This window comes from Bartonella taylorii (assembly GCF_023920105.1).
GTDB lineage: Bacteria > Pseudomonadota > Alphaproteobacteria > Rhizobiales > Rhizobiaceae > Bartonella > Bartonella taylorii.
In genome coordinates this window covers 1360759-1476101 of the sequence record NZ_CP083693.1, presented here as the reverse complement: position 1 = coordinate 1476101, position 115343 = coordinate 1360759, and the positions used below count along the sequence as shown (strand labels likewise).

General features: G+C 38.5%; 97 protein-coding genes, 1 other RNA gene and 1 pseudogene (2 of these 99 only partly in view). 42 read left to right on the top strand and 57 right to left on the bottom strand.

The genetic code is table 11. The annotated features are described in order from the left end of the window. A protein-coding gene (gene galU, locus LBE40_RS06480; RefSeq protein WP_004858531.1) for a UTP--glucose-1-phosphate uridylyltransferase GalU crosses the window boundary here: on the top strand, nucleotides 1-789 show its 3' portion. Its footprint begins 102 nt before the window's first position; the window shows 789 of its 891 coding nt (coding positions 103-891); the start codon falls outside the window, past its left edge; the stop codon is at nucleotides 787-789. Nucleotides 790-828: 39 nt separating this feature from the next. Next, nucleotides 829-1821, top strand: coding sequence for a KpsF/GutQ family sugar-phosphate isomerase (locus LBE40_RS06475; protein WP_004858534.1), 993 nt, complete (start codon nucleotides 829-831; stop codon nucleotides 1819-1821). Between the two features lie 262 nt (nucleotides 1822-2083). Here LBE40_RS06475 and omp10 read toward each other — a convergent pair whose 3' ends face one another. Further along, complete coding sequence (omp10, locus tag LBE40_RS06470) at nucleotides 2084-2443, bottom strand: outer membrane lipoprotein Omp10 (RefSeq protein ID WP_004858538.1); 360 nt, start codon at nucleotides 2441-2443, stop codon at nucleotides 2084-2086. Between the two features lie 248 nt (nucleotides 2444-2691). Here omp10 and LBE40_RS06465 point away from each other — a divergent pair, with 248 nt between their 5' ends. The 3 genes from LBE40_RS06465 (at nucleotide 2692) to guaB (ending at nucleotide 7711) form a co-directional block, all read left to right on the top strand. After that, nucleotides 2692-4077 carry a sigma-54-dependent transcriptional regulator gene (locus LBE40_RS06465; protein WP_040296865.1) on the top strand — a complete coding sequence of 462 codons (1386 nt, stop codon included), beginning with the start codon at nucleotides 2692-2694 and terminating at the stop codon, nucleotides 4075-4077. 423 nt (nucleotides 4078-4500) lie between these two features. Continuing rightward, entirely contained in the window at nucleotides 4501-6072 is a 1572-nt protein-coding gene (locus LBE40_RS06460) for a phospholipase D family protein (protein ID WP_040296866.1), read from the top strand. A 139-nt stretch (nucleotides 6073-6211) separates the two neighbouring features. Next, nucleotides 6212-7711 (top strand): IMP dehydrogenase, encoded by a 1500-nt coding sequence (gene guaB / locus LBE40_RS06455; protein ID WP_004858547.1) that lies wholly within the window; start codon nucleotides 6212-6214, stop codon nucleotides 7709-7711. Nucleotides 7712-7874: 163 nt separating this feature from the next. Here guaB and LBE40_RS06450 read toward each other — a convergent pair whose 3' ends face one another. Next, nucleotides 7875-8024, bottom strand: coding sequence for a hypothetical protein (locus tag LBE40_RS06450; protein WP_004858550.1), 150 nt, complete (start codon nucleotides 8022-8024; stop codon nucleotides 7875-7877). Between the two features lie 521 nt (nucleotides 8025-8545). Between LBE40_RS06450 and LBE40_RS06445 the strand changes: the two genes are divergently transcribed. From LBE40_RS06445 to LBE40_RS06435, 3 genes are all read left to right on the top strand, one after another. Then, nucleotides 8546-9832, top strand: a complete 1287-nt coding sequence (locus LBE40_RS06445) for an RsmB/NOP family class I SAM-dependent RNA methyltransferase (protein WP_004858551.1) — start codon at nucleotides 8546-8548, stop codon at nucleotides 9830-9832. 132 nt (nucleotides 9833-9964) lie between these two features. Beyond that, nucleotides 9965-11521 (top strand): glutamine-hydrolyzing GMP synthase, encoded by a 1557-nt coding sequence (guaA, locus tag LBE40_RS06440; RefSeq protein WP_004858554.1) that lies wholly within the window; start codon nucleotides 9965-9967, stop codon nucleotides 11519-11521. A gap of 169 nt (nucleotides 11522-11690) precedes the next feature. After that, complete coding sequence (locus LBE40_RS06435; protein ID WP_004858557.1) at nucleotides 11691-12413, top strand: glycerophosphodiester phosphodiesterase; 723 nt, start codon at nucleotides 11691-11693, stop codon at nucleotides 12411-12413. A gap of 111 nt (nucleotides 12414-12524) precedes the next feature. Here the strand turns inward: LBE40_RS06435 and LBE40_RS06430 are convergent, their stop codons facing one another. The 7 genes from LBE40_RS06430 to LBE40_RS06400 all read right to left on the bottom strand — a co-directional run bounded on the left by LBE40_RS06430 (nucleotide 12525) and on the right by LBE40_RS06400 (nucleotide 20083). Further along, nucleotides 12525-13571 (bottom strand): sn-glycerol-3-phosphate import ATP-binding protein UgpC, encoded by a 1047-nt coding sequence (locus LBE40_RS06430; RefSeq protein WP_004858560.1) that lies wholly within the window; start codon nucleotides 13569-13571, stop codon nucleotides 12525-12527. A 2-nt stretch (nucleotides 13572-13573) separates the two neighbouring features. Further along, nucleotides 13574-14425 carry a sn-glycerol-3-phosphate ABC transporter permease UgpE gene (gene ugpE / locus LBE40_RS06425; RefSeq protein ID WP_004858565.1) on the bottom strand — a complete coding sequence of 284 codons (852 nt, stop codon included), beginning with the start codon at nucleotides 14423-14425 and terminating at the stop codon, nucleotides 13574-13576. 10 nt (nucleotides 14426-14435) lie between these two features. Further along, nucleotides 14436-15320 carry a sn-glycerol-3-phosphate ABC transporter permease UgpA gene (ugpA, locus tag LBE40_RS06420; protein WP_004858567.1) on the bottom strand — a complete coding sequence of 295 codons (885 nt, stop codon included), beginning with the start codon at nucleotides 15318-15320 and terminating at the stop codon, nucleotides 14436-14438. A 106-nt stretch (nucleotides 15321-15426) separates the two neighbouring features. Next, entirely contained in the window at nucleotides 15427-16752 is a 1326-nt protein-coding gene (gene ugpB, locus LBE40_RS06415; protein ID WP_208432680.1) for a sn-glycerol-3-phosphate ABC transporter substrate-binding protein UgpB, read from the bottom strand. Nucleotides 16753-17519: 767 nt separating this feature from the next. Next, nucleotides 17520-18443 (bottom strand): metal ABC transporter solute-binding protein, Zn/Mn family, encoded by a 924-nt coding sequence (locus LBE40_RS06410; protein WP_004858573.1) that lies wholly within the window; start codon nucleotides 18441-18443, stop codon nucleotides 17520-17522. 2 nt (nucleotides 18444-18445) lie between these two features. Next, entirely contained in the window at nucleotides 18446-19327 is an 882-nt protein-coding gene (locus LBE40_RS06405) for a metal ABC transporter permease (protein WP_040296824.1), read from the bottom strand. A gap of 3 nt (nucleotides 19328-19330) precedes the next feature. After that, nucleotides 19331-20083 (bottom strand): ABC transporter ATP-binding protein, encoded by a 753-nt coding sequence (locus LBE40_RS06400; protein WP_004858575.1) that lies wholly within the window; start codon nucleotides 20081-20083, stop codon nucleotides 19331-19333. Between the two features lie 697 nt (nucleotides 20084-20780). Here LBE40_RS06400 and LBE40_RS06395 point away from each other — a divergent pair. From LBE40_RS06395 to nrdF, 4 genes are read left to right on the top strand one after another with little or no spacing between them, the layout of a single operon-like run. Next, on the top strand, nucleotides 20781-20999 hold the full coding sequence (locus LBE40_RS06395; RefSeq protein WP_004858576.1) for a glutaredoxin family protein: 219 nt from the start codon (nucleotides 20781-20783) through the stop codon (nucleotides 20997-20999). After that, on the top strand, nucleotides 21000-21398 hold the full coding sequence (gene nrdI, locus LBE40_RS06390) for a class Ib ribonucleoside-diphosphate reductase assembly flavoprotein NrdI (protein WP_004858580.1): 399 nt from the start codon (nucleotides 21000-21002) through the stop codon (nucleotides 21396-21398). Continuing rightward, nucleotides 21380-23530 carry a class 1b ribonucleoside-diphosphate reductase subunit alpha gene (gene nrdE / locus LBE40_RS06385; RefSeq protein ID WP_040296868.1) on the top strand — a complete coding sequence of 717 codons (2151 nt, stop codon included), beginning with the start codon at nucleotides 21380-21382 and terminating at the stop codon, nucleotides 23528-23530. Before nrdI ends, nrdE begins: the two co-directional genes overlap by 19 nt. A gap of 11 nt (nucleotides 23531-23541) precedes the next feature. Further along, entirely contained in the window at nucleotides 23542-24516 is a 975-nt protein-coding gene (nrdF, locus tag LBE40_RS06380; protein WP_004858589.1) for a class 1b ribonucleoside-diphosphate reductase subunit beta, read from the top strand. On the opposite strand, the gene prmC is transcribed toward nrdF, so the two are convergent. The 4 genes from prmC to secA form a co-directional block, all read right to left on the bottom strand. Next, nucleotides 24513-25379 (bottom strand): peptide chain release factor N(5)-glutamine methyltransferase, encoded by an 867-nt coding sequence (prmC, locus tag LBE40_RS06375; protein ID WP_004858591.1) that lies wholly within the window; start codon nucleotides 25377-25379, stop codon nucleotides 24513-24515. The two genes, nrdF and prmC, sit on opposite strands and share 4 nt — an antisense overlap. Beyond that, on the bottom strand, nucleotides 25376-26455 hold the full coding sequence (gene prfA, locus LBE40_RS06370; RefSeq protein WP_004858593.1) for a peptide chain release factor 1: 1080 nt from the start codon (nucleotides 26453-26455) through the stop codon (nucleotides 25376-25378). Before prfA ends, prmC begins: the two co-directional genes overlap by 4 nt. Before the next feature lie 193 nt (nucleotides 26456-26648). Continuing rightward, nucleotides 26649-27146, bottom strand: coding sequence for a Fur family transcriptional regulator (locus LBE40_RS06365; RefSeq protein WP_004858594.1), 498 nt, complete (start codon nucleotides 27144-27146; stop codon nucleotides 26649-26651). Beyond that, nucleotides 27085-29802, bottom strand: coding sequence for a preprotein translocase subunit SecA (gene secA / locus LBE40_RS06360; RefSeq protein WP_004858596.1), 2718 nt, complete (start codon nucleotides 29800-29802; stop codon nucleotides 27085-27087). The genes LBE40_RS06365 and secA overlap by 62 nt, the downstream gene beginning before the upstream one ends. A 421-nt stretch (nucleotides 29803-30223) precedes the next feature. Here secA and LBE40_RS06355 point away from each other — a divergent pair, with 421 nt between their 5' ends. From LBE40_RS06355 to mutT, 3 genes are all read left to right on the top strand, one after another. Beyond that, entirely contained in the window at nucleotides 30224-31177 is a 954-nt protein-coding gene (locus LBE40_RS06355) for a peptidylprolyl isomerase (protein WP_004858605.1), read from the top strand. 135 nt (nucleotides 31178-31312) lie between these two features. Next, nucleotides 31313-32545, top strand: a complete 1233-nt coding sequence (gene argJ, locus LBE40_RS06350) for a bifunctional glutamate N-acetyltransferase/amino-acid acetyltransferase ArgJ (protein ID WP_004858608.1) — start codon at nucleotides 31313-31315, stop codon at nucleotides 32543-32545. 130 nt (nucleotides 32546-32675) lie between these two features. Next, nucleotides 32676-33089, top strand: coding sequence for an 8-oxo-dGTP diphosphatase MutT (gene mutT / locus LBE40_RS06345; RefSeq protein WP_004858611.1), 414 nt, complete (start codon nucleotides 32676-32678; stop codon nucleotides 33087-33089). A gap of 744 nt (nucleotides 33090-33833) precedes the next feature. Here the strand turns inward: mutT and LBE40_RS06340 are convergent. From LBE40_RS06340 to LBE40_RS06325, 4 genes are all read right to left on the bottom strand, one after another. Beyond that, nucleotides 33834-34703, bottom strand: coding sequence for a C40 family peptidase (locus LBE40_RS06340; protein ID WP_004858613.1), 870 nt, complete (start codon nucleotides 34701-34703; stop codon nucleotides 33834-33836). Nucleotides 34704-34866: 163 nt separating this feature from the next. Next, nucleotides 34867-36234: a leucyl aminopeptidase family protein gene (locus tag LBE40_RS06335; protein WP_004858614.1), complete on the bottom strand. Its 1368-nt coding sequence runs from the start codon at nucleotides 36232-36234 to the stop codon at nucleotides 34867-34869. Between the two features lie 13 nt (nucleotides 36235-36247). Further along, on the bottom strand, nucleotides 36248-37192 hold the full coding sequence (gene coaA / locus LBE40_RS06330; RefSeq protein ID WP_244548699.1) for a type I pantothenate kinase: 945 nt from the start codon (nucleotides 37190-37192) through the stop codon (nucleotides 36248-36250). 146 nt (nucleotides 37193-37338) lie between these two features. Next, the gene (locus tag LBE40_RS06325) at nucleotides 37339-38328 is read right to left on the bottom strand and encodes an asparaginase (protein ID WP_004858616.1); all 990 of its coding nucleotides are present in this window, start codon (nucleotides 38326-38328) and stop codon (nucleotides 37339-37341) included. Nucleotides 38329-38549: 221 nt separating this feature from the next. Between LBE40_RS06325 and hslV the strand changes: the two genes are divergently transcribed. Further along, nucleotides 38550-39131 carry an ATP-dependent protease subunit HslV gene (gene hslV, locus LBE40_RS06320; protein WP_004858619.1) on the top strand — a complete coding sequence of 194 codons (582 nt, stop codon included), beginning with the start codon at nucleotides 38550-38552 and terminating at the stop codon, nucleotides 39129-39131. After that, entirely contained in the window at nucleotides 39132-40442 is a 1311-nt protein-coding gene (gene hslU, locus LBE40_RS06315; RefSeq protein ID WP_004858622.1) for an ATP-dependent protease ATPase subunit HslU, read from the top strand. A gap of 19 nt (nucleotides 40443-40461) precedes the next feature. On the opposite strand, the gene LBE40_RS06310 is transcribed toward hslU, so the two are convergent. The 3 genes from LBE40_RS06310 to rpsO form a co-directional block, all read right to left on the bottom strand. Next, nucleotides 40462-41457, bottom strand: coding sequence for a class I SAM-dependent methyltransferase (locus LBE40_RS06310; RefSeq protein WP_004858625.1), 996 nt, complete (start codon nucleotides 41455-41457; stop codon nucleotides 40462-40464). A 71-nt stretch (nucleotides 41458-41528) separates the two neighbouring features. Further along, nucleotides 41529-43730: a polyribonucleotide nucleotidyltransferase gene (pnp, locus tag LBE40_RS06305; RefSeq protein ID WP_252615174.1), complete on the bottom strand. Its 2202-nt coding sequence runs from the start codon at nucleotides 43728-43730 to the stop codon at nucleotides 41529-41531. 240 nt (nucleotides 43731-43970) lie between these two features. Continuing rightward, entirely contained in the window at nucleotides 43971-44240 is a 270-nt protein-coding gene (rpsO, locus tag LBE40_RS06300) for a 30S ribosomal protein S15 (RefSeq protein WP_004858631.1), read from the bottom strand. 343 nt (nucleotides 44241-44583) lie between these two features. Between rpsO and LBE40_RS06295 the strand changes: the two genes are divergently transcribed. Continuing rightward, nucleotides 44584-46212, top strand: a complete 1629-nt coding sequence (locus tag LBE40_RS06295; protein ID WP_004858634.1) for an MFS transporter — start codon at nucleotides 44584-44586, stop codon at nucleotides 46210-46212. A 469-nt stretch (nucleotides 46213-46681) separates the two neighbouring features. Here the strand turns inward: LBE40_RS06295 and truB are convergent, their stop codons facing one another. The 25 genes and pseudogenes from truB to LBE40_RS06165 all read right to left on the bottom strand — a co-directional run bounded on the left by truB (nucleotide 46682) and on the right by LBE40_RS06165 (nucleotide 73294). After that, nucleotides 46682-47641, bottom strand: coding sequence for a tRNA pseudouridine(55) synthase TruB (truB, locus tag LBE40_RS06290; protein ID WP_004858636.1), 960 nt, complete (start codon nucleotides 47639-47641; stop codon nucleotides 46682-46684). Between the two features lie 4 nt (nucleotides 47642-47645). Further along, on the bottom strand, nucleotides 47646-48053 hold the full coding sequence (gene rbfA / locus LBE40_RS06285; RefSeq protein WP_004858639.1) for a 30S ribosome-binding factor RbfA: 408 nt from the start codon (nucleotides 48051-48053) through the stop codon (nucleotides 47646-47648). Nucleotides 48054-48178: 125 nt separating this feature from the next. Continuing rightward, on the bottom strand, nucleotides 48179-50701 hold the full coding sequence (gene infB / locus LBE40_RS06280) for a translation initiation factor IF-2 (RefSeq protein WP_004858642.1): 2523 nt from the start codon (nucleotides 50699-50701) through the stop codon (nucleotides 48179-48181). Further along, the gene (locus tag LBE40_RS06275; protein ID WP_004858646.1) at nucleotides 50698-51333 is read right to left on the bottom strand and encodes an RNA-binding protein; all 636 of its coding nucleotides are present in this window, start codon (nucleotides 51331-51333) and stop codon (nucleotides 50698-50700) included. Before LBE40_RS06275 ends, infB begins: the two co-directional genes overlap by 4 nt. Then, a complete protein-coding gene (nusA, locus tag LBE40_RS06270; protein ID WP_004858648.1) occupies nucleotides 51334-52965 on the bottom strand; it encodes a transcription termination factor NusA in 1632 nt (543 codons plus the stop codon). A 47-nt stretch (nucleotides 52966-53012) separates the two neighbouring features. Then, nucleotides 53013-53663, bottom strand: coding sequence for a ribosome maturation factor RimP (rimP, locus tag LBE40_RS06265; RefSeq protein ID WP_081485989.1), 651 nt, complete (start codon nucleotides 53661-53663; stop codon nucleotides 53013-53015). A 127-nt stretch (nucleotides 53664-53790) separates the two neighbouring features. Further along, nucleotides 53791-54492: a tRNA (guanine(46)-N(7))-methyltransferase TrmB gene (locus tag LBE40_RS06260; protein ID WP_004858652.1), complete on the bottom strand. Its 702-nt coding sequence runs from the start codon at nucleotides 54490-54492 to the stop codon at nucleotides 53791-53793. Then, nucleotides 54479-55756, bottom strand: coding sequence for a methionine adenosyltransferase (gene metK, locus LBE40_RS06255; protein WP_004858654.1), 1278 nt, complete (start codon nucleotides 55754-55756; stop codon nucleotides 54479-54481). Before metK ends, LBE40_RS06260 begins: the two co-directional genes overlap by 14 nt. A 134-nt stretch (nucleotides 55757-55890) precedes the next feature. Continuing rightward, entirely contained in the window at nucleotides 55891-56304 is a 414-nt protein-coding gene (locus tag LBE40_RS06250) for a helix-turn-helix domain-containing protein (protein ID WP_004858656.1), read from the bottom strand. 146 nt (nucleotides 56305-56450) lie between these two features. Further along, on the bottom strand, nucleotides 56451-58085 hold the full coding sequence (gene lnt / locus LBE40_RS06245; RefSeq protein ID WP_040296827.1) for an apolipoprotein N-acyltransferase: 1635 nt from the start codon (nucleotides 58083-58085) through the stop codon (nucleotides 56451-56453). Beyond that, entirely contained in the window at nucleotides 58048-59067 is a 1020-nt protein-coding gene (locus LBE40_RS06240) for a hemolysin family protein (RefSeq protein ID WP_004858660.1), read from the bottom strand. The genes lnt and LBE40_RS06240 overlap by 38 nt, the downstream gene beginning before the upstream one ends. 85 nt (nucleotides 59068-59152) lie before the next feature. Next, nucleotides 59153-59644, bottom strand: coding sequence for an rRNA maturation RNase YbeY (gene ybeY / locus LBE40_RS06235; protein ID WP_004858663.1), 492 nt, complete (start codon nucleotides 59642-59644; stop codon nucleotides 59153-59155). Nucleotides 59645-59656: 12 nt separating this feature from the next. After that, on the bottom strand, nucleotides 59657-60766 hold the full coding sequence (locus LBE40_RS06230; protein WP_004858667.1) for a PhoH family protein: 1110 nt from the start codon (nucleotides 60764-60766) through the stop codon (nucleotides 59657-59659). 162 nt (nucleotides 60767-60928) lie between these two features. Continuing rightward, the gene (gene miaB, locus LBE40_RS06225) at nucleotides 60929-62305 is read right to left on the bottom strand and encodes a tRNA (N6-isopentenyl adenosine(37)-C2)-methylthiotransferase MiaB (protein WP_004858669.1); all 1377 of its coding nucleotides are present in this window, start codon (nucleotides 62303-62305) and stop codon (nucleotides 60929-60931) included. A 31-nt stretch (nucleotides 62306-62336) separates the two neighbouring features. Next, nucleotides 62337-62831, bottom strand: a complete 495-nt coding sequence (rimI, locus tag LBE40_RS06220; protein ID WP_004858671.1) for a ribosomal protein S18-alanine N-acetyltransferase — start codon at nucleotides 62829-62831, stop codon at nucleotides 62337-62339. Beyond that, nucleotides 62831-63523: a tRNA (adenosine(37)-N6)-threonylcarbamoyltransferase complex dimerization subunit type 1 TsaB gene (gene tsaB, locus LBE40_RS06215; protein ID WP_004858672.1), complete on the bottom strand. Its 693-nt coding sequence runs from the start codon at nucleotides 63521-63523 to the stop codon at nucleotides 62831-62833. The genes rimI and tsaB overlap by 1 nt, the downstream gene beginning before the upstream one ends. A gap of 499 nt (nucleotides 63524-64022) precedes the next feature. Beyond that, complete coding sequence (locus tag LBE40_RS06210) at nucleotides 64023-65051, bottom strand: YeiH family protein (RefSeq protein ID WP_004858673.1); 1029 nt, start codon at nucleotides 65049-65051, stop codon at nucleotides 64023-64025. Between the two features lie 65 nt (nucleotides 65052-65116). Beyond that, on the bottom strand, nucleotides 65117-65722 hold the full coding sequence (recR, locus tag LBE40_RS06205; protein WP_004858675.1) for a recombination mediator RecR: 606 nt from the start codon (nucleotides 65720-65722) through the stop codon (nucleotides 65117-65119). A gap of 36 nt (nucleotides 65723-65758) precedes the next feature. Further along, nucleotides 65759-66082, bottom strand: coding sequence for a YbaB/EbfC family nucleoid-associated protein (locus tag LBE40_RS06200; protein ID WP_004858678.1), 324 nt, complete (start codon nucleotides 66080-66082; stop codon nucleotides 65759-65761). A gap of 14 nt (nucleotides 66083-66096) precedes the next feature. Continuing rightward, the gene (locus tag LBE40_RS06195) at nucleotides 66097-68037 is read right to left on the bottom strand and encodes a DNA polymerase III subunit gamma/tau (protein WP_004858681.1); all 1941 of its coding nucleotides are present in this window, start codon (nucleotides 68035-68037) and stop codon (nucleotides 66097-66099) included. Nucleotides 68038-68266: 229 nt separating this feature from the next. Then, nucleotides 68267-68364: signal recognition particle sRNA small type (gene ffs / locus LBE40_RS06190), an RNA gene on the bottom strand. Between the two features lie 948 nt (nucleotides 68365-69312). Continuing rightward, nucleotides 69313-69720 carry a hypothetical protein gene (locus LBE40_RS06185; RefSeq protein ID WP_004858683.1) on the bottom strand — a complete coding sequence of 136 codons (408 nt, stop codon included), beginning with the start codon at nucleotides 69718-69720 and terminating at the stop codon, nucleotides 69313-69315. Nucleotides 69721-70146: 426 nt separating this feature from the next. After that, nucleotides 70147-70648 (bottom strand): annotated as a pseudogene (locus LBE40_RS06180) (prephenate dehydratase domain-containing protein); the annotation flags it as partial. Nucleotides 70649-71672: 1024 nt separating this feature from the next. Further along, nucleotides 71673-72566 (bottom strand): prephenate dehydratase, encoded by an 894-nt coding sequence (locus LBE40_RS06170; RefSeq protein WP_004858690.1) that lies wholly within the window; start codon nucleotides 72564-72566, stop codon nucleotides 71673-71675. Continuing rightward, the gene (locus LBE40_RS06165; protein WP_004858691.1) at nucleotides 72563-73294 is read right to left on the bottom strand and encodes a 3-deoxy-manno-octulosonate cytidylyltransferase; all 732 of its coding nucleotides are present in this window, start codon (nucleotides 73292-73294) and stop codon (nucleotides 72563-72565) included. Before LBE40_RS06165 ends, LBE40_RS06170 begins: the two co-directional genes overlap by 4 nt. A 106-nt stretch (nucleotides 73295-73400) precedes the next feature. On the opposite strand from LBE40_RS06165, the gene LBE40_RS06160 reads away from it, so the two are divergent. Beyond that, nucleotides 73401-73964 (top strand): c-type cytochrome, encoded by a 564-nt coding sequence (locus LBE40_RS06160; RefSeq protein ID WP_004858695.1) that lies wholly within the window; start codon nucleotides 73401-73403, stop codon nucleotides 73962-73964. A 491-nt stretch (nucleotides 73965-74455) separates the two neighbouring features. Here the strand turns inward: LBE40_RS06160 and LBE40_RS06155 are convergent, their stop codons facing one another. Next, complete coding sequence (locus tag LBE40_RS06155) at nucleotides 74456-75202, bottom strand: molybdopterin-synthase adenylyltransferase MoeB (protein ID WP_004858697.1); 747 nt, start codon at nucleotides 75200-75202, stop codon at nucleotides 74456-74458. An 88-nt stretch (nucleotides 75203-75290) separates the two neighbouring features. On the opposite strand from LBE40_RS06155, the gene gshB reads away from it, so the two are divergent. The 17 genes from gshB to LBE40_RS06070 all read left to right on the top strand — a co-directional run bounded on the left by gshB (nucleotide 75291) and on the right by LBE40_RS06070 (nucleotide 96693). Next, entirely contained in the window at nucleotides 75291-76229 is a 939-nt protein-coding gene (gshB, locus tag LBE40_RS06150; RefSeq protein WP_004858698.1) for a glutathione synthase, read from the top strand. A 149-nt stretch (nucleotides 76230-76378) separates the two neighbouring features. Further along, nucleotides 76379-77422 (top strand): substrate-binding domain-containing protein, encoded by a 1044-nt coding sequence (locus LBE40_RS06145; RefSeq protein ID WP_004858699.1) that lies wholly within the window; start codon nucleotides 76379-76381, stop codon nucleotides 77420-77422. A gap of 62 nt (nucleotides 77423-77484) precedes the next feature. After that, complete coding sequence (gene pstC / locus LBE40_RS06140; protein ID WP_004858700.1) at nucleotides 77485-78945, top strand: phosphate ABC transporter permease subunit PstC; 1461 nt, start codon at nucleotides 77485-77487, stop codon at nucleotides 78943-78945. Next, nucleotides 78942-80234 carry a phosphate ABC transporter permease PstA gene (gene pstA, locus LBE40_RS06135; RefSeq protein WP_004858701.1) on the top strand — a complete coding sequence of 431 codons (1293 nt, stop codon included), beginning with the start codon at nucleotides 78942-78944 and terminating at the stop codon, nucleotides 80232-80234. The genes pstC and pstA overlap by 4 nt, the downstream gene beginning before the upstream one ends. Before the next feature lie 59 nt (nucleotides 80235-80293). After that, entirely contained in the window at nucleotides 80294-81052 is a 759-nt protein-coding gene (gene pstB / locus LBE40_RS06130; RefSeq protein ID WP_004858702.1) for a phosphate ABC transporter ATP-binding protein PstB, read from the top strand. Between the two features lie 21 nt (nucleotides 81053-81073). Next, on the top strand, nucleotides 81074-81796 hold the full coding sequence (gene phoU, locus LBE40_RS06125) for a phosphate signaling complex protein PhoU (protein ID WP_004858704.1): 723 nt from the start codon (nucleotides 81074-81076) through the stop codon (nucleotides 81794-81796). A gap of 610 nt (nucleotides 81797-82406) precedes the next feature. Continuing rightward, complete coding sequence (locus LBE40_RS06120; protein ID WP_004858706.1) at nucleotides 82407-83261, top strand: cell wall hydrolase; 855 nt, start codon at nucleotides 82407-82409, stop codon at nucleotides 83259-83261. Nucleotides 83262-83290: 29 nt separating this feature from the next. Continuing rightward, on the top strand, nucleotides 83291-84538 hold the full coding sequence (locus tag LBE40_RS06115; RefSeq protein WP_004858712.1) for an aminopeptidase: 1248 nt from the start codon (nucleotides 83291-83293) through the stop codon (nucleotides 84536-84538). Between the two features lie 58 nt (nucleotides 84539-84596). Further along, nucleotides 84597-85472, top strand: a complete 876-nt coding sequence (mutM, locus tag LBE40_RS06110) for a bifunctional DNA-formamidopyrimidine glycosylase/DNA-(apurinic or apyrimidinic site) lyase (RefSeq protein WP_004858714.1) — start codon at nucleotides 84597-84599, stop codon at nucleotides 85470-85472. A gap of 77 nt (nucleotides 85473-85549) precedes the next feature. Then, nucleotides 85550-86944: a dipeptidase gene (locus tag LBE40_RS06105; RefSeq protein ID WP_004858715.1), complete on the top strand. Its 1395-nt coding sequence runs from the start codon at nucleotides 85550-85552 to the stop codon at nucleotides 86942-86944. Further along, on the top strand, nucleotides 86937-87557 hold the full coding sequence (locus LBE40_RS06100; protein ID WP_004858718.1) for a ribonuclease D: 621 nt from the start codon (nucleotides 86937-86939) through the stop codon (nucleotides 87555-87557). The genes LBE40_RS06105 and LBE40_RS06100 overlap by 8 nt, the downstream gene beginning before the upstream one ends. Before the next feature lie 601 nt (nucleotides 87558-88158). Further along, nucleotides 88159-88464: a hypothetical protein gene (locus tag LBE40_RS06095; RefSeq protein ID WP_004858719.1), complete on the top strand. Its 306-nt coding sequence runs from the start codon at nucleotides 88159-88161 to the stop codon at nucleotides 88462-88464. A gap of 887 nt (nucleotides 88465-89351) precedes the next feature. Then, nucleotides 89352-90185, top strand: coding sequence for an outer membrane protein (locus LBE40_RS06090; protein ID WP_004858721.1), 834 nt, complete (start codon nucleotides 89352-89354; stop codon nucleotides 90183-90185). Nucleotides 90186-90524: 339 nt separating this feature from the next. Next, a complete protein-coding gene (locus LBE40_RS06085; RefSeq protein ID WP_004858723.1) occupies nucleotides 90525-91361 on the top strand; it encodes a porin in 837 nt (278 codons plus the stop codon). 158 nt (nucleotides 91362-91519) lie between these two features. Then, complete coding sequence (locus LBE40_RS06080; protein ID WP_004858726.1) at nucleotides 91520-92803, top strand: outer membrane protein; 1284 nt, start codon at nucleotides 91520-91522, stop codon at nucleotides 92801-92803. Between the two features lie 250 nt (nucleotides 92804-93053). Next, nucleotides 93054-95969, top strand: a complete 2916-nt coding sequence (gene ileS, locus LBE40_RS06075; protein WP_004858728.1) for an isoleucine--tRNA ligase — start codon at nucleotides 93054-93056, stop codon at nucleotides 95967-95969. 199 nt (nucleotides 95970-96168) lie between these two features. Next, entirely contained in the window at nucleotides 96169-96693 is a 525-nt protein-coding gene (locus tag LBE40_RS06070; RefSeq protein ID WP_004858729.1) for a hypothetical protein, read from the top strand. Nucleotides 96694-96832: 139 nt separating this feature from the next. Here the strand turns inward: LBE40_RS06070 and LBE40_RS06065 are convergent, their stop codons facing one another. After that, nucleotides 96833-97279: a nucleoside deaminase gene (locus LBE40_RS06065; RefSeq protein ID WP_004858731.1), complete on the bottom strand. Its 447-nt coding sequence runs from the start codon at nucleotides 97277-97279 to the stop codon at nucleotides 96833-96835. Between the two features lie 263 nt (nucleotides 97280-97542). On the opposite strand from LBE40_RS06065, the gene LBE40_RS06060 reads away from it, so the two are divergent. From LBE40_RS06060 to LBE40_RS06045, 4 genes are all read left to right on the top strand, one after another. Further along, nucleotides 97543-98949, top strand: coding sequence for a pseudouridine synthase (locus tag LBE40_RS06060; protein ID WP_252615173.1), 1407 nt, complete (start codon nucleotides 97543-97545; stop codon nucleotides 98947-98949). After that, nucleotides 98930-99487: a 16S rRNA (guanine(966)-N(2))-methyltransferase RsmD gene (gene rsmD / locus LBE40_RS06055; RefSeq protein ID WP_004858734.1), complete on the top strand. Its 558-nt coding sequence runs from the start codon at nucleotides 98930-98932 to the stop codon at nucleotides 99485-99487. The genes LBE40_RS06060 and rsmD overlap by 20 nt, the downstream gene beginning before the upstream one ends. 318 nt (nucleotides 99488-99805) lie before the next feature. Beyond that, nucleotides 99806-100654 carry a transketolase gene (locus tag LBE40_RS06050; protein WP_004858735.1) on the top strand — a complete coding sequence of 283 codons (849 nt, stop codon included), beginning with the start codon at nucleotides 99806-99808 and terminating at the stop codon, nucleotides 100652-100654. Nucleotides 100655-100656: 2 nt separating this feature from the next. Next, nucleotides 100657-101616: a transketolase family protein gene (locus LBE40_RS06045; protein WP_004858736.1), complete on the top strand. Its 960-nt coding sequence runs from the start codon at nucleotides 100657-100659 to the stop codon at nucleotides 101614-101616. A gap of 166 nt (nucleotides 101617-101782) precedes the next feature. Here LBE40_RS06045 and lldD read toward each other — a convergent pair whose 3' ends face one another. Further along, nucleotides 101783-102934 carry an FMN-dependent L-lactate dehydrogenase LldD gene (gene lldD / locus LBE40_RS06040; protein WP_004858738.1) on the bottom strand — a complete coding sequence of 384 codons (1152 nt, stop codon included), beginning with the start codon at nucleotides 102932-102934 and terminating at the stop codon, nucleotides 101783-101785. Between the two features lie 705 nt (nucleotides 102935-103639). Beyond that, on the bottom strand, nucleotides 103640-104728 hold the full coding sequence (locus tag LBE40_RS06035; protein WP_004858740.1) for a 2'-deoxycytidine 5'-triphosphate deaminase: 1089 nt from the start codon (nucleotides 104726-104728) through the stop codon (nucleotides 103640-103642). Between the two features lie 311 nt (nucleotides 104729-105039). On the opposite strand from LBE40_RS06035, the gene mutL reads away from it, so the two are divergent. Together mutL and LBE40_RS06025 are read left to right on the top strand one after the other, a co-directional pair. Then, entirely contained in the window at nucleotides 105040-106878 is a 1839-nt protein-coding gene (gene mutL / locus LBE40_RS06030; protein WP_040296832.1) for a DNA mismatch repair endonuclease MutL, read from the top strand. A 119-nt stretch (nucleotides 106879-106997) separates the two neighbouring features. After that, a complete protein-coding gene (locus tag LBE40_RS06025; RefSeq protein ID WP_004858748.1) occupies nucleotides 106998-107234 on the top strand; it encodes a DUF2093 domain-containing protein in 237 nt (78 codons plus the stop codon). Between the two features lie 46 nt (nucleotides 107235-107280). Here LBE40_RS06025 and lpxK read toward each other — a convergent pair whose 3' ends face one another. The 8 genes from lpxK to LBE40_RS05985 form a co-directional block, all read right to left on the bottom strand. Further along, entirely contained in the window at nucleotides 107281-108300 is a 1020-nt protein-coding gene (lpxK, locus tag LBE40_RS06020) for a tetraacyldisaccharide 4'-kinase (RefSeq protein ID WP_004858750.1), read from the bottom strand. Continuing rightward, complete coding sequence (gene waaA / locus LBE40_RS06015) at nucleotides 108297-109613, bottom strand: lipid IV(A) 3-deoxy-D-manno-octulosonic acid transferase (RefSeq protein ID WP_004858753.1); 1317 nt, start codon at nucleotides 109611-109613, stop codon at nucleotides 108297-108299. Before waaA ends, lpxK begins: the two co-directional genes overlap by 4 nt. Nucleotides 109614-110430: 817 nt before the next feature. Beyond that, entirely contained in the window at nucleotides 110431-110676 is a 246-nt protein-coding gene (locus LBE40_RS06010; RefSeq protein ID WP_004858754.1) for a DUF4170 domain-containing protein, read from the bottom strand. A 46-nt stretch (nucleotides 110677-110722) separates the two neighbouring features. Then, a complete protein-coding gene (locus tag LBE40_RS06005; RefSeq protein WP_078691794.1) occupies nucleotides 110723-111526 on the bottom strand; it encodes a 3'(2'),5'-bisphosphate nucleotidase CysQ in 804 nt (267 codons plus the stop codon). Beyond that, nucleotides 111513-112844: a TldD/PmbA family protein gene (locus tag LBE40_RS06000; RefSeq protein ID WP_040296833.1), complete on the bottom strand. Its 1332-nt coding sequence runs from the start codon at nucleotides 112842-112844 to the stop codon at nucleotides 111513-111515. Before LBE40_RS06000 ends, LBE40_RS06005 begins: the two co-directional genes overlap by 14 nt. Nucleotides 112845-113414: 570 nt before the next feature. Next, complete coding sequence (locus LBE40_RS05995; RefSeq protein WP_004858758.1) at nucleotides 113415-113864, bottom strand: SRPBCC family protein; 450 nt, start codon at nucleotides 113862-113864, stop codon at nucleotides 113415-113417. 222 nt (nucleotides 113865-114086) lie between these two features. After that, nucleotides 114087-114317: an EVE domain-containing protein gene (locus tag LBE40_RS05990; RefSeq protein ID WP_245256396.1), complete on the bottom strand. Its 231-nt coding sequence runs from the start codon at nucleotides 114315-114317 to the stop codon at nucleotides 114087-114089. An 865-nt stretch (nucleotides 114318-115182) separates the two neighbouring features. Further along, nucleotides 115183-115343: the end of a hypothetical protein gene (locus LBE40_RS05985; RefSeq protein ID WP_004858760.1), read on the bottom strand. Its footprint extends 595 nt past the window's final position; only the last 161 of its 756 coding nucleotides appear in the window; its start codon lies off the right edge, out of view — the gene reads right to left on this strand; the stop codon is at nucleotides 115183-115185.

The window sequence follows — 115343 nt, the reverse complement described above, 5'->3', positions numbered from 1 at the left end:
AAGCCCGTTATTCAATATGTTGTAGATGAGGCACGTGAAGCTGGTATTGAACATTTTATTTTTGTTACTGGACGCAATAAAGCAGTCATTGAGGATTATTTTGATTCGCAAGTTGAGTTATATACGACTCTTGCCGAACGTGGAAAAAGAGAAGAACTTGAACATTTACATGGTTTACAGCCTCTACCAGGGTCAACTTCTTTTACGAGGCAACAGCAGCCTTTGGGGCTAGGACATGCCCTTTGGTGTGCGCGTGAATTAGTTGGTGAGGAGCCTTTTGCTTTGTTATTACCGGATATGCTTATACAATCTAAAAAGGGCTGCCTTTCTGAGATGATCAATCTTTATGAGGAAACGGGTGGAGGAAATATCATCGCGGTTCAGGAGTGCGGTCCTGAAGAAGCCCATAAATATGGTATTGTTGGACAAGGAAAGCAGATTGCAAACGGTTTTAAAATCACAAAAATGGTAGAAAAACCCACAAAAGGAACAGCACCATCAAATTTATACATTAATGGACGTTATATTTTGCAACCAGAGATTTTTAATATTCTTTCCAATCAAGAACGAGGAACAGGAAATGAAATTCAATTAACAGATGCGATGGTACGACTTTCAAAGGAGCAGGATTTTTTCGGTTTCCAGTTAGAGGGTCTTACTTTTGATTGTGGTTCTAAAGCTGGTTTTATTGAAGCCAATGTTGCGTTTTCTTTAGCGCGTGCTGATATGCATAGCCAAGTTTCTACTTCATTAAAAAAATTACTAGAAACTATTAAAATTGAAAAATAATATAGATCTCTCGTTTAATTTCATCTATCAAACTTGATTATGATAATACAGTCTTCTCATATGGTGTTGCAGGGCGCCATTACATCAGCGCTTAAAACGCTTGCGAGTGAAAAACAAGGACTTGAAGCTCTTGAATCAGCTCTTCTTGGAAGTCTTTCTTCCTCTTTTGAAGCTGCTGTTCAAACTATCAGAAATGCTAATGGTCATGTGGTAATTACGGGGCTTGGGAAGAGTGGTCATATAGGTACAAAAATTGCAGCAACCTTAGCTTCGACGGGGACGCCTGCTTTTTTTGTTCATGCTGCGGAAGCCAACCATGGTGATCTTGGTATGATTGGCTCTGATGATGTTATTCTCGCTTTGTCATGGTCAGGTGAAACTTTGGAATTAAGTGGCATTATTAATCATGCTGCGCGTTTTCGCACGCCCCTTATTGCCATAACTTCGGGTGAAAGCTCTGTATTAGGGCGACAAGCTGATATCGTACTCTTGTTGCCAAAGATAGAAGAAGCTTGTCCCCACGGGCTTGCTCCTACAACTTCAACTGTTATGCAATTGGCGATGGGAGATGCATTAGCTGTTGCTCTTTTAGAAATGCGTGGCTTTACTGCAACGGATTTTAAAATTTATCATCCTGGTGGTTCTCTTGGTGCAAGCCTAAAATATGTGAGTGATATTATGCATAAGGGTAATCGTCTTCCTTTGGTTGTGCAGGGGACAACTATGACTGAAGCGATGAATATTTTGGTTGAAAAACATTTTGGCTGTGTTGGTGTTGTCAATAAAAAAGGTGAATTAATTGGGATTGTGACCGATGGTGACCTTGCACGCAACATTCACTTTAACTTATCAAAATTTAATGTTGATGAGTTGATGACGAAAAATCCTAAAATTGTAGAACCAAATACACTAGTTGGTGCTGCAACGGCTTTTATTAATGATCACCATATAGGTGCTTTTTTCGTGGTCGAGAATAAAAAACCGGTGGGAATTGTTCATTTTCATGATCTTTTGCGCATTGGTGCTGCGTAAGTTAGAGTGCTCATATCAGATCAAGTTTTATGTTAGGGTAAAATAGGTTAAACAATAAAAAGACAAAATTTCATTGCTCAGCAGTTTTATTGATGTTTCTTGGAAAGGATGATTGTTTTTCCATGGTGCTAGAAAATTCTGCCAGCAGAGGGTTATATCAATGTTTTTGCGTATTTTTGATAAGAACTCTCTCAGTAGGGGAAATCACTGCTTCCTATTTATGCATGCTTACTATATTTCTAATAGAAGCTGTAGCTTTTATTTAAAGTTTTCTATTAAGAGAAAATTGTGATCCTGTATGTGATGTACAGAAAAGTTGTGTTGCCTCACGTGACATTATACAACTTACTCGAGATATTGTCCCACGAAGAATGGAGCGTATTTCAATTTCTATATGTTGGGCACTGACATAATTATATGTACCTTCTGATAGTTTTTCTTCTGTATCTGCTGCGCGCGTTTCAAAAATTCCCTCACGGAAAGAAGAAATGATACCGTTTTCATCAATCCACTTACCATCAATTCCATCTGGTATATTTTGTCCATGATATTGTGAAAAGCCACAGGCACTTAATACTAAAGTGATTATTGTAAGACATAAAATACGGCAAGTATGTTTCATTTGTTTCACTCGATTTATGTTATTTTGCTCTCTAGCTTCTATAACATTGTTAAATTACTTCATGAGTCAATATGAAAAATTTGATGGGAATCAATGAAAAAGCAAAAAAATAGAAAAAAATGCCTTAATGTTGTATTTAATTAACAGCTTGATAAAATTTTTTGATGAAAAGAGGCGAAATATTTTTATGGTTTACAAAAATTTTTACATTAAACCGCTTAGTAGTCTCAAAGGAGATTATTGAAATTATGGTTGGTCCCATTCTTGTTGCGAGTGAAGATTATGGAAGACGTATAGAGCTTTCTGCTATGCTCCGAGGTTTTGGTTACCGTGTCATTGAAGCAGAAAATGGTCTCCGTACGATTGATCTTTTACACAGACGTAAAAATATTGTGCTTGCACTCCTTGATGTCGTCATGAGTGATTTGAGTGTGGGTGATTTGATTAAAATGATTAGAGTTACCGGTGTTTCTGTTCCTATTGTTGTGATAGCACCACAAGAGAATCAAGATTTACTCCAGAGAGCTTTAACAGCTGGAGCTATTGATTATTGGATTCATCCAGTTACACCACTACGATTGAGAGTCACGTTAGATACTCTTGCCCTTATTTCTGCGTTGGAGCGTGAGGTTCGTTATATTCGGCGAAAAAATGAGAATCATTTGCAATTTTCTGACCTCTGCATAAAAAGTAGGGCAATGCAGATAGTTCTGGAACAATCAAGAAAAGCAGCGGCTTCTTTACAGAACCTTTTGATAGAAGGTGAAGGTGGAACTGGTCGCGAAACACTAGCGCGTATTATTCATCATGAGGGTTTGTTATCGGAAGGGGCTTTTATTCGCTTTCAATGTTCAGCTATCATTGATCCAGAGGAAGAAAACCGCCAGTGGTTTAAAGAATTTCTACCATTGGTTTCTACTCTTAAAAAAGGCACACTGTGCCTTTGTGATGTTGATAGACTCGAGCCCATACAACAAAAGCGCTTTGCAAGTTATCTTCAAGAGAGGACAAAGGCGACAAAAAACAATCCTCCCCTATTTCGTATCATAGCTATTTCAGCATCACGGCTTTCAGATCTGGTTAGAGAAGATTGTTTTTCGCGCAGTTTGTTTGAACAACTTTCTCCGTTATCAATTAGTGTTCCTGCTTTGCGGGAATTGAGGGATGATTTTCCAGAGCTTACGCAGCGTTTAATTGACCGCATTATTACGGAAACAGGGCGATCGCATGTACATGGTTTAACAGGATCAGCTCTTTCATTGCTTATGCAGTATGATTGGCCTGGTAATCGGGATCAACTTGAGAATTTTCTATTTCGTGCGGTTTTGCTCAGCGAGGGGCCATTGTTAACTGTTCGAGACTTTCCTCAATTAATGGGAAGTCCATTAATAAGTGTTCCAAATATCATTGAGAGTAATGTTCAAGAAGATCATGAACAAGAATCAATACAATTTTTAAATGCTGATGGGCATGTTCGCACTTTTGCAGAGATGGAGCATGATATTATTGAACAAGCGCTTAAACATTATAAGGGGCATATGAGTGAGATTGCTCGCCGTCTTCACATTGGTCGTTCTACGCTTTATCGAAAAGTAGAGGAATTGAAAGTAGGAAAAAGCAAAGAACGGAAGTAAAATCCACGATAAATTTCTATTCATGGAAAGCATGATTTTCAGAAAAAATGTCGTAGATTTTGGTAAAGACAGTGGAGGGATTTTTATTTTTAAAAGAAATACTATTTATTGTGGCACTCAGGTATTGAGAATAACTTTGAAAACGCAATAAGTATTGATTTTGTTTGACGGAATTATTTTTAACTTTTTTCTTGTTTTAGTTTTACGACTTTAGCTAAGTTTACATTCATTTAACATGAAAGATAACTTTTACACTTTTTAGCATTGGAACTAAAATTCCAGCATCATTGATATGAGATTTATATTCTCTTAAGCAAGAGGTGGCATTCTACTATTGCATGATTAAGATAAGATCATAGATTTTAATGTTATGATTTGTATCTATGGTGGTGCAGTGGTTTGAAAATGGAAAGTTTATCCTCTTTGACTCTGTTACAGATTGTGATCGGTTTTATCATATTTTTTTTTGTTGCGTCTATGTTGGCGATTTACACCTATGGGCGTTTTGTAAAGAGTGCTAGGGGAGCGTGTTCTTATGCGTTAACTGTTAAGAAAGATGAAACCAAGTTTGACCGTATAGTAAGCCAATTGGCAGAGGGAACAGATGGGTTAGGGGTTGATAAAGACGCCCTTTCACTTATCATCAGCAATTTAGATGCGTTTTGTGTTCGTGTGATAGGAGCAGCACAGGCGGGGCGTAGTCTTGATCTGATGTATTATATTTGGGATGATGATTTAACAGGGCGTTTATTATTAAGTGAAATAGTGAAAGCAGCTGAGCGTGGTGTTCGGGTGCGTCTTCTTTTAGATGATATTAACGCTCAAGCACGTGATCCAGCTTATATTGCGCTGGATAAACATCCTCATATTGAGGTGAGAATATTTAATCCAGGGCGATCGCGTAAGGGTGGTTTACGCCGTGGTTTAGAGATTATATTGCGGGCAATTACTGTAACACGCAGAATGCATAATAAAGCTTTTATTGTGGATGGCCGAGTGGCTTTTGTAGGAGGACGCAATCTTGCAGATTCTTATTTTGACGCTGGTGAAGAATCACATTTTCGAGATTTAGATCTGATGTTAATCGGTCCCTCGGTTAAAAAGGTGGAAACCATTTTTGATGAATTTTGGAATAGTGCTGTAGTTTTACCGATACATACTTTGGTTGTTCCTAAAAGTGCAAATGATCTTAACTATTGGAGGGATAAATTACGGAAATTTCGTGATTCCAAGGTTGCAAAAGTTTATTTAGATTATGTCAAGGAGCATATTAATTTTGACTGTTTTATCCAGACAGGGAAGAGATTATTTTTAGCAGATAAAGTTATAGTTCTCTCGGATCCTCCAGAAAAAGCATTGCGCAAAAAAGCAGGAAATTGGCTTATGAAGGTGCTCTCAGAGGTTATTGGAGATGCCAAAAAAACGGTTCAGATTACATCACCTTATTTTGTTCCTGGTAAGGTAGGTACGCAGAATTTTGGCAATTTGGTTTCAAAAGGTGTTGATGTTAAAATTCTTACAAATTCCTTAGCAGCGACTGATGTAGCACTGGTGCATGGTGGCTATATGCCGTATCGTAAAGCATTATTGAAAAGTGGTGTTAAGCTTTATGAGTTAAAACCAAATGGAAGTACTCATAGATTGCGATTATTTCGATCAAGTAGGGCAAGTTTACATACTAAAGCTTTTTTAGTTGATCGTAAAACCGCTTTTATTGGCTCTTTAAATTTTGATCCTAGGTCAGCTGCGTTGAATACAGAGATGGGAATTCTTTTTGAATGTGCACCAATTACAGCGAGGTTAGATTTGCTTTTTTCTGAAGAAACAACGGGTGAAATGAGTTATCATCTCCGTCTTGGTGATAATAACCGTATTTATTGGGATTTTATTGAAAACGAAAAAAAGCAGAGCGTTGATTATGAGCCAGAAAGCAATTTTTTGCGTCGTGCGTTTGTCAAAATAATAAGTTGGTTACCCATTGAATCACAATTATAGATTTTATAAACTATAATCAGAAAATTGTTTTTATTTTTCTTGTAGCATGGCATAACTTTCTGCCAATCCACAACGTATAAGAACCGCAGTTGTATTTTAAAAACACCTTGCGGTGTTTTGTTATAAAAGGAATTTGGCTATGGCAAAGATTGTTGAAACAGGGACAGGTGCATTGGCACTGACTTTTGATGATGTGCTTTTACAACCTGGTCATTCTCTTGTTATGCCCAGCCAAGTAGATCTTAAGACGCGTATTGCAGCTGATATTGAGTTGAATTTACCATTACTTTCTGCAGCAATGGATACTGTGACAGAATCGCGTTTAGCAATTGCTATGGCCCAAGCGGGTGGTCTTGGTGTTATCCATCGTAATATGTCTCCTGCAGAGCAGGCTGAAGAAGTGCACCAGGTAAAGAAATTTGAATCTGGTATGGTTGTTAATCCAGTAACAATTGGGCCAGATGCAACACTTGAAGAAGCAAAAGCCTTAATGCGTTCTCATGGTATTTCGGGTATTCCAGTTGTTGAAAATGGTGCTAAAGATAAAACTGCTGGGCGTCTTGTTGGCATTTTAACAAATAGGGATGTACGTTTTGCATCGGATCTAAAACAAAAAATTTATGAATTAATGACGCATGAAAATTTGATCACAGTGCGTGAAAATGTTCAACTCAGTGAAGCGAAGTATCTTTTACATCATCACCGTATTGAAAAATTATTGGTTGTAGATGAACAAAATCGCTGTGTCGGCTTGATAACAGTTAAGGATATTGAAAAAGCACAATTAAATCCAAATGCTGCCAAAGATTCCCAAGGACGCTTGCGTGTTGCAGCTGCTAGTAGTGTGGGGAAAGATGGGATTGAGCGGGCTGAACGACTCATTGATGCTGGTGCTGATGTACTAGTGATTGATACAGCACATGGGCATTCTCAACGTGTACTAGAAACCGTTGAGCAAATTAAAAAAATGGCGTCCTTTACAGCTGTTATTGCTGGTAATGTAGCGACTTCTCAAGCAACGCAGGCGTTAATTGATTGTGGTGCAGATGCAGTGAAGGTTGGTATTGGTCCTGGTTCTATTTGCACAACACGAATTGTTGCAGGTGTTGGTGTGCCTCAACTTGCAGCTATTATGAATGCTGCAGAAGTTGCTGAAAAAGCAGGGATTCCTGTCATTGCGGATGGCGGGATTAAAGCTTCAGGTGATTTTGCTAAAGCTTTAGCAGGTGGGGCTTGTGCTGCTATGATCGGTTCTCTTTTAGCAGGTACAGAAGAAAGTCCTGGTGAAGTTTATCTTTATCAAGGACGGTCTTTTAAAGCCTATCGCGGTATGGGATCAGTTGGTGCTATGGCACGGGGATCGGCAGATCGTTATTTTCAGGATGAAGTGCGTGATGAGCTTAAATTGGTTCCTGAAGGTGTGGAGGGTCAAGTGGCTTATAAAGGTCCTATAGCATCGGTTCTACATCAGCTTGCTGGTGGGTTGCGTGCTTCGATGGGGTATGTTGGAGCGAAAGATCTAGCAGAGTTTCGTAAAAAAGCAACGTTTGTTCGTATCACCAATGCCGGACTCCATGAAAGTCATACACATGATGTTTCTATTACACGAGAGAGTCCAAACTACCGAGGTCCTGTTTGATGTATAAGAGTTTAGAGCCATGTTACATAGCATAAAATCTTTTGAGAGAAGAGAGCAAGTCTACCATTTTTTCTCTTTGTGATGTGGTGCAACGATCCTAAAAAGGAAAGAATTGGAGGCTGATGTCCCAATTCTTTCTGTAGGTTATATAAAATTAAGGAAATTAACTTTTTGTAGTTTTCCGTACCGACTTTGACGCGCGTTGGCGAGTGTTAGCCTGATCACCTTGGACGGATTTCTTTCCATTGTTTGAGGGTGTTGTATTGTGACGGCTTTTAGATGAAGTTGTTTTCCCATTATTGTAAGTATTCATTATTTTCTCCTTTTAAATTAGCTGACTTAAAGCCAGTACAGTAAAAACGGTCATGCCAAATAGTGGTTCCAAGCGTTTTTTAAAAAGTTAATGTTTTATCGAGAATAAGATGTATTTGCATGGTTTTAGTAGAGCTGTTTTTTCACCTTTTCAGGAAGAGAGTTTTTCAAGATAGTGAATACTTGATGTTATGTGCTGTTATATAAGGCTACAAAATTCTTATTTTATGCGGTAATTAAAAGTTTCGTGGTTTTGCGTACGTATAACTGGAAGAGGTATCTTAGGGGTGACTACTTGTCTTGCAGTGTCAAAAAGGATTCCATCTATTTTAGAAAGTTAAAAGGTGCGCATAAGGAGCACATAAGAAGAAAAGTTTGGATGCTATAAAAAAGCGTAATAAGAATCTGCTTCTAATGTAAATTTTATATGGGTTTGAGAAAATTCCGTTGGTGTTAAAAAAGATGAATTTGTTTTTTCTTAAATTGTGTAGAGTCTTGTAAAAATTAAAATAGGAGAAATCAATGCGCTTAGGTGGGCGTTTATATGCGGCAATAGATATTCTAAAAGAGATAGAAACTCGGCATCGCCCAATAGGTGAAGCTTTAAAAGATTGGGGACTTTCTCATCGCTTTGCTGGAGCAAGCGACCGAGCTGCAATTGGTACAATCGTTTATGATGTTTTAAGACGACGTTATTCTTTACAATGGCGTATGGAGAGTGATGACATGAGGGATGTCGTTTTCGGCACCTTATTAGATACTGGAAAAATGACGATTGAACAAGTTGATAGTGAATTAGAAGGAGATAGATTTGCACCGCAGGTATTAGGTTCTAAACAGCGCCAATCGTGGCAAAAACAGCAATTAATTGATGCGCCAGACTATATTCGTGGTGATATTCCTCAATGGTGTCAAGCGCATCTTCTTCCTGTATTTACCGACAATTGGGTCATTGAAGCTGCTGCATTAGCAACACGTCCTTCTTTAGATTTACGCGTGAATAGCTTGAAGGTAACACCAGAAAAGGTATTCAAGGAATTAGCAAAAACCAAAGCTCAACCGTTGTTATGGTTTCGGCAAGCTTTAAGAATTGCGCCGATTGAAAAGTTTGGCCGTCATCCCAATGTTCAGATGGAGCCAGCTTTTCAAAGGGGACACTTTGAAATACAGGATTTGGGATCTCAGATTGTTGCTTATCTTGTAGAAGCAAAGGCAGGTATGCAGGTGTTGGATTATTGTGCTGGAGCTGGTGGAAAAACATTAGCCTTAGCTGCCAGTATGGAGAATCAGGGACAAATTTATGCTTATGATTCAAACAAAGCCCGCTTGGCTCCCATTTTTGATCGTCTTCGACGTGCCGGTGTTCGTAATGTACAGGCACGTGGGAATGTAGAAGAATTAAAGCCGTTGGTCGGTCAGATGGATATTGTGCTGCTAGACGCGCCATGTAGTGGTACAGGAACATGGCGGCGGCGGCCAGATACGAAGTGGCGTTTGACGTTAGAACAGGTAAAACAACGCCAAACAGAACAAAAGGTTATTTTGAATGAGGCTATAGATTATCTTAAACCAAACGGGCGTTTAGTCTATATTACATGCTCTCTTTTTGTGGATGAAAATGAGGAACAAATTTCCCGTTTTCTTCAACAGCATTCTAATTTTTATCCAATAAATATGCGTACACTTTGGCAGCAACATTTTAGTTTTTCGTCTGTGCAACCAATTTTTTCAAATCATGGACTTACGTTATCGCCAGCAGCAACAAAAACAGATGGTTTCTTTTTATCTGTGTTGCAAAAAAAACATTGATACATATTTTTGCATTTTTTATCTTAGATTTTACGAGAAAAATCTTTTTCTGAAGCGAACAGGCTTGTGAAAAGAGAAAGATTAAATCATAAATCTCATTGGTTCTCTTTTATAATTATTGATTGGTTTTCTATGAGCGTATCACATCCAGACACTGTTCTTATTATTGATTTTGGTTCACAAGTCACACAACTGATCGCACGGCGGGTGCGAGAAATGGGTGTCTATTGTGAAATTGTTCCTTTTCAATTAGCTTTAGAAGGCATCAAGCGAATAAAACCTAAAGCTATTATTTTATCAGGTAGCCCTTATTCAGTTGTTGATGGCGGTTCGCCGCGTGCTCCGATGGAAGTTTTTGAAATTGGTATTCCAGTTCTTGGTATCTGTTATGGTGAACAAGCTATGTGTGTTCAGCTTGGTGGAAAGGTTGAAGCTGGACATGAGCGTGAATTTGGGCGTGCTTTTTTAGAGATACAAGAAGAGAATGCACTTTTTGATGGAGTGTGGGAAAAAGGATCTTGTTATCAAGTATGGATGAGTCACGGTGATCGTGTGACGGCGTTACCAGAAGGCTTTCGTGTAATAGGAACATCAAAAGGTGCTCCCTATGCTGCGATTGCTGATGAAAAAAGGCATTTTTATGCTGTACAGTTTCATCCTGAAGTTGTTCATACACCCGATGGTACAAAACTTTTACAAAATTTTGTTCATAAAATTTCTGGTCTTAAAAGTAATTGGTCAATGACTTCGTATCGCAAGAAGGTAATTGCTGATATACGCGAAAAAGTTGGGAAAAGCCGTGTGATCTGTGGTCTTTCAGGTGGTGTTGATTCAACAGTTGTTGCTGTACTTCTTCATGAAGCAATAGGAGAGCAACTAACATGTATTTTTGTGGATCATGGGTTAATGCGTAAGAATGAGGCTGAAGAAATTCTTACATTATTTCGAGATCATTATAACATAGAGCTTATTCACGCTAATGCCACCAACATGTTTCTTAACGCTCTAGAAGGTGAAATAGATCCAGAGAAAAAACGTAAAACAATTGGCCGTCTTTTTATAGAAGTTTTTGAAGAAGAAACTAAAAAAATAGGAGGTGCAGAATTTTTAGCGCAGGGAACGCTTTATTCAGATGTTATTGAGAGTGTATCGGCTATTGGTGAATCGGTAACAATTAAAAGCCATCATAATGTAGGGGGGTTACCGGAACGAATGAACATGAAACTTGTAGAACCATTGCGTGAACTGTTTAAGGATGAGGTTCGCGCGCTAGGGCGAGAGTTAGGATTGTCGGAGCAGTGTATTGGTCGTCATCCTTTTCCAGGACCCGGTCTTGCAATTCGGTGTCCAGGCGCAGTTACACGTGAAAAATTAGAAATTTTACGTGAAGCGGATGCTATCTACCTTGATGAAATTCGTAAAGCTGGCCTTTATGACAAAATTTGGCAGGCTTTTGCTATTCTTCTTCCTGTTCAGACTGTTGGAGTTATGGGTGATGGGCGCACTTACGAATTTGTTTGTGCTCTTCGCGCGGTAACATCTGTAGATGGAATGACTGCTGATTTCTATCCATATGATATGGAGTTTTTAGGCAAAACAGCGGCACGCATTATTAACGAAGTGAGAGGTATTAATCGTGTTGTGTATGATGTAACTTCAAAGCCTCCTAGTACAATTGAGTGGGAATGATTGAAAAAAAATTTTAATCAGAGAGTGTCGCTTAAAATTAATATTCGGGAGAGTGGATAGAAAAAACAATTTTTTTAAAATTGTTTTGCACTTTGTATGATTTTTAAAAAATCATTATCTGATTTATATGAACCGATATTGTTTAAAATTAAGAAGTGTGAAATTTTGCATGTCTGAGAGAAAAATTGTTGCACACCGTGGTGGAGCAAACCTTTATCCCGAAAATACACTTTCGGCATTTCGTCACGTAATTGCATTAGGAGTCGATGAAATTGAATGTGATGTTCATCTTCTGAAAAGTGGTGAAGTGGTTGTATTCCATGATTTTCATCTGGAACAACTGGTTGGGAAAAAAGGATATATTCATGATATTGATAATGAAACACGCAAAAAACTCTGTGTGAAAGGAAGCACTGAAGCGCCTCCTTTATTAGAAGAGGTGCTTGATCTGTTGGTGTCAACCCACGTTGCCCTCCATCTTGAAATTAAAACATGTGGTGAACTTGAGCGTGAGACTATTTTATCCCAAAAAGCACTTGCATTAATAAAAAGTCGAAATTTAGCAGAACGGGTTTCTGCAATCAGTTTTGATCCTACAAGCCTTCGTCCTTTTATTGAAGCAGGAATAGCATCTGGGCCATGTATTGATAGCTTTGAAGGTGATATGTACCGCAGTTTTTCTGAATGGAAACGATTAGGGTACTCTGATCTGAGTTTAGATGGCTCCATTGCTTCACAGGTTTTTATTGAATCTGCGCTTGAAGCTGGTTTTACTGTGGGTGTATGGACAATCAACGGGAGAGCTCGGTTATCACATTGGCTTGATATGCCTGTACATTATATCACGACAGATCAACCCGATTTAGCTTTGCAATTACGTGCACAGAGATAAAAAGCTTATTACTATACAAAAGAAACGATACAGTTGATAAAAATTGAAGTCGATAGGAGAAAATAAGAAGTTTTGCTAACAGTGCTTATAAGGTTAAAGTTTCTATTTTATTTACTTGTTACTTGTGCGTTTTCCTGTGGTTTTATTAAAAGTGTGAAAATTCTGATGAGGAACAGTGAAGCTTAGTTTCTTACCATAGTCGCTTGTAAGGCGTTCTCTTATTTCAACAGTAAAAATGGTATCGTTCCAACGCGTTAAAATATGACACCCTGTCCCAACAGGCTTGATAAGCTCAATTTGTGTGTGAAAGACAGGTCCTTGATCTGGGTATTCTCCCAACAAGATTACTTCTGGTCTGAATGCCAAAAGTTCTGTTTCTTGGCTATAAGACCATGAATGGCCTAAGTATCGTTCTAGGATTTTGCGATCAAGAAAGTTCATAGGAGGAGAACCAATAAAATCAGCAACAAATGTTGTTGCTGGAGTGTCGTAAATTTCCATTGGCGTTCCAATTTGCTCGATAGCTCCTTTGTTCATGACAACTATTCTATCGGCCAGTGTCATTGCTTCTAATTGATCATGGGTAACATAGAGGCTTGTTGTTTCCAATGAGCGCTGGAGTGTTTTAATCTCAATACACATTTGCGCACGCAATTTCGCATCAAGGTTTGAAAGTGGTTCATCAAAGAGAAAAACACGTGGTTGGCGCACAATCACACGCCCCATTGCAACACGCTGTCGTTGTCCTCCGGATAATTGTCGTGGTTTGCGATCAAGAAATGGCTCTATTTGCAAAAGTTTTGCAGCATGTGTGATACGTCTATTTATTTCGTCTTTAGGTGTTTTGCGATTTTTAAGCCCATATTCTAAGTTTCCACGAACAGTCATATGGGGATAAAGTGCGTAATTTTGAAAAACCATAGCAATATCGCGATCAGCGGGTTCACGCTCATTGATGCATTCATTATCAATATAGAGTTCACCCGAGGTGACCTGTTCAAGTCCTGCAATAATCCGTAAGAGTGTTGATTTACCACATCCCGAAGGACCAACAAGGACAAGAAGTTCCTTATCGGCAACTGTCAAATTTAAATCATCAATGACGATAATGTTGTTGTCATACTGTTTTTTTATATTTGATAACTGGATTATGGCCACAGTTATTTCTCCGTTTCAATAAGGCCTTTGATAAAAAGCCGCTGCATGAAAATGACGACAAGAACAGGCGGGACCATGGCAACGACCGATACTGCCATGAGTATATTCCATTGAGGATCATGTTGAAGTGATTCTACAATAAGCTGTTTCAAAATAATAAGAATAGTTTGATGATTTTGATCAGTTGTCACTATAAGAGGCCAGAGATATTGTATCCATCCATAAATGAACATAATGATAAATAAAGCAGCGATATTGCTTTTGCTAAGAGGAAGAAGAATATCTTTAAAGAATTTAAATGGTCCTGCACCATCAACACGCGCAGCTTCCAAGAGTTCATCAGGCACAGTCAAAAAAAATTGACGAAATAAAAATGTAGCTGTTGCAGATGCAATGAGCGGGATGATCATTCCACTATAGGTGTTTATCATGCCTAACTGTGCAACTACAGTATATGTTGGAATGATGCGGACTTCGACAGGGAGCATCAATGTAACAAAGATGAGAGCAAAAGCAGTTTTGCGAAAGGGGAAGCGCATATAGACAATTGCATAAGCAGAAAGGAGTGAAATAATAATTTTTCCAATACTAATACCAAGAGCCATAATGAGCGAATTCATTAAAAGTGGACAGAGATTGGGCAAACCAAGCTTTTGAAGGCCATCACCAAAGATTGTTTTATAGTTTTCTAGGGCATATTTCCCCGGTAAAAGAGGAAGTATTCCTGAGCTAAATGCCGCTGAGCTATGGGTTGATGCGATGATAGCGACATAAACTGGAAAACAAATAATGATAATGCCAACAATGAGGGTGAGATGGGTTAAAAATTTCAAAACAGGGCGATTTTCAACCATAATTCGCTTCCTAATATTGTACGCGACGTTCAATCCAGCGGAACTGGATAAACGTTAAGACAATAACCATCAACATTAATATTGTTGATTGTGCTGCTGATCCACCGATTATTTGGTTTTTAAAGCCATCATCATACACTTTGTAGACGAGAGTGCTTGTTGCACGTGCAGGACCTCCAGAGGTCATGTTATCAATAATACCAAATGTATCAAACATGACATAATTGATGTTAATGACAAGAAGAAAAAAGGTCGTCGGTGAAATCTGCGGGAATACTACAGTCCAAAACCGTTTAAAAGGACTAGCACCATCAATTGCTGCGGCCTCTATTTGGGAACGTGGAATAGACTGAAGACCTGCAAGAAAAAAGAGAAAATTATAGGAGATTTGTTTCCAGCTGGCTGCAATTACAATAAGGATCATTGCTTGAGTGCCATTAATACGATAGTTCCATATGACACCTATTTTTTCTAAAAGAAAAGGGATAATCCCAATGGTTGGATGAAAAATAAACAACCATAATATACCTGCCAACACTGGAGCAACAGCATAAGGCCAGAGCAAGAGCATTGTGTAAGCTTTTTTTGCACAGATGACTCTATCAACACAGATAGCCAAAAGAAGCGATATCGCCATTGAAGCAAGAGTAACGGAGATAGAAAACACTGCAGTTGTGAGAAGTGATTTCAGATAAGAAGGATCAGTAAGAATTGTCAAATAATTTTCAAAGCCAACAAAGGTTGTCGTAAAACCAAAAGCATCTTCACGCTCGAAAGATGATTTTATCGCTTGGGCAGCAGGCCAAAGGAAAAATAAAAAAGTCACAATAAGCTGGGGCAAAAGCAGCCAATAAGAGAGTAGATTGTTTTTGAAATATGCCTGTTTTTCTTGCATTCGTAGGACTTTTTAAATATAGAGACTTTAGAAAGATGAACAAAAAGAATTGAAGAAACTCAACTATTTGGTGAAGGTTTTGATCTTTAATGATAATCATGAAACCTTAATGATTAGCTTTTTCAAATTCACGTAAGAGTTTATTGCCGCGTTCAACTGTTGTATCTAATCCATTTTTTGGTGTTTTTGAGCCACTAAGAACAGCTTCTAATTCCTGATCAAGAATAGAACGAATTTGCGGTAAATTGCCAAATCGTATACCCTTTGAATTAACAGTCGGCGGGTTAAGAGTAATTTGTTTAATGGCAATATCTGCGCCGGCATTTTTCTCGTAATAATGTTGTTTTTTACTCAGTTCGTAAGCGGTTTTTGTAGTTGGTAGATAACCTGTTGTCTGATGCCACCTAGCTTGAATATCCGCTTTCGAGAGAAATTTAAGAAAAGCTGCGGCACCTGCATATTCTTTAGGCGTATGACCTCTCAAAGCCCAAATAGAAGCTCCACCAATAATTGAGTTCTGTGGTGCTGCATTTATATCGTCATAATAGGGCAGCATACCAAACCCAACTTTAAATTGCGCTTCGGAAACGATACCTGCACGCGACCCTGAAGATTGCATAAAGATTGCGCAGTTTTGTGACATAAACATCGGTGTTGCATCTAATGCACCGGAAGGACCGCCATAGCGGAAAATACCTTGATCAGACCATTTTTTAAGATCAGTCCACATACGTACTTGCTCAGGCCCATTAAACGTGAGCTCTGAATCAAGTCCACCAAAACCATTTTCTTTTGTTCCAAAAGGAACATTATGTAATGCTGAAAAGTTTTCTATGCCAATCCACTGGGCTGCGTAAGCCATTGTAAAACCACAGTTTGCTGCTTTAGTTTCAAGAATTTTTTTGGAGAATTTTTCAACATCTTGCCATGTTTTAGGTGGCTGTTCTGGATCAAGCCCTGCTTTTTTGAAGATATCTTTATTATAATAAAGGATCGGTGTTGAAGCGTTGAATGGTATAGAAAGCATTCGCCCCTGAACATCAGAGTAATAACCACTGATAGCAGGTAAATAATCAGCAAAATCAAGTTGTTGCTTTGTATCAGCCATAAGTTGATAAATGGGATAAACAGCACCTTTTGCAGCCATCATGGTTCCAGTGCCAATCTCATAGATTTGGGCAAGCACCGGTTGTTTCTTTCCGCGAAATGCTGAAATGAGTGAAACCATACCTTCTTCATATTCACCACGAAACGAAGGAACAACTTTGTAATCAGACTGACTGGCATTAAAATCGTTTATGAGTTGTTCAGTCTGTTTTCCTAGTTCGCCGCTCATAGAATGCCAAAAGCTAATTTTTGTTTGTGCAAAACCCGTTGTTGTCACGCTGATAGCAACTATAAATGTCGTTATAAAAAGATAAAAACGAATCATGGCTCCCCCTTTTTGAAGTGATGGAATACAGGTTTCCTCTAGATTTATGGTATTACACATGAACATGCCATGATAGTTTTATTTTAGAAATATATTTTTCCATTTAAACAGGAACCACCAAAAGGTCAAACAAATTTGTTCAGACTTATCTATTTTCCTTCTTGAGAGCTGTCGTATGTTAACCGGATTACTCTGTAAACAGTAGATAAAAAACTGAAATGATTCAAATGAATAAAGCAGAAGGGAAGATCAAGGATACAAAAAGTAAATATCATTCAGTTATGGCTATTGCGGTCTTCAAATTTATTTTTTTCAAGAGAGTTTTTAGTTTTTGTGTTATTTATCTTAATAATTGGGAAATGATAGTTTTGAGGCGATTGTGCATTCCAATTATAATAATGCCTACTAAAGCGGATTTTTTTAATTTATTCAGAAGCTATTTCTCTCTCAAACTTTTGAGTGTACTTGCAAATCATGTTTTGGTTTGTGTTTTAGGAGATGCCTAACAAGCTCTATTTCTTAAGTACATGAGATTTTTCTGCGTGTTTAACAGTATTTTTGATCTATAAAAAAATGATCTGTTTTAGCGTTGTAAGATATTTTCAAGAGCGCATGTGCATTTAGAAGATTTGAAAAACGAGAAAATAAGTTCAAGCGTAAATGGTGTTTTTGTATACAAAAGATTTACTGGTAATTATTGAGAATGATATTTAAAAAAATAATAGAAAAGCATTTTATAGCTTGATTATAGATTTTGTTAATTTTCCTTAGTGTTTTGTCGTCGCATCGATAATAGTTTTAACATTATGTTCCATCATATCGAGATAAGTTGCAGCAGGTCCATTTTCGTCCGACAATGCATCGGAATACAGTGTTCCACCAATTTTTAAACCTGTTTCTTTTGAGATCTGCTTTATGAGACGAGGATTAGAGATATTTTCAACAAACAGTGCGGCTGCTTTATGAGTTTTAATTTGTTTAATAAGTTTGGCTACATCTGCTGCAGTCGCTTCAGCTTCTGTTGAAGCACTTTGAGGTGCAAGTATGGTAAAACCATATTCTTGGGCAAAATAACCAAAGGCGTCGTGAGATGTGATAATAATACGTTTATCTTTTGGGATGGTCGCAATCTTTGATTTAAGTTTTTCTTGTGCTGCTTTAAGCTTTTGGATGTAGGCTTCGGAGTTTTTTCTGTAGTTTGCACAGGATTGTTGATCAATTTTACAGAAGGCAGTGGCGATATTTTTTATATAAATTTCGACATTAGGGATAGTTTGCCAAGCATGTGGATCAATACCACTGTCGTGCTGATGTTGGGCACTAAGTTCTTTATTTTTAATTTCGAGGAGGGGAATGTTGGCACTAACTTCAACAAGAAGTGCTTTTGTTCCGCTTGCTGTGATGAGGCGGTCAATGAAGCCTTCTAAATGAAGTCCGTTGATGAAAATAATATGAGCATTTCTCAGAGCTTGGGCATTATTGGGGGTAGTTTCATAAGTGTGGGCATTTGCATTGGGACCGACCAAAGTAGTCATAGAAATATGGTCACCTCCTACATTTTTTACTAAATCTGCAAGAATAGAAAAGCTCGCGACAACTCTAATCTTATTATGTGCAGCAGCAGAAAATGGAAAAAGGGCAAGCAAGTAGAGAGAGCCAAGCATAACAAATTGTTGAATGAGTTTAAGCACAATTATTTCCTTAAGGTGGGGAGGAATGTATAAAAAAGTTGGGGAAACCATGCCACAATAAAGCCGCGTGGACTTATGAAGCAGGAAAAAAGATAAATAAATCCTGCAGCAATGATAATAGCGGGGCCAGAGGGAAGTGAAAGGTGGAAAGAAAGCAGTAGGCCACATATGCTAGAAATGATTCCCAAAAGTGTGGAAAGTATGCAGATAGGCCCCAGACGTGAAAGCCAAAACCGAGCTGTAATAGCTGGAATCATCATAATGCCTACAGAAAGTAATGTTCCTAGTGATTGGAAGCCACCAACCAAATTTAATACGACAAGTCCGAGCAGTGATACATGAACATATTTACTCAATGGAGAGAGCGATTTAAAAAAGAGGGGGTCAAAGCTTTCTACTACAAGCGCGCGCCAGAAAATGCAGAGACTGCACACTGTGATTAGCATTATAGTAGTAACCAGTAAAAGGGCTTGTGTATCCAATGCAAGTACCGAGCCAAATAAGAGATGAAGCAGATCAATCGTTGAATTTTTAAGTGAAACAATAATAACACCTGCTGCGAGTGCAATAAGATAAAAGACTGTCATTGATGCGTCTTCTTTCTGAAAGCTATTTCGCGAAATCAAGGCGGTTGCTAATGCAACAATAACACCAGCTAAAATGCCGCCAAGTGTCATAGATATGAGAGAAAAGCCACAAAACAGGAAAGCGGCGGCAACACCAGGAAGAATGGCGTGAGATATAGCATCTCCTGTTAAACTCATCCCGCGTAGCATCAAAAATACACCAATAGGGCAAGCGCTGATGGACAGGAGAATTGAACCGATAAGGGCGCTTTGCATAAAATGGAACTCAACGAAGGGGGCAAGAAAAAATTCGTACACGTATTATAGCCTAATAGAGCGAGAATCATTGAAGGGAAGATGTCGTTTTAGTGCGCTAATATGAAAAGAGTTGGATGTGAGAGGTGATATAAAGTGATGAATGTTGTCATGGAAAAATTGTGTTGTTTCTCCATAAAAGGCATTTTGTGTATTAATTTCAATCATGTGGGGAAAATATTCTTGCACAACGAGTGGATCATGGAGTGCTGTAAGAACTGTCCGTCCTTGTTGTTGCCAATGGGTTATCAATGCAAGAAGATCTTTTTGGGTATTACAATCTATACCATTAAAAGGTTCATCGAGCAAAATAATATCAGCATCTTGTACAATAATACGCGCAAAAAGGGCGCGTTGTAATTGGCCACTTGATAGTGTGTCAAGTGAACGAGTGGCGAGTGTCGTGAGCCCAACCATTTCAAGTGCATTCTGAATTTTAGAGTAATAAGGACGCTGGTTTTTCCATAATCCACAAAAAGACCATAGTCCCGTTTTTATAAGCGCTTCCACATCAATTGGAAATGTTTGATCTATATCGCATTGCTGAGCGAGATAAGCAATCCGACTTTTCTTCGGTTTTGTAATTTTACCTCTGATAGGTTTAATCAAACCGGCGATAGCTTTTAGTAGTGTAGATTTTCCAGCACCATTATCACCCGTTATTGCAACCAATGAACCAGCTTTTAATTTTGCTGAAAAACTCTTTATAGCTATTCTATTTACATAGCCTAATGTTGCATTATCGAAATGCAGACCCATAATTTATACCACCTTTGCTTATTTAGCTCCGAAATTTATGTAATAATATAACATTTGTCAACAAAATGTTATATTATTACATATGTTTTGGGAGTTGAGAATCTCAGTGGGAAGATCGTGGAAAATTCAAAATAATAGTTGAATTCTCCTTGACGAAAGAGAGAGGGTGTATACTATATATAGTATCAAAATGATTGGTGATTCTAAATAAGCACAAGTGAGGGTATAGTGTGTTTCGTTTGGTGTCTAAATTATTTCCATAATGTGATCGCGAAGAGTTTATTAACCAAGAATAGAGCAGTATTTCTACCGAAGTGCCTCTGTCGGGGGAATTTCCTTTCGTTTTTGTGAGTTGATTTTTGTATGAAAGCAAAACTAAAGTATTGGGGAGCGGCTATTGGAAGCGTTAGAGGGGGTAGTTTTTTAGACAGTAGGAGGGAATTGTAATGCGAGCAAAGGATTGTTTTATAGCTGAGGGGCTTTACTATTTAAGTTGTCGGATAATCTTTTATTTCTGTCGTAACTTTTCAATTATTTGATGGGGCTGTTGCGTTCAGGAAGTTGTGTTATTTGAGCGAACGTCTAGCTACACGTATTTGCGTACGATTGCTGTTTTTTGTTATTTTTGAGTATCTTAGAGTTATCAGAACTAGCTCTTTGAGGGTTGATTTTTTTAAAATTATGAAAGTTGAAGAAAATGCCAATCACTATTTATAGCAAACCATCTTGCGTCCAATGTGACGCTACGCGTCGCGCTTTTGATGCTAAGGGTATTAATTATCGTGTTGTAGACATTTCCCGCGATGAACAAGCGTATATTTTTGTTCAATCTCTGGGCTATCGTCAGGTTCCTGTCGTCGTTTGTGGTGAAAATCATTGGTCTGGTTTTAGACCGGATATGATTAGTGGTCTTTGAATGGGGCTTATTGTTTATTATTCGAGCGCAACGGGTAATACTGAACATTTTGTCTCTCAACTTGATCAACGAATCCTCAAGATTGATAAAAAAAAGCCGTCTGTGTTAATTGATGAACCTTATATATTAGCTGTTCCTACATATGCAGATGGTGAAGGGAGAGGGGCTGTGCCGAAAGCGGTTATTAGTTTCCTCAATGAGAGAGAGAACCGCAAATTTATTCGTGGTGTCATTGGTGGTGGGAATCGTAATTTTGGTTGCTATTATAATTTAGCGAGTAAAATCATTGCTGAAAAATGTTTTGTGCCTTGTCTGTATCGTTTTGAGTTACGTGGAACTGATGAAGATGTTATTTGTGTGAAGAAGGGATTGGAAAGATTTTGGAAACAATCAGTATAGAACAAGCACAGAAATCAGGTCAGATCATGGATTATCATGCGTTAAATGCAATGCTTAATCTTTATGACGAAAATGGTCATATCCAATTTGATATGGATCGGCTTGCAGCACGGCAATATTTTCTTCAGCATGTTAATCAAAACACGGTTTTTTTTCATAATCTTAAGGAAAAAATAGATTACTTGATAGAAGAAGGTTATTATGAAAAAGCTTTGTTTGAGCTTTATGATTTTTCTTTTATTAAAAGACTTTTTAAACGCGCTTACGCATTTAAGTTTCGCTTTCCTACTTTTTTAGGGGCATTTAAGTACTATACGAGCTATACACTGAAGACTTTTGATGGAAAGCGCTATCTTGAGCGTTATGAAGACCGTGTTTGTCTTGTCGCTTTATATTTAGCACAAGGAAATAAAGCACTTGCTGAAAGTTTTGTGGATGAAATTATTACAGGCCGGTTTCAACCCGCAACACCGACATTTTTGAATGCGGGAAAAAAGCAACGTGGTGAATTAGTATCGTGTTTTTTGTTACGTGTTGAAGACAATATGGAATCGATAGGTCGTTCAGTCAATTCAGCTTTACAGCTTTCGAAACGCGGTGGGGGTGTGGCACTTTGTTTAACCAATTTGCGGGAAGCAGGGGCACCAATTAAGCAAATAGAAAATCAATCTTCAGGTGTATTGCCTGTGATGAAACTTTTGGAAGATTCCTTTTCTTATGCCAATCAACTTGGTGCACGGCAAGGGGCTGGTGCTGTTTATTTACATGCACATCATTTAGATATTATGAAGTTTTTGGATACAAAGCGCGAGAATGCTGATGAAAAAGTCAGAATTAAAACGCTTTCGCTTGGTGTGGTGGTTCCTGATATTACTTTTGAGCTTGCACGTAATAATGAGGACATGTATCTGTTTTCACCTTATGATATTGAGCGCGTTACAGGTAAACCTTTTAGCGATATTTCTTTAACGGAGCATTATCGCTCTTTTGTTGATAATGCAAAGATTCGTAAAAAGAAAATAAGTGCGCGCGTTTTTTTCCAGACATTAGCAGAAATTCAATTTGAATCAGGTTATCCTTATATTTTGTTTGAGGATACTGCCAACCGAGTTAACCCGATAGCTGGGCGTATAAGTATGAGCAATTTATGTTCAGAAATATTGCAGGTAAATGAGGCGAGTGAACTGGAAACGGATTTAACTTATCGCACTGTTGGTAGTGATATATCCTGTAATCTTGGTTCAATGAACATTGCAAAAGCGATGGAAAGCAGTGATTTTGGTCAAACGGTGGAAGCTGCTGTTCGTGCTCTTACTGCTGTTTCCGATATGAGTGATATTGCTTGTGTTCCTTCCATTGCGAAAGGTAACGCTGAAAGCCATGCAATTGGTTTGGGACAAATGAATTTGCATGGTTTTTTAGCGCGGGAGCGGATCTATTATGGGTCTCCAGAAGCGATAGATTTCACCAATATTTATTTTTATATTGTGACATACCATGCAATACGTGCTTCCAATTTAATTGCACGCGAACGTCAGAAAATGTTTGCAGGGTTTGAGAAATCAGCTTACGCAGATGGCAGTTTTTTTGCAAAATATATTGAGAAAGAATGGAAGCCACAATTTGCGCTTGTGCAAGAGCTCTTTACACGAAATAATATTATTATACCAGACCAAAAGGATTGGCAGGAACTCAAGAATTTAGTTGTTGAGTACGGGCTTTATAATCGTAATCTGCAGGCTGTTCCCCCTACAGGGTCTATTTCCTATATTAATCATGCGACATCTTCTATTCATCCGATTGCTTCAAAGATTGAGATTCGCAAAGAGGGGAAGATTGGACGTGTTTATTACCCTGCTCCTTACATGGATAATACGAATTTAAATTTCTACCAAGATGCTTATGAGATTGGTCCTGAAAAAATTATTGATACCTATGCTGCTGCTACACAGCATGTTGATCAAGGTCTTTCATTAACGTTGTTTTTTCCTGATACTGCTACCACGCGCGATATTAACCGCGCACAAATTTATGCTTGGAAAAAAGGTATAAAGAGTATTTATTATATACGGTTGCGGCAAGTAGCGTTGAGTGGAACAGAGGTAGATGGCTGTGTTTCGTGCAGTCTATAGGAGATAATCATATGACAAAGATTACAACCAAAAATCCTGTTGTGTGTGCTATCAATTGGAATAGATTGCATGATGAGAAAGATCTTGAAGTATGGAATCGTTTAACTGGAAATTTTTGGTTACCTGAGAAAGTTCCTCTTTCTAATGATATTCCTTCATGGTTAAGTTTGACAGAGGAAGAACGTAAGCTGACGATTCGTGTTTTTACTGGATTAACTCTCCTAGATACGATTCAAAATACTGTAGGAGCCATTTCACTTATGGCTGACGCAATAACAGAGCACGAGGAAGCAGTATTGACGAATATTGCATTCATGGAAGCGGTTCATGCACGGTCTTATTCTTCTATTTTTTCAACCTTATGTTCGACGGTAGAGGTCGATGATGCGTTTAGGTGGTCAGAAGAAAATATTCATTTGCAAAAAAAGGCTAGATTAGTGCTTGAGCGTTATGAAGCGGATAATCCGCTAAAGAAAAAAATTGCTTCGACTCTGCTGGAAAGCTTTTTATTTTATTCTGGTTTTTATTTGCCCATGTATTGGGCCAGCCGTGCTAAATTGACCAATACAGCTGATCTCATTAGGCTTATCATCCGTGATGAGGCTGTACATGGTTATTATATAGGCTATAAATTTCAATTGGGGTTTGCAAAACTTGATGACGTTCAAAAGCAGGAAATTAAAGATTTTGCTTTTAACTTACTCTTTGACCTTTATAATATTGAATGCAAATATACTGAAGATCTTTATGATGCACTTGGATTGACAGAAGATGTTAAAGTTTTTCTTCATTATAATGCAAACAAGGCCTTAATGAATCTGGGTTTTGAAGCTCTTTTCCCTCCTGAGGTGTGCCGTGTTAATCCCGCTATTTTAGCAGCTTTGTCACCAAGCGCAGATGAAAATCATGACTTCTTTTCAGGGTCTGGCTCTTCTTATGTTATTGGTAAGGCGGTTGCTACCACAGACGATGATTGGGAATTTTAATGATTGCATACAAAAAGAAGTGCACGGGGTATCCCACTTAAGTCTTTGCGCATTTCTAGACATTTGAAGCCATTCTTTTCAAATAAGTCGCAGACTTCTTTTTCTTGAGAGTGGCCGATTTCAACAGCAATATAGCCGTTGTCTTTTAAGTGGTTCGCTGTTTCAAGAGCGAGCTTTCGATAAAAATCAAGACCATCTTTCCCACCGATCAGTGCGCCCAATGGATCATACAGACGCACTTCCTTTGCAAGGTTTTTGATATCCGTTTCCGGAATATAGGGTGGATTGGAAATAATAAGATCAAATTGACCTGTGACAGAATCAAACCAATCGCTAAGAAGAGGTGTAAAGCGGTGCATAACATCCGCATTCTTTGCATTTTTTGTGGCTGTTTTAAGGGCATCTTCAGAAATATCAACAGCTACGGCATAAGATTGGGGAATTTGTTTGAGAATCGCAATGGCAATAACGCCACTTCCTGTTCCCATATCAAGCAGTGTTGTTTTTCCTGATTTTTCCCCCTGTTTTTTGAGGAGAGGTAAAACAAGATCCACCAGTGTTTCTGTGTCGGGACGTGGTTCTAATGTATCTTGAGATAATGTGAAGGATATGCCATAAAACTCCCGTTTTCCGATAATACGGTAAACTGGTTCACCAGCAATACGTCGTTTGATAGCGTTTTCTAACTGCATTCTTTTCTCAAAAGACAAACAAAGATCTGGTTGGAGAATTCTATCAGATGTATTTGTACCTGTTATCCATTCAACGAGTATTTTTGCATCAAGGTTGGCTTCAGAAACTCCTTGGATACGTAATTCTTCTTGAGTTTGTCGGATGATATTGTTGAGAGAATGTTTGGTCATCCATGATTGTCCATTTCCATAAGGAGTGCTGTCTGATGGTCGGATATGAGTGCATGAATAAGTTCATCAAGATCTCCTTCCAATACGCGGTCAAGCTTGTAAAGAGTGAGATTAATACGGTGATCCGTGATACGTCCTTGTGGAAAATTATAGGTACGAATTCGTTCTGAACGATCACCAGAACCGACTTGATTTTTACGGGAGGCTGAACGTTCACTTTCCGCTTTTTGTCGTTCGATATCGAACAAGCGCGCCCGTAGAATTTGAAGCGCCCGTGCTCGGTTTTGGTGTTGTGATTTTTCTGCTTGTACAACCATAATTCCCGTTGGAATATGCGTAATACGAACAGCTGAATCAGTTGTATTGACATGCTGTCCTCCTGCTCCAGAGGCGCGCATCGTATCAATACGAATATCTTCTGGACGAATTTCAATATCAATTTCTTCAGCCTCAGGAAGTACTGCAACGGTGGCAGCAGACGTATGGATACGTCCACCTGTTTCTGTCTCAGGTATGCGTTGCACACGATGAACACCTGATTCAAATTTTAGTTTAGAAAAGACACCTTTTCCTGAAATGGTTGCAATAATTTCTTTATATCCACCAACTTCCCCTTCATTAAGCGAAACGACTTCAACTTTCCAGTTATGAGAAGCGGCATAACGTTCATACATGCGAAAAAGATCACCGGCAAAAAGCGCTGCTTCTGATCCTCCTGTTCCTGCTCGAATTTCAATAATAGCACTTTTTTCATCAGCAACATCTTTAGGCAAAAGAAGAATTTGAAGTTCTTGCTCAAGTTGTTCCGTTTTCTGATATAATAATGGTAGCTCTTCTTGAGCAAGGTTACGCATTTCTATATCTGTTAGTTTATCACTGATCATAGTTTCGAGTTCTGTTATTTCTGTATGGAGAGCATTTAATGTTCGTATGAAGGTAACGATTGGCTGTAATTCTGCATATTCAGAAGCTAATTTTACATAAGTTTCAGCATTTGGATTTTTAGCCATTTGGCTTTCAATTATTTCAAAGCGTTTTTCAAGCTGTCTCATACGATCTTGTGGCAAAGAAACCATGATAATATTGGCCTAATTTGTTATAATACTTTTATTGTAATATTGATGATTGAGTATTTATAGCATCATATAAAAAGGAGTAATAAAGCAGAAAAACTTTCTTGCCAATGAAAACTGTAGGTTCTTAAGGAGAACTTGTGAAAAATTTGGTTTGCATGAAGAGATTTTTGATTATACGTGCGAAACCGTCACTTTAAAAACTGCGTTTTTTCCCATAAAGTTCAAGGCGATGGTGAATAATATCATAGCCAAGAGATTTAGCAATTTCCTCTTGCAGTTTTTCAATGATATCAGAATGAAATTCAATAACTTGCCCTGTTTCCACATCAATGAGATGATCATGGTGTTGCCCATCGGCTTGCTCAAAACGGGATGGTCCACCACTAAAAGTATGACGATGAATTGTCCCGTTTTCTTCTAATATTTTCATGGTTCTATAAACGGTCGAAAGCGAAACGCTAGAATCTATTTTGTGAGCGCGCTGAAAAATTTCAAACGCATTTGGATGGTCATTTGTGTCGGCCAAAATATCAAGAATAATGCGTCTTTGACGTGTTACCCTTAAACCTGCGGTGCGTAATTCCTGTTCATAGTTTCGCTTTTTATTCATCTTCTTAATTGTTTGTTTTTCAAACGAAGGCGCCATGACAATGTTTGTATTTTTTCTCTGAACCACAAGGACAACGCTCATTACGTCCCACCTTCCCCCAAGTGGTTACATCGTTTGGATCACGGTCTTCTGGGTTAACAATTCTATTTTCTTGTGTTTGTGCCCACAGGATTGGAGCATTTTCTTTACCTTGATCATTTGGAACAGAGTTATCAGCATCTTCTTGCTCAAGGTTGAGTGGTTCTGTGGATTGCTGAACGATCTCGAAACGCATGAGTTTGGAAGTAACGATTCTGCGTAAATTTCTAAGCATGCTCTGGAAAAGTTCAAATGACTCCGTTTTATATTCGTTGAGAGGATCCCGTTGTGCATAACCACGGAAACCAACGACAGAACGTAAATGGTCTAAACTTACCAGATGTTCACGCCATAACATGTCAATGGTTTCAAGTAATATAGCTTTATGAAAATAAGCCATAATTTCTGGAGAGTAGCGTTCAGTACGTTCGTTTTCAAGTTTGGTAACAGCATCTGATATGCGTTCTAAAATTTGTTCTTCAGCAATTCCATCTTCTTTTGCCCATTCTTCTACTGGAAGCTCAAGATTGAAGAGTTGGTGAATTTCCCCTTGTAGTGCTTTCACATTCCATTTCTCAGAATATGTTCCAGATGGGACATAGGCTTCTACGAGATCTTCGACCACTTCATTGCGCATTTCAAGAATCATGTCTGTTAAATTATCTGCATTCATGACTTCCATACGCTGTTCAAAAATAACTTTGCGTTGGTCATTCATGACATCGTCATATTTTAACAAATTTTTACGAATTTCAAAATTTCGTGCTTCGACTTTTTTTTGCGCTTTCTCGAGGGCCTTATTAATCCATGGATGTATAATAGCTTCATCTTCCTTCAATCCAAGCTTTTGCAACATACCATCCATACGGTTGGAGCCGAAGATACGCATGAGATCATCTTGAAGAGAAAGAAAAAATTTGGAACGACCAGGATCTCCTTGACGACCAGAACGTCCACGCAGCTGGTTATCAATACGACGGCTTTCATGGCGTTCCGTAGCGATGACGTAAAGACCACCAGCAGCTAATGCTTTTTCTTTGAGTTGCTGAACATCTTTTTTAATTTCTTCAACTTTAGCTGTCCGCTTTGCTCCATCGGGCATATCTTGTAATTCTTGCCGGATACGCATTTCAACATTACCACCAAGCTGTATGTCAGTACCGCGACCAGCCATGTTGGTTGCGATGGTTAAAGCACCAGGAACCCCTGCTTGCGCAATGATATAGGCTTCTTGCTCATGATAGCGGGCATTTAAGACTCTAAAATCGGAAATACCCTCTTTGCGCAAACGTTCTGCTAATTGTTCTGATTTTTCAATAGAAGTTGTTCCAACAAGAATAGGCTGCCCTTTTTCATGTGCTTGACGGATATCACGCACAATAGCACGATATTTCTCTTCTGCTGTTCGATAGATTTCATCGTCTTCATCACAACGTTGTACTGGTAAGTTTGTGGGGACTTCTACAACCTCAAGACCATAAATATTACTGAATTCTTCGGCTTCTGTTGCGGCAGTTCCAGTCATTCCCGACAATTTTCTATACATACGAAAATAATTTTGGAAAGTAATGGAAGCAAGAGTCTGATTTTCTGGTTGAATAGCAACATGCTCTTTAGCTTCTAGGGCTTGATGAAGCCCTTCAGAATAGCGCCGTCCTGGCATCATACGACCTGTAAATTCATCAATGATGACAATTTCACCATTGCGAACAATGTAATCTTTGTCACGGACAAATAACTTATGGGCTTTTAGAGCGTTATTGATATGATGGACGATAGCTACATTTTCTATGTCGTAAAGACTTTCGCCTTTAAGATGTCCGGCTTGTTCGAGCATTCTTTCGATTTTTTCAGTACCAACTTCGGTAAAGGTTGTTGTTTTTTGTTTTTCGTCTATTTCATAGTCTTCTGGAGTTAATGCAGGAATAAATGTATCAATAAGGTTGTAGAAGTCGGTACGATCTTCTAGAGGACCAGAAATAATAAGGGGAGTCCTTGCTTCATCAATAAGGATCGAATCAACTTCATCAACAATTGCGTAATGATGTCCACGCTGGACCATTTGACTACGATCAAAAGCCATATTATCGCGCAGATAATCAAAGCCCAGTTCATTATTTGTTGCATAGGTGATATCGCATGCATAGGCTGCTCGGCGTGCTTCATTATCAAGATCATGAAGAATCACACCGGTTGTTAGCCCCAAAAAACTGAAGATTTTTCCCATTGTTTCAGCATCACGACTAGCAAGATAATCGTTTACCGTAACGACATGAACGCCTTTTCCTTCTAATGCATTGAGATAAATTGGCAGAGTTGCCATTAATGTTTTACCTTCACCGGTGCGCATTTCAGCGATACCGCAGTCATGAAGCACCATTCCACCAATTAGCTGTACATCAAAAGGACGCATATCATAAACACGTTTTGCCGCTTCACGAACAGTTGCAAAAGCTTCTGGTAGGAGCAAATCAACGGTTTCACCTTCCATAAGACGTTTACGAAACTCATCAGTTTTTTGGCAGAGTTGTGCATCGCTTAATTTCACGAATTGCTCTTCCAATGCATTAATTTGTACAACTTTTTGGCGAAGTAATTTGAGACGTCGCTCATGAGCTGAACCAAAAAATTTACGTGCAAAGACACCTAAACCGACCATCCCTGGCCCTTTCTCTTAATTGTTGTCACTTTTTTTGGGTATTCCATATGCTATCCCCATACCCTGCAACTCCCAAGACATTTAATATAACTGGATGCAAAGGGTACAGTTATATTTGTTGGTGTGCAATTTTTCACTTTAATTGTAGAGTAGAGATAAGAGGCTAAGGGCACCGTGTCAACTTTAGTAATGCTGTTTAGTTGAGACAATACAAAGTAATTTAGGATATAATACGTCATTTTTCTATATTATCATGTTTTCTATGAGCATTAGATAGGGTAGAATAAACTAAGATAAAAGGACAAGTTTATTCTTTTTTCAATAAAATTACTGATTTATTTATCTACGTTTAGAGATTAAAATGTCACGGTCAAAGAAAATAAGAATCTTAAACCTGCCTTCATTTTTAAGGAGTATATTTATGAAATTCAACTTTATCACACTGTTTTTGGCATCAACCTTATTGACGAGCACAAGTTTAGGGGTGATAGCTCAAGAAAGTTTGAATTCACCGTCGAATGATTTAAAGACTTTGGAGAAAACTTCTGAAAAAACAGTTGCTCCTTCTCATGTTATGGCAGTTATTGATGGGAAGGATATTACAGCAGGGCAATTGGATGAGTTGGCGCTTGAAATAAATCCTAATTTAGGGCGTTTTCCTGATGAACAACGCCGTATAATGGTGTTAAAAGCTTACTTAGATATGCAGGCACTTGCTAAAGCAGCAAAGAACAAGGGTATCGATAAAACTGAAGCTTACGATAAACGTATGGCAGTTATGCGTGACAATGTTTTGCAGCAACTTTATTTTAAACAGACGGTCGTTGACCAGATTTCTGATACTGATTTGGAAGCTCTTTACAATAAAGAAGTTGCGGCTTTACCCAAAGAAGATGAAGTTAAAGCACGTCATATTTTAGTTAAAACGAGAAAAGAAGCAGAAGCTGTTATTAAGCGTTTAAATAAAGGAGAAAGTTTTGAAGAGATTGCAAAAAAGAGTTCAACGGATGGTTCCGCTGCTGTTGGGGGCGATCTTGGTTATTTTAGTCATGGTCAAATGGTTAAGCCTTTCGAAGATGCTGCGTTTGGTTTGAAAGTTGGAGAATACACTACAAAGCCCGTTGAAAGCCCTTTTGGTTGGCATGTTATTAAGGTGGAAGATCGTCGTTTGAAACAACCTCCCGTATTTGATGATGTTAAAGAGATATTGCGTACACAACTGATAAAAGAGCGCTACCAAAAACTAATTGTTGATTTGCGTAGCAAGATAGATGTGAAATATCCTGATCCTAATGTTATAAAACTTATGCAATCACTTAATCAAAATGGGACGCCACTTCCGGATGAAACATCTGATGAAGAAGACACGGAATAGTGAGGAAGAAGAAGCGGATAGTATCTTTGCTGGGTGGTTTGATAGATTAGTTTTATTCAAAAAGCCCAGCAGTTGTTTAGGAGAGATCATCTATCTATAATCGTTCATCTTATTTGTTTTTATGGAAAGCATACAGTGGCTTTTAAAATATCTCCTTTGTCTCCTCAAAACATACAGGATCTTCCGCCGTTATCTGGTGTGCGGATAGCAACAGCTAAAGCTGGGATTAAGTATAAAGATCGTACAGACCTTCTTTTTATCGTATTCGATAAATCAGCAAGTGTGGCTGGTGTTTTTACGCGCTCAAAATGTCCGTCTGCTCCTGTGGAACATTGCCGTGCGTCGCTTCCTCACGGGATTGCAAGGGGTGTTATTGTTAATTCTGGGAACGCGAATGCTTTTACGGGACGTAAAGGAAGGCACACAACAAATGAAATCATGTGTGCAGCAGCAAGCGCTTTGAAAGTTAGAAAAAATGAAATTTTTATAGCTTCTACGGGTGTTATTGGTGAGCCAATGGATGCATCGGGTATTGTGAGTCTTTTACCAAATATGGCGGAGACAGCAGAAGAAGGGAATTGGTTGGAGGCTGCAAAAGCCATTATGACGACCGATACGTTTCCGAAACTTGCTACGCGCAGATTTGATTGTGGGGGGGAGACTGTTACTATTAATGGGATTGCAAAAGGTGCTGGTATGATTGCACCAGATATGGCAACGATGCTTTCTTTTGTCGTAAGTGATGCAAAAATTTCTTCGGATATACTTCAATCCATGTTATCTGAGGCGGTTCAAGGTTCTTTCAATTCGATTACTGTTGATAGTGATACCTCAACATCAGATACACTCATGGTGTTTGCGACAGGAAAAGAAAGTTTTCCCTGCCTTACTCATAAAACTGATCCGCGTTATGAGATATTTTTAAAGCACTTGAGCGCGCTTTTGCATGAACTTGCATTACAAATTGTTTGTGATGGTGAAGGTGCTCGTCATTTAATTGAAGTTAATGTGACAGGTGCGACAACAGATAATGCTGCGAAGATTATTGCCCGATCAATTGCAAATTCACCACTTGTAAAAACAGCTATTGCCGGTGAAGACGCTAACTGGGGGAGAGTGGTTATGGCAATTGGTAAGGCAGGTGTTGAAGTCGATCGTGATCTATTGACTATTTGGTTTGGTGAACATCGTTTGGCTTTCAATGGCGAACGTGATCCTGAGTATTGTGAAGAGACAATAGACGCCTATATGCAAGGGAAACATATCGTAATTCGCGTTGATATTGGTCTAGGCCTTGGTAAGGCGACAGTTTGGTCTTGTGATTTAACGAAGGAGTACGTTATGATCAATAGCGATTATAGGAGCTAACCAGTATACTATAAATTTGACATCGCATATCTGTATATTTTTTAGAGGATGAAATGTTTTAATTCTTTCGTCTTAGAATAGAGGGGATTATAAGAAGAGATGGTTTTCTTTATCTCTGTTGGAAAGTGATATGCGTATGAAAAGTTCACTTCTTCTTGTCGTTGCATGCGCATTGTTAGATCAAGATAGTCGTATCTTGCTTACAGAGCGTCCTCAAGGGAAGTCCTTGGCTGGTTTATGGGAGTTTCCTGGTGGAAAGATTGAGCAAGGTGAAACTCCGGAGGCATCATTGGTTCGTGAGTTAGAAGAAGAGCTTGGTGTTCATGTTCAGCAAAGTAATTTGTTACCCTTAACATTTGCAAGCCATAGCTACGAAACATTTCATCTTTTAATGCCGTTGTATCTTTGTTCCCATTATGAAGGTATTGTGCAAGGACGAGAGGGACAAAATTTGAAATGGGTTTTCATTGATGATCTTGATAAATATCCTATGCCTGATGCTGATAAACCATTGATTCAACTATTAAAAAGTTTCCTTCTTTAATAGGTTCATAAAAACAAAATGCCACTTACAAAAAAAGGTTTTTGTTATCATAAGATATTGATGATAGAGAAGACTTTTTAAAGAAAAAGTTCTGTGGAAAAATTTCTTTTCTCTGTGAGCAACTGCCTCATCGTTTTGCAACTTGAATGAGAACCCCAAATATCATAAGATTCTCTCATTCCAAGCCTTCTTATTTATATTTAAGCGATGAAAACCGTTTGCTTGTGAGTCAAAACTAGGATTAGCGTGCGGATCAAAACCGTTTAAAAAGAAATAAAAATATTTTTTATGAACTTTCTCAATGCAAGAGCAGCTGGAAACATTGAAAGCTAGTAAATAATGTGATGGTGCTGGTTCTTACCTTTATGATTTCATCTTCTTCTCAAACAAACACGCTCATCGTTCTACCATTAAAGAGTTTTTTCTGATTCAAGTTGTGTAAAACTAATTTATATTAATATCACTATATTACCTGTAATATAGGATAATTTAATGCAAGCTATTCAACAAGCCGGTTAATAAGTTGTTATAATATTGCCCAAATGCATGAATATTAAATATGGACTTTAACAAAATACCAAGAGATGAATTCCTTTCGATATGAATAAGTTTGTGAAAGCATTTTTCGTTCATATAATCATATAAGATGTGCAATCAGCCACTATCAGTATTATTATTTTTAAGGCCTATCCACGGAAGAATATAACACAGAAATATTTGTTAGTTGTGTTTATAAAAGAACACTTATGACGTTTCTAGTGTTGGACGGCGTCTTTCTATGGGATATTGTTGATATTTTTGAGCAATACGTGTAATTACTCTTTTCAGTGGTTCGACCATAACATCCATAGAGGAACCATTTGCATGAATGATATTTTCATGATCAACCATAATAGCGGCATGACCTTTCCAAAAAATCAAATCACCTCGTTGAAGTTTATCACTGTCTGAGAGTTGATCTCCTATAGTTTTTTGTTGCATGTCAGTATCGCGTAAAACCACTTGACCGGCCATGATCATAGAAAGCTGGATTAGCCCTGAGCAATCAATTCCAAAACCACTGGCTCCACCCCAAAGGTAAGGTGTACGGATCAACATTTCAGCAACTGTAACATAATCTTTATACGCGTGGCCAATCGGACTGAGATGATTGCTAATGATTGCTTTCCCATCTTCAAGTATAGAATACCTAGTTTCACGGACTTCAATTTCATTAACAACGCTTACCTTACTCCCTATGGATAAAGGATATTCCACTGGCCCACACAAGTCAGCTTGGAAATATTGAAAAGTACGTGGGACTGAAACAACATGCGTTTGTTTTACAGTTGATGTACAAAGCGCTTTTGTATCAATATAGCCAACATAACCATCTTTGAGAGATTGTCCCCACGACATAACTCCCCCGTGTTCAAAAATAAGAAGTTCTTCTCCGAATAAGCATTCTGTCTGCATTTCACTTTTTTTATTATTTTCTTTAAACAGCCCAGCAACAGGTACATTAACGCGTCTTGTTTCACCTTGCACAAAGCGCTGAGCTGTAACTTCTTTTTCAAGACGTTTGTCTGCTAGATCATCCCTGAATGCACGTAATCTCGGATCTTTAGAGAACATTTTTTACCTCTCATTTTTTGTTTTTTACTTTTAAATGGGCTCATGATAATTGGTATTGGTAGGATTTTTATCCTCAAATAAATTACAGAACACAATAAAGGTGAAGAACAATCGCCCTTACAGCTCCAAAATTGTCCATTTATGTGTTTATTTTATGTTAAAATTAATTTTTAAAGAGGTTATAAAGAGCACGAATAGCTTGTGCAGAACCACCGACAGGATAGCCTGGTTTTTCTTTTGGAATCCATCCATAAAGATCAAAATGTGCAAAATGTTCGGCTTTTTCAACAAAAGAGTTAAGAAATAAAGCAGCGACTATGGAGCCAGCAAAGTTATTTCCAGTTATATTGTTAAGGTCAGCAATTGGTGATGATAACATTTCTTGATAAGGTTTCCAAAGTGGCATTTGCCAAAGAGGATCGAAAACAGAATGAGAAGATTGTAAAATTTGTTGCGCCCATAGTGAATCATTACAATAAAATGCGGGAAGATCTGGCCCTAGTGCTATACGTGCTGCTCCTGTTAAAGTGGCCATACAAAGCATGAATTGTGGACTTTCTTCATCACCATAGGCTAGTGCATCGGCAAGGACAAGCCGACCTTCAGCATCTGTATTACCAATTTCAACACTTAAACCTTTACGACTTGGGAGAATATCACCTGGTCTGTAAGCATTGGCAGAAATTGCATTTTCAACGGCTGGAATCAAAACTCGTAGACGGAAGGGTAATTTTGCATCCATAATAAATTTAGCTAACCCTAAAACATGAGCTCCTCCTCCCATGTCTTTTTTCATGAGTAACATGTTATTGGCTGATTTAATATCAAGACCTCCAGTATCGAAGGTTACCCCCTTGCCAACCAACGTTATTTTGGGGTGATTTTCTTGCCCCCAATGTAACTCAATCAGTCGTGGTGCAGTGCTGCTAGCGCGTCCTACGGCATGAATCATTGGAAAATTATGTGTTAAGAGGTCATCTCCACAAATGCTTTGAACATGAGCACCGTAGGATTTTCCCAGTTGGCGCGTTTTTTTCTCGAGGGTATCAGGATTCATATCATTGGCTGGAATATTGATGAGATCACGGACAAAAAAGACAGTTTTATAAATTCGTTGAAGCTCATCGAGATCAACCGTATCGTTGACATAGATTGATAACGATTTGGAGGAAGAGTTTTGACGATAGCGGTTAAATTGATAACTTCCAAATGCCAATCCAAGATAGCTATTTATTTCATTGGAGGCTGTTCCTTCTAAATGCCAATGTCCAGCAGGAAGGTTTTTAGCGAGAAGTCCTGTGATAAAAGGTTCGTTTCCATTGCCAAGTCCAAAGAAAACTTTTTTTAAATGCCCAGTTTCATCAGGAACGAAGAGTATTTGACCCGCTTTACCAGTGAAATCATTAACTTTCATCCAGGCTGTTGTTGCTGGATCAAGAGCTAAATCTGTAAGACATCTCGGATTTACTAATAAGATGGGATAGCTCTTATCGACACGTGTTGAAGTAAAATGAATGTGATGTAAATGCATATTTATGAAATCCTTATAGCCGTCGAAGTGCAACATATTCGACCAAGTGGTTTTTTCCCTTTCGTAGAATAAGATTAGACCGCGGTCGTGTTGGCAATATATTTTCTTGTAAATTTTTCAAATTAATCGTTTGCCAAAGGTCTTCAGCGATTTTTGAAACTTCCTTTTCATTGAGGTGTGCATAACGATGAAAATAGGATTCAGGATTTTGAAAAGCTGTTTTACGTAAACGTTTGAAGCGTTCCAAGTACCAGTGACGAATGATTTCTGTGTCAGCATCTACATAGATTGAAAAATCAAAAAAATCTGACACGAAAGGAATAATTTTTCCATCCTTAGGAAGGTCATTGACCTGTAACACATTAATTCCTTCAACAATTAAGATATCGGGACGATCAATGATAATTTTTTGATTTTCCAGAACATCGTAGGCCATATGCGAATAAAGTGGGGCACTAACATTGCCAATACCAGCTTTTATAGCAGAAAGAAAGCATAGCAATTTTTTAATGTCATAGGAATCAGGAAATCCTTTACGATTCATACGATTTTTTTGCTGTAAGACAGCGTTGGGATAAAGAAAACCATCAGTTGTAATCAAATCAACTTTAAGACTGGATGTCCAACGTTTCAAAAGTTCTTGAAGAATACGAGCGGTAGTTGATTTTCCTACCGCAACAGAGCCAGCAATCCCAATGATAAAAGGAGTTTTCCTAGTTCCTTCCTGATGTAAAAATTCTTGACGCTTATGAAAAAGTTCCTGTACTGCTTCAACATGACATGATAACAGACGCGATAAGGAAAGATAAATACGTTGTACTTCTTCGAGATCAATGGGATCATCAATGGAGCGTAAACGTTTAATTTCATCAAAAGTCAAAGTAAGTGGTGTATCTGCACGAAATTGAGACCATTCTTGTGCAGTAAAGATACGATAGGGTGAATATCTATCAGAAATGGATTTGACCAAGTTATCTTTCTGATCAATTTTTGAGAGGATCGTATCAATCATTTTATTGGTCGAGAACCTTTTTGACGCAGTAATTGATTAAGGATAGACAAGCAGGCCTGTTTTCTTCTTTAAAAATAATAGATAAGCTTTCGTTAACTTATAGTCCAGTCATTCCAGTGTGCATTGATTTGCGCTAATGAGTGTCCTTGTGCCAAAAAAGCCCATAAAAGTAAACGTGCTTTTACTGCTGATAAATAACCAGACATAAGGACACCAGAAGCAATCATATCGACTTCTGAGCCTTTATAGCCATAAGTTGAGCGGGTTGTTGAGCCAGTATAGGTCCGACTAGCGATAATGATTGGCATTTTTTGTGTATATTGTCGCACGATGTCTGCTTCTTCAAAACTGCAGTGTCCTGATCCAAAACCAGCAATGACAAGCCCAGCATAATGCCCACTTTCAAGGCAAAATTTTATTAACTGCGTATCAGAGGACAAAGAGGAGTATAAGAGTGCAACTTGGTGATCATAGTTTTGGGGAAGGTCGAATGTTGTCGGGAAAAAATGTCGATCATTAAAATAAACCAGTTTTCCTTCCAAAATAGTGCCTAAAACACCTGCCAGACCTGACTGAAATGTCTCAATTTTGACAGTATGGCTTTTCTGGACCCAATAAGGTGAGTGAATGGTATCATTGATTACAACCAAAACGCCTCTGTTTCTACTTTGTGGATGAGCTGCGACGCGAGTTGCTGCTAAAACATTAGCTGGTCCATCAGCACCTGCTTCACTAGGTATGCGCATAGCACCAGTTATAATGAGCGGTTCCGCTTTATCCCAATAAAGGGAAAGAAAAAAAGCTGTTTCTTCCAGTGTATCAGTACCTTGGGTTAAAACAATACCTTCTGCGCCAGCCTTTATTTGTTGTGTTGCCCACTCTATTATTTCAAAAAGAATGTTGAAAGATAAAGATCCACTTGGTAATTGTGTAAGTGTTTGCGCATGTATATTAGCAATTTTATTTAAATCAGGGACACTTTTTATGAGGATATCTGAGGTTAATGTCGGTTGCATTTGGCCAAATTTGTCAGCGGCCATTGCAATTGTTCCTCCCAATGTTCCTATTGCTATTTTTTTCATAACTCTTCCTTTAAAAAACGCAAATAGTATACAAAAACTATTTAGCAATAATTTGCATTGATAACAATGATATCATTTTTTTATTTCAACAAATTGAATTGCACTGAATCATTGTGTTTTGCAGTATATGTTCTTAAATAGAGACAATAGTGATTGGATTTTACATTTGATGGAAAGAAATCAATATTTAAGAACAGAGATCAATATTAAGGAGTCTCCTTATGGCAGAACATAAGCCAGATATAATGTATGGTACAACTATTATTACCGTACGAAAAGGTGGCAAAGTCGTGATGGCCGGTGATGGGCAGGTTTCACTTGGGCAGACGATTATGAAAGGCAATGCACGTAAAGTTCGTCGTCTTGGGAAGAGTGGAGCGGTTATCGCTGGTTTTGCAGGTGCTACAGCAGACGCTTTCACTTTGCTGGAAAGATTAGAAACGAAGCTCGAACAATATCCTGATCAGCTCATGCGTGCTTGTGTAGAACTTGCAAAAGACTGGCGAACAGACCGCTATTTGCGTCGTCTCGAGGCTATGATGCTCGTGGCTGATAAGAAAATAACTTTAGCTTTAACAGGGCTTGGTGATGTCTTAGAACCGGAAGATGGAGTGATGGCAATTGGCTCTGGAGGCAATTTTGCTCTTTCGGCTGCTCGGGCACTCATGGATATAGATTTAGATGCAGAAACTATTGCCCGTAAAGCTATGAATATTGCCGCTAAAATTTGTGTTTACACCAATGATCATTTTACGATTGAAACATTGGATGCAGAATTATCTTCTTTAGAGAAAGCTATTTGAATGTGTGTTGTATTTTCCCCTCGTGAGACTGTTTCTGAACTTGATCGTTTTATTATTGGCCAAAATGATGCCAAGCGTTCTGTTGCTATTGCATTGCGCAATCGATGGCGTAGACAACAGCTTGATGGTCCAATGCGTGAAGAGGTTATGCCAAAAAATATTTTGATGATAGGACCAACAGGTGTTGGTAAAACAGGTATAGCGCGTCGATTAGCAAAACTTGCTGGAGCACCTTTTGTTAAAGTAGAAGCGACTAAATTTACTGAAGTTGGTTATGTAGGACGTGATGTTGAGCAAATTATTCGTGACCTTGTTGAGATAGCTATTTCTCTTGTGCGTGAAAAAAAACGGGATGAAGTTAAAGTAAAGGCTCATGTTAATGCTGAAGAACGTGTTTTAGATGCCCTTGTTGGTAAGACCGCAAGTCCCGCTACCCGTGATAGTTTTCGCAAAAAGTTGCGTGAAGGTGAATTGGATGAGAAAGAGATTGAAATTGAAGTAGCAGATAATAACAGCAATAGCGCTTCAACCTTTGATATTCCTGGTATACCTGGTGCGCAAATGGGAATTATGAATTTGTCAGATATTTTTGGTAAAATGGGAAGTCGTACAAAGGTCCGCAAAACGACAGTAAAGGATGCTTTTAAGCCTCTCATTGATGATGAATCTGAAAAGCTCCTTGATCAAGATCAAATTATTCAAGAAGCACTCCGTGTTACTGAAAATGATGGAATTGTTTTTATTGATGAGATTGATAAAATTGCAACCCGAGATGGTGGAGCTGGTGCTGCCGTTTCGCGTGAGGGCGTTCAACGGGATCTTTTGCCTTTGGTTGAAGGAACAACAATTGCCACAAAATATGGTCAAATCAAAACAGATCATATTCTTTTTATTGCGTCAGGTGCCTTTCATGTTTCCAAGCCATCTGATTTGTTGCCAGAACTTCAAGGGCGTTTGCCTATTCGCGTGGAGCTAAATGCTTTAACAAGGGAAGATTTACGACGTATTTTAACTGAACCTGAAGCCAGTCTGATTAAGCAATATATTGCTTTAATGGCAACAGAGGAGGTTCATTTAGAAATTACCGATGATGCGATTGATGCTTTAGCGGATATTGCTGTGGATTTAAACGCAAGGATTGAAAATATAGGAGCACGTCGTTTGCAAACGGTGATGGAGCGCGTTTTAGATGAGATTTCTTTTACGGCGCCAGATAAAGCGGGTACATCATTTAAAGTTGATGCCGCTTATGTTAGACAATCGATAGGTGAGCTTGCTGCTGATGTCGATCTTTCACGTTTTATTTTGTAGAATTATCACTTGTTTTCGTTTAACGGCGTGCTTCGATAATTTTGAAGCCATGGGTTTGTTCATGTATCAATACCGAGCGGAAAATATTTTTTAACAATGTTTCATAAGGTAGGTGGCGGTTAGCAACAAGAAGCAGATTGCCACCTCGCTTTAGGTATTTTGCAGCATTTATAATAAAATGCTGCCCTAATGAGACATCTGTAGTGTGTTGCGTGTGAAACGGTGGGTTTGAAATGATTGTATCATACAGATCTGTGATTGGCTCATGTACAAGATCATGCCAATAAAAATGAATCGGACGAGAATCCGTCATTTGTTCGAGGTTTTGTTTGGCTGCTCTCAAAGCGTTGTAATCGGCTTCATAGAGGTCGAGAGTCGTTAGTTTTTCACTTCCAAGTGCAGCGTAAGAAAGAAAACCCCAGCCAGCTCCAAAATCGGCAGTTTTTCCAGAAATAACTTTGCACATATGGGAAGCAAGTGTGGCGGATCCCAGATCAATACGACCGTGTGAGAACATGCCAGAAGTTGTTTGAAATTTATTTCCAAAAGTAAGAGGTGGTAAACGCCACTGTGCAATATTCTGTTTCTTTATTTGTGGTGGAACCTGAAGCCAGAATACCAATCCATGGTTTTTGGACAGCTTACCAACGATGGGGACAAGCGTTTTGACCCATTTCATCATTGAAGCAGCACCAGCAGTTTTATTTCCACCGATAACAATCCACCCATTAGGTTTAACACATTCTAATAAATCAAGAAAGCAATTTTGGTTAAAACCACGATATTTGCTTAAATGTAAAAGTGCACCATCATAGGTAAAAGTTTTATCTATTTGAGGGGAGCAGTGAAATCGAGCATTGGTAAATTTTAAAAAGTCTGGTCGCCAAGGCGTTATAACTTTTAAATTTTGCGCCCATTCTGGAGTAGGGACTTCCGATAAACCAAAACTCACCCAAGATTGGCCTCGATTGGGAAGAGGAAGATCATGGTTTTCAAAAGGTAAAAACAGTAACACATGTAGCTCTTTTAAAGAAAAATGCCATTCTGTTATTAGGATGGCATTTTATTTCATAACAAGAGGGAAGATCACTCTTTTTGTTTTTTATGACGGCGCTTATTTTCGGATTTATTTTTTTCATCCATGCCTTTTTCGTTTTCTTCTTTTATTGACTTATCACCTGCAATTTCTTCACCGGTTTGTTGATCAACAATTTTCATCGATAACCGAACTTTACCGCGCTCATCAAAGCCCATTAATTTAACCCAAACTTTATCACCTTCTTTAACAACATCTGTTGTTTTTGTGACGCGTTCTGATGCAAGTTGAGAGATGTGGACAAGCCCATCACGTGAGCCAAAGAAATTTACAAATGCACCGAATTCTGCAGTTTTTACAACTGTTCCTTGGTAGATAGCACCAACTTCAGGTTCATCAACAATGGAATGGATCCAACGTTTTGCTGCCTCAATAGTTTTAGCATCAGCAGAGGCAATTTTAATTGTACCATCATCTTCAATATTGATTTTCGCTCCAGTTTGTTCAACGATTTCTCGAATAACTTTACCGCCAGAGCCGATAACATCGCGAATTTTATCAACAGAAATGTTCATAACTTCGATGCGTGGAGAAAACTCGCTGAGCTCAGCACGTGCATTGGTTAAAGCTTTAGCCATTTCGTTAAGGATATGGATTCGACCACCTTTGGCTTGTTCAAGTGCGATTTTCATAATTTTTTCAGTAATGCCATCAATTTTAATATCCATTTGCAAGGCAGTGATACCATTTTCCGTTCCTGCCACTTTAAAATCCATATCTCCAAGATGATCTTCATCTCCTAAAATATCAGATAGAACAGCAAAGCGTTCACCTTCTTTAATCAAGCCCATAGCAATACCTGCAACAGGGCGTGCCAAAGGAACACCGGCATCCATAAGAGCAAGTGAAGTACCACAAACGGTTGCCATGGAAGATGATCCATTCGATTCAGTAATCTCTGAGACAGCACGAATAGTGTAAGGAAAGGATTCCTTAGTTGGCAACATAGGATGAAGTGCACGCCACGCCAATTTGCCATGTCCAATTTCACGGCGTCCAGGAGAGCCAAGACGTCCTGTTTCACCCACTGAAAATGGTGGAAAATTGTAATGAAGAAGGAATGTTTCCTTATACATACCTGTTAAGGAATCAACATATTGTTCATCTTCACCAGTTCCTAGTGTTGCAACGACAATTGCTTGTGTTTCTCCACGGGTAAAGAGAGCTGAGCCATGTGTACGGGGCAAGATACTAACTTCTGATTGGATGGGGCGTACTGTTGAAAGGTCACGCCCATCAATACGTTTTTGTGTATCAAGAATGTTTCCACGAACAATTTTTGCTTGCAACTTTTTGAAAACGGTTGCAATTTGGTCGGCACTGAATTTGCAATCTTCTTCTGTTTCTGGCATAAATTTATTGATGACTTCTGTTTTTAGTGCATCAATCACAGCATAACGTTCTTGTTTATCGGTAATTGTGTAAGCCTTTCGTATATTTTGTTCTGCCATTTCCAGCATAGCTTTTTCGAGATCAGAGAGATCTTCAGGAACAAAATCACGTGGATCTTTTGCAGCAACTTCGGCAAGCTTGATGATGGCATCAAGAACAGGTTGAAAGCCTTTATGCCCAAACATAACGGCACCCAACATAATGTCTTCTGGTAATTCTTGTGCTTCTGATTCAACCATCAACACAGCACTTTCAGTTCCGGCTACAACAAGATCAAGTTTTGATTCGGGCATTTCATCAATATGAGGATTGAGAATGTATTGTCCGTTACAATAGCCAACACGGGCACCAGCAATGGGGCCCATAAAAGGAACACCTGACAAGGTTAGCGCGGCAGAAGATGCAATCATTGCAAGGATATCAGGATTATTTTCGAGATCATGCTGTATAACGGAAACAATGACTTGCGTATCATTTTTATAACCATTTGCAAAGAGAGGACGAATTGGACGATCAATCAAACGTGAGATCAATGTCTCACTTTCCGTTGGTCGGCTTTCACGCTTTAAATAACCACCTGGTATTTTACCAACAGCATATAATTTTTCTTGATAATTAACGGTGAGAGGAAAAAAGTCCTGATCCGGTTTTGGACTTTTTGCTGACACAACGGTTGCTAAGACAATGGTCTCTCCGTAAGTAGCAATCACTGCGCCATCAGCTTGACGTGCTATTTTTCCTGTTTCGATGGTCAGTGGACGACCGGCCCATTCGATTTCTATCTTGTGCGTTTTGAACATTTCTTATCCTTAATGACCAGTGTTCACATCTTTGAGAGCTCACATTCTGGGTTTACGTGGCATATTTTAAAGCTATAGGCAGGACAACAAGACACTTCTGTTTTTGCGAGAAGAGAGAAATAAATCGCAATTTAAACACGAAGAAACTAGCAATCCTGCCCCATGATGATTACTCGTCAGTTTTTAGAGTTTTAACTAAAAAATGGGTGGTTTTTTAGAATACCACCTCTCATTTTTCTTTTAGCGACGCAAACCTAACTTTCTGATAAGTGTTTGATAACGATTTTGGTCAACCCCTTTAAGGTAATCAAGAAGGCGACGGCGTTGAGATACCATTTTTAAAAGACCACGACGAGAATGGTTATCCTTTTTGTGAGATTTAAAATGGTTAGTTAAATTAGAAATACGTTCAGAAAGTACAGCGACCTGCACTTCTGGTGAACCTGTATCACCGACTTTATTTGCATATTCTGCGACAAGAGCTTGTTTACGTTCAGCTGTAATCGACATCATATTATCCTTTCAAAAAACAAAGAAACAAAAGTCACCCACAGCCGAGATGTCGTTCAGCAAGGGTCTGCGAGCAAACAAGAAGAGTTGAAGACTCTTACCTGCTTTGGCATTTATACAGGAACGGAGGTTAAAATACTAGTCCTTAAAAGCATCTTGAAAACCTTCTTTCAATAAAGAATTTTGTTTTGAAATATTGATTTTAACAGGGTTTTATGAGAAGCCTTAAAGAATTATGCATCCTTTTGATACAAAAGAAAATAAGACTTCCTCTGTAAGGTTACTGCTTTACAAAGTGTGTGTATGATAACAAAAGCGATAAATACCAATTTGGAGGAAAAAGATGCAGAGCATTTCAACATTAGAACTTTTTCGTAATTCGGTATTTCGAAATTTATGGTCGTCCACACTCATTTCTAATTTAGGGGGGCTTATACAAGCCGTAGGGGCAGGGTGGTTAATGGCGTTGATTAGTTCTTCGCATTCCATGGTTGGACTTGTTCAAAGTGCTACAACATTACCACTTGTTATGTTTTCTCTGATGGCAGGAGCATTAGCTGATAATTTTAATCGTCGCCAAATTATGTTGTACGCGCAGATTATGATGATGGTTATATCAATGAGTTTAGCTATTTTATCCTATATGGGCTTTCTAACACCTTGGCTTTTATTATGCTTTACGTTTTTGATTGGGTGTGGAACTGCTTTTTATAATCCTTCTTGGCAGGCAACAATAGGAGACATCGTGAGCAGGGAAAATATTCCTGCTGCTGTTAGTCTAAACAGTGTTGGCTTTAATTTGATGCGTAGTGTAGGTCCCGCTATTGGTGGTGCCATTATTGCTACTTTAGGCGTAGCCGCCGCTTTTTTATTTAATGCGATAAGTTACATTCCTTTAATTGGTGCTTTGTTTTTCTGGAAACCGAGCTATGAAAATAACACATTGCCACGGGAAAGAATTTTAGGAGCTGTTTCAGATGGTTTGCGTTATGTTGCGATGTCGCCTAATCTTCTGAATATTATGGTCAGGGCGTTCCTTTTTGGTATTGGAGCGATTTCTATTTTAGCACTTCTGCCAATTGTTGTGCATAAAATTCTCGGAGGAAGCGCACTTCTTTATGGTACATTGCTCGGTTGTTTTGGTTTAGGAGCAATGACAGCTGGTATTATTAATGCATCTGTACGGCATTATTTTCGTTCAGAGACGATTGTTGCAAGTGCATTTATCGGTTTTGCCTTGTCTTGCTTTTTTTTAGCAATAAGCCGTTCACTGATTATAAGCCATGTTGCCTTATTTCCTGCAGGTTTATGTTGGGTTTTAGCGTTGTCACTGTTTAATACATCTGTACAGCTTTCTACACCGCGTTGGGTTGTTGCACGTGCTTTAGCACTTTATCAAACAGCTTCTTATGGAGGGATGGTTGTTGGAAGTGCAATTTGGGGAGTCTTGGCTGATGGTTATTCTCCAACTATTGCTTTGAGTGTTTGTTCTCTATTCTTAATTTTTGGAGCTCTTGCGGGAGTAAAGTTTAGAATTCAAGAAATTCCCCAGATAGATCTAGATCCACTTGATCATTTTAGAGAACCGGAGCTTTTATTGGATCTAGAAGCACGAAGTGGTCCAATTATGATTATGATCGATTATCAAATTCACGAAAATGATCTTGAAGAATTTCTTAAAGTAATGACACGTCGTCGCCATATTCGTTTACGTGATGGTGCTCGCCAATGGGTTCTCTTACGTGATCTTGAAAGACCTGAATATTGGACAGAAGCTTATCATATGCCAACGTGGGTAGATTATTTGCGCCATAATCATCGTCGTACAAAAGCAGATGCAGAGGTCAATAAGCTTCTGCGACACTTAAATCGTATGCCAAATGGTATAAGAGTACACCGTATGATTGAGCGACAAACAATACCACATGCCAGCGAGATGCATTTAAAGCCCTCTGCTGATCAATTGCCTTGATGGTAAGAGGACTAAAACAGTTGTCTTGCAAATTATTAAATATGTGTAATACTATTTTATGGATAAATTTGTTAGAATAAATAGGACAGCAGAAATTTTAAGATGCTCAATGAGTGTTTTATACGGTTTGTAATTAAGGACAGGTTTTTACTGAACGAGTAGTCTAAGGTCATCATTATTGCGATTTGTTTAAATTAAAGCCTAAGTTTTCTATCTTACAGAATCTTCTTAACACTACAGCATATGCACGTATATCTAGTAATGATTAAAGAAAACGATTTAAAATGACAAAGACAAATGCTTGCACTTTATTGTGCAAGCTAAGTTTGGATTTACGAACACATCACTGCTTTAGATTCTGATATACATTATCATAAAAAGGTGAGTGTAGAGCAGTGAAAAAAGCTTCCTTCTCTTTAATTAATATAAAAAATATTTTTCCCAAGAGATGATTGTGAGCAAGAACGGATTAAATTGTGAAAATCCGCTTTGGCTTGAACAAACTTTTATCAAGAGTACCTATAGCAAGAAGTTGGCCTTTGTAGATGACACAAACCTCTTCTTCATTAATAGATGCATTGTAATCACGGAGGGGAACTGGATTGCCCATCATAACTCTCTGTGCTTGGATTTCGCTAAGTGTATAATGAGAAAGACAATCCAGTGCAGCACCTGTTTTAATTAAAAGTGCATCAAGTGTTGAAAAATCTCTTTTGGGAGGAGCATCATTTTCATTTGTTACACTTTTATCCAGTGTTACTGCTTTTAGTTCGTCCCATGTAATGAGATCATTTTCACAAAAAGGTTCCACTGCGATACGTCTTAAATCAGCAATATATCCATAACAACCGAGATCACGTCCCATATCGCGTGCTAAGGAGCGCACATAGGTTCCTTTTCCACAGGTTATTTCAAAGATAGAACATTCGCTGGTAGCAATTTCTATTAATTTAAAAGTCTTTATTTCCACTTGGCGTGGTGGAATTTCAACAATTTCACCCTCACGTGCTAGATCGTAGGCACGGTTACCGGCAATTTTAATTGCCGAAAATTGTGGAGGTATTTGCAAAACAATACCTGTATATTGAGGGAGAAGGGCGAGTATTTCTTCGCGTGTTGGACGTTTGAGAGATGTCTTTGTTACTTCACCTTCTAAATCGTCTGTTGAACGTTCTTCTCCCCAAACGATATGAAAACGGTAGGTTTTTGTACCTTGCATAACGTAGGGAACGGTTTTTGTTGCTTCACCCAATGCAATTGGCAGGAGACCAGAAGCAAGAGGATCAAGTGTACCTGCATGCCCTGCTTTTTGCGCATGAAAGAGCCATTTGATTTGTGAGACAGCTTCTGTTGATCTCATTCCTTTTGGTTTATCAAATATGACCCATCCAGAGACGGAACGACCTTTTTTTTTGCGTTGCCGTGCCATATTTTTAATCCTCAAGTTCATCACTATGGTGAAGATCGCGTGCTACCTCAGGTGAGCGAAGCAGAGCATCAATTTTTGAAAAATTATCAAAACTACTATCAAGTCGAAAACGCAGTTCAGGCATATATTTCATCTGTCGCAACGCGTGACTGATTTCTCCACGGATAAAACGGCTGTGTTTATTGAGGATATCAACGACATCAACATGAGATGTGCTTTTAACAGTACTGAGAGGAGAAACAAAGCAGATAGCAATTTTTAAATCTGGTGACATGCGCACTTCAGAGATAGAAATCACCATACCTTTCAAGACATCATCGAGTAAAATACCACGCTGTAGTATATGAGATACTGCGTGGCGTACTTGTTCTCCTACTCTTAGCTGCCGTTGTGATGGTTCTGCATTTTTCATCGAAGTCTTACCTTTGAAAATTCCTCTTCCTTTGATTACCTTAAAGAATAAGAAAGAACAGAGGTATTGTGCATAAAATTCAATAACTTTTCTCATTTTACAGGGAGTAAAGCCACTGGATTATTTTACAATGTGCGATTAATATGTTCGATGCGGAAGGTTTCAATAGTATCTCCTGCACGTATATCTTCATAGTTTTCGAATGCTATTCCACATTCTTGACCACTTTGTACTTCATTTACTTCATCCTTAAAGCGTTTGAGTGTTTTAAGTTTTCCTTCGTGAATGACAATATTATCACGGATAAGGCGAACACCAGCTCCCCGTTCTATTTTACCGTCTGTAACGCGACAACCAGCAACTTTACCGATCTTTGTGATATTAAAGACTTCCAGAATTTCAGCATTACCAAGGAAAGTTTCACGCTGTTCTGGTGAGAGTAATCCTGACATGGCAGCTTTTATATCGTCAACAAGATCGTAAATGATGTTATAGTAGCGAATTTCAATTCCTTGTGTTTTAGCGCAATCACGTGCCTGTTTATTGGCTCGAACATTAAAGCCAATCACAGCAGAGTTGGAAGCTTCAGCAAGAGAAATATCACTTTCAGTGATACCTCCAGCACCAGAATGTACAATGCGTGCACGTACTTCTTCATTTCCTAGCTTTTCTAATGCTGATGCGATTGCTTCAATTGACCCTTGTACATCTCCTTTAATAATAAGGGGAAATTCTTTAATGCCAGTGGTTTGTAATTTGGTCATCATCTGTTCAAGAGAACCGCGAGAACTCGTTTGTCGGGCTACAGCTTTATCACGTGCTAATCGCTGACGGTATTCAGCAATTTCGCGTGCTTTTGCTTCATGAGTGACAACGGCAAAACGGTCTCCAGCCTGTGGTGTTCCTTGCATACCTAAAATTTCAATGGGCGTAGAAGGAATTGCTTCTTTAACGTGACGACCATGATCGTCAATCAAAGCACGCACACGACCCCATTCATTGCCGGCGACAATAATATCAGAAGGATGCAATGTTCCTTTTTGAACAAGAACTGTTGCAACAGATCCACGTCCTCTATCCAGTTTTGCTTCAATAACAACGCCCTCTGCGGTTCGTTTAGGATCTGCTTTCAGATCAAGAATTTCAGCTTGGAGGAGAATAGCTTCGAGAAGTTTATCAAGATTTTGACCGGTTTTAGCAGAAACTTCGACTTCTAAAGTTTCCCCCCCCATGGTTTCAACAAACACTTCGTGTTGTAGAAGTTCTGTACGCACTTTTTGCGCATCAGCAGCTGGTTTATCAATTTTATTGATAGCAACGATAATCGGTACACCAGCTGCTTTGGCATGATTAATTGATTCAATCGTTTGTGGCATGACACTATCATCAGCAGCTACAACTAGAACGGCAATATCCGTAACACGAGCTCCACGAGCGCGCATAGCCGTGAAGGCAGCATGTCCAGGTGTATCAATAAAGGTGATTTTTTGACCATTTTGCTCCACTTGATAAGCGCCAATATGCTGTGTAATACCACCTGCTTCACCAGAAACAACATTTGCTTTTCGAATAGCATCAAGCAGAGAAGTCTTTCCATGGTCGACATGGCCCATAATTGTTACGACAGGTGGACGCTGCCGCATGTTTTGAGTATTATCAGCTATATTAAAAATGCCTTCTTCTACGTCAGATTCCAAAACACGTTTAACAGTATGACCAAATTCAACGGCGATGAGCTCAGCAACATCTGCATCAATAACATCGCCAGGTTTCATCATCTGTCCCTGTTTCATCAGAAATTTAATCACATCAACGGAGCGCTCAGTCATACGCTGCGCAAGCTCTTGAATAGTAATGGTTTCAGGAAGAATAACTTCGCGAGAAATTTTTTCCCTTGGTTCTTGGTTTTGTGCACGTTTAAATTTCTCTTGCCTACGACGCATTGCAGCCATTGAACGTCCACGTGCGCTACCTTCTTCGTCTAAAGCGCTATTGAGGGTTAACTTTCCACGGCGTCGCTCATCAGTACCTTTCACAACTTTAGGGGTACGCACTTCTGATTTAACGGGGCTAGCGCGTCGGTTATGGCGTTCGTCTTCTTTATTATCATCTGCTCTACGCTTTTCAATCACAACTGTATTTTTAGGCGTGATAGGGATATCTATCAATTCGCTAGGGGAGTGAATAGAGGTAAGAGATGGAGTCTGTACTGGTGGGCGTTCTTCTTCTTTGTGTATTTCGGTTTCTTGAACTGATTGCCGCAAACTTTCTTCACGTTCTTTTGCACGTTTTGCTTCTTCTTCAGCTTGTTCACGCGTTATTTTTTCTTGGATATGTGCTTCTTCTAATGCACGAAGTCTTGCTTCCATTTCAGCGGATGAAAGATTGCTTTTAGCAACGGGTTCATGAGGAATTGCCTCTTCGAATCGTGGTTTAGAGCGTTGGGGAGCTACATGCGGTTTCGTGATTGGCTGTTGTACTTCAACTTTTTCATCAGGTCGCGTAATTTTGCGCCGTTTGGTCTCGACAACTACAGCCTTTGTACGGCCATGGCTAAAGTTTTGTTTGACCGTGCTTGTTTCTAGGACTGTCCGTTTTAGGGTTAGTGTCCTCTTGACTGTTGTTTTGTCGTTATTATTTTCACTCATTGTACTTCCTTCACGGCTTGTGCCGTCATCTCACCAAGCTTGATGCGCTTGTCATCACGATAGGCGAGCAGTTTATATATCGTTTTGAGAAATCCTTCGGCGGCTTTGGTATCCAATAAAGCCGCATGCATTACAGGATTAGCGCCAAAAGCTACCTGCATTTCATCACTTGTAAATAAAGATATGGTTTTTATATTCCGATTTGTTTGTTGTTGTATTGTATGGATAGCTTGTGCAATTTTTCGTTTTCCATCTTCTGTAGTTTCCTTGGCATGAAGTACGAGAATAACTTGACCAGAGCGGATAGCTGCATCAACTTTTGTTGCCCCCATAACAATGGCACCTGCTTTTCGCGCCATGGAAAGACTTGAAAGAGCAGATTTTAGCAAAAGTGTATCAACAATATGTGCAAGATTCGGCGCAACCTCAACATCAGTTTTAAAACTTTTGTTAAAAGCTTTCTGGTTGGTTGCTGCTTCAATGACAGAATGGCGAGCAGAGACCCAAACACCACGTCCAGGCAATTTGGCTTTAAGATCAGGGACAATTTGATTATTGGGACCAATAACAAAACGGATCAGCGTTTCTACTGAAGCATTTTTTCTTGTCACAATGCAGGTCCGTTCATTCATTTAAATTGTATCCACGTTCAAATTATCTATTTTTTCATTTTTTGCAGAGTTTCCACTTTCTGCAGGAGTTTCTGTAACAAGATCAGCTTGGTCTATCCAGCCTGCTTGCACACGTGCGGCTAAAACCATAGCCTCTGCATCAGCACGTGTAATATCAAATGGAGTCAGGATACCAGAAAAATTCTGTGTTTGACCTTCTTTACGTTCCCTCCAGCCAGCCAAATCATCGACTGCATAGCCAGCAAAGTCTTCTATTGTTTTTACACCATCTTCACCAACAGCAACCAACATAGCACTTGTCATTCCAGGAAGTGCCCGTAATTCATCAGAAACACCGAGTTTTTTACGCTTTTCATCAAGCTCTTTTTCTTTATGTTCGAGATATTCACGCGCACGGTTTTGGATTTCAGCAGCAGTCTCGTGATCAAAACCATCAATGGAAGCGATTTCTTCGAGATCAATATAGGCAATTTCTTCAATGGAAGAAAAGCCTTCTGATGCCATAACTTGGCCTATTATTTCGTCAACATCTAAAGATTCCATAAACAGTTTACTGCGTTCAGTAAATTCTTTTTGACGGTTTTCAGACTCTTCCTGTTCCGTTAAAATATCAATATTCCATCCTGTTAACTGTGAAGCTAAACGAACATTTTGTCCACGTCGTCCAATAGCAAGACTGAGTTGGTCATCAGGTACAATGACTTCGATACGTTCTGCATCTTCATCGAGGACGACTTTAGAAACTTCAGCGGGTTGTAGTGCATTGACGATAAATGTTGCAGCATCAGGAGACCAAGGAATAATATCAATTTTTTCACCTTGTAATTCTGCAACAACAGCTTGTACGCGACTTCCTCGCATTCCAACACACGCACCAACAGGATCAATGGAACCATCGCGTGAAACAACAGCAATTTTAGCACGTGAACCAGGATCACGCGCAACGGATTTAATTTCTATAATACCATCGTAAATTTCTGGTACTTCCATGGTAAAAAGCTTCACCATAAATTGAGGATGTGTACGTGAAAGGAAAATTTGCGGACCACGCGATTCGCGGTGCACGTCATTGACATAAGCACGAATACGGTCTCCATAGCGAAAGGATTCACGTGGAATTAATTCATCACGGCGTACGATAGCTTCACCCCGACCTAGATCAACGATAACATTACCATATTCTACACGTTTTACTGTACCAGAAATAATCTCACCAATTTTATTTTTAAATTCTTCGTATTGTTGGTCACGTTCCGCATCGCGTACTCTTTGTACAATAACCTGTTTAGCAGATTGTGCTGCTATACGTCCAAAGTCCATAGGAGGTAAAAGATCAGCAAAAAAATCACCAATTTTTGCGTCTGCTTGGCGTTTAAGTGCATCGGAGAGAGTAATTTCAGTTGTATAATCCTCAACGACATCAACAATTTTAAGCAGGCGCTGTAACTTAATTTCACCTGTTTTGGAGTTGATTTCGGCGCGAATATTAGTTTCTTGACCATAACGAGAACGTGCCGCTTTCTGAATAGCATCGGCCATTGCAGAAATGACAATGTCACGGTCAATTGACTTTTCACGTGCAACAGCGTCTGCAATTTGCAGAATTTCAAGCCTGTTAGCGCTTGTAGCCATCAAATTTCTCCTTCTTTGTGCCACACGACGGGCATTTCCCAGTGATATTAACTCTTGTAATTTGACGTCTGTTTTGAGACATTAAGATTATCTTCGGGAATGAGTTGTTGATTTAAATCTTTATTTTTTTTCAACGCGTCGCGAATAAGTTCATCAGTAAGCACCAAATGCGCATTTGTGATATCACAAAAGGGAATAAAGGTGTACATAGTTTCTCCATAAGCGGCTTTATCGGTGTTTAAAGTAAATCCATCTTGCGTGATATTTGTAAGTGTTCCCCGAAATTTTTGGCGCCCATCAATTTTTATTTTGGTTTCAATTTTTGCAATATGCCCTTGCCACTGGAAAAAGTCAGATTTTCTTACTAGTGGACGATCAATGCCAGGAGATGAAATTTCTAAATGATATTTGCGTTCAATAACATTTTGTACATCAAGAAGGGGTGAAATAGTTCGACTAACAGTTTCACAATCTTCTACGGTCATAGAGCCATCAGCACGCTCAATCATAATCTGAAGCGTTAAACCATTTAAACCAAGAAGTTTTACGCGAACTAAACGAAAACCTAAAGGCTTAAGCAATGGTATGATAAGAGCAGCAACGCGCGCTTCAATACCATCTTCTGCAAATAGGCGTGGTTCGCCAAGATCGCTTATTTTTTCAGCTTCGTTCATACATTTTATCCAAGTCATTTTCATCAGTTTTATGATATTAAAAAAGAGCGGGTCCAACGGCCCACTCTTCATCATAAGACCAAGAATTTAGTTACTGATACTCTTAAATTCAAAAATTTTCAAGTTATTTATAAGAAAAGCATTTTATCGATTATTGCTTGATAAAAGTAAGATAGGCTGGTGTTCGTCCTCCGCGTAGAGCTTTTGTTTCATAACGGGTACCTATCCATAGTGGATAAGGGTTTTGCCAATCCCTAGGGCTTTCTGCTTCCCACTCAAAGCTGCTATGCTGTGCACAATAGTAGAGGGTCCAGTTTACATAACTCTCTATATCACTAGCAAAGCGGAATTTTTTACCTTTTTTAAGAACGCGAGCAAAACGGTTAAGATTTTTTATGTTGATGAAACGTCGTTTCCAATGTTTCTTTTTAGGCCATGGATCAGGATAGAAGAGATCTATTCCGTCAAGTGATGCATCTGGAAGCCAATCAAGAAGTTGAGTGGCGTCATCATCATAAAGCCGAATATGATTTTGATGTTGTTTGTGCTGTTCAAGAGACATTAACATTTTTGCCATGCCATTGATAAAGGGCTCGATGCCGATAAAACCAGTTTGTGGAAAATATTCCATTTCATGGAGCAAATGTTCGCCGCCACCAAAACCAATTTCAAGCCGAACTTCTCTTACTTTAGTGGGAAATAAGCATTTTAAGTCTAAGGGCGGGAGGGTATTTAAATCAATGTTAAGAGTTGGGAGAAGCATTTTTATACGCGCAAGTTGATTGTTTCGTAGCCGTTTGCCTTGTCGGCGACCAAAAAAGGCTTCACGCGTACGTGTATTATGGTTCATCATGGTATTTAATCAATGTTTGAAGTGTTTTAATCAGATCCGTTTTTTCCCATGAAAACGAACCATCACGTTTGGGTTTGCGTCCAAAATGACCATAGGCGGCTGTTTTTGTATAAATAGGTTTATTGAGATCAAGATGTTTTCGAATACCAGTCGGCGAAAGGTCCATTATTTTGCGGATGGCTGCTTCAAGAATTTTTTCATCGACTTTCCCTGTTCCATGAAGATTAAGATAAATAGATAAGGGTTGTGCAATGCCAATTGCATAGGAGAGCTGAATGGTGCATCTTTCTGCTAAACTAGCAGCAACAATATTTTTAGCTAAATAGCGTGCAGCATAAGCTGCAGAACGATCAACTTTTGTCGTATCTTTGCCTGAAAAAGCGCCTCCACCATGGGGGGCTGCACCTCCATAAGTGTCAACGATAATTTTGCGTCCTGTGAGTCCTGCATCACTTTGAGGACCACCAATCACAAATTTTCCTGTTGGGTTGATATACCAACGGCATTGATCAGAAATAGGAATATCATGTAAAGCCTGACGAATATAAGGCTCAACCACTGTACGGACTTTATGAGAATCCCAACTTTCATCTAAATGTTGTGTTGAAAGAACAATGGACGTTACCTCTATAGGCTTTCCATTTTTATACCGTATTGTTATTTGGCTTTTTGCATCTGGTCCTAATTTAGCAGTTTCTCCTTCTCCTTTATGGCGGGCAGCGGCGAGAAGTTTTAAAATCTTATGGGCATAATAAATCGGTGCAGGCATGAGATCGGGTGTTTCACGGCAAGCATATCCGAACATGATACCCTGATCACCTGCACCTTCTTCCCCATTTCGATCCGTAGCGTTATCAACTCCGCGTGCAATGTCAGTTGATTGAGGGCGTAACAGAACATCAATTTTAACAGTTTTCCAATGAAAACCTACTTGTTCATAACCAATTGCACGAATAGCACGACGCGCTACCGCACGAAAACGAGCAGGATTTATGCGTGGAAAGCCAGTTTCATCGTAGATAAATTCTCTATTTTTATCTCTTTTTAAGAGTGTATCGGGAACACGCACTTCACCAGCGATAACGACACGGTTTACACTTACGAGAGTTTCACAAGCGATTCGTACTAACCATGGGTCAGTACCGGTTTTTTGAGCTTCTTTGTAAATCATATCAACGATTTCATCGGAAATACGATCGCAAATTTTGTCAGGATGCCCTTCCGATACCGACTCACTCGTAAAAAGATAATCTTGATGCGGCATAGGAACTCCTTCAAAAAAAGAAAACCAACTGTTTATTATATTAATTGTCTATTAAAGCTGCTCCTATTTGCCAATCTCATGGCAAATCGTCAATGCTGATTTATAAGATGAGTGAGAGAAAGATGTAATTTGTTTTATAGTTTGTTTGTCATATCTTCTTCAGAAAGCGCTTTTGCCAAGTCAATGATTTTTCGACGCACTTTAGCATCGGATATGTTAGTAAAAGCACGCATAAGTTGGATTCCTTCACTGCTGGAGCAAAAGTCCATAAAATCATTGTCGCTTTCAGCAAAGCCTTCCATAGGTTGCGTATTAATACCTTTATCAAAAAAATAAGAAACAGGAACATCCATAATTTCTGCAATTGCTTGAAGACGACTTGCTCCAATACGATTTGTGCCTTTTTCATATTTTTGGATTTGCTGAAAAGTGATGCCTAATTTCTCACCTAATTTTTCTTGGGTCATTCCTAAAATGTTACGACGTAAACGAATACGGGTTCCAACATAGATATCTATAGGATCAGGTTTTTTTCTAGTCTCGGTCATAATGCAACTCTTTATTTTCAGCACTCTACTTCTAAACCAACATCAGATTTATTTGAGGTCGGTTTATCATATAATTAAAATAATATGTAACATTTTTTCCCAATGCTACTGGCACACGCAACGTAATACCGTACGTGGATATCTGATTATTTAAGCTGTTTTGTAGAACCAAAACCAATGCCACACAATAGCATAATAATGAATAAGATAAAAGTAGAGAATATTCTGTATTCATTGCTTCCTATGGGGGTAATGGGTGATGGGATTTGTGAATCAATAACGCCAACAGCATTTTGCTGGAGAGCTACAACGATTCGTCCATAAGAATCAATAACAGCTGATATTCCATTATTAGCTGCTCGTATGAGGGGGATTCCTAATTCAACGGCACGAAGTTGTGCTTGTTGAAGATGTTGATATGGACCAGGCGTTACACCAAACCACGCATCATTTGTAACATTAATAATTGCTTGAGGAGAGGGGCCTTTAAAAGTCATTTCATTGGGAAATATTACTTCATAACAAATTAACGGAAGATAAGAAAACCCATTTGGCATCATGACAGTTTTACGTACACTTGCAGCGCTATATCCACCAATAGTATCAGCGAGGGCACGCAATCCAATTTTTTCCAATAAATTCTGATAGGGAAGATACTCGCCAAAAGGAACTAGGTGAAGTTTATCTGAAGTGCTTAAAATATCACCTTTATTGTTAATGACTGCAATTGTATTAAAATATTGTGTTTGCACATTGGGGAAATCATGATTGACGCGTATAGCACCAATAATAGCCCACTGTTTGGGTTTAAGAAGAGAGGCAATGTGCATTGCGATAGCAGGTGAATCATTGAGAATATAGGGAACAGATGCTTCAGGCCATACGATAAAGTCAGGTTCTGGATTCTGATTAGCTGTCGGCATTGTACTAAGATTCATATGAGCTGCTAAGATAGTTTCTGGTAGAGCATCGCTCAATTTGACGTTTTGCTTGATAGAAGGTTGAACAATGCGCACCCAATGATTGCTTTTCTGATAATCGGCGGTGTTAGATGCGGTATTAAGGCGATAAAATCCAAAACCACTGTGAATTAGTATAAGTGATAAGCAAAGAGAAAGCGCGGTTTTCTTTTTTTCGTCCGTTAATAAAACAGTAGGTAAACTATAGACTAAAACAGCAAGAATATTCATTCCGTAAAGCCCTACAATTGCATCTAATTGCATGAGTATAGGGGTTGGCATAGCTGTATAACCAAGGGCATTCCATGGAAAACCTGTGAATAGGATAGCGCGCAACCATTCTGCCAGTCCCAGCGCAAAAGCCAAAACAAAAAAACGTGCTATTCCTTGTGTCCATAAAAAACCGACAATGAAACCAGCAAAAAACCAATAAAGGGAAAGATAGAGAGGAGGACCCAAAATGGCAAATGGCACTGCCCAGCCAAAAGTAACTGGATCTGTCAACAAAGCATTGCACAACCACCAAAGGCTGCAAATAAAATAACTGAAGCCAAAGATTCCACAACTTAGAGCATAGGTTAGAAAGCGTTTTTTATTGTTTTGGATGGCACAGATTGAGTCAAGTAAAACAATAAATATAGGGAAAGTCAAAAAGCAGAGAGGTGTCAAATAAAAGGGTGGAAGTGCAAAAGAAGTAAAAGCACCACAGAGAAACACCCATATTTGCCGCTTCCAGCTGCTAACAGAAAACAAAAAAAGTGTGAAATTTCTTAAAAAAGTTTGACTATTTTTTAGGGATGGCATTGTTCTCAAAATTCTCATTTTCTGGAATGCGAAAAATGCGCAACCGCTTAATCCGGCGTTTATCTGCTTCTAAAATACGAAATTGATAACCAGGCACAGCTTCAACGATTTCACCTTTTGTAGGAATGCGATCAAGAATGGAGACAATCAAACCACCAATAGTATCGACTTCATCACCATATTCGCCTACGGTAAAATCAGGACCAAGAGCTTTTTCCACATCTTCTAGTTCAGTTTTTGCGTCAACAAGCCATCTATTATTGGGTTCGCGCACGATAGCATTGTCAATATGATCATGTTCATCTTCGATATCACCCACGACTAATTCGACGATATCTTCCATAGAAACTAAACCGTCTGTGCCACCATGTTCATCAATAACCAAAGCCATCTGTGTTCGTGTGGTTTGCATACGTGTGAGTAACTTGCTTGCCAGCATAGAACTAGGGACAAAGAGAACTGTTCGAATTAGGTCCAACTCACCGATTGGGGTACGCAAATCCGTATGGCGTAACTGAAGTGAATCGGATTTTTGCTCTGTTTGGGGTGAATTGATAATAAAACGGGTTATATAATTAAGGATATCGCGGATATGGATCATTCCCCTTGGATCATCTAAAGTTTCAGCATAGACAGGTACGCGAGAATGGCCAATTTTTGCAAAACATTTAAGGGCTTCCCCAAGAGAGGTGTTTATTTCCAATGCCTCGATTTCAGAGCGTGGAATCATAACATCATCAACCCGTGCTTCACGTAGACGTAAGATATTATGTAGCATAGTACGTTCTTCAGGTGAGAAGAGGGTTGTGTCTTTTTCATTGTTAGCGGTGAGTGCAACGGTAAGGTCATCACGCAATGACGTATAATTGCGTCCACGTAAAAACGAAAACAAATGATTTATCAGGGAGTATTTTTCCGTATGATTCGTTTGCTGAGAGGGCTGCTCTTCAATATCAGAAGATGTTTGACTGTTATTTTGTGCATTTATTTTGTTTGCCATGATTTTGAAATCTTCTAAACTTTCCTTTTATAATAGAGGCATAAGAGGCTTTAAATTTTTATGATAGTGATATTGATTTTAAAATTTAATTTTTATCATTTAAAGCCAATTCAGTATAGGGATCTTTTATGAAAAGCTTTTGAAGAATTTCCCTTTCAAGCTTTTCCATTTGATGAGCCTCCTCATCTGTTTCATGATTATAGCCAAGAAGGTGAAGAACACCATGCACGATCATATGCGTCAAATGATCCTGAAATAATTTTCCTTCTGTCGATGCTTCAAGTGCAACAGTTTCTCGCGCAATAATGATGTCACCGAGTATGAGCCCAGGGGTCTGTCCAACTTTAAGTGGAAAAGCAGGAAAGGATAATACATTGGTGGGTTCGTTTTTATTGCGCCATTGCGCATTGATTTGTGCCATATGTTTATTATCCGTAAAAAGCAGACTGACCTCACTTATAACATTTTCTAATGAAAGGTGATGCATTGTCGTTGTTAATGCTTTTTCAGTGATATTATAAAGCATTTTTTCATCATTCCACCCAGAGTTATCAATAGTTATATCAATAGTAATCATGACAAATCGAATTTATTTTTTTGAAGAAGTGTTTGAGGATGGCATTTTTTTCATTTGTATAGCAGAATCATGATCATAAGCACGGACGATAGCGGCTACAAGGGGATGGCGTACAACATCTTTTTCATCAAAACGAATGATCGCAATATTTTCTATATGTGAAAGAATGCGTATTGCTTCGATTAAACCTGATTTTTGTCCAGTAGGCAAATCAATTTGACTTACATCACCGGTTACGATCATACGTGTTCCTTCCCCAAGTCGTGTGAGGAACATTTTCATTTGCATGGGTGTGGTATTCTGTGCCTCATCAAGAATGACAGCTGCATGGGCAAGTGTTCGTCCGCGCATGAAAGCAAGAGGGGCAATTTCTATGACGCCAGAAGTTAAAATGCGCTCGACTTTTTCAACGGGGATCATATCATAAAGGGCGTCATAAAGTGGACGTAAATACGGATCGACTTTTTCTTTAAGATCTCCGGGAAGAAAGCCAAGGTGCTCTCCAGCTTCAACGGCGGGACGTGAAAGGACAATTCGTTCAATGATACCACGCTCTAAAAGCATTGTAGCATGGGCAACAGCAAGATATGTTTTGCCTGTTCCTGCGGGTCCTACACCAAAAACAAGTTCATTACGCTCCATTGCACATATATAGGCATCTTGTGTTGGGGTTCGGGCATGGATTGTTTTTTTATGGGTACTTAATCGCGCGAGAATACGTTTTTTTGCAGGTTGGGTTATTGTTGGGGCTTCTTGCTGTTCTTGTAGAAAATTTGCCATGGCAATAGCTCCTTCTGTATCTGATAAAGTGAGCTCTTGATGTGTTTTGGCGCGTTCATAAAGCTGCTGTAATACATATTGTGCGCGTTTTATAGCAGCAAGATTTCCACAAATTAAAACTTCATTACCGCGTGGATGAATATTAAGTTCAAGTTTCTGTTCGATATAAGCAAGATTTTCGTTGAGTTTACCAAAAACTGTTTTTACATATTGATTATTTTCAAAAATCAAAACAACATGGTCAACATCTGATGCACTTGTTTTTCCCAAGATACCAGTATTTTCAGGGTAGGTATTTGCTTTTTCTCTAATGCGCTTTACTCTTTCGGTTGAGGCTTTCAACCTATTCTCCCATATTCACATAAGTGTTGCACACTTCTTAAGTAAATTTCATAAAAGATAATATATCTTTCGTAGAGTGCAAGCTTTAGATATAATCATTCTCTTCGAAAATAAAAGAGCTTCCTAAAATTTAATGTCGTGAATAAGGCATGAGAGATATGTTTATACATTTGCCATTTCACCAACAAAACTGTTTGAACTCACATTTTTAATATGAATTGTCAGCACGGTGCCCATAGAGGCTTGTGTCTCTACGACAACAGGTAAAAGCCAAGGTGAACGACCTACCATCTGCCCCGAGTAACGCCCAGCTTTTTCAATGAGAACATCGGTTCTTTCACCAACTTTAGAACGCAAAAATGCGTTTTGCTGCTCAAGAAGAAGAACTTGTAAGTGTTGAAGTCGAGCATCCTTTACAGCTTCATCAACATGATTTTTCATTGTTGCACCAACTGTTCCGGGACGAGGTGAATACTTGAAAGAATAGGCTGAACTGTATTGCACTTGTTTAATAAGTTTAATGGTTTCTTCAAAGTCTTCATCTGTTTCTCCTGGAAATCCTACGATAAAATCGCCTGAAAAAGCAATATCAGGTCGTGCGGTCCGAATTTTTTCGATAAGCTGAAGATAATGAATGCTTTTATGTTGGCGGTTCATTGCTTTTAAGATGCGATCGGAACCTGACTGGACAGGGAGATGCAGGTAAGGCATCAATATGTCAAGATCTCGATGTGCAGCAATAAGGCTGTCATCCATATCTCGCGGGTGGCTGGTTGTATAACGTAGACGCTTTAAACCATCCAGTTTGGCGAGATGATAGAGAAGATCACCAAGACGCCAAGTTTTTCCATGAGCACTTTGTCCATGCCAACCATTTACATTTTGTCCAAGGAGCGTAATTTCTTTGACACCAGCTTCAATGAGTTGGCGTGCTTCTTCAGTAATTTGTTCAACAGGTCGTGATATTTCAGCACCGCGTGTGTAGGGAACAACACAAAAAGTGCAAAATTTGTCACAGCCTTCTTGCACTGTTAAAAATGCACTAACACCTCGTTTTCTTACAGCACGTTTATTGTGAGGCGGCAAATGAGCAAATTTATCTTCGACAGCGTAGTCTGTTTCGATAACTTTTTTGCCTTGTTTGGCTTTTTCTAACAAGTCTGGTAAACGGTGATACATTTGCGGACCAATGACGAGATCCACGTTTGGAGCACGGCGCAAGATTTCGCTACCCTCGGCTTGTGCAACACAACCAGTCACACCGACCATTAGGGGCTTGTTAGGTGCCCGTTCTTGACGCAGCACGCGCAAACGACCAAGGTCAGAATAGAGTTTTTCTGCTGCTTTTTCACGAATATGACAGGTATTAACAAGAATAAGGTCAGCGTCATTTGGTGTTTGTGTAGTAACATAACCTTGTGAACTTAGACTATCAGTCATTCGTTGGCTGTCATAAACATTCATTTGACACCCATAGGTTTTGATAAAAACCTTTTTAGGAGCAACAGGAGACTTATTTTTAGAATTTATTTTATTCATAGCGCATGTCTAAATGTTTTTTACGCAAATCTCAATCTGTTGTTTGCTTAAAAGTTTTTTGCATAACGATTGCATCTATGCGACTGTTTTTTGATGGGTAATAAGCAGGGCGTTTAGCAATTTTTTGAAACTGGAAACGCTGATAAAGATTCAAGGCAGAAAGATTCGTCTCTTCTACTTCTAGGAAAAGTTTTATAGCACGTTCATGGCGAAGATGGCGTAGTGTACTATCGATAAGCAAAGTGCCAATTCCTTGTCGACGAAAATGAGGATGAACGGCAATTGTGATGATTTCTGCTTCATCAAGAATGAGTCGGCAGAGGCAAAATCCTACGATTTGATCTGGTTGATCAATGAGAGAGGCTTTGTATCCAAAGATAGAGTGATCTGTTAAGAAATTATCAAAGGCTTGTTTTTCCCAAGCAGGAACAAAACAGTACTGGTGAATTTTATGAAAGGAAGCACTATCATTAGCTTGTAGCGGAGCAATATAAAAATATTTTTTTGTCAATGAAAACCCAGACATTATTTTTTTCGTGGTAAAGCAAAACCGGTTTGTTGTTTTACGTCAGCATTGCGTAAATAGAGTGGGCAGGGTGGATTTTGTGGTTGTTTGTTTTCAGCAAGATGGGCATAGCTTACAATATCAGCTGCTTCGCAGAGAATTGGGTCTCGTACGATTTTTCTGTTTACCTTATTGTTTTTAATGTACAGTGCAATAATATCAGCTGCTGGACCAGTTAGTCTCGTTGGTTGGGGTAAATCTTCGATGATATTTTCAATTGTTTTTAACTCAGGTAGTCCTAAAGGTGTGAGATCTTCATTAAAATTTTGATGATAGAACATATCTCTTCCGGCATCAATGACAACTGTGGTTGCTATTGCTGGTGCAGTATTTTTGTTGGTTATCGTCTGTGCTGCCAGTGCCTCAAGTGCGCTTATTCCAACAGCTGGTATTTCTAGCGCTAATGCCAAAGCTCTTGCTGTTGAAACAGCGACACGTACACCAGTAAACGATCCAGGTCCAATATTAACAGCAATACGATCAACTTGATCAAGAGTAATATTAGTTTGGTCAGTTATTTGTGCAATGTATCCAATGAGTTTTTCGGCGTGCCCTTTATTCATACGTTCGCTGATGTGTGCAATGACCGATTTATGACGAATGAGTGCAACGGCACAATAAATTGAAGCAGTATCTATGGCAAGTATAAGCATAAAAATATTTTAGTTGGATAATATGATAAAAAAGTCTTCTGTGTTTTCTAGTTTTTTATTTGATACGTTGGGTGTTAATTTAATCCTTATTATATCCTGTTACAACACATAGTAAGCAAAAACAATTTGAAAGGAAAAAATTATGAAACCACATTTATTATTTTCCCAATAAGAGCATATTCTGTAAGCTTTTTGTAAAAACTTGATTTTTGTTAAAGTAGCAAAAAATAAAAAACAGCATTTTTTTGCTGAATTATGCATTTTTGTACCATACTGCTTGCAAGCAATTATGTGCTGAAAAGCAGTTGAATGAGAAATTGAACGCTTGCTATTACTATTAACATCAAAGCGCATTCGTTCTTTATATATAAAATGATAAAGAATTTTTTTTTGCAATCTTAACCTAGTTTTATAAAAAGACTATTTCAGTGTCCATAAACACCTTTAGAGGCGTTTGCAAACTCTGCTGAAAAAAGAAAAAGTATTTTAATGTGTTATTTCAAAAAGTTATATGATTCATACCACTCAATTGTATCATGATAAGGCTACAAATGCCGAGGATAAGTATTGAGCAAGTCGAAGCCAAAATGACGCGCCATCCTGCTTTTTTTAACGAGTGGATATCAACGCCTAATCCTAATGCAGCCATTGAAATAACGGTCAACAACTGAGCGATAAGTTTGATGGGATTAATAGTTTTTTCAGGGATAAGACCACTTGAGCGAACAAGCATCATGATAATAAAACCAATAATAAACCATGGGATGAGGGTGTGTAGACGTAAGCGTGTTTGTGCTGATCGATTATAGATGATTGACAAAGCGAAAATAAGAGGTCCTAACATTAAAACCCGCACCAGTTTAACAACGGTTGCAATTTGAACACTTACAAAAGAGACAGATGCTGTTGCTGCTAAAACCTGTGGTACAGCATAAACAACCATGCCGGCCAGTACACCGTATTGGCTAAATGACAAATTTAGAAGTGGATGTAAAAAGGGTAGAAATAAAATAATAAGAATCCCTAAAAGAGCAGTGAAAGCAATTGACGCAGCTATATCGTCATGTTTTGCTTTAATGACAGGTGCAACGGCGACAATGGCTGAATTGCCACAAATAGCATTTCCACAAGCGACTAGCATTGCTAAATGTGTAGAAAGCCCGAAAAGTCGGCCGATGGAGAAACTGAGGATAATTGTTACAAATATAACGAATATGATGCTAGCAAGCAAATTCCAACCAGCGGAAAGAACTGTGTTAATACTAATGCTTGCTCCTAAAAGAACAATAGCAATTTCGAGAAGTGTTTTTGCACAAAAGGTGATACCTTTTTGAAAATATGTTGGCAAATTAAAACAACTACTGGCAATAGATCCCAAGAGAATTGCCAAAACAAGGCTTTCAAGCCACGCTTCTGCGAAAAGTTGTGTTTCTATAATTTCTAAGCCATAAGCTAAGGCTGATATGAGTAAACATACTAGAATACCAGGACCAAAGTTGTTTAAAAGTGAGAGATTTTTCTTTATCATTTTAATATTGCCCCCTAAAAAGAAATGATAGTGAATAAAGAGAGAATAGGTAAAAGAGAAAAATTTTAGAGATTTGTTCTCGCTTGTAAAGCTGCTGCTAAAGTTCCATCATCAAGATAATCGAGCTCGCCTCCCACAGGTACTCCGTGTGCAAGTCGAGTAATTTTAACGGAGAAGTTAGAGAGCTGGTCAGTGATGTAGTGAGCAGTTGTTTGTCCTTCAACAGTAGCGTTGACCGCTAGAATAATCTCCGTAATCGAGTTTTCTACAACGCGCTGTATTAAGGGAGCGATTTTGAGTTCGTCAGGACCTATCCCATCTAAGGCAGAGAGACGTCCACCCAATACATGATAACGTGCTGCTAAAGTTTTTGCGCGTTCAAGAGCCCACAGATCAGCAATATCCTCAACAACAATAATTGTTGCATCATCGCGGCGTGGATCTGTGCAAATTGAACAAGGATCAATTGTATCTACATTTCCGCAAACAGAACAAATGCAGACTTTGTCTACTGCTATTTGTATTGCTGCTCCTAAAGGTTCCAATAATGTTTCTTTTTTTTTGATAAGGTGAAGAGCAGCACGGCGCGCCGAACGCGGTCCAAGACCTGGTATTCGCGCTAAAAGCTGAATAAGACGCTCAATTTCAGGTCCTGCAATGTGTTTATACATATTATCGTTCCAAGGGATTAAATAAAATCCGGTTCATTAGAATGGGAGTTTGAAACCTGATGGCAGTGGTAGCCCTGCTGTTATGTTTTTAGTTTTTTCTTCTATAGCTATTTCAATTTTTGCTTTAGCTTCATTATAGGCTGCGATAATCAGATCTTCAAGAATTTCAACTTCTTCAGGCTTGAGTAATGAAGGATCAATTTCGATTTCTGTTATGATATTTTTGCCGTTTAAGGTGATGTTGACAAGACCACCACCAGAAGTACCAGTCACTTGTAAGTTTGTTACTTCTTCTTGAATTTTCTGCATTTTCTCTTGCATTTCTTTGGCTTTTTTCATCATGCTCATCATGTCACGCATAGAAATGAGTATCCTTATTCATCGTTGATATTATTTTCATTTTCAAAAGTTTCGGTATTTTTAAAAGTATCAGGGGATAAATCAAGATCGTTTTCTTGTTTATTTAGGCGAATATCGACAATTTTTGCTTCTGGGAAATGATTGAGGATTTTCGCGATATCAGGATCTGCCTCTGCATTGGAAAAAAGCTTCTTTTGGATAGCTACCTTTTCTTCTTGTAAAGTTGGTCCTCCTCCTTCATGAACGAGTGTTATAGTCCAACGTTTCCCAGTCCATTGGGAAAGCATTTTTTCTATATCGCGTGCAAATAAAAGTGGGGCACCTTCAGCAAGTCTCAAAGTAATATGCCCTGGTTCAAAAGAAACAGGATGAACAAATTCTTTAATAAGAAGCTTGAAAGGAATATCATTATATCTTTCAGCTAATTCAACAATATCATGCAAAGAATTAATAACTACGGTTTGAGGTTCAGTAATTTTTTTTATTGTTTGCGTGGGGGGATGCGGTAAATTTGCAATATTTTCAGAAAGATCAAAAGATTGAGAAGTTTCAAGAGTGTCTATTATTTCAGGGGCTTTAGTGCTTTCCAGAGTTTGAATTTTGATTGGATCTTTTGATTTTAAGGCTTGGTCTAATTGGTTTTCCAAGGGTGTTTTGCAATCTGTTTGATTGGCTGGTGTGTTTGAAACGTTTGAGGAAGAATGAGCATATACAGCTGTTACTCTTGCCACATTGTTGGCATTTGTAGACTCTTGATGAGAAGAATTTTGAATGGTTGTGAGTGGTATTTTTTCTTGGTTAAGCTTTTTCAAAGCTTCATCAAGAGTTGGTAGATCAGCAGTGTGAGCAAGCCGAATAAGCAACATTTCGGCCGCTTGAAGCGGACGTGCAGTTTGGCTAACTTCCTGTAAGCCTTTGAGTAACATTTGCCAGTTTCGGGATAAAACAGGGATGGAAAGTTTTTGTGAAAAATCTAAGCTTCTTAAACGTTCATCTTCAGTAAGCGAGAGATCTTCAGCTATCTCTGGAGTAAAACGTAGACGTGTAACCAGATGATTGAAATCAGCCAATTCTGTCAATATAGTGAGAGGATCAGCACCTGCATCATATTGGCTGCGTAATTCATGTAATGCATTTACAACATTACCCTTCATGATAAATTCAAAGAGATCAATAACACGTGCTTGATCAGCTAAGCCTAACATAGCACGCACTGCAAGAGCACTGACGTTACCATAGCTATGCGCAATTGCTTGATCAAAAATGGATAATGCGTCACGTACAGAGCCTTCCGCAGCGCGAACAATCATGGAGAGTGCTTGATCTTCCACTTCTACGTTTTCACGTTTTGCAATTTGGCGCAAATGCGCGCTCAAAATTGTCGATTCAATACGCCGTAGGTCAAAACGCTGGCAACGCGAAAGAATCGTAATGGGAACTTTGCGAATTTCTGTCGTTGCAAAAATAAATTTTACATGCGCTGGTGGTTCTTCAAGTGTTTTTAATAAGCCATTAAATGCTTGCGTTGAAAGCATGTGGACTTCATCAATAATATAAACTTTATAGCGTGCAGCAACAGGACGATAACGTATTTGTTCAATAATTTCACGAATATCATCAATACCCGTATGCGACGCCGCATCCATTTCTATAACATCGATATGGCGCCCTTCAATGATTTGTGTACAATGTTCACCAAGTGTATTCAATACGGTTGTTGGTTGGTCAATATCTTTTGTTTTGTAGTTGAGTGCACGTGCCAAAATACGCGCAGTTGTGGTTTTGCCTACTCCGCGAATTCCTGTTAACATCCATGCTTGTGCAATGCGGCCTGTTTCAAAAGCATTCGTAAGGGTACGCACCATAGCTTCTTGACCAATGAGGTCAGAGAAGCTTTGAGGTCGATATTTGCGAGCAAGAACACGATAGGTCGTTTCTAGCTGCATATTTTCCATCAATGATTCCAACTTTGAAGCTCTTTATCGTACATTTAGATAACACAAAAGTACAAGTTAATACTCTACTCTAATATAAAAGGATTTTTTCTCAATCAATTTATTTTTTAAAGAATTGGCCAATTTGCTTAAAGACAGTCCAATCCCTCTATTTTTTACACGCGCAATGTCGCTCTGAAAATTAAAGATATTCCACTGAAAAACAATAAAATACGATTTTCTCAGCAAAAAAGGAGGTTGGTACAATGACCCGTACCAAGACTCGTTAGGGCTGCTTCTTTCCAGACCTGACCCGGTTGGCGAGCAGTTCGTCCACCACCAACCTCCCAAACTCATATTGTCGATTTAAAATGAAAAATCAAGCAAAGAAACGAAAAATATGACAAGAACAAAAAAGAATTTTCCCTTTGAGGTTAATGTCTTGTACTATGGGCGACAAATAAGGTGGGAATTTATCGGTTTTTATTGGAGTAGTTCACCATATTTACTTGCTATGAAAAAAGTGCTTATTTTTCTCGACATTAAGGAAACGCTCATTAGCTAAAATTCGTCTCGAGGGGAGAGGGGCATTTATTTTTCTGAAGTTGTTCAATGAATTATGGGAAGTTTGCAACAGCAAAAAGGAGGGGATAAAGTATACACATTAATTTAATGAGCTGAAATTGGAAAACTTAGGGAAATATTGTTGCCAAATAGTGCAACGTAATCTGTATCATATCGCTTTAAATAGCTGATGAATTCTTTAAAAGTTAGAGAAAAGTAAAATTAATCTTTCTTTAAAGTAAGTTTAAATGAATGTGGCATGAAACACAGTCCATTTATGAGTTTTACCATGACTAAAATAAAATGAGACTAAGATTTCTCGTATGTGTTATGGCACTCAGTTTACTATTAGCAGAACATAGCATATCTTCTGCTTTACATTATTACTATATTTGGAAGATATAGAACAAACTTACAAGACTATAGCAGTTTTTCGTTACTTCTCTGCTGATGTATGTGATTTATAATATTTTGTAGCAATTTCGAGATGATCCAACTGCAAAGATGGATATGTTATGCTTGTTAAAAAAATTACTCTGAGTACAAAAATACAAAACGGTTTAATTTGCTACACAATTTACTTAAATATTTAATTTCACCGTGCAAGTACCGAACCCCAACCCTACAAGAAATCGGGATTTAAGGGTTTATGACGCCCGATTTCTCAAGAAAAGATTTACCGGAGCAATTGAGGCGGCCTCCCCAAGAACTTAGGGATTCTTGGAAATATTATCAATCGTAATCCCCTGTATCACAATTTGTTCCGACAACTTTTTTCTTAGTAATATTTTTAAAAATATAATTTCCTGATGAAGGGAAACTTATATCGAGAGATTTTACATTTTTAAGTGTGAAGATCTTATGTTCTTTATCATGTGTTATTTTCTTTTCATCGTCAGCAACAATTTTTAATTTGTTTAAGTCAGAAGGGACAGAGTACGATAAAGCAAAAGATGCTTTTTTAGGCTTAAATGTTTTGCAAGAGTATTCAACGCCTTGATGTTTTGTATCGGACGTACCAATTGTAACACTTTCGTCCGGCGCAAAATCCCATTTTTTCTCACTAAATCCAGCAAATGCTACGCTGGAGCAAACGAGTATACTAGTGGTTAATATTCCTTGAATGAAGATCTTTTTCATTATTTTTCCCCTTTTATATTGAATACGCTTGATCATAACGCAGTTTTCGTAAATATGAAAAGATCAAATTTAACGCAAACAGTATATTTAAATTGTATTTTCAGCTTTTTGAACGTTACCTAAATCTAAGATAATTGAAAGTATTATTGTCTGATATATTCTGATAGCAATTTAAATTATTTTATGACTTTTCTTAAGAAGATTTACGGTCTTCCTTTGAAATAAATTGCTATAGAAGATTATCTTTTTTCTCAAAGAGCATTCTGTTGTATGAAGTGAATGGGATGGTCAAAGAAAATCTTGTGTTTGGTGCTTAATGTTTTTCTGTGATAAACTTATATCCTTTATTACGTAATGCATAGAGGAGTGTTATCGGAATAGTTTGAGCGTTTTATGAATAGATGCTGTTGTTCATTTTGATTTTTTTCATATATGCGGAGTTCGATCGTTTTTAGCTGGGTAAATGCCAATAATGCGAAATTCGGCAGAAAAGAAAGCCAGTTCTTCCAAGGCATGTTGCATCATGCGATCTTCAGGATGTCTTTCTGTATCGACGAAAAACTGTGTTGCATTAAAATTCCCACCAATTTGGTAACTTTCTAATCTTGTCGTATTAATACCGTTTGTAGTAAAGCCACCCATAGCTTTATAAAGGGCAGCTGGCACATTGCGTACTCTAAAGAGAATGCTTGTGATAATTTTTTCGCCGATACATATTGTCGAGAACGCGAAAGTATGACAAAACGGGTAATATTATGGGGGCTATCTTCAACATTTTTTTCAAGAATATCAAGCCCATAAATTTCTGCTGCAATCAGAGGAGCCAAGGCGGCTTGTGAACGTTTGGTATCTTTTTAATAAATTTTACTACTCCTACTATATCAACAAAAATGACATGTTTCCAGCCATTTTTTCGTATAATTTTACGGTATTCCAGTTTTCTGTAACAGCTGCACAATGCTTAATTTTATCATATGCGTATAAAAACTCAGATTCACAGAAATCTCCTATTTTGATAATTCACGAAACCGTATTTTTTTAAGGAATAACTGAACAATTGGGTAGGGCTACCCAACGTAGATGCTATTTAAAAGGGCATCAATAATGTCCTGCATCACAATCTATGCCAACAACTCTCTCATTTGTGGTATTTGTAAAAATATAGTTTCCCCACCAAAGGAAGCTTAACCCGAGAGATTTCACCTTTTTAATAGTAAATACTTTATTTTTTTTATCATCAGTTATTTTATCGTCATCATTAGCAACAATTTGTAGTCTGTTTAAATCAGAAAGAGAAAAGTGTGACAAAGTAAATGACACTTCCTTAGGTTCAAATTCATTACAACCATATTCCGCTCCGTCCCTAAAATCGCTGTCTTCAGGAGGTTTCTTAATTGTGACACTTTCACCTGGTGCAAATTCCTATCTTCTTTCACCAATCCCAGCAAATGCGCTACTGCAGTAAGCAAGGATATGTATCGCTAATAACCCCTGAGAAAGAATTTTTTTCATTATGTTGTTTCCTTTTATCTGAAGATACGATCAATCGTAAATCACTCTCAGTAAATATAAATAAAGTAATCTTTATCTAAGAATTGTGAGGTTAAGCCTCCGTTCCTCAATTTAGAAAAAACATTATGAAAACTTTAAGACACGAGATACTTAAATAGATTATTTTTTTGTGCATTTTGATGACATATTAAATTGTTCTCTGGTGTTGTTTTGAAAGTTTACAATTACCTTTTGATATGAATTGCTAAAAAATCTGTTTTTATCTTCAAGAAAAGATTTTTCATATGAAGGCTTGAGAAGCTCAAGAGAATTTTATTTCGGTGTTTGCGTTATTTTGTTATTTTTGCTAAACAATATTGGTTATTGCGCAAGTTTGTAAAAAAATGTTCTCCAAATAATTCAAATGTTCCATGAATGGACGCTGTAGCTCATTTTCTTTTTTAGTTCTTATTTTCAAAGTTAATTACATGGCATCTGTGTGGTGTGCGATCTTTTTTAGCTGGATAAATACCGACAATGCGAAATTCAGCAGAAAAAAAGGCCAGCTCTTCTAAGGCGAGTTGCATCATGGGTTCTTCAGGATGTCCTTCTATATCGACGAAAAACTGTGTTGCATTGAAATTCCCACCAATTTGGTAACTTTCTAATTTTGTCATATTAACACCGTTTGTAGCAAAGCCACCCATAGCTTTATAAAGGGCAGCCGGCACATTGCGTACTCTAAAGAGAATACTCGTGATAATTTTTTCGCCATTTTGGGGCTTTGGTACATATTGTTGAGAACGCGAAAGTATGACAAAACGGGTAATATTATGGGGACTATCTTCAACATTTTTTTCAAGAATATTAAGCCCATAAAGTTCTGCTGCAATCAGAGGAGCCAAGGCTGCTTGTGAACGTTTTGCATTTTTTTTAATAAATTTTGCAGCTCCAGCTGTATCGGCGGCAGTGACAGGTATCCAGCCATTTTTACGTATGATTTTACGGCATTGTGCAAGGGCATGTGTATGGCTGTGGACGGTTTTAATTTCGTCATGCGTGACACCGGGTAAAACCATTAGTTGAAAATGGATAGGCAAAAAATATTCACTAATAATATAAAGGGATGATTGTGGTAAAAGGTGATGAATATCCGCAACACGGCCAGCAAGAGTATTTTCAATAGGAATCATAGCAAGATCAGCCTCTCCGTTTTCCACGAGGTTGAGTGCGTCTTCAAAAGTGGCAGAGGGTACAGCATCCATATTGGGAAACATGTTGAGGCATGCTGTATGAGAATTGGCGCCATATTCTCCTTGAAAAGAGATTTTATTGGTTTTTTTTAATGTTTTCATGCTAAAATTTTGCGGACTCTCTCAAGATCACGTTGTGTATCAACGCTTAAAGGAATTGTATTGATTATTTCTACATCGATACGCATATTATGTTCTAAAGCGCGTAATTGTTCAAGCTTTTCGCGTTTTTCGAGCGCAGACGGTTTGAGCGTTACAAATCGCTCAAGCGCTTCACGTCGATAGGCATATATTCCAATATGATGGTAAAGAGGACCATCTCCATAAGGGGCTGTAGCGCGGGTAAAATAAAGAGCACGCAGGCGATTTTGAGAAAATGGTGTACCAATAATTTTGACGACATTGGGATCTGTTTTTTCATTTTCCTCGACGATTTTAGCACCTAAAGTTGCAATATCAGTGGAACTATTTTCTAGGGGGTTTAAAGCGTTGATGATTTCATTAGGAGTTATCGTTGGCAAATCACCTTGGACATTCAAAATAGCATTGTAACGTTGTTCGGGATCAATATGAGTTAAAGCTTCATAAATGCGATCAGATCCAGATTTATGATGGCTACATGTCATAATACATTCATACCCGTAAGCTGTAACGACTTTAGCAATATCGTTATGATCTGTTGCAACGATAGTACGTCCAAGTGCAGCTTTTTTTGCTTGTTCAGCAACGTGAACAATCATCGGTTTTCCAGCGATCTCAGTGAGAGCTTTTTGGGGTAGACGCGTTGAATCTATCCGAGCGGGAATAAGAATAATCGGTTCAAGAGTCATTTGCAAAGTTCCAAAATTCCGCATGTAATGCATTTATAATGTTGTTTATTACAAGGAAAAAGCTTAAACTAAAATTAGTAATCAAAATATGAACGTTTGAGTTTTTATGAAGCGCTCGACAGTTGTCTATTTTATTTTTTCTTTTCTATTTGTGCTGATTGTTTTGGTGGGAATTTCCACGTTTAGCAATATAATCTATGATCATTCTGCATTGGTTCAACAGTTTCCTACAGTTAAAAAGCACGATGTAGTTAAGGAGAAACAACAGGCGTCTAACAGTCTTTTGTCACTGAATGACCGCCTTCAACAAGGCAGTCTTGAAAATGGGCGTAAAGTTTTTCGCCAATGTGCTATATGCCATACCTCTGGTCGTAATGAATCAGGGCGTGTTGGTCCAGTGCTTTGGGACATAGTAAACCGTCCTTTAGCGGCGGCACAAAATTTTCCTTACTCACGGGCATTACGCGCGAATTCTGATCAAAAATGGGATTTTATAACTTTGGATCGTTATTTGCAATCACCACGTAAAGCGTTTCCAGGAACAACCATGTCCTTTCGTGGGATCAACAATGATCAAGATCGTGCTGATCTTTTGCTTTATTTACGCAGTCTATCCGATAATCCTGTTCCCTTAATGGGTAATGATAATAAAGTAGATGAGCCGAGCTAAACTATGCTAAGAGGATTAACTTGGGGAAGAGGTATGATTAGTTTTCGTTTGTAATTTTGGTTTCAAAGATTCACCAAGAGAATTGTTATTGACGCATCATCTAAAATTAACCCAATACAATTGTATTGGAAAATGAAAATAAAAAACGACAGCTTTTGTTCCTCGGCATTTTTTACTGATTATACCAACACTATCTGGTATCGGAATAGTAACGTTCATTATCATCCAATTTATGCTTGTGAGCCAAAAATGGTGTTTGATGTAAATGTGTAGGTACAGAATTATTGCTCTTTTACGTTATTTACAACCAAAATATCATTTGGGTTATTTGTTTATGAGTCATAATTTAAAGGTTGTTAAAGGACTTGCAAAGAAGTGATTGTCACGCGCAATGGAGAAATAGTTAAGCATGGTTCTGCCGATAGTATTTTTTCTCATTACCAAAATTCTTATATGCAAGCCTTGATGACTATTGTATTCGCATTGGAATCTTACCGTTTATAGGTAATGATATTAAATTGCGCAGACAATCCATTATAAAGGAGGATTTTTCCCACTAAAGGTTCACCAATGTTTGTGATAAGTTTAATGACTTCCATTGCTTGTAGTGTGCCGATGACCCCAGGTAAAGCACCGATGATTCCGGTTTCAGTACAGGACGAAATAGTTCCAAAAGCTGGTGGTTTGGGGAATAAATCGCGATAGTGAGGGTTGTTGTCTTTATAAGGCATGAGCACCGTTAGGGAGCCATTAAAGCGTCCTACAGCTCCACTTATTAAAGGTTTTGCACAGTGGGCTGCATGATCAGCAAGTAAATAGCGAGTGGCAAAATTATCACTACCATCAACAATGATTTGGTAGTCGTTGAGGAGTTCATCTACATTACTTTCTTTTAAGCGTAAATTGTATTTTTCAACGGTAATATGGGGGTTAATTGCTTCTATAGTGGTTTGGGCGCTGTCAGTTTTTTTTTGGTTGATTGCAGTTGTTTTGTGAATAACTTGACGTTGTAAATTGGAAAGCGAAACAATATCATCATCAACAATTCCGAGGGTGCCAACGCCTGCGGCTGCCAAATAGGTGAGGACAGGAGCACCAAGACCACCTGCGCCAACCACAAGAACGCGTGCAGCTTTCAATTTTTGTTGTCCTGCACCACCAATTTCAGGCAAAATGATGTGGCGTGCATAGCGTTCGATTTCTTCGTTGCTTAATTTTGTATCAGCTTCTTGTTTCATAGGTTTTCTCTTGTCATAGTTTTTTTATTGTTTACAAAGTTTATGGCACATAGGCTAGTCCGCTTTCAGTTATAGGGAGGTTTTGTTCATGAAAATTGCCATTCAGATGGATCATATTTCCACGCTCCGGATTCAAGGAGACACAACATTTGCACTTGCTTTAGCAGCGCAAGAACGCGGACACACTCTTTTTCATTATACGCCCGATCGTTTATCTATGCGCGATGGTTGTGTAATTGCACGATTAGAGGCATTGACGGTGTATGATGATGAGGGGCACCATTATCAATTGGGGAAGCCTGTTCGTACGGAATTAATAGATATGGATGTGGTACTTTTACGCCAAGATCCCCCCTTTGATCTCAATTATGTCACTACGACTCATTTGTTAGAGCGTATTCATCCTAAGACGCTCGTTGTGAATGATCCAGCATGGGTGCGCAATAGTCCAGAAAAGATTTTTGTTACTGAATTTTCTGATTTGATGCCAGAAACATTAATTACGAAGGATATTGAAGAAATAACCGCCTTTAGAGCTACATTTGGCGAAATAATTGTGAAGCCACTCTACGGCAACGGGGGAGCCGGTGTTTTTCATTTGAAACAGGATGATCGTAATTTGGCATCGCTGTTGGAAATGTTTGCCCAAGGTTACCGCGAACCTTTTATTGTTCAGCGTTATTTAGATGCAGTACGAAAAGGGGATAAACGGATTATTTTGCTTAATGGTACGCCTGTTGGAGCGATTAATCGGATTGCTGCAGAAACAGATGTTCGCTCTAATATGCATGTTGGAGGTCGCGCGGAAAATATTGATTTAACAAAACGTGATTATGAGATTTGCGAACGCATTGGTTCAACTTTGCAGGAACGTGGTCTTCTTCTTGTGGGCATTGATGTGATCGGAGATTATATAACAGAAATTAATGTGACGTCTCCTACTGGAATTCGTGAAATTAAACGTTTTTCTGGTACGGATATTGCTCATCTTTTCTGGGATGTTGTTGAATTAAAACGTTCAAATTAAATTTGTTAAAAAAGGAAGCAATATGGTTTTGTCAGAAAAGTTATGAATGTTGCTTTTTTATATTTGTTATGTTGCAAATGTGAATTACAATTTAAATTATCATATAATGCGAGCAAGAGGCTTTGATTCACATGTTAAGGAGTGCAGAGATGAAAACAGTGTTAACAGTTGGAGTGGGACTATTTTTCGCACTTGTGTTGACAAGTATGGGCAATGCGCGTGATCAAATTCAGATTACTGGTTCATCTACAGTTTTACCTTATCAAAAAATCGTTGCTGAGATATTCGGAGAAACTTACCCTCATTTTAAGGTTCCAGTTATAGAATCGGGTGGAACAGGAGTTGGTATTAAGGAGTTTTGTCGTGGTGTTGGAGAGAACACTATTGATATCGTTAATGCTTCGCGAGCGATGAAGCCAAGTGAATTGCAGTCTTGTTTTGATGCTGGTGTAAAAGATGTTGAGGAAATACGCATCGGGTATGACGGCATTGTTTTTGCAACAGATATAAATGGCCCTGATTGGAAATTGCTGCCAGTAGATGTCTATAGGGCACTTGCTGCTCAGATTATTGTAGACGGGAAATTGCAGCCCAATAACATTTCCAAATGGAACGCCGTCAATAGTGCTCTTCCTGATTGGACGATAGCAGCTTATATTCCTGGAGAAAAGCATGGAACGCGTGAAGTTTTTGAAGAAAAATTACTGGCTGCGGGCTGTAAGTCCAGTGGAGCAGTTGAGGCGATGAAAGCTTTGGGAATGGATGATAAGGCGATACATGCTGCTTGTGTCGCAGTGCGTAGGGATGGAAAGGCTATTGATATTGATGGGGATTATTCTGAAACATTTGCACGTCTGACTTCTAATAAAACAGGGGTTGGTATTTTTGGTTTGTCTTTTTATCAAAATAATGCTGATAGGCTAAAGGTTGCAGATATTAACGGTTTTGCGCCAACTGTTGAAACAATCTCTCATGGTAAATATCCAGTTTCTCGTCCACTTTTTTTCTATGTTAAGAAAGCGCATTTAAGTATTGTTCCAAGTTTGCGCGAATATGTCGACTTTTTTCTTTCTGATCAAATGATTGGTCCAGATGGCCCATTGGCTGAATATGGTTTGATTGTTGCTTCTGAAAAAGAGCGCCAAGCGCAGCGTTCAGCTTTTTCTGCTGGTAGAGTGATGACTTTGAAATAATTTTCTGGATTTGCGGTGTGGGAATTTTCTGTGCTGCTTTTTTATAAAAATTGAAAGACAATATGCGCATTTCCTTCATTATTTTTCTGTTATTGCTTCTTGGTTTTATTGGATTTTGTATTTCTTATATGCGTGCTCGCACTTTTGAATACGCACAATACAAAATGCACTCTCGTGCCTATTATCATGGCTGGTGGACATTTTCGATGACTGTTATTCCAGCTCTTGTTTTTTTAATTCTTTGGGATAGTGGGAGTGCAATTTATTTAGAGTATAGTGCCTCTCGAGAGGTTTGGGCATATAGCGCGTATGTGAAAGAGCTTGTAGATCATGACTTTATTTTGGGAATTATCCGCAATTTGGTTAAAATGATTCATCGCTTGGAGGGAGATTTTGCTACGGCTTCGTATGAAGAAGTGCGGGCACAATTATTCGCCAAAGGCTTTGTTTTGCCTCATGAAACATCAGATGATATATTAAGGATAGCACAGTCATGGGTTAATTTTTCTGAAAAGTTGCAGTTTATTGGACGTAGTGTCCTTTTTATCATTGCGGTTTTAGGCCTTATCTATGGAATTATGCAAATTGCTCCGCGTCAGCGTGCACGCAATAAAGTTGAGTGTTTGATTATTATTGGATTGGTTTGTGCATCTATAGTCGCGGTTTTGACGACAGTAGCCATTGCATTCTCTATGTTTTTTCAAACGATGAGTTTTTTTCAGTCTGTACCCTTTTCAAATTTCTTTTTTGGAACGGTTTGGGATCCCCGTTTTTCAGCTAGCGGTTCGAGTAATGGAGTGGGACAATTTGGTCTCATACCACTCCTTGCCGGTACACTTTATATTGCATTTGTAGCAATGCTTTTTGCTGTTCCTATTGGATTATTTTCAGCTCTTTATATGGCCGAATATGCTTCTACTCGATTGCGATCAATTGTGAAGCCATTGTTGGAAGTGCTTGCTGGTATTCCAACCATTGTTTATGGTTTTTTTGCTTTGAAGGTTGTAGGTCCATTTTTACGTGATCTCTCTGTTTCTCTCTCTGGTGGTGTTGGTTTTATTATGGCTCAAAGTGTTTTGACTGCTGGAGTTGTGATGGGAATTATGTTGATTCCTTTTGTTTCTTCTTTGTCCGATGATGTTATTACGGCTGTTCCGCGTTTTTTACGCGAAGGCTCTTATGGTTTAGGAGCAACGCAATCTGAAACGATTAAAAAAGTAGTTATACCGGCAGCGCTTCCAGGAATTATGGGAGCCATTTTATTGACCGCATCGCGTGCAATTGGAGAGACGATGATTGTGGTTTTGGCGGCAGGTGTTGCAGCGAACTTAACGTTTAATCCATTTGAAGCAATGACTACAATGACGGTTAAGATTGTTAATCAATTGACAGGTGATTTTGAATTTAATTCTCCACAAACTCTTGTTGCGTTTGCTTTAGGGATGACACTCTTTATTATGACTCTTTTGATGAATATTCTTGCTCTTTATATCGTGCGTAAATATCGGGAACAATATGAATGAATGAAAATTTTCTTTTTTCTCGTCGCAATATTGTTCTCAAACGCCGATATTGGGCTGAGCGTCGTTTCCGCGCGTATGGCCTAATTGCCATTTTTATTGGTTTATTTTTTTTATTTGCACTTTTATGGACTGTCATTAGCCAAGGTTATACAGCTTTTTTTCAAAGTGAAATGATGTTATCAATTTATTTGGATGAAAAGGTTATTGATCCAAATGGGCAGCGTGAAATAAATCCACAAATACTCATAACTGCCAATTATCCACTTCTTGTACGGAATGCTTTAGCAAAAAAGCTTGATATAGATCAAAATGATAGGGCATCTCTGCGGGATGTTAACCGTATGTTTTCAAATAGTGTACGTGTTCAACTACGTGAGATGGTAACAAAGAATCCAAAACTCATTGGAACAACGCAAAAAATCAAAGTCTTGGCGGCAGCGGATATTGATTCTGCTTATAAAGGGCAGATTGATTTGCATGTAGCAGAAAAAAACCGCAAAGTTTCTAATCGTCAAGTGGAATGGATAAGACGCTTGGCGTATGATGGTGCGCTTTACAAAACATTTAATTTTGGTTTTTTTACATTTGGTGCTTCAAGTCGTGCTGAGACTGCGGGGTTAGGTGTTGCGATAATCGGCTCTCTTTACATGATAGTTATAGTTTTAGTGATTTCGCTCCCGATAGGGATAGCAACGGCTCTTTATTTGGAAGAATATGCACGCAAAAATAAGTTTACAGATTTTATTGAGGTTAATATCAATAATCTTGCAGCTGTACCTTCGATTGTTTTTGGTCTTTTAGGACTTTCTGTTTTTGTTAATTTTTTTGGATTGCCACGTTCTGCCTCTTTCGTTGGTGGGCTTGTTTTGGCTCTTATGACGCTTCCTACAATCATTATTGCGACACGCTCTGCTTTGCGTGCAGTTCCTCTTTCTATTCGCGCAGCAGCTTTAGGATTGGGAGCATCAAAAACACAAATGGTTTTTCATCATGTTGTTCCTTTAGCAGCGCCTGGTATTTTAACTGGCACGATTATTGGTGTAGCTCAGGCTCTGGGTGAAACTGCACCTTTGCTTTTGATTGGAATGGTTGCTTTTGTTGTGAATATTCCTGCTACACCCATGGATCCAGCAACAGCTTTGCCTGTTCAAATTTTCATGTGGGCAGGTGAAGCAGAGCGCGCTTTTGTTGAGAAGACATCGGGTGCTATTATCGTATTAATGATTTTTCTTGCGATCATGAATATTTCTGCAGTTTTTTTACGTCGGCGATTTGAGCGGCGTCAGTAACTTCGATAAATCAGTAATTTTGATAAGGTTTGTGTTTTAAAATAAAGTGAGTTTTTGTAATGAAAATTAAAATGCGTGGTCAAGATGTAAAGGTTTCTTATGGAAGCAAGGAAGCACTCCATGGTATTACGCTTGATATTCCTGAACATCAGGTCACGGCTTTGATAGGTCCTTCCGGTTGCGGAAAATCGACTTTTTTGCGCTGTTTTAATCGTATGAATGATACGATTGAAGGCGCTAAAATAACGGGTCTTATTACCTTAGATGGAGAGAATATTTATGACCAAAGGATTGATGTTGTAGAGTTGCGCGCCCGTGTAGGGATGGTTTTTCAAAAGCCCAGTCCTTTTCCAAAATCTATTTTTGAGAATGTTGCCTATGGACCACGTATTCACGGTTTAGTCAAATCGCGTGCTGAATTGCATGATGTGGTTGAAAAAAGTTTGAGGCAGGCAGGTTTATTTGAAGAAGTAAAAGATCGTCTTCATGAGGCAGGAACAAGTTTATCAGGAGGGCAGCAACAACGCTTGTGTATTGCGCGTGCCATTGCAGTTAGTCCTGAAGTTATTTTGATGGATGAACCCTGTTCAGCTCTTGATCCAATTGCTACAGCACGTATTGAAGAGCTTATCGATGCATTACGACAAAATTATACAATTGTTATTGTGACACACTCCATGCAACAGGCGGCGCGTGTTTCTCAATATACAGCTATGTTTCATTTGGGGCATTTGGTAGAAGTTGGTGCGACTGAAATGATCTTCACCTCGCCAAAAGAACAACGCACGCAAGATTATATTACGGGGCGTTTTGGATAGGTGAATTGAGGAGTATAAGCTATGTCTATGAACCATACTGTTCGTTCTTATGATGCAGAACTAAAATATTTGAAAGCAAGGATTACAGAAATGGGGAGTCATGCGGAAAGGATGATTGAACGTTCTGTTGCATCGATTGTGTGTAATGATCTTCAACTTGCGACGACAGTGATTGCTGATGATTTGTTTTTAGATAAAGCAGAACGTGATATTGATGAAAAAGCGATTACCATCATTTGCAAACGCCAACCGATGGCTGTTGATCTGCGTGAAATTATTGGTGCTATTCGTATCTCTTCTGATCTTGAGCGGATTGGGGATATGGCCAAAAACATTGCAAAGCGGACGGTAGCACTTTCAGAAACACGTCAACCCACTGCTTTTTACTATGGGCTTGAAACGATTACAGCTTTAGCGCTCAATCAATTAAAGGAAGTATTGAGTGCTTACACGAGCCGTTTATTGGAGCGTGTTGATGCAGTACGCGAACGCGATGGTAAAATTGATGCTCTATATACTTCTCTTTTTCGTGAGCTTTTGACGTACATGATGGAAGATATGCGCAATATTACGGTCTGTACGCACTTACTGTTTTGTTTAAAAAATATTGAACGCATTGGTGATCATGTCACCAATATTGCGGAAATGCTGCATTATATCATAACAGGCCATCATATGTCTTCTGATCGTCCTCGCGATGATCTTACTTATAAAGTTGGGGTAGGTGAGAAGAAAACAGATTAATTTTTTCTCATATTATGAAATAAGATTGTTTTTAAAAATAAAAAGCATTGTACATTTTCTTTCCGTATGGTTGTAGGAAGAATATAAAAAATATTATAGGCAAGTGTTAAAGAAGTAACGAAGAGGCTTTTTAAGATAATATTGCAGATTTTTAATTCTTAATTTGACACATTTGGATATTGGGTCATATCATTACTTATATTTTTTCCGAAGGCGGAGCTTCTTTCTGATTATTTTTTCAAATTTGTATCGAAGGGTATTCGTGTTGGTTGTCATCAATATTGATGGAGACAGTTTCAGTGCTCCAATCTTTATTCATATATAGAGTTGTTAGAGAGTTTTCGCACAGGCATATTATTTTTTTGGCGATTGAAGCATAAGGGTTGAATAGGGGTTGATATTGTGTGGCTACATTTTTCCATTAAGGAAAACAATATTGATCTATAAATTAAGAATTTTTTATTTTTTATTTCGCATAAATGCCTCTTAATTACGACTTGTATTAAAATTTTACTAAGTAGTAACAATTAATCATATACTTTCTTTGAATATACATTTAAAACTCATTCGAATTTTGAATACTTCAAAGATATGAGAATGTGTTGTAAAGATGAAAAAAAATTATTGGACTGTTTTTGTTACTTGTTTTCTAGCGCCGTTAGTTATTGTGGGATGTGCTTCAGATCATTTTGGTGTTGGAAAAGTAAATGATAATAAGAAGACAAAAACAGTGATGTATCCATTGACTGAGCGTCAATGCCTTATGCGTGCAATGTATTTTGAATCAAATCGTACAAGTCGTGAGGGAATGATAGCTGTTGGAACCGTTGTTATGAATCGTGTTAATTCAACCGCCTATCCAAAGACAATTTGTGGTGTTGTTGGTCAGTACAAACAGTTTGCTCCCGGTGTTTTAACGCGTCCTATGACGGAGCCTGCATCTGTTGCTCGTGTTAGAGAGGCAGCTGATGCTGTTTTGCGCGGCGAACGGGATCGGAAACTTAAAAACGCTAAGTTTTTTCATACCGCGGGTTTATCTTTTCCTTATAAAAACATGCATTATGTTCGTGTTGCAGGGGGAAATGCCTTTTATGAAAAGCGTTCACGTGATGGATCGCTTCAAGTTCCTACGAATGATCGTCCTTATGATGTTGCTTATGCTTTTGCCCAAGAACGTTCTGGCAATGCACCGAGTTTCATGGACGCAAGTGTAGCAAGTAAAGAGATAAAAGCAGAGGAAAAGAAAAACGCCCCTCTTCCGATAGAAATAACGCAGGCAAATAAGGTGCGTACCACGTCTTTTGTTGCAGTACAGCTTGATAAGGTTCCTATTCCTACATCTGCACCTCATCGTATAGATAAGGAAGGGGAAAGCAAATCAATTGTGGCCGCCTATGTTATGCCTTCATCAGATCAGTTAAATGCAATTGTTGCAGTATTAGAAAAACGGTACAGAAGCCGGTAACTTTTTCACAACAAAAGAAGGAATTGGTAATGTACTTTGATACTCATGAAACCATTTCACCTGAAATGCTTAATCGTCTTGCAGAAATTACAGTAAAAGTCGGGTTGAATTTACAAGAGGGGCAAGATCTTGTTTTGACGGCTCCAGTTTCAGCATTACCTTTTGTTAGGCGTATTGCATATCACGCCTATAAGGTTGGTGCCGGTGTGATTACGCCACTTTTTAGTGATGATATGTTATCACTAACACGTTTTGAAAACGCACATACTGCTAGTTTCGATTGTGCGCCTTCTTGGCTATATGAGGGAATGGCGAAGGCTTTTGAAAATGGGGCTGCGCGTTTAGCTATTGTTGGTGATAATCCTTTGCTACTTTTCAATCAAGATTTTGATAAGGTTGCACGTTTAAATAAAGCTACTTCAATTGCTTACCAGCCGGCTCTCAAAAAAATATCGAATTTTGCCATGAATTGGTCGATTGTTGCTTATCCAACAGCAGGGTGGGCTGAGACAATGTTCCCTTCTTTGCCGCTTGATGAGGCGATCAAGAAGTTAGCTACTGCAATTTTTTCTGCTTCACGTGTTACAGAAGAAGATCCAGTGCACGCATGGGTTGTTCATAATGCAAGTTTGAAACAACGGTCATCTTGGCTTAATGAGCAGCGTTTTTCTGCTTTGCACTTTAAAGGACCAGGGACTGATTTAACAGTTGGTTTGGCAGATGATCATGAATGGCATGGTGGTGCAGCGGCTGCTCAAAACGGTGTGGTATGCAATCCTAATATTCCGACAGAAGAAGTATTCACCACGCCTCATGCATATAAGGTGGAGGGTTTTGTGCGTTCGACGAAGCCTCTTTCCTATCAAGGAGCACTTATTGATAATATTGAGGTGCGGTTTGAGGCGGGGCGTATTGTTGATGCGCGTGCTTCGACCGGGCAGGAAGTTTTGCAACAGGTTTTGCAAAGTGATGAGGGAGCAAGTCGATTGGGTGAAGTTGCTCTTGTTCCACATTCTTCACCAATTTCTAAGAGTAACCTTCTTTTTTATAACACATTATTTGATGAAAATGCTGCATGTCATATTGCTTTAGGGCAGTGTTATTCCAAATGCTTTTTAGATGGAGCGTCGTTGACAGTAGAAGAAATTGCAGCGCGTGGTGGTAATAAAAGTGTGATTCATATTGACTGGATGATTGGCTCAGGTGAAATTGATATAGATGGCATTACGCAAGATGATAGGAGAGTTCCTGTATTTCGTAAGGGTGAATGGGCTTAATATTATTATTTTTTTCCAATGGTATTGTTGGAATGCGTATAATTATTGAAGATAATAGATGCCTGAGCTTCCTGAAGTAGAAACAGTTCGTCGTGGACTTGAGCCGTTTGTGACTGGTGCAAAGATTATTTCTGTTACACTTAATCGCAAGGATTTGCGTTTTCCTTTCCCTGATGCGTTTTCTGAGAGACTTATAGGCAGGAAGATCATAGAACTTGGTCGGAGAGCTAAATATTTGTTGTTTCATCTTTCACGCGATGAAACGATTTTGAGTCATTTAGGAATGTCAGGATCATGGCGCGTAGAAGATGATCTTTTAAAAAAAAACTCTCCTGCTACCGAGAAATTTGTTAGGCATGATCATTTTGTCATGGATATTCAGGCGCAGGATGGCAAAGTTTATCATCTTACTTATAATGATGTTCGTCGTTTTGGGTTTATGCTTTTAGTAGATACAAACAGGCTTTATGAACATCCGCTTTTAAAGAAGCTAGGGCTCGAGCCTATGGGTAATGCGTTTTCTGGTAATTATTTACAAGAGGTTTTTGTTAATAAAAAAATATCTCTTAAGGGAGCTTTGCTTGATCAGACTATTGTTGCGGGTCTTGGGAATATTTATGTGTGCGAAGCTCTTTGGCGTAGTCGTCTGTCACCACAGCGTAGAGCATTTACATTAGCATTGAAAACTGTACGTGCACGTGAAATTGCGGATTCCTTAGCACAGAATATACGCAATGTGATTGCTGAAGCAATTTTGTCTGGTGGATCTTCTTTACGTGATTATATGCATGTAGATGGCTCTCTCGGTTATTTTCAACATGCTTTTTCAGTGTATGGACGAGAAGGCAAAGAATGTTTGCAATGTGGAACGCCTATTGTTCGTATTCTACAGTATGGGCGTTCAAGTTTTTACTGTTCACAATGTCAAAAATGAATAAGATCTCTTGCAAAATTCTACAGGAGGCTTAAAGTCATATTGACAATTACATAAGGCTTGGGAGGCTTCTTTTTATGCTAAATAAAGTACTAACACATCTTGATGAAAATATAGAAAAGAGCCTTGAACGCCTTTTTTCTCTTTTACGTTTTCGATCGATTTCAACAGACTCGGCTTATAAGGATGAATGTCGCAAAGCAGCTGATTGGTTAGTAGAGGATTTGAAGACTATAGGTTTTGAGGCTTCACGGCGTGATACGCCAGGTCATCCAATGGTTGTTGGGCATCATCCAGGTCCTTCAGATGATTGTCTACATGTGTTGTTTTATGGACATTATGATGTTCAACCTGTTGATCCGCTGAGTTTATGGGAAGATGATCCGTTTACACCTTCTTTAAAAGAGAGAGATGGAGAGAAAGTTATTTGTGCTCGTGGAGCTTCCGATGACAAAGGCCAGCTTATGACCTTTATTGAGGCATGTCGTGCATTTAAGAAAGAAACAGGGCAGCTTCCTGTTAAGGTTACTGTTTTATGTGAAGGCGAAGAAGAATGTGCTTCTCCTTCACTTATTCCTTTTTTGAAAGCAAATAAGGAGGAACTTAAAGCAGATTGTGCACTGGTTTGTGATACATCTATGTGGGATGCAGATACACCATCTGTTTCTGTTGCTCTTCGGGGGATTATGGCGGAAGAGATTATTATCACAGCGGCTAATCGTGATTTACATTCTGGTTATTTTGGGGGAGCTGCAGCCAATCCCATTCGTATTTTAGCTAAAGTTTTGGCAGGAATGCATGATGAAAATAATAGAGTGACACTTCCTGGTTTTTATGATGGTGTAGAAGAAACACCTCCACATATTTTACAATCATGGAATGAACTTAATTGTACTGCTGAAAATTTACTTGGTCCTATAGGTCTTTCCATTCCTTCTGGTGAAAAAGGGCGGAGCATTTTAGAGCTCGTATGGGCACGTCCTACCATGGAAATTAATGGTGTTAGTGGCGGCTATGAAGGGGAAGGGGTGAAAACGGTTATTGCTTCTCAAGCGAGTGCAAAAGTGTCGTGTCGTTTAGTCCATAAGCAAGATCCAGAGAAAATACGTCAAGCCTTTCGTGATTATGTACGCAGCTCTATTCCTGCTGACTGTACAGTGACCTTTAAGAATCACGGTTCTTCTCCGGCAATGCAGCTTTCCTATGATTCATCTTTTATTAAAGCGGCAAAGGATGCTTTATCACAAGAGTGGGAGGTTCCTGCTGTGTTGACATGTATGGGTGGTTCGATTCCAATTGTAGCAGACTTTCAGTCAATTCTTGGTATGGAAACTGTATTGGTTGGTTTTGCACTAGCTGATGATCGTATTCATTCGCCTAATGAAAAGTATAATTTAAAATCATTTCATAAGGGGCAGCGGTCTTGGGCGCGTATTCTTGCGGCTTTAGCAAATAGGAGGGTAAATGGCTGAGATTCGCGTTCATCAAGGTGATTTACCAAACTTAGACAATTATCAAATTGATGCCGTTGCGATTGATACTGAGACTTTAGGATTACAACCACACCGTGATCGTTTATGTGTTGTTCAGCTTTCTTCTGGTGATGGTACTGCTGACATTATACAGATTGCTAAAGGGCAAAAAAGTGCTCCCAATTTAGTTCGGTTGCTTGAAGATAAGGCAATCACCAAAATATTTCATTTTGGACGTTTTGATCTTTCTATTTTAGCGCATACATTTGGCGTTATGCCAGATGTAGTTTTTTGTACAAAAATTGCTTCAAAACTCACGCGTACCTACACGGATCGTCATGGATTAAAAGAGATTTGTGGTGAATTGCTGAATGTGAATATTTCTAAACAGCAGCAATCTTCAGATTGGGCTGCAGAGACTTTATCACGCGCGCAAATTGAGTACGCTGCATCGGATGTTTTATATTTGCATCGTTTAAAAGATATATTTGAAGAACGCTTAAGACGTGAAGAGCGAGAAAATGTTGCAAAGGCATGTTTTCAATTTTTACCTATGAGGGCAAGACTCGATCTTTTGGGATGGTCGGAGGTTGATATTTTCGCGCATAACTGAGTTTAAAAATTTGCTTTTAAAATTGTAGTAAAAAGAATTATTGATGTAACTAGAAAACAATGCCTGTAATACACGGGCATTGTTTTCTTTCTTCTATTTTGATGATAGTGTGATTATGACATAATTCTTAGCACAGTGAGTGTATTCCATTTAAAAATTGTACAATAAAAGTGCGTTTTGAATCCGCATTTTTTGTGTTTATAACTGTTTTTATTTTAAGGTTTACGAAAAAAATAAACAGCCTAGAGAATGGAAGCAAAAAATATGGGTAACAAAATTACAGTGAAGGTTTATTATGCGAATGCTGATAAATTGCATTGGGGGAATACGGGGTGAAATATCTTTGCTAGAGAAATGCATTAACACTCGTTCAGTTTTTTTTACATCTGATGGATAGATTATGTTTTAATGATTTAAAACCAGCAGTTTCTATATTGATAGAGCTTAAAAAATTCCATTTATTTTAAAATCAAAGTGCTCCAAAACTTCGTTTTTTGAGAGTTCTCACTTTATTATCTATAAGCGTATCATTTTTTATGGAAATTTGAAACGAGAACTCTAAGTAAAATACATTATGAATATTACTATGGAGATAAATTCTATGAATATGAGATATTTTATTGTTACATCTGCAGCTTTCGCTTCAGTATGTGCCTTTTCTTCAGCCTCTGTGGCACAAGGGGCTAATCGTGTGGCTGCTTCTTCTAAAGATTTTGTGAATAAACAAGTTAGCAATTTTTTAGATAAAGCCTCTAATAAGAAACTTTTGGGTATTGTTGATAACAAAGGGGAAGCGGTTGCTAAGCTCGTAGCTGTATCATGGCAACCTAAAAAAAGACGTCCAAGATTTTGGAAAGGACCGCAACGGCCAAATCTATTTTCTCGAGGACCAATGAGTTTTAAATAAGCGAAGAAGAAGCATCAAGAGATAATTTTATTATTGGGATGTAGCGAAGTGCACAGGAGTGAGGTACTTTTTCGGGTTTGGGATTCGATTTTGGTGAAGATTCCTGTGCGCTTTTAGTTATGAGGCTAGTTTTGTAGTAATTTAGAGAGATCGTATAGAGGGTTAGTATATGCGAGCAATGGATAGTTACAAAATCTGTAGATTTGCAAGCATGTAACGCGGAGGATTTTGGCTTGTCGATGATTTTAAATGTTACAAAGTTCTATTTTTAATGAGTTTTTTTATTTTTCATCTCTGGTTTTGTTATTTTTGTTCCAGAAGTTTAAGAGCCATTTCTGTTTTCCTAGGAGGTATGAGTTATCGTTTTTAGCAAGATCCATAATTTTTTGAGCAAGGTTGAGCTTTAAGATTTTTGGAAAATACCCTTTCAGTGTTTATAGGGGGAGTGGTGTGGTTTGTGCAATAAGATCTACAAAAGAGATGGTTTACGGACGATTATAGAGGAGTTTTCAGGTGCAGATTTTTTTCTAGTATGGAGAAAAATCTAACAAGTCGTTGCATGTAATGCGATGGGTAAAGTCACAGAAGGTGTTTGTGTACGTTCTAGTGGTGGTGTTGCATTTGCAACGATCTACAGTGCATGCTTGAGACAGAAAATATTGTTTTTCAGATTTTGCAAAAACTCATAGAGAACAGCATCTCGTTTGACGAGAGGGTGATTTCTACATTGGTATAGCTTACAAATTCCCATTTATTACAGATCAAATGGCGAAGGGGGAGGAGGGGATTTTTGTTTTTTTTATGAGTGTATCATTTTTACTACAGATATCTGTAAGGGGGGCTCTATATGAAATCACGTGTTCAAATATCAGCTATGGAGAAAAATTATGAATATGAAATGGTTAATAACAGCTTCTGCTTTTGCGTTAGTTTCAGTTTCAGCAGCGCATGCAGCAGATGTTATTGTTCCCCCTCAGCCTACACCAGTTTCACCAGTTATTGTTGCTCCCACTTTTTCTTGGACAGGTTTTTATATTGGTGGCCAGGTTGGTGGTTTTTCAAGTAAAACGAAGATGGATATTCTCAGTAATGGAAAAACCATTCCGGTGAATGATGAATTTTTGCCTAAATTATCAGGTTTTATGGGGGGACTTTATGCAGGTTCCAATGTTGATCTTGGTAATGGCCTTATTTTAGGTGTTGATACAGATTTCATGTGGTCTGATAAAGATGATACGAAAACGGGGAAAGTATATGAGATTGCTCCAAATCATGTAGCATATGTTAATAAGATCCTGAAAGACGCTGGAATTAAGATTGGTGAGAATGTACTCAAAGCTGGTGATAAACGGGCGCACAGTTTTACTTTTAAAGAAAAGTGGGCTGGTGCTACGCGGATACGGATTGGTTTTGCTGCTGAACGTATTATGCCCTATGTTGCTGGTGGTATTGCCTATACACAACTTCAAGATATTGCGTCTGTATCAATAACAGAAAAAGATACAGGTAAAGTAATAGCTTCTGGTAATTTGTCTGATGAAAGAAAGACGTTTGTTGGTTACACCCTTGGTGCTGGTGTTGATTTAGCAATGACCAATAATATTATTGTCCGTGCAGAATATCGTTACTCGGATTTTGGTAAAAAGAAATTCTCAAACGATAAATATGAAACTTCTCACAAAACCAATGATTTTCGCGTTGGTGTAGCTTACAAATTTTAACGTATGGTAAGCTAAATTACTAAAACGTTTGTTTCTAGCGACACTTCCAGTATTTTTCTGTGACTATATTATCACATAATACAGATTATTGCATATGTGGAATGTTGCTATGCATTGGATTTTGGTAAAGAGAAATGCGTAAACAAAAAGCAGAAATTTAACTTTAATATCAATGATTTCCGCATATATGTAATGTGAAAGATTTCATATAAAACGAAATTACTCAGAGGCTCCATCTTTGACGGAGCCTCTATTTTTGTAATTGTGTCATTTTTACTACAGATTTTCTTTGGACAGTCGTATAGCATTGCATCATAATAAATTTAGGAGCAAAATATTATGAATATAAAATCTTTAATAACGACTTCTGTTATCGCTTTGGTTTCAGCTTCTGCTGTACAGGCTGCGGATGTTGTAATTCCACATCATGAAGTAGTGCCAGCTATTACAGCCCCTGCTTTTTCTTGGACAGGTCTTTATATTGGTGGTCAAGTTGGAAATTTTTCAAGTAAAGTTGAAATAACTGATCCTGATACAAAAAATAAATGGAACAAAGATGATACGCCTAAGCCTTCTGGTTTCATAGGTGGCATTTATGCGGGCTCTAATATAGATCTTGGAAGTGGTCTGATTCTAGGTGTTGAAACCGATGCAGTTTGGGCTGACAGAGAAGATGCAAAAACAGGTTCTTCAAAAGCCATTGGAACAACTGATCTTGAAGGTTTTAGGGCTCGTCTTACAAAGGTTAAGGCCACTTTTGCTACAGGAAAAACAGTTACTGATATCAAGCCAGAAGACAAGCATACAGATAGTGTCACTTTAAAGGAAAAATGGTCTGGTGCTACTCGGGTACGTATTGGTTTTGGGGCTGCTGATCGCATTATGCCTTATGTTGCTGGTGGTGTTGCCTATGCGCAGATGGAGGCTATCCATTCGGTTAAGGTAACGCAAGCAGCGGATGGTGCAGAAATTGCTACTGCTAAATTGGATGATAAAACAAAGACGTTTGTTGGTTATACCATTGGTGGTGGTATTGATTTCGCTATGACCGATAATGTTTTATTGCGTGCAGAATATCGTTACTCAGATTTCGGTAAAAAGAAATTCGAAAAGGATGATAATGAAGTTAGCTACAAGACCAATGATTTCCGTGTTGGTGTAGCTTACAAATTCTAATTTCGTAAAAAAACGAAATTGTTAATACAAAATTAAATTACTAAGAGGCTCCGTTTTTGGCGGAGCCTCTATTTTTTTGTGAATGTATCATTTTTGCTACAGATATTTTAAAAGAGATGCACTATATATAACTCGTTTTGGATATTTGGAGATATTTTATGAATACGAAACGTTTAATAACGGCATCTATTTTTGCTTTAATTTCAGCTTCTGCAGCGCAGGCAGCTGATGTAATGGTTCCTCATCAACCAACAACACCTGCTTCATCAGCTTTTGTAGCTCCCACTTTTACGTGGTCAGGTTTTTACTTGGGTGGCCAAGTTGGTGGGTTTTCAAGTAAAACTGATATGAGCATTATTGGTAAGCACAAAACTGTACCGCTAAATAAAGATTTGTCGCCTAAACTTTCAGGTTTTGAAGGTGGTCTTTACGCAGGTTCTAATATTGATCTTGGTGATAGCTTCATTTTTGGTATCGATACGGATTTAATGTGGTCTGGGCAAAAACACACAAAAACCATCACTGTTGGCGCGTCTGATAATGCGGCAGTGGACAATTTAATCGCAAGATCTCGCAGATCAGTACGATCAGCGTCAGGGGCGTCATCAACAACAATCGGGGCATCAGTATCAGCAGCGAAATCAGAAACAAGAACACCGCAGGCAGAATCAGAAACAACGAAGCCAGGAGCCGCAGTACCGCAGGCAGCATCATCAGAGCCAGCAGCATCATCAGAGCCAGCAACACCAGCAGCATCATTGAAGCCAGCAGAATCAGCACCGCAGGTATCAGTAGTGAAGCCAGCAGGGATACCGCAGGTAGCATCATCGAAGCCAGCAGCACTCGCCGCAAGTGGGACAGGTGATGCTAGCCGTAGTCATTATCACAGTGCATCTAATGGAACTAGTCATGGTTCTCATCCACATGCTACTAATCCCCATGTAGGACAGAAGGTGGCTGGACATGGTGCACAAGGTGCGCAAGTGGCGGATAAGAACGCTACCAATGTGTATGGTATAGAGCAAGTGAAGCAAGAGATCGCTGCACTTGATCTTGAACAAGGTCGTGAAGTTGAAAGTTTAAGCCATACTTTAAAGCAAAATTGGTCTGGTGCCACACGGGCGCGTATCGGTTTTGCTACTGATCGCTTTATGCCTTATGTTGCTGGTGGTATTGCTTATACGCAGCTCCAAGACACTATATCCATATCATTTAAGAAAGGGGATGGAAGAGTTGTTTCTTCTAAAAACTTAACCGATGAAACAAAAACGATGATTGGTTATACCCTTGGTGGTGGTATTGATTTCGCTATGACTGATAATGTTTTATTGCGTGCAGAATATCGTTACTCTGATTTTGGTAAAAAGAAATTTGCAAAGGAAAAACTTGAAATAAGATACAAAACCAATGATTTCCGTGTTGGTGTAGCTTATAAGTTCTAGTTTTTTAAGAGTAAGTTGCTAAGAGGCTCCGCTTATAGTGGAGCCTCTATTTTTTGAGGAGATTATTTTTGTGTTTCCTTTCTTGATAGTTTCATGATAAAGCCCATGAGGTGTGATGATATATCTTCTTGATCGCTGCTTAATACGAATGATAAGCTCGGCTTTCCCTATAGATTAAAAAACCAGAGTTGCAGGGTTCAGGGAAGTTATGCAAAAATGAAATCGTAAAAGTGGACAGGAATATTTCACAATGGCTGTGAAAAATGAAACAATAGATTACTCGAAAACTCTTTATCTACCACAAACAAATTTTCCTATGCGTGCGGGGTTACCGCAAAAAGAGCTTGAATTGATGGCACGGTGGGAAGATATGGGGCTTTATACGCAATTACGCCAACAAGCAAAAGATCGCCCACTTTACATTCTGCATGATGGACCACCTTACGCAAATGGACATATCCATATTGGGCATGCTTTAAACAAAGTTTTAAAGGATGTGATTGTTCGTTCATTCCAAATGCGTGGTTTTAACGCAAACTATGTACCTGGTTGGGATTGCCATGGGCTTCCAATTGAATGGAAGATTGAAGAAAAATATCGTGCGCAAGGGAAAAATAAAGATGATGTACCCCTTAACGAATTTCGTCAAGAATGCCGTGAATTTGCACAACATTGGATAACTGTTCAAAGTGAAGAATTTAAACGCCTTGGCGTTGTTGGAGATTTTAACACGCCCTATACCACAATGGCTTTTCATGCAGAAGCACGCATTGCTAGTGAATTGATGAAATTTGCTATGTCAGATCAGATTTATCGTGGTTCAAAGCCTGTGATGTGGTCTGTTGTGGAGCGTACGGCTTTGGCAGAGGCGGAGATTGAATATCATGATCATGAATCAGAGGTCATATGGGTTAAGTTTCCTGTTTTTGAAACAGATTCTAGCGATTTGTATGGCGCTTATGTTGTGATTTGGACAACGACTCCGTGGACAATTCCTGGTAACCGTGCGGTTAGTTATTCTTCACAGATTTCTTACGGTGTTTACGAAGTTGAAAGCGCAGAAAATGATTTTGGTCCTCAAGCTGGAGAAAAACTTCTCTTTGCTGATGCATTGTCTATGAGCTGTGCAGAAAAAGCAAAACTTGTTTTGAAGCGTTTACGTGTTATTTCTAATGATGAGCTTAAAAGGCTTTTTCTTTCTCATCCACTCAAAGGTTTAGCTGGAGGTTATAATTATAAGATTGCGCTACTTGATGGTTCTCACGTAACAGAGAGTGCTGGTACCGGTTTTGTTCATACAGCACCTAGCCATGGTCGTGAGGATTTTGAAATTTGGAATGCTTATAAGCCTCTATTGGAGCAGGCTGGTATTGATTCGTCTATACCTTTTCCTGTTGATGATGCTGGTTTTTATACCAAGGATGTCCCTGGTTTTGGACCGGACCGTAAAGAGGGGCCCGTACGTGTTATTGATGATCATGGAAAAATGGGTGATGCTAATAAAGAAGTGATAAACGCTTTAATTAAAGCGGATCGATTGTTTGCACGCGGTCGTTTAAAACATTCCTATCCTCACAGTTGGCGTTCAAAAAAACCTGTTATTTTTCGTAATACGCCGCAATGGTTTATTTCAATGGATAAAGATCTTGGAGATGGTTCAACTTTACGTAGTCGTGCTTTGGAGGCTATTTCGATGACGCGTTTTGTTCCTTCTTCTGGTCAAAACCGTTTGGCTTCTATGGTAGCAGATCGTCCTGATTGGGTTCTTTCTCGTCAGCGCGCTTGGGGTGTTCCAATTTGTATTTTTGCCAATGAGGATGGTGTTGTTCTGAAAGATGAGCGAGTGAATGAGCGTATTTTGCAAGCTTTTGAAAAAGAAGGGGCAGATGCGTGGTTTACTGAGGGAGCACGTGAACGTTTTTTAGGTGAGCGTGTGCATGAGTCTTGGAAACAGGTCCGTGATATTCTTGATGTTTGGTTTGATTCTGGAGCGAGCCATAGTTTTGTACTAGAGGATCGAGCTGATTTGAAATGGCCTGCCGATGTTTATTTTGAAGGATCTGATCAACATCGTGGGTGGTTCCAGTCTTCTCTTTTGGAAAGTTGTGGTACGCGCGCTTGTTCTCCTTATAAGGCGGTGATCACGCACGGTTTTACTTTGGATGAGAATGGCAAGAAAATGTCTAAGTCCTTAGGAAACACGGTTGTTCCGCAAGAAATCATTAAAACATCTGGTGCTGATATTTTTCGTCTCTGGGTGATGACAACGGATTATTGGGAAGATCAGCGTCTAGGCAAAAAAATTCTTCAAACAAATGTGGATTCATATCGTAAATTGCGTAATGCAATTCGTTGGATGCTTGGAACTTTAGCACATGATGAAGGAGAAGAAATCTCTTATTGTGCATTGCCAGATCTTGAAAAATTTATATTGCATCGACTTTTTGAACTCGATCATTTGGTTAATCGCGCCTATGACGAGTTTGATTTTAAAAAGATTATGCGTGCATTGTTGGATTTTTCGATTATTGAGTTATCAGCATTTTATTTTGATATCCGCAAAGATTCTCTTTATTGCGATGCACCTTCATCAAAAAAACGTAAAGCTTCTTTGCAGGTTGTCCGTGAGGTTTTTGAGCACATGGTGACATGGCTTGCTCCAATGTTGCCTTTTACGATGGAAGAAGCTTGGTTAGAGCGTTACCCAAAAAGTCAATCGGTGCATTTGGAACAGTTTCGCTCTATGCGAGAGGAGTGGCAGAATGAATCTTTGGCTGAACGTTGGAAAAAAGTTCGTCAGGTTCGCAAAGTTGTGACGGGTGCTTTAGAGCTTGAGCGAGCGGACAAGCGTATTGGATCATCTTTAGAAGCAGCACCCATTGTTTTTATTTCTAATCCAACTTTACTGGAAGCATTAGAGAATCTAGATATGGCGGAAATTTGTATCACCAGTGCTCTAACAATTAAACAGGATACACCGCCTAAGGATGCTTTTACTCTAAGTGATGTTGAAGGCGTTGGTGTGTATCCTAGGAAGGCGTTAGGGCAAAAATGTGCGAGGTCATGGCGTTATACACAAGATGTTGGTAGTGATCCAGCTTATCCTGATGTATCTGCTCGCGATGCGGCTGCTTTGCGTGAATTACAGATGCTCGGCAGGATTTAAAGTTTAGATCAAGAGGAGGAGGAAATGCTGAGTTGTAAAGAGCATTTTACAGTTTGATTTCTGTCATTGATGCGTATAGCCTTTTATGGTAGTGGTAAGATCCGTTGTTTTTCCGTGGGGGTAATTTGTGTGTGGACCAGATCTCCAATAAATTGCGGGAGAATCAATTAGCCATATACTTAGGAAAATGGGATAAGCAGTGAAAAGACGTGAAATAAAAATATTGCCAACAAGCATTTTAGGCATGTGCTTTGTTTTAACAGGATGCGGTTTATCCGCTCCTACTTATGGTACAGATAAGGCGGTTTCGTTACAGTTTTTTGAAGATGTTGCTAACCTTGCCTCGCTAACATCGACAAACAATAATAGCCAGCTTGTTATGGAAAACCATCCAAAACTTGTGATACCAAAGTCAAGCTCGCGCACAGTGTTACCACTACCGCAGCAAGATGTAGCACAGGGTGGTTCACTTGGTAGAACAGGAAGACTAAAGCAACACTCTAGTGGTAGCAAAGCTTCTGTTTCCCCCCAAAAAGTATCATCAGTTAATGAGCATGCTAGTAACGCTGGTTCAGAAAGTATTTCACGGTTGAGTGCGAAGCAACGACAGGAATATTTACGTCGTCAGAGAGCGCAAGTTGGAAGTGCGAAGTATCGTCGGTATCTTACGGAGCCGCCTTTAAGTTATCGTCAACCAGCAAAAACTGCACCTGTTGGTAAATAAGAGTAAGGACGAAGCGTTAAAGAGTGCGAGAGGAAAAGTGTTCTAAAAATGGGTTCTTGTAGAAAAGAAGGGCTATGAACCTTCTTTAAGAATTCTCAGTTGTTCAAAGATAGGTATTGTAGATAAGAAGAAGATGTTTTTAATACCGCTTTTGTGCAAAAAAATCTTTAAGCAGTTGAGCAGCTTCTTTTTCCTTAAAACCAGAATAGATCTCAGGTCGGTGATGGCAAGTTGGCTGCTGGTAAAAGCGTGGGCCGTGTTCAATAGCGCCTCCTTTTGGGTCGCTGGTTGCATAGTAGAGACGCCTTATGCGTGCAAATGAAATGGCTGCTGCACACATAGCACAAGGTTCAAGGGTTACATATAGGTCGCAATCAAGAAGTCTTTCACTTTGGAATGTTTCGCAGGCCATACGGATTACGCGCATTTCTGCATGTCCTGTAGGATCACATCCGGCTTTTGTGTAGTTACCAGCGCGTGCAACGATTGTTTTTCCATGTGTGATAACGGCACCTACGGGGATTTCATCTTTTTTTTTTGCCCATTGCGCTTCTAAAAGGGCTATTTCCATGGGAGTCAAAGTCATAGTGTTCTTTCTATTGAAGTGTAGAGGGTAAAAAATTCTCTATCGGGAGGAGTACTGTAAAATGAGTGAGTTATGACTCTTTTATAACGAAGAGACATTATTTTTAAATGTTTAAAACTAACTTGCAAGTAATCTAATACATTATTGCTGTTAAAGGATAGAAAATGATAAATGATTGTGTTACTCCCTCTTTTCAAGATAAGCAGTATGATGCAGGGTGATGATTTGCTGAACGTACAGGAAGAGGTTGGTGTGAAAAGCAAATGAATGAAAACAATGAGAGTGAGCGGATTGCCAAAAGGTTAGCACGTGCTGGTGTTGCTTCGCGTCGTGATGCAGAAATGATGATTTTTGCAGGTCGTATTGTTGTTAACGGTGAAGTTGTGACGACGCCTGCTTTTAATGTTACCCGCTCTGATGTTATTAAGGTTGATGGCAAGCCTTTGTCTCCTACGGAACGAACGCGATTATGGCTTTATCACAAGCCAGTAGGACTTGTCACCACTAACCGTGATCCTGAAGGTAGACCAACAGTTTTTAGCAATTTGCCGAAAGAAATGCCTCGTGTTCTTTCTGTGGGCAGGCTTGATATTAACACGGAAGGGCTTTTGCTGTTAACCAATGACGGTGGTTTAGCCCGTGTCTTAGAACTTCCTGTAACAGGATGGGTGCGAAAATATCGGGTTCGTGCTCATGGAAGAGTCAAACAGAGTGCACTTGATAGTCTTAAAAATGGCATCGCGATTGATGGTATTTTCTATGGTTCAATTGAAGCATCGATTGAACGTGAACAGGGGTCAAATGTATGGCTTTCTGTAGCTTTGCGTGAAGGAAAAAATCGTGAAATAAAGAAGGTTCTTGGTGCATTAGGATTATCGGTGAATCGTTTAATTCGTGTATCCTATGGTCCATTTCAGCTTTCTGATTTAGAAGAAGGAGCCGTTCGTGAGATAAAAGGTCGGACGTTACGTGAGCAATTGGGTGAGCGTTTAATTATGCAAGCGAATGCAGATTTTGATGCTCCTATTCTTAAGTCATTTCCAAATTCTGCGGTTGTTGTAGTAAAACCAAGAGATAAAGATCTTGCTACTACCAATGATGGTTGGGTTTTTTCGAGTGGGAAAAATGTACAGCGCAGGAGCAGCAGCTCTGTTAAGCACTCTCAATCACGATTGGGCACAAAATCTGATGAGAAATTTATGCGTAAGGATGAGAGCAATGAAGGAAAAGCAGAGCAGCGTTTTTTGCCTCGTTCGCGTCGCTCTAATGTTTGGATGGCTCCTGGTGCACGTCCACAGAGTGCACGTAAGAAGTCTTTCTATAGTGAGGAATCTTCTCATAATCATAAAAGCAATTTAGTCGGCAAGGGATTTTTTCATAAAGGTAAGGAAAAGTTACCAGAAGTTCAGTTGCACAAAGAGAAAGATATTCGTTTTGACCAAAAACGTGGTAAAAAATCTTATGGTGAAGCGCGTGTTGTTGGCAAAAAAGAGCATCTATTAAAGAAAGAAGAAAAGGTTGTAAAAGGCAATTACGATGAGCGTTCTTTTGAGAGTAAGCGAAAAGCTAAATCATTTGATGGTCCTGCCATGAAAAAATCTAAAGCGTATAGCGGTGATGCAAAAACAACAAAGCGATTTAGAGGACCACGTGCGAATCGTCGGCGGTAAATTTGCTGGGCGTGTTTTGTTTGCACCTGTGGGGCAATCAATTCGCCCAACCAGTGATCGTACGCGTGAAAGCCTTTTCAATATTCTTGCGAGCCGAGAAGAACAATTTTGGACAAACAAACGTATTCTTGATCTTTTTGCAGGTACTGGTGCTTTAGGCATAGAGGCTTTATCGCGTGGTGCAAAAGCGGCTGTTTTTGTTGAAAATTCAGTTGAGGGGCGTGGACTGCTTCAAAAAAATATTGAAGCTTTTGAATTGCAGTCAATTGGGCGGATCTTGCGTCGTGATGCGACAAAACTAGGCAATATTGGGACAATGCTTCCATTTGATATTATTTGCGCAGATCCTCCTTATGGCTATTGTTTAGGTGAGCGTGCTTTTGTTGCGGCTGTGAGAGGAGGGTGGGCAAAAGCTGATACACTCTTTGTACTTGAAGAAAAGAAGGAAGCAATGATTCATTTACCTGATATATTTTATCTAGATGATGAGCGTTTTTATGGTGAGACAGCAATACGTTTTTATAAACTGCGATCATAGTTTTAAACTTCTGAAAATTTTCGTTTTTATCCGATAGGATGAGAAAAATTATTCTGTACATCTTTTTACATTGCACTTTTCTTATGGGGCGGTTGTTTGGCATGAAGAAGCGGTTGTTTTTTAACCAATGAAAGATGTGGAAAGCTTTTATACTACTATTTTTGCATAACTACTGTACAATTACTTTCTGGTATGCATGCTTTTTTCTGTACACAATACATCTAAAGATATATGGAATGGTTTAAATGATCTTCTAGTCAGTAGCCATAAAATCGCGATTTAAAGGGATTATTTTATAAATTTTCTGAGGGGGAGAGTATGGCTTATGCAAGTAATAAAGCAGATATTTACGATGCAATTTGTTCTCTCCGTTTACGACTTAAAATACTTGATCTCATTAAAAGAGCGAAATCTGGTCACATAGCTAGTAGTCTTTCCTGCATTGATTTCATTTATATCTTATACAAATATATTCTTCAAATAAATCCAACGCGTATCCATGATATTAATCGCGATCGTTATGTTCAAAGTAAAGGACATGCGGTTGAAGCATTGTATATTGTATTATCAGAAATGGGATATTTTGATCCTAAACTTCTCGATACTTATTTAAAATTCGGTTCAAATTTTATAGGCCATGTAACCAAAAAAGTCCCTGGCATCGAGCAAAGCACAGGCTCTCTTGGTCATGGCTTATCTCTTGGTGCAGGAATGGCTCTTTCTGGACAGCTTAATTCTCAATCTTACCGTGTTTTTGTGCTTCTTGGCGATGGTGAAATGACAGAGGGATCCATCTGGGAGGCTGTACTATTTTCAGCGCATTATAAACTCAGTAATCTTATAGCAATTGTCGATAGAAATCGGCTACAAATTACTGATACGACTGATATCTTAATGAAAACAGAGCCCTTAGCAGATAAATTTACAAGTTTTGGCTGGCATGTTGTAGAAATTGATGGTCACGATATAACACAACTAAAGACATCGTTAGGATTACCTCCATTCCATAAGGACAAACCAACAGCAATAATTATGAACACGATAAAGGGCTCTGGAATTTCCTACATGGAAAATAACATAACTTGGCACCATAAAGTTCCAACAGATGAAGAATATAATCTTGCTGTCAATGAAATTAAGACAAAAATTCAATTAATGGGAGCATGAACATGGATAATTATCATCAAGAAACACAAACTACCGTAAAGTTTTCAAACCTCGAAATTTTGAATAAAACTCTTATAAAAATAGCGCAATTTGATAAAGATATTGTTGTTTTAACAGCTGATTCACGAATATCTGGGAAGATTGACCAATTCGCAAAGTACTATCCAAAGCGTATTGTAGAAGTTGGAATTGCCGAACAAAATTTGGTAGGCGTTGCGGCTGGTCTTGCCTCGTGTGGAAAAAAGCCATTTGTGGTTTCTCAGGCTTGTTTTTTGACAACGCGTGCACTTGAACAAATAAAGGTAGATGTCGCTTATTGTGAAAATCCTGTTAGATTGATTGGCATTAGTGCTGGTATTAGCTATGGAGCGCTGGGAGCAACACATCATGCCATTTCCGATTTTGCTTCGCTTCGTGCTATTCCTAACATGCGCATCATTGCTCCTGCGGATAATAAAGAAACGGAGGCTGCAATTCTTTCGACGCTAAGCAATTCTACGTCTGTTTATATACGTTTAGGTAAGCATGCAGTTAAAAATATTCATAGAGATTCTTCAAGAATAGATATCAATAAAGCTTCTGTTATACAAAGGGGAAAAGATATTCTCTTACTTGCCACTGGTGAGACCGTTCAGATTTGTCTCGATGCTGCTGAAGAACTCCAAAAATATGAAGCTATACCAACAGTTGTAAGTATACCAACAATTCGCCCTTTGGATGATGTATCTGTGCTAGAATTATGCAAATCCCATAAATCTGTTGTTGTCTGTGAAGAACATAGCACGAATGGAGGGCTTGGAGATACAATTGCCAGATTACTTATAGAACATAGCATTGTATGTAAATTTGCATCGCTAGGAATACCGGATGAGCCGATTTGTAATGGATGCCAATTAGATGTTTTAGCAAATTATGGAATCAGCTGGGATGGTATAGCGAAAACTGCGTTAGCAATGAAATAATATATAAAAATGTTAAATTGCATCTAAATATACTCACCAGTTAAAAAATAATATCAATCACTGAGGATGTGAAAAGAAAACAAGACAGATAGGCATACGAAACTGCGCTTTGCCTATTTTTAATGAAAAAACTCTCTTTTTCCAAAGATAGTAAAGCGCACTTTCCTCATGATTGCAAAGCATCTGTATTCACTAAACTCTCACGCGTAATCTCTTTAACTGTTTGTGCACCGGTCAACGTCATAGCTACTCGCATTTCATTTGCAAAAAGATCAAGGAGATGAGCAACACCTTTCTCGCCCGCTGTTGCAAGCGCGTAAACAAAAGCACGACCAATCATAACGGCATCCGCACCTTGAGCTATCATGCGTACAACATCAAGGCCAGAACGAACACCAGAATCCACTAAAATAGCCAAATCACCCTTTACCACCGCGGCAATTGCTGGCAATGCTCGTGCAGTTGATAATACACCATCAAGTTGACGCCCACCATGATTAGAAACAACGAGACCATCCGCACCAAACCGCACTGCTTCACGTGCATCTTCTGGATCAAGTATACCTTTCAAAATCATTTTTCCTTTCCAAAAATCCCGAATCCATTGCAGGTCAGACCAACCAATTGATGGATCAAAATTTGCACCAAGCCAACCAACATAATCGTCCAATGCAATTTTCTTTTTGAGATAAGTGGAAACATTGCCAAGATCATGCGGCCGCCCCATAATACCAACATTCCAAGCCCAATATGGATGGGTAAAAGCTTGTAAAATCCGGCGTAATCCCGCATAAGGTCCTGACATTCCTGAATGCGCATCACGATAACGCGCACCAGGAACCGGCATATCAACTGTAAAAACTAATGTGCGCACACCAGATGTCCAAGCTCGCTCTAATGCATCACGCATAAATCCACGATCTTTGAGCACATAAAGTTGAAACCAAAATGCACTTCCTACTGCCTTCTGGACTTCTGCAATGGGGCAAACTGAAACTGAGGATAAGGTAAAGGGAATACCTTTTGCAATGGCTGCACGTGCAGCTTGTACCTCACCACGGCGTGCATACATGCCCGTTAACCCAACGGGTGCAAGTATAATCGGTAAATTCAGTGTTTGATCAAAAAGTTTTGTTGAAAGATCAACTTCACCAACCTCTCTCAAAATTCTTTGACGCAGTGCAAGTGCTTGAAGATCTGTACAATTACGTCGCAGCGTTTCTTCAGCATAAGCTCCCCCATCGATATAGTGAAAAAGAAAAGGGGGAAGACGACGTTTTGCTGCTTTGCGATAATCAAGTGTTGAGGAAATAATCATGAATAGTACCATCGTTTATGAATGAAAAGCGAAAACACTCTAAATCAATAAGCCCCAACCCGCATGTGTTCCATGAGGAATCTCAACAGAACACACCTTTCGATAGATGTAGGTAACAAAGATTGCAACTCAAAAAAACAAATAGATGAAAACAATGCCTTTATTTCTCTTTTTGAGATTTAGAATCTCATAGTATCTATTTTCAATCAGCAATATATACACACATACGTTGTTAATTATCTATCTCAAGAATTGAGATGCTACACCTCATGTAACCAAGAATTCTCTAAGGGATATCGCTTCAGTTACTTATTGCAATTTTAAAGAAATCCCCCCTACAAAGATGCTACACATTATAACCCATAAGAGTATGTAGCCTCTCATCGAATACAAACCACCAGCCCATAAAGATAAAAAAAGTCGTTAATAGAACTAAAAATCAAGTCATTGAATGTATCCAAAACTTAGCTAAGTTTCCTCTTCATCGAAGTTTATCAAAATACGCGCTCATAATTGATATAGGGCATTTTAAAAAACTTTGAATATTATTAGGTACTAACAAAGAATATCTTCTTTGGTTGAGCAATTTTCTGCTCATATTACATAAATTAAACATATACAAAGGGCGTGACTTAATAAAATCAACATGCCTTTTCGGCAAATACACTTCCTAAGTATATCTTATCGAAATCCACATTTTCAAAATCATTTAAAATGCTTAGATAACTTTAATCTCTGTGCTTGGTAATGTGATCCAGAATCATGTCCATAAAGTGCTAACGGTCGGTTAAGCATGTGTTCATAGATTAAACGGCCAATAATTTGGCCATGCTCCAAAATAAATGGTACTTCATGGCTACGCACTTCCAAAACCGCTTTTGCCCCTTTCCCACCTGCTTCCATGTGCCCAAATCCTGGGTCAAAAAAACCTGCATAATGCACTCTAAACTCACCAACCAAGGGATCAAAGGGGGTCATTTCAGCGGCATAAAGCGGAGGAACATGGACAGCTTCTCGCGAGACTAAAATATAAAACTCATTAGGATCAAGAATCAGTTCCCTTTGACCACGGTCAAAAAGAGGTTCCCAAAAATCTAGAACTTGAGCAACAGCGCGTTTATCAATATCAATAACACTTGTATGATGTTTAGCACGATAGCCCACCAGCCCGTTTTCGTCTCCCTTCAAATTAATGGAAAGCCCAATACCATCCTCGCTAATATTAGGCATATCATCCGATAACAGTGTTTCATCTCTATGCAAAGCATGCAGCTCAATTTCATTTAAATAACTGTATCCCTTACGAAACCGGAGCTGAGATAAACGTGAACCAGTACGTACCAAAATTGGAAATGTTCGTGGACTAATTTCAAGATAAAGTGGACCATGATAACCCGCACAAATTTTATCAAATTCCTGAGCATTATCTGTAATTACACGCGTAAAAATATCTAATCGTCCCGTAGAACTTTTAGGATTGGCAACTGCTGATAAGATTTCTGGTAAAGCTAAATTTTCTAAAAGAGGAACAATATAAACACAACCTGTTTCCAAGACGGCTCCGTGTCGCAAATCAAATTCGTGCAACTTTAACCGTTCGAGCTTATCTAAAACTTTTACATCAAGCCCCGGCATAAAGGAAGCCCGTATACGATAAGCTTTTTCCCCTAAACGAAGATCAAGACTTGCGGGTTGTATTTGGGTTGCATCAAATGGCCAAAGAGCTTTGAGAATGTCATTATCAATCAAAGCTTGTATATCATTATCTGCAAGGATACCGTTTACACGCACCATATGTTTTGCTTTCCATTTTTACTATATTTCTTTTTGGCTCAGATGATTGATTAGCGCAAGCTATTTTAACAAGCTGTTTTAAGGTGATAAAAACTATTCCTCTCTGATTTTGCCAATCAATTTTCTACTATAGTTAATCATAGAATGCCACAAACAATGAAACAGCACCTGGTCAACATTCTTTGAAAGTAAATAAGAGTTATTTTAAGAATAATATCTTACACACTCTCCCATTCTTGAATGTTATACAAATAATGTTATCATAATTTAAAACTCCTATAGAATTCGCAGGAATCTTGTTACAATTTATGATGACCATACGCCATCTTAGCGAAAATATTATTAATCAAATTGCCGCCGGCGAAGTTATTGAACGGCCAGCAAATGTTGTCAAAGAGCTTGTTGAAAATGCCATTGACGCTGGAGCAACTCGAATTGAAATTGTTACAGCAAACGGTGGAAAAAATTTTATAAAGGTGAGTGATAATGGCTGTGGTATTCCGGCAGATCAGTTAATTTTAGCAGTTTCTCGCCATTGTACCTCAAAAATTACTGATGATGTGCATAATATCTGCTTCTTAGGATTTAGAGGAGAAGCCTTACCCTCTATTGGTTCTGTTGCTAAACTTAAATTAACTTCACGAACGCAAGATGCTGATAATGCTACTGAAATTATTGTCACAGCAGGAAAAATTGTTGGACCGAAACCGGCGGCTGCAAATCTTGGAACGATCGTTGAAGTTCGTGACCTCTTCTTTGTTACTCCAGCACGGCTAAAATTTATGAAAACTGATCGGGCTGAAACGAATGCCATTACCGATATGATTAAACGAATTGCTATTGCATTTCCGCATATCCGCTTTTCTCTTTCAGGATCAGACAGAACTTCTATGGAATTACCTGCTACGCAAAATAATACCCAAGGACAATTACAACGTATTACACAAATTATGGGTAAAGAATTTGCTCCCAACAGTATCGCACTTAATGCTGAACGCGAATCAGTCCGGTTGACAGGGTTTGCTTGTTTGCCATCCTTCAACCGTAGTAATAGCCTTCATCAATTTGCTTATGTTAATGGGCGTCCAGTGCGCGATAAATTCCTCTGGGGAGCGATTCGAGGAGCTTATGCTGATGTCATGACGCGGGATCGTTATCCTGTCTCCATTCTTTTTATTGATCTACCACCCGCCGATGTAGATGTTAACGTGCATCCAACAAAAGCGGATGTACGATTCCGTGATTCAGGGCTCATTCGCGGTTTAATTGTCGGAGCAATTCGTGAAGCGTTACATCAAACGGGTGTTCGTCCTACTTCAACGCGTTCTGAAGCAATGTTGGCTGCATTTCAAATACAACAGCCATTGGCAAATTCAAAGAGCACTCAGCCGGCTTCTTCTTACAGCTCACAGCCCTATCATTTTTCATCCGCATCAATGATTCATCAACCATTGGATACTAATAGCTCTTTTGGTTTAAAGGAAGATGCGACTCCTCTTATGGAGGGCTTAGATACGCCAAGTGGTGATGCCTACATTCCAAACACTATAGCTTCACAAGAAGAATTATCTTATCCACTAGGAGCTGCCAGAGCACAAATCCATAAAAACTATATTATTGCTCAAACCCAAGATAGTTTGGTTATTGTCGATCAGCATGCTGCTCACGAACGATTGGTTTATGAAGAGCTCAAGAATGCACTTTATTCCAAACCGCTTCCTTCACAATTGCTACTTATTCCTGAAATTGTAGAACTCTCTGAAGAAGACGCAACATGCCTTTTAACGCATAAAGATGCTTTGCAGAAATTTGGTTTAGGCATAGAACCATTTGGACCTGGTGCAATCGTTGTGCGTGAAACACCCTCTATGTTAGGAGAAATCAACGTACAAGCCCTCATTAAGGATCTCGCAGACGAGGCCGCGGAATATGATACGACAGATAATTTAAAAGCAATGCTTGATTATGTTGCAGCAACAATGGCTTGTCATGGCTCAATACGGTCAGGGCGCCTTTTACGTCCCGAAGAAATGAATGCACTGTTACGACAAATAGAAGCAACACCAAATACAGGTACGTGTAATCACGGTCGTCCTACTTATATTGAACTAAAATTGGCTGATATAGAGAGACTTTTTAGTAGAAAATAGTTACCACGCATTGTTTTGGCAAGAAAGAAATATTTTTTTAATCACTCTCGACTTTATAAGGCATTTTATGACACTTTACTTGGATTATCTCTCATACAAACAAGAAAGGATTATGAAGAATGTTTTCTAGTAATGAACGCGAAGCAAAAATTCATTATTCTAATAATGGATATAAAATTATAGAATATGGAACTTATACCCTCTGTGCCGTTAGCGGGCAAAAAATCCCGATAGACGATTTAAAATATTGGAACCATCACCGCCAAGAAGCATATGCTAGTTGTGAGATTTCTTATCATCGCGAACTTGAATGCAATCCATATCTCAATCAATTGTTAAAAGCACAAAAAAAATAATTGGTTAGAAACAATAAAGCCCAAGGGTTGTTTTCAAAACTGCCTCTTAAAGGAAATGTTTTCGTTCTTTAAAACGTGCTATGACTTTTTCAAGTAGCATACGGCAGAAATCTTCTTGAGAAAAATTAACTATAACATCAAAAACAACAAGATTTTTTAAATCTTTTTGTGCACTCCTTGACTGTATGCGTGCATAATCCTTAGCCGTTGTAGCTAGCCATAAATTATGCATTTTAGCCTTTTGTGCGAGATTTTTTAAATCTGTATCGGTAAAAAAATAGTGGTCCGGATAAGAGTAAGCTTGCACAACATGACCGCATAGCTCTTTAATTGATTGGAAAAATTTATCTGGATTGCCAATACCTGCAAATGCCAAAAATGATTTTCCTGCAACTTTATCAGATGCTAATGATTTAAAATGAGCGTAATGTACAGGTTTTCCAGTAGAAGTGACAAGAGAAGAAATTTTATCACGCGCATCCCAATGACCAATCAATAAAACACTGTCCATCAAAGAAAACTGTGTTTTTAATGGTACACGCAAAGGTCCTGCTGGGAAAACAGCTCCATTCCCAAAACCACGCATCGTATCTACAACAAGCAATGAATAATCCATATAGAGACGGCGGCTTTGAAACCCGTCATCCATTAAAATAAAATCACATCCTTCTTGCTTGAGTCGTTGCGCTGCCGCATAACGATCGGGTGATATAGCAACAAAAGTATGCCGTGCAAGTAAAAGTGCTTCATCTCCAACATCATATGCATTGTCATGCTTCTCATTGACAAGATGCACCCCCTTAACTGTCCCACCATAACCACGTGAGACAATACCAGGTACGAAACCAAGCTCTTTAGCCACTTGGGTAAAAGCAATGACAACAGGCGTTTTACCTGCACCACCACATGTAAAGTTGCCAATACACAAAACTGGAAGATTGATAATAGGAGACTGTCTTGTCATACGACAGTGTGAAAAATAACCATATCCCCAAGAAATTGGTGCTAATAAAAAACGCAAAAAGCTTTTATCTTTCCACCAAAAATGAGGTGCGTTAAACCTCATGTTCCCCTCTGACGCTGACTTAAACCTGTTTGTATTACAAGAGGTTGCAAAAATGGATCAAGGACCTTTAATGTGCGCTCGAGTGCACCCGCCATCCCCGTTGCTACTTCATAGGCTTTATCAACCATTTCTTGTCGCAATGCCTCATTTGTTAAAAGCTTATACACCTGAATAGCAAGCTGTTTTGTATCTTGAATCATATATGCTGCATCACGCGTTAAAAATTGTTCAAACATCTCTTGAAAATTTGAGACATGAGGTCCTGTCAAAATAGCTGAACCAAGCAAAGCCAATTCCAATGGATTGTGTCCACCGTCTCCGCATAATGACTTTCCAATAAAAGAAACTTTCGATAAGCGAAGAAAAAGTCCCATTTCTCCAATCGTATCGCCCCACAAAATATCCGTATTTGCATCTGGAACAGCATTGTTGCTTCTACGGATAAAACGCAAACTCTTATTGTCACATTTTTTGATAAGGTCTCCTAAACGTTCAGGATGACGGGGTACAATGATTGTCAATAAATCTGGCAAATAATTTTTAAGAATCCTATGTACCTCAAAAGCAATTTCCTCTTCCCCTTCATGGGTTGAAATAGCTGCCCAAACTGGGCGATTGCCAATAGCACTCCGATAATGCTCAAGTAATGCTCGGTCTTCAACTGGCAAAACATCAGCCTTGAGATTACCAGAAAGCGCAACAGATTTTACTCCAAGTGCATGGTAATAAGCTACATCTCGTTCGTTTTGACCAATAGCTAAGTCAATATGCTTAAAAATATGTCTGGCAAGAGCATGCCGTTTTTGCCAAGCTTTAAAAGAACGTTCAGACATATGGGCATTAATCAAAATTTGTGGAATGCGCATTTTGGCAAGTTCTTTAATACGTAGAGGCCAAATCTCCGATTCACAAATCAATGCTAAATCAGGCTTCCAATGACTGATAAAACGATGCACTGCCAAATCTAAATCCAACGGAGCATATTGGTGGATTAACCGATTACCAAACTGCTTTTTTACAAGAGAAGAAGATGTTACAGTGCAGGTTGTCAATAATATATTTATTTTCCATGATAAAATATAATTAATAAGCGGGACAAGAGCAAGTGTTTCTCCAACACTAGCAGCATGCAACCAAATTAATGGGTTTTGAGGACGTATTTCATAGCTTTTACCCAAACGCTCTTTTTGGCGGTTCCACTCTTCTTTTCCACGTACAGCACGAAGAAACAAATAAAAAGGTACAACAGGGCGTAAGCAAAAGCCAACCATCCGATAAATTAAAAGAGCTGCACGTGCCTTTAGTTCCATCATTAAAACCACCTCATTCACTTATTTTGAGACGTCTGCGAGCTTTTTTATTAAACGATTTATCACTCCTGTTCATGAGATCCGATTTTTCTTTTAGCGAATAGCGAAATACCCCTCGTATTTTAGGCAACAAAGCGCACTTTATTCATGAGAATGATTCAAAAAGCAGAATCGTAATTTTATGTCATGTTTTTTCAAGAATCTTTTCTCATGAGAATGCATGTATACAAAGTAAATAGAACAGGTAAATAATTTGGCTAATAAAATAATCTCTTTTCTAATTTTAGGTGTTTTATATCCACAATTATAGTATCTTTTATTAAGTTTAAGAACATTTTTGGCGTTAAGAGTTCTCGTATCCATACTTGTAAATATAAGGCGTTTTATTTTGTCTTCTCAAGCCATAAACAAATTTAAGCCTTCATTTTTGCAAATGGTGCATTTATTTCTGAATGAACAAAACCAAAAAATATAGCAAAAACTTTTTTACTTTAAGCATAAAGAAAGGATTCCATAATATGCCGTGCATGCAAAAAAGTGATTAAGAAATAAATTATAAACGCTTTGTATTTTCACAATATTATCTAAGCTTTTCAATTCAATTGCGGATTTGTCCAATAAGCAAAATGCACACGATCCCTTAATATAAAAATTATACAAGCTATATCTTTATCAGTGAATATTGGCTCTTTTGCCAAAAGTGTTTTAAAATACACTGCTCCTTTTTTTGAATTTTTTCACTCATCTTAAGTATAATCTAAAAAATTCAGTCTTTCCTCGTTGGCATCATTCAAGAGAATAATGATCAGATATTTAAATTTTATTGTGTATCGCTCGTTTCAGTTTCAAGAAGGCGATGCAAGTCTACGATGTAATAACGTTGTAATGCATTATCTACACTTTTTTGTGCTTTCGCCTGCCATGCTTCTTGAGCTGATTGATAATCTGGAAAAATACCAACCACATCTAAATCATTAATATTCTTAAATTGATTGCTATCAAGATTTTTTAATTCCCCACCGAATACAAGATGCAAATATTGCTTTTTTTCGTTTGCTTCAGTCATATGTGCCTCCATATCATTAAGAAATTTTAGCCTGTTTTTTATGTGATTAAACTAACTTTGCTTTACGAACAACATCTATCATATCTTGACAGCAATTATTTTTACCAGCAATTAAAAGCCCATATTGATAAGGTTCAATTCCGTAAGATATAACAGGTACATCAAACGATAGAAAACGCCCTCCGCATTCTTGTAAAATAAGATCAGCAGCGGCAATATCCCATGCATGGCAATCGGGGCGAACCAACACAATATCAATTTCGTCTTGAGCAACAAGAACAATACGATACGCAAGAGAGGGAATGTAGTGATAAAAACTGATTTGATTACGAAAATCCTTCGGCAATTTTTGAACTAGCGATTTATCAAGTGAAACTCTATATTTTCTATTGATCTGAGATGCTAAAAGAGGAAGCGCTATACCGTTTAATGTCGCTCCTCGACCGGCAACAGCTGCATAAACGTTTCCTTGAGCTGGACATTGCACGACACCTACGATAGGACGCCCATTTTCAATAATTGCAACCGAAACACACCAATAGGTGTTGCCAGAAAGAAAACCACGCGTTCCATCAATAGGATCAACCACAAAGTAACGCTCATAAACTCTTTGTTCTCGATCATCTTTTGTTTCTTCTGAAATCCATCCATAATTCGGGCGCTCTCTAAGAAGCTTTTCCTTTAAAAAATGATCAACCGCAAAATCTGCTTCACTGACTGGTGAACTGCCTTCTTTAATCCAAACGTCCAACGCACACCCAAAATATTTCATTGCTAAATCTCCTGCTTCTCGACAAACATCAAGCAAAAGATTTAAATCAGAAGAATGATGCGTTTTATTTTCCTGCAAGTGTCATCCCTTCAATTAATAAAGTTGGAGCTGCTGTACTATAACGCCGATCAATATCGTTCGCAGGTATTAAATGCGCCAACATATGGAGCAGATCAGAACCTAGCGTTACTTCGCTTACAGGGTAAGAGATTTCACCATTTTTAATCCAAAAACCAGAAGCACCGCGGCTGTACTGTCCCGTCACAAAATCAATGCCATGTCCGAATAATTCTGTCACATAAAACCCACTTTGCAAATCTTTTATCATATCGTGAGGTGATACTAAACCTGGTTCAATAGCAAAATTGGTACTCGCTGGCTGGACCAATGATGCCGAACGTACGCCATGACCATTGGTTTCAAACCCTAATTCACGCGCTGAAGACGATGAAAGAAGCCAGTTTTTTAAAATACCATTTTCAATAATATTCAATGTTTTCCCCTCTACTCCCTCACCATCGAAGGGACGAGAAGCATTCCCACGCAATCGTAAAGGCTGGTCTGTCACATTAACATCTGGTTTCATCACTGCTTTTCCCAAGAGATTTTGTAAAAGACTTGTTTTGCGAGCCACAGATGCTCCATTCACCATAGATGCGATATGTCCAGCAATTCCACGAGCTGTACGCGGATTAAAAATAACATCTACAACCCCCGTAGCAGCCCGAACTGCTCCCAAACGTCGAACTGCTCCAACCCCTGCATTTCTTCCTACAGTTTCTGCTGCTTCCAAATCAGAAAAATGTAAGGCAGTTGTATAATCATAATCACGTTCCATTTCTGTCCCTTTACCAGCAAGTGCACTGCAAGAACGTGAAAAACCACTGGAATGATAAGCTCCACAAAAACCATCACTGGTCACCAGAACAAATCCGCTATGGCCATAAGATGTAGCGGCTCCACCAGAATTGCTCACTCCTTTAATATCAAGAGCTGCCGCTTCCATTTTCAAAGCATCTTCTGTTAGAAAATGACTATGTGGAACAAAATCATCAAAAAGGTCAAGATCTTTAGGATGTTTAACCAGATACTTTTTATCTGCCAAACCTTCGAATAAATTATCAGGAGAAGCTTTCGCCATAGCAACAACACGTTCTGCTAGTTCGTACGGACAAGCTGTTAAATTAGCAGAAACACTTGCTACTTTTTTTCCAACAAAAACTCTTAATGTAAAATCATTGCTCTCTGAAGCTTCTGTTGCTTCGACTTTTCCAAAACGAACCGATACACTGGTAGAATGTGCACGAACAACAACAGCATCGGCAGCATCTGCCCCAGAACGCTTTGCCGCTTCAACTAACGAAGTGGCTTTATCAATCTGGTTTTTGTCAGTCATCATAGACTCCCTCAAATATTCATTATTTACATGGATAAGCAATTTGGCAAATTTATAAAAAATATAACTCTTATATACTTCTCGCTAAAAATTACGCATCATCCATGCACTTTTTTCTTTCAGCAAATCAAATAGTTTTTTTCGAAAAGACACAATATGTTGTAAATTTTCTTTAATTCCAACTTTCCAAATTTGCTTCTTTCATTTTGTACGGCAAACACAATTTAGAATCGAACCAATAACAGATTAGGAATAATACTTAACTTTAACCTTAAATCCTCTAGTGCTCCAATAACCGTAACATAATTTAAACTAAACGTTTTTTATTCATGAGTGTGCAACAAATTTTGATGGCTTTTTCTATAGCATTCTTTAATCTTGCTTTATAAAATCAGTACAGTATTGATTCCGTACGATGGTTTCATCAGATTTAAACGAGTAACTGAAAAACGTTTCGTGGATAATTGAATTGTCAAATACCAACTGCTCAACTACCTCATTCTAATGTAAGCGATAACTCCTACATCATCTCTTCTGAAAAAACATAAAATTTTTTTTGAATGAGTATAGCTAGGGGATAGTTTTATTTTCAGTAAGAGCACGACGGTTCATTTCAATCATCGCATCACGAAGATGTAGCCTTATTTTTGATCCAATAATCATTCCAAATAAGGGAGAAAGTATGCCAAACATAGTTACTGTATGACGAATTTTATTGTTTGAAGAACCAGATTTTTTTGAACTAATATATTCATGATCAAAAGTCATTCGCGTAAAAGGAAGTTTAGCATAATTAGAAAAACAAACGTCTTTTATAACTTTATCAAGTGTAAAGATTACTTTTGGTCCTTTTTTAGGTTTCATTTGTCCTAAAGTTCCTGTTTTGAAAGCACCAAGAAGTTCTACCCACTCAAGTTCGTGATCCCAACAAGGCCAAGTTGCCGCGTCTTCCCACATAGCCCAAACTTGCTCAGCACTTGCCTCTGTATTAATTTCTTCGCTATGTGTCCATTTAAACATGAGAACTCCCTTTTTTCCAAATCATTATGTTTAAATGCACAAAAGGATAATGTCAAAATTGTCATTAAAGATACAGTAACGATAATAAAATCAAATACATACATAAGTTATTTTTTCATCTATTTTAGACCGTTCTTTAATCAAAAAGGGACATTCAAGTTTCTTAAAGAAATCTTTTAGATATTTTATCAGAAATAAAAAATAACAAAAGCAGTTGAATAATTAGCCATCATGAATTCCCATTGCTTCGTAAATTCGGGCTGCATCATAAGCTGTAATTTCAAAAAAACCTCGTCGTGCTAACATCCCCCAATGAGAGTTAGTTAAAAAATCAAGATTTTGAATCTCTTTTAAAATAACAGATTGTGTTTGTTTATTAAAAATAACATCTTTTCGAAAAGGTATAAAATCAGGCGCTTTCCACTTCGATTTCGGCATAATATCAAAAAACACAATAAAATCAATATGTTTTGTGTAATTATTTTATATAAATCCACTTAAGAATCCATTCTTTTATACGTGATTCATTTGACCCTTTTTTATATAAGATTGCCATGTATGAATAGACCATAAAAAGCAAATCATGATGCAAATATTATAACGCATGTGTGCATTCAAATAAAATGAAAAGCCGATATCATTCATAACAGTTTATAAATTTTATGATACGTTTTTATCACAGCACAAATCGCATTGCTTTAAAGTTCAGTCGTTTGGAATTATCGATAACATAAATTGCATGCGTTAAAGGTTACATCTTGTTGTAATGATTGAGTATTAATTGCATGATAGAAACAAATTAACGGTCGCTAAAATTGGCGAGTGTAAAATCTAAAGATATTATAGAAAAATTAGATCATCTTATAAGAGGGTAGTCCTTTGCAACTGTCATAAGCTTATAGATTGAGTTCATTAAAGATTGCATAAAAGGATTTAAAAAATAATGATTTTATAACCACGGTATTTTTTTACCGGAGTAGAAAATAAAGATAATGAAGGTCACAATGTTATGTCTTATGAAATCAAAAGCCTTTTAATGACATATGCAAGCGAGTGAGCAAAAAATGTTTTAAAAGTTATAGTTTAAAAATACGAAATCAAATGAGGTTAATCCAAATTTGGATTGAGTGATTTCACCTCCCTCAAATTTTAGGACACTTATTGAGACAAAGAGGAGAAGGTAAACTCATATTTATCAGTCATTTGTTATATCTTCATTCATAAGCCGCGTCACGTAAATGGCACGGCTTTCTTTTTTGAATTCTCTCTTTTATGATGCGTTTATATCCATAAGAAAAGCGCCCCCAGGCTTGTTTTTTTATTCTGTTGTATCAACAATCTTGATAACATTATCGCTTTCATAAACCTCACAATTTTTGGGTACCACCCTTAGCTTACTTTGTCGGTTTAATTTTGCCTTGCCATAAGCTTTACCCCAGACCTTTGCATAATATGAGATCTTTGCATTGCCATAAACAG

What these genes read in the sequence shown, in the direction of transcription:
- LBE40_RS06475 (WP_004858534.1), top strand. Translation starts at nt 829, where the DNA reads ATGATAATACAGTCTTCTCATATGGTGTTGCAGGGCGCCATTACATCA.
- omp10 (WP_004858538.1), bottom strand. Translation starts at nt 2,443, where the DNA reads ATGAAACATACTTGCCGTATTTTATGTCTTACAATAATCACTTTAGTA.
- LBE40_RS06465 (WP_040296865.1), top strand. Translation starts at nt 2,692, where the DNA reads ATGGTTGGTCCCATTCTTGTTGCGAGTGAAGATTATGGAAGACGTATA.
- guaB (WP_004858547.1), top strand. Translation starts at nt 6,212, where the DNA reads ATGGCAAAGATTGTTGAAACAGGGACAGGTGCATTGGCACTGACTTTT.
- LBE40_RS06450 (WP_004858550.1), bottom strand. Translation starts at nt 8,024, where the DNA reads ATGAATACTTACAATAATGGGAAAACAACTTCATCTAAAAGCCGTCAC.
- LBE40_RS06445 (WP_004858551.1), top strand. Translation starts at nt 8,546, where the DNA reads ATGCGCTTAGGTGGGCGTTTATATGCGGCAATAGATATTCTAAAAGAG.
- guaA (WP_004858554.1), top strand. Translation starts at nt 9,965, where the DNA reads ATGAGCGTATCACATCCAGACACTGTTCTTATTATTGATTTTGGTTCA.
- LBE40_RS06435 (WP_004858557.1), top strand. Translation starts at nt 11,691, where the DNA reads ATGTCTGAGAGAAAAATTGTTGCACACCGTGGTGGAGCAAACCTTTAT.
- ugpE (WP_004858565.1), bottom strand. Translation starts at nt 14,425, where the DNA reads ATGGTTGAAAATCGCCCTGTTTTGAAATTTTTAACCCATCTCACCCTC.
- ugpA (WP_004858567.1), bottom strand. Translation starts at nt 15,320, where the DNA reads ATGCAAGAAAAACAGGCATATTTCAAAAACAATCTACTCTCTTATTGG.
- ugpB (WP_208432680.1), bottom strand. Translation starts at nt 16,752, where the DNA reads ATGATTCGTTTTTATCTTTTTATAACGACATTTATAGTTGCTATCAGC.
- LBE40_RS06400 (WP_004858575.1), bottom strand. Translation starts at nt 20,083, where the DNA reads ATGGGTCTGCATTTCGATAATGCAACATTAGGCTATGTAAATAGAATA.
- LBE40_RS06395 (WP_004858576.1), top strand. Translation starts at nt 20,781, where the DNA reads ATGCCAATCACTATTTATAGCAAACCATCTTGCGTCCAATGTGACGCT.
- nrdI (WP_004858580.1), top strand. Translation starts at nt 21,000, where the DNA reads ATGGGGCTTATTGTTTATTATTCGAGCGCAACGGGTAATACTGAACAT.
- nrdF (WP_004858589.1), top strand. Translation starts at nt 23,542, where the DNA reads ATGACAAAGATTACAACCAAAAATCCTGTTGTGTGTGCTATCAATTGG.
- prmC (WP_004858591.1), bottom strand. Translation starts at nt 25,379, where the DNA reads ATGACCAAACATTCTCTCAACAATATCATCCGACAAACTCAAGAAGAA.
- prfA (WP_004858593.1), bottom strand. Translation starts at nt 26,455, where the DNA reads ATGGTTTCTTTGCCACAAGATCGTATGAGACAGCTTGAAAAACGCTTT.
- LBE40_RS06365 (WP_004858594.1), bottom strand. Translation starts at nt 27,146, where the DNA reads ATGAGCGTTGTCCTTGTGGTTCAGAGAAAAAATACAAACATTGTCATG.
- secA (WP_004858596.1), bottom strand. Translation starts at nt 29,802, where the DNA reads ATGGTCGGTTTAGGTGTCTTTGCACGTAAATTTTTTGGTTCAGCTCAT.
- LBE40_RS06355 (WP_004858605.1), top strand. Translation starts at nt 30,224, where the DNA reads ATGAAATTCAACTTTATCACACTGTTTTTGGCATCAACCTTATTGACG.
- mutT (WP_004858611.1), top strand. Translation starts at nt 32,676, where the DNA reads ATGCGTATGAAAAGTTCACTTCTTCTTGTCGTTGCATGCGCATTGTTA.
- LBE40_RS06340 (WP_004858613.1), bottom strand. Translation starts at nt 34,703, where the DNA reads ATGTTCTCTAAAGATCCGAGATTACGTGCATTCAGGGATGATCTAGCA.
- LBE40_RS06335 (WP_004858614.1), bottom strand. Translation starts at nt 36,234, where the DNA reads ATGCATTTACATCACATTCATTTTACTTCAACACGTGTCGATAAGAGC.
- LBE40_RS06325 (WP_004858616.1), bottom strand. Translation starts at nt 38,328, where the DNA reads ATGAAAAAAATAGCAATAGGAACATTGGGAGGAACAATTGCAATGGCC.
- hslV (WP_004858619.1), top strand. Translation starts at nt 38,550, where the DNA reads ATGGCAGAACATAAGCCAGATATAATGTATGGTACAACTATTATTACC.
- hslU (WP_004858622.1), top strand. Translation starts at nt 39,132, where the DNA reads ATGTGTGTTGTATTTTCCCCTCGTGAGACTGTTTCTGAACTTGATCGT.
- pnp (WP_252615174.1), bottom strand. Translation starts at nt 43,730, where the DNA reads ATGTTCAAAACGCACAAGATAGAAATCGAATGGGCCGGTCGTCCACTG.
- rpsO (WP_004858631.1), bottom strand. Translation starts at nt 44,240, where the DNA reads ATGTCGATTACAGCTGAACGTAAACAAGCTCTTGTCGCAGAATATGCA.
- LBE40_RS06295 (WP_004858634.1), top strand. Translation starts at nt 44,584, where the DNA reads ATGCAGAGCATTTCAACATTAGAACTTTTTCGTAATTCGGTATTTCGA.
- truB (WP_004858636.1), bottom strand. Translation starts at nt 47,641, where the DNA reads ATGGCACGGCAACGCAAAAAAAAAGGTCGTTCCGTCTCTGGATGGGTC.
- rbfA (WP_004858639.1), bottom strand. Translation starts at nt 48,053, where the DNA reads ATGAAAAATGCAGAACCATCACAACGGCAGCTAAGAGTAGGAGAACAA.
- infB (WP_004858642.1), bottom strand. Translation starts at nt 50,701, where the DNA reads ATGAGTGAAAATAATAACGACAAAACAACAGTCAAGAGGACACTAACC.
- LBE40_RS06275 (WP_004858646.1), bottom strand. Translation starts at nt 51,333, where the DNA reads ATGAATGAACGGACCTGCATTGTGACAAGAAAAAATGCTTCAGTAGAA.
- nusA (WP_004858648.1), bottom strand. Translation starts at nt 52,965, where the DNA reads ATGGCTACAAGCGCTAACAGGCTTGAAATTCTGCAAATTGCAGACGCT.
- rimP (WP_081485989.1), bottom strand. Translation starts at nt 53,663, where the DNA reads ATGAAAATGACTTGGATAAAATGTATGAACGAAGCTGAAAAAATAAGC.
- LBE40_RS06260 (WP_004858652.1), bottom strand. Translation starts at nt 54,492, where the DNA reads ATGATGAACCATAATACACGTACGCGTGAAGCCTTTTTTGGTCGCCGA.
- metK (WP_004858654.1), bottom strand. Translation starts at nt 55,756, where the DNA reads ATGCCGCATCAAGATTATCTTTTTACGAGTGAGTCGGTATCGGAAGGG.
- LBE40_RS06250 (WP_004858656.1), bottom strand. Translation starts at nt 56,304, where the DNA reads ATGACCGAGACTAGAAAAAAACCTGATCCTATAGATATCTATGTTGGA.
- lnt (WP_040296827.1), bottom strand. Translation starts at nt 58,085, where the DNA reads ATGAGAATTTTGAGAACAATGCCATCCCTAAAAAATAGTCAAACTTTT.
- LBE40_RS06240 (WP_004858660.1), bottom strand. Translation starts at nt 59,067, where the DNA reads ATGGCAAACAAAATAAATGCACAAAATAACAGTCAAACATCTTCTGAT.
- ybeY (WP_004858663.1), bottom strand. Translation starts at nt 59,644, where the DNA reads ATGATTACTATTGATATAACTATTGATAACTCTGGGTGGAATGATGAA.
- miaB (WP_004858669.1), bottom strand. Translation starts at nt 62,305, where the DNA reads ATGAATAAAATAAATTCTAAAAATAAGTCTCCTGTTGCTCCTAAAAAG.
- rimI (WP_004858671.1), bottom strand. Translation starts at nt 62,831, where the DNA reads ATGTCTGGGTTTTCATTGACAAAAAAATATTTTTATATTGCTCCGCTA.
- tsaB (WP_004858672.1), bottom strand. Translation starts at nt 63,523, where the DNA reads ATGCTTATACTTGCCATAGATACTGCTTCAATTTATTGTGCCGTTGCA.
- LBE40_RS06210 (WP_004858673.1), bottom strand. Translation starts at nt 65,051, where the DNA reads ATGATAAAGAAAAATCTCTCACTTTTAAACAACTTTGGTCCTGGTATT.
- recR (WP_004858675.1), bottom strand. Translation starts at nt 65,722, where the DNA reads ATGTATAAACACATTGCAGGACCTGAAATTGAGCGTCTTATTCAGCTT.
- LBE40_RS06200 (WP_004858678.1), bottom strand. Translation starts at nt 66,082, where the DNA reads ATGCGTGACATGATGAGCATGATGAAAAAAGCCAAAGAAATGCAAGAG.
- LBE40_RS06195 (WP_004858681.1), bottom strand. Translation starts at nt 68,037, where the DNA reads ATGGAAAATATGCAGCTAGAAACGACCTATCGTGTTCTTGCTCGCAAA.
- LBE40_RS06185 (WP_004858683.1), bottom strand. Translation starts at nt 69,720, where the DNA reads ATGAAAAAGATCTTCATTCAAGGAATATTAACCACTAGTATACTCGTT.
- LBE40_RS06170 (WP_004858690.1), bottom strand. Translation starts at nt 72,566, where the DNA reads ATGAAAACATTAAAAAAAACCAATAAAATCTCTTTTCAAGGAGAATAT.
- LBE40_RS06165 (WP_004858691.1), bottom strand. Translation starts at nt 73,294, where the DNA reads ATGACTCTTGAACCGATTATTCTTATTCCCGCTCGGATAGATTCAACG.
- LBE40_RS06160 (WP_004858695.1), top strand. Translation starts at nt 73,401, where the DNA reads ATGAAGCGCTCGACAGTTGTCTATTTTATTTTTTCTTTTCTATTTGTG.
- LBE40_RS06155 (WP_004858697.1), bottom strand. Translation starts at nt 75,202, where the DNA reads ATGAAACAAGAAGCTGATACAAAATTAAGCAACGAAGAAATCGAACGC.
- gshB (WP_004858698.1), top strand. Translation starts at nt 75,291, where the DNA reads ATGAAAATTGCCATTCAGATGGATCATATTTCCACGCTCCGGATTCAA.
- LBE40_RS06145 (WP_004858699.1), top strand. Translation starts at nt 76,379, where the DNA reads ATGAAAACAGTGTTAACAGTTGGAGTGGGACTATTTTTCGCACTTGTG.
- pstC (WP_004858700.1), top strand. Translation starts at nt 77,485, where the DNA reads ATGCGCATTTCCTTCATTATTTTTCTGTTATTGCTTCTTGGTTTTATT.
- pstA (WP_004858701.1), top strand. Translation starts at nt 78,942, where the DNA reads ATGAATGAAAATTTTCTTTTTTCTCGTCGCAATATTGTTCTCAAACGC.
- pstB (WP_004858702.1), top strand. Translation starts at nt 80,294, where the DNA reads ATGAAAATTAAAATGCGTGGTCAAGATGTAAAGGTTTCTTATGGAAGC.
- phoU (WP_004858704.1), top strand. Translation starts at nt 81,074, where the DNA reads ATGTCTATGAACCATACTGTTCGTTCTTATGATGCAGAACTAAAATAT.
- LBE40_RS06120 (WP_004858706.1), top strand. Translation starts at nt 82,407, where the DNA reads ATGAAAAAAAATTATTGGACTGTTTTTGTTACTTGTTTTCTAGCGCCG.
- LBE40_RS06115 (WP_004858712.1), top strand. Translation starts at nt 83,291, where the DNA reads ATGTACTTTGATACTCATGAAACCATTTCACCTGAAATGCTTAATCGT.
- mutM (WP_004858714.1), top strand. Translation starts at nt 84,597, where the DNA reads ATGCCTGAGCTTCCTGAAGTAGAAACAGTTCGTCGTGGACTTGAGCCG.
- LBE40_RS06105 (WP_004858715.1), top strand. Translation starts at nt 85,550, where the DNA reads ATGCTAAATAAAGTACTAACACATCTTGATGAAAATATAGAAAAGAGC.
- LBE40_RS06100 (WP_004858718.1), top strand. Translation starts at nt 86,937, where the DNA reads ATGGCTGAGATTCGCGTTCATCAAGGTGATTTACCAAACTTAGACAAT.
- LBE40_RS06095 (WP_004858719.1), top strand. Translation starts at nt 88,159, where the DNA reads ATGAATATGAGATATTTTATTGTTACATCTGCAGCTTTCGCTTCAGTA.
- LBE40_RS06090 (WP_004858721.1), top strand. Translation starts at nt 89,352, where the DNA reads ATGAATATGAAATGGTTAATAACAGCTTCTGCTTTTGCGTTAGTTTCA.
- LBE40_RS06085 (WP_004858723.1), top strand. Translation starts at nt 90,525, where the DNA reads ATGAATATAAAATCTTTAATAACGACTTCTGTTATCGCTTTGGTTTCA.
- LBE40_RS06080 (WP_004858726.1), top strand. Translation starts at nt 91,520, where the DNA reads ATGAATACGAAACGTTTAATAACGGCATCTATTTTTGCTTTAATTTCA.
- ileS (WP_004858728.1), top strand. Translation starts at nt 93,054, where the DNA reads ATGGCTGTGAAAAATGAAACAATAGATTACTCGAAAACTCTTTATCTA.
- LBE40_RS06065 (WP_004858731.1), bottom strand. Translation starts at nt 97,279, where the DNA reads ATGACTTTGACTCCCATGGAAATAGCCCTTTTAGAAGCGCAATGGGCA.
- LBE40_RS06060 (WP_252615173.1), top strand. Translation starts at nt 97,543, where the DNA reads ATGAATGAAAACAATGAGAGTGAGCGGATTGCCAAAAGGTTAGCACGT.
- LBE40_RS06050 (WP_004858735.1), top strand. Translation starts at nt 99,806, where the DNA reads ATGGCTTATGCAAGTAATAAAGCAGATATTTACGATGCAATTTGTTCT.
- LBE40_RS06045 (WP_004858736.1), top strand. Translation starts at nt 100,657, where the DNA reads ATGGATAATTATCATCAAGAAACACAAACTACCGTAAAGTTTTCAAAC.
- lldD (WP_004858738.1), bottom strand. Translation starts at nt 102,934, where the DNA reads ATGATTATTTCCTCAACACTTGATTATCGCAAAGCAGCAAAACGTCGT.
- LBE40_RS06035 (WP_004858740.1), bottom strand. Translation starts at nt 104,728, where the DNA reads ATGGTGCGTGTAAACGGTATCCTTGCAGATAATGATATACAAGCTTTG.
- mutL (WP_040296832.1), top strand. Translation starts at nt 105,040, where the DNA reads ATGACCATACGCCATCTTAGCGAAAATATTATTAATCAAATTGCCGCC.
- LBE40_RS06025 (WP_004858748.1), top strand. Translation starts at nt 106,998, where the DNA reads ATGTTTTCTAGTAATGAACGCGAAGCAAAAATTCATTATTCTAATAAT.
- lpxK (WP_004858750.1), bottom strand. Translation starts at nt 108,300, where the DNA reads ATGAGGTTTAACGCACCTCATTTTTGGTGGAAAGATAAAAGCTTTTTG.
- waaA (WP_004858753.1), bottom strand. Translation starts at nt 109,613, where the DNA reads ATGATGGAACTAAAGGCACGTGCAGCTCTTTTAATTTATCGGATGGTT.
- LBE40_RS06010 (WP_004858754.1), bottom strand. Translation starts at nt 110,676, where the DNA reads ATGACTGAAGCAAACGAAAAAAAGCAATATTTGCATCTTGTATTCGGT.
- LBE40_RS06000 (WP_040296833.1), bottom strand. Translation starts at nt 112,844, where the DNA reads ATGACTGACAAAAACCAGATTGATAAAGCCACTTCGTTAGTTGAAGCG.
- LBE40_RS05995 (WP_004858758.1), bottom strand. Translation starts at nt 113,864, where the DNA reads ATGTTTAAATGGACACATAGCGAAGAAATTAATACAGAGGCAAGTGCT.